This is a genomic window from Acidovorax sp. BoFeN1, from assembly GCF_003345135.1.
GTDB lineage: Bacteria > Pseudomonadota > Gammaproteobacteria > Burkholderiales > Burkholderiaceae_C > Acidovorax > Acidovorax defluvii.
Genome location: NZ_QOZT01000005.1, coordinates 1 through 94760, shown reverse-complemented (window position 1 = coordinate 94760; position 94760 = coordinate 1). Strand labels below are relative to the sequence as shown.

Annotated in this window: 90 protein-coding genes and 1 tRNA gene; 67 read left to right on the top strand and 24 right to left on the bottom strand. The window is 61.4% G+C overall.

Annotation, left to right across the window (positions count from 1 at the left end):
• Positions 1 to 110 precede the first annotated feature (110 nt).
• The 3 genes from DTW89_RS02320 to DTW89_RS02310 are packed head-to-tail and all read right to left on the bottom strand — an operon-like array spanning position 111 to position 2830.
• The gene (locus tag DTW89_RS02320; RefSeq protein WP_236637000.1) at positions 111 to 524 is read right to left on the bottom strand and encodes a c-type cytochrome; all 414 of its coding nucleotides are present in this window, start codon (positions 522 to 524) and stop codon (positions 111 to 113) included.
• Positions 525 to 543: 19 nt separating this feature from the next.
• Positions 544 to 1188: a cbb3-type cytochrome c oxidase subunit II gene (locus tag DTW89_RS02315; protein WP_114654739.1), complete on the bottom strand. Its 645-nt coding sequence runs from the start codon at positions 1186 to 1188 to the stop codon at positions 544 to 546.
• On the bottom strand, positions 1178 to 2830 hold the full coding sequence (locus DTW89_RS02310; RefSeq protein ID WP_114654738.1) for a cbb3-type cytochrome c oxidase subunit I: 1653 nt from the start codon (positions 2828 to 2830) through the stop codon (positions 1178 to 1180). The genes DTW89_RS02315 and DTW89_RS02310 overlap by 11 nt, the downstream gene beginning before the upstream one ends.
• A gap of 820 nt (positions 2831 to 3650) precedes the next feature.
• On the opposite strand from DTW89_RS02310, the gene DTW89_RS02305 reads away from it, so the two are divergent.
• Positions 3651 to 4061, top strand: coding sequence for a hemerythrin domain-containing protein (locus DTW89_RS02305; protein WP_024814104.1), 411 nt, complete (start codon positions 3651 to 3653; stop codon positions 4059 to 4061).
• A gap of 207 nt (positions 4062 to 4268) precedes the next feature.
• On the opposite strand, the gene DTW89_RS02300 is transcribed toward DTW89_RS02305, so the two are convergent.
• A complete protein-coding gene (locus DTW89_RS02300; RefSeq protein WP_086926366.1) occupies positions 4269 to 4691 on the bottom strand; it encodes an HU family DNA-binding protein in 423 nt (140 codons plus the stop codon).
• Between the two features lie 189 nt (positions 4692 to 4880).
• Here DTW89_RS02300 and DTW89_RS02295 point away from each other — a divergent pair, with 189 nt between their 5' ends.
• The 3 genes from DTW89_RS02295 (at position 4881) to cho (ending at position 6649) form a co-directional block, all read left to right on the top strand.
• A complete protein-coding gene (locus tag DTW89_RS02295; RefSeq protein WP_111864685.1) occupies positions 4881 to 5510 on the top strand; it encodes a hypothetical protein in 630 nt (209 codons plus the stop codon).
• A 120-nt stretch (positions 5511 to 5630) separates the two neighbouring features.
• Entirely contained in the window at positions 5631 to 5762 is a 132-nt protein-coding gene (locus tag DTW89_RS19605; protein ID WP_236636999.1) for a S24 family peptidase, read from the top strand.
• Between the two features lie 2 nt (positions 5763 to 5764).
• Positions 5765 to 6649, top strand: a complete 885-nt coding sequence (gene cho / locus DTW89_RS02290; RefSeq protein ID WP_114654737.1) for an excinuclease Cho — start codon at positions 5765 to 5767, stop codon at positions 6647 to 6649.
• Positions 6650 to 6724: 75 nt separating this feature from the next.
• On the opposite strand, the gene DTW89_RS02285 is transcribed toward cho, so the two are convergent.
• Together DTW89_RS02285 and metK are read right to left on the bottom strand one after the other, a co-directional pair.
• Positions 6725 to 7762: a bifunctional nicotinamide-nucleotide adenylyltransferase/Nudix hydroxylase gene (locus DTW89_RS02285; RefSeq protein ID WP_114654736.1), complete on the bottom strand. Its 1038-nt coding sequence runs from the start codon at positions 7760 to 7762 to the stop codon at positions 6725 to 6727.
• A 366-nt stretch (positions 7763 to 8128) separates the two neighbouring features.
• Positions 8129 to 9319 (bottom strand): methionine adenosyltransferase, encoded by a 1191-nt coding sequence (metK, locus tag DTW89_RS02280; RefSeq protein ID WP_111864682.1) that lies wholly within the window; start codon positions 9317 to 9319, stop codon positions 8129 to 8131.
• Positions 9320 to 9451: 132 nt separating this feature from the next.
• On the opposite strand from metK, the gene DTW89_RS02275 reads away from it, so the two are divergent.
• Both DTW89_RS02275 and DTW89_RS02270 read left to right on the top strand, forming a co-directional pair.
• Positions 9452 to 10300 (top strand): lysophospholipid acyltransferase family protein, encoded by an 849-nt coding sequence (locus DTW89_RS02275; RefSeq protein ID WP_114654735.1) that lies wholly within the window; start codon positions 9452 to 9454, stop codon positions 10298 to 10300.
• Positions 10297 to 11163 carry a lysophospholipid acyltransferase family protein gene (locus DTW89_RS02270; protein WP_024814111.1) on the top strand — a complete coding sequence of 289 codons (867 nt, stop codon included), beginning with the start codon at positions 10297 to 10299 and terminating at the stop codon, positions 11161 to 11163. Before DTW89_RS02275 ends, DTW89_RS02270 begins: the two co-directional genes overlap by 4 nt.
• 162 nt (positions 11164 to 11325) lie before the next feature.
• Here DTW89_RS02270 and DTW89_RS02265 read toward each other — a convergent pair whose 3' ends face one another.
• Both DTW89_RS02265 and yihA read right to left on the bottom strand, forming a co-directional pair.
• Complete coding sequence (locus DTW89_RS02265) at positions 11326 to 12231, bottom strand: alpha/beta fold hydrolase (protein WP_114654734.1); 906 nt, start codon at positions 12229 to 12231, stop codon at positions 11326 to 11328.
• Positions 12232 to 12281: 50 nt separating this feature from the next.
• On the bottom strand, positions 12282 to 13034 hold the full coding sequence (gene yihA, locus DTW89_RS02260) for a ribosome biogenesis GTP-binding protein YihA/YsxC (RefSeq protein WP_114654733.1): 753 nt from the start codon (positions 13032 to 13034) through the stop codon (positions 12282 to 12284).
• Between the two features lie 72 nt (positions 13035 to 13106).
• Here yihA and DTW89_RS02255 point away from each other — a divergent pair, with 72 nt between their 5' ends.
• The 5 genes from DTW89_RS02255 to DTW89_RS02235 all read left to right on the top strand — a co-directional run bounded on the left by DTW89_RS02255 (position 13107) and on the right by DTW89_RS02235 (position 19197).
• Positions 13107 to 13748: a c-type cytochrome gene (locus DTW89_RS02255; RefSeq protein ID WP_024814114.1), complete on the top strand. Its 642-nt coding sequence runs from the start codon at positions 13107 to 13109 to the stop codon at positions 13746 to 13748.
• Between the two features lie 134 nt (positions 13749 to 13882).
• Positions 13883 to 16027, top strand: a complete 2145-nt coding sequence (locus tag DTW89_RS02250) for a cytochrome c biogenesis protein ResB (protein WP_035240912.1) — start codon at positions 13883 to 13885, stop codon at positions 16025 to 16027.
• An 8-nt stretch (positions 16028 to 16035) separates the two neighbouring features.
• Positions 16036 to 17370, top strand: coding sequence for a c-type cytochrome biogenesis protein CcsB (ccsB, locus tag DTW89_RS02245; protein ID WP_024814115.1), 1335 nt, complete (start codon positions 16036 to 16038; stop codon positions 17368 to 17370).
• A gap of 143 nt (positions 17371 to 17513) precedes the next feature.
• Positions 17514 to 18509, top strand: coding sequence for a protein-methionine-sulfoxide reductase catalytic subunit MsrP (msrP, locus tag DTW89_RS02240; RefSeq protein ID WP_111864671.1), 996 nt, complete (start codon positions 17514 to 17516; stop codon positions 18507 to 18509).
• Between the two features lie 46 nt (positions 18510 to 18555).
• Positions 18556 to 19197, top strand: a complete 642-nt coding sequence (locus tag DTW89_RS02235) for a sulfite oxidase heme-binding subunit YedZ (protein WP_024814117.1) — start codon at positions 18556 to 18558, stop codon at positions 19195 to 19197.
• Positions 19198 to 19264: 67 nt separating this feature from the next.
• On the opposite strand, the gene DTW89_RS02230 is transcribed toward DTW89_RS02235, so the two are convergent.
• Together DTW89_RS02230 and lptM are read right to left on the bottom strand one after the other, a co-directional pair.
• Complete coding sequence (locus tag DTW89_RS02230; RefSeq protein WP_114654732.1) at positions 19265 to 20092, bottom strand: MBL fold metallo-hydrolase; 828 nt, start codon at positions 20090 to 20092, stop codon at positions 19265 to 19267.
• Positions 20093 to 20214: 122 nt separating this feature from the next.
• Positions 20215 to 20424 (bottom strand): LPS translocon maturation chaperone LptM, encoded by a 210-nt coding sequence (lptM, locus tag DTW89_RS02225; RefSeq protein ID WP_081739334.1) that lies wholly within the window; start codon positions 20422 to 20424, stop codon positions 20215 to 20217.
• A 12-nt stretch (positions 20425 to 20436) separates the two neighbouring features.
• Between lptM and cyaY the strand changes: the two genes are divergently transcribed.
• A complete protein-coding gene (gene cyaY, locus DTW89_RS02220; protein ID WP_024814119.1) occupies positions 20437 to 20766 on the top strand; it encodes an iron donor protein CyaY in 330 nt (109 codons plus the stop codon).
• Positions 20767 to 20878: 112 nt separating this feature from the next.
• On the opposite strand, the gene DTW89_RS02215 is transcribed toward cyaY, so the two are convergent.
• Positions 20879 to 23278, bottom strand: coding sequence for a penicillin-binding protein 1A (locus DTW89_RS02215; RefSeq protein WP_114654731.1), 2400 nt, complete (start codon positions 23276 to 23278; stop codon positions 20879 to 20881).
• Between the two features lie 269 nt (positions 23279 to 23547).
• On the opposite strand from DTW89_RS02215, the gene DTW89_RS02210 reads away from it, so the two are divergent.
• From DTW89_RS02210 to DTW89_RS02045, 33 genes are all read left to right on the top strand, one after another.
• A complete protein-coding gene (locus DTW89_RS02210; RefSeq protein ID WP_114654730.1) occupies positions 23548 to 24627 on the top strand; it encodes a pilus assembly protein PilM in 1080 nt (359 codons plus the stop codon).
• A complete protein-coding gene (locus DTW89_RS02205; RefSeq protein ID WP_024814122.1) occupies positions 24624 to 25244 on the top strand; it encodes a PilN domain-containing protein in 621 nt (206 codons plus the stop codon). The genes DTW89_RS02210 and DTW89_RS02205 overlap by 4 nt, the downstream gene beginning before the upstream one ends.
• A 2-nt stretch (positions 25245 to 25246) precedes the next feature.
• Positions 25247 to 25915 (top strand): type 4a pilus biogenesis protein PilO, encoded by a 669-nt coding sequence (locus DTW89_RS02200; RefSeq protein WP_111864663.1) that lies wholly within the window; start codon positions 25247 to 25249, stop codon positions 25913 to 25915.
• Positions 25912 to 26454 (top strand): pilus assembly protein PilP, encoded by a 543-nt coding sequence (locus DTW89_RS02195; RefSeq protein ID WP_114654729.1) that lies wholly within the window; start codon positions 25912 to 25914, stop codon positions 26452 to 26454. The genes DTW89_RS02200 and DTW89_RS02195 overlap by 4 nt, the downstream gene beginning before the upstream one ends.
• Before the next feature lie 20 nt (positions 26455 to 26474).
• Entirely contained in the window at positions 26475 to 28589 is a 2115-nt protein-coding gene (gene pilQ / locus DTW89_RS02190) for a type IV pilus secretin PilQ (RefSeq protein ID WP_442858084.1), read from the top strand.
• Positions 28590 to 28597: 8 nt separating this feature from the next.
• Positions 28598 to 30211, top strand: coding sequence for a carboxypeptidase-like regulatory domain-containing protein (locus DTW89_RS19230; protein WP_147277615.1), 1614 nt, complete (start codon positions 28598 to 28600; stop codon positions 30209 to 30211).
• A 306-nt stretch (positions 30212 to 30517) separates the two neighbouring features.
• Positions 30518 to 31708 (top strand): 3-dehydroquinate synthase, encoded by a 1191-nt coding sequence (gene aroB / locus DTW89_RS02180; protein WP_114654726.1) that lies wholly within the window; start codon positions 30518 to 30520, stop codon positions 31706 to 31708.
• A gap of 102 nt (positions 31709 to 31810) precedes the next feature.
• The gene (locus DTW89_RS02175; RefSeq protein WP_236636998.1) at positions 31811 to 32965 is read left to right on the top strand and encodes a deoxyguanosinetriphosphate triphosphohydrolase; all 1155 of its coding nucleotides are present in this window, start codon (positions 31811 to 31813) and stop codon (positions 32963 to 32965) included.
• A gap of 181 nt (positions 32966 to 33146) precedes the next feature.
• Positions 33147 to 33770 carry a DUF1415 domain-containing protein gene (locus tag DTW89_RS02170; protein ID WP_114654724.1) on the top strand — a complete coding sequence of 208 codons (624 nt, stop codon included), beginning with the start codon at positions 33147 to 33149 and terminating at the stop codon, positions 33768 to 33770.
• Positions 33767 to 34693 carry a class I SAM-dependent methyltransferase gene (locus tag DTW89_RS02165; RefSeq protein ID WP_201740925.1) on the top strand — a complete coding sequence of 309 codons (927 nt, stop codon included), beginning with the start codon at positions 33767 to 33769 and terminating at the stop codon, positions 34691 to 34693. The genes DTW89_RS02170 and DTW89_RS02165 overlap by 4 nt, the downstream gene beginning before the upstream one ends.
• A 101-nt stretch (positions 34694 to 34794) precedes the next feature.
• Positions 34795 to 35490, top strand: a complete 696-nt coding sequence (locus DTW89_RS02160; protein ID WP_114654723.1) for a transposase — start codon at positions 34795 to 34797, stop codon at positions 35488 to 35490.
• A gap of 185 nt (positions 35491 to 35675) precedes the next feature.
• On the top strand, positions 35676 to 40409 hold the full coding sequence (locus tag DTW89_RS02155; RefSeq protein WP_114654722.1) for a glutamate synthase-related protein: 4734 nt from the start codon (positions 35676 to 35678) through the stop codon (positions 40407 to 40409).
• 48 nt (positions 40410 to 40457) lie between these two features.
• Positions 40458 to 41936, top strand: coding sequence for a glutamate synthase subunit beta (locus DTW89_RS02150; RefSeq protein ID WP_114654721.1), 1479 nt, complete (start codon positions 40458 to 40460; stop codon positions 41934 to 41936).
• A 281-nt stretch (positions 41937 to 42217) separates the two neighbouring features.
• Positions 42218 to 43012, top strand: a complete 795-nt coding sequence (locus DTW89_RS02145; protein ID WP_024814133.1) for an amino acid ABC transporter substrate-binding protein — start codon at positions 42218 to 42220, stop codon at positions 43010 to 43012.
• 186 nt (positions 43013 to 43198) lie between these two features.
• Positions 43199 to 43852, top strand: coding sequence for an amino acid ABC transporter permease (locus DTW89_RS02135; RefSeq protein ID WP_024814134.1), 654 nt, complete (start codon positions 43199 to 43201; stop codon positions 43850 to 43852).
• On the top strand, positions 43833 to 44612 hold the full coding sequence (locus DTW89_RS02130) for an amino acid ABC transporter ATP-binding protein (RefSeq protein WP_114654720.1): 780 nt from the start codon (positions 43833 to 43835) through the stop codon (positions 44610 to 44612). The genes DTW89_RS02135 and DTW89_RS02130 overlap by 20 nt, the downstream gene beginning before the upstream one ends.
• 356 nt (positions 44613 to 44968) lie before the next feature.
• Positions 44969 to 45802 carry an ABC transporter ATP-binding protein gene (locus DTW89_RS02125; protein WP_114654719.1) on the top strand — a complete coding sequence of 278 codons (834 nt, stop codon included), beginning with the start codon at positions 44969 to 44971 and terminating at the stop codon, positions 45800 to 45802.
• The gene (gene mlaE / locus DTW89_RS02120; protein ID WP_114654718.1) at positions 45799 to 46581 is read left to right on the top strand and encodes a lipid asymmetry maintenance ABC transporter permease subunit MlaE; all 783 of its coding nucleotides are present in this window, start codon (positions 45799 to 45801) and stop codon (positions 46579 to 46581) included. The genes DTW89_RS02125 and mlaE overlap by 4 nt, the downstream gene beginning before the upstream one ends.
• 33 nt (positions 46582 to 46614) lie before the next feature.
• On the top strand, positions 46615 to 47103 hold the full coding sequence (gene mlaD, locus DTW89_RS02115) for an outer membrane lipid asymmetry maintenance protein MlaD (protein ID WP_114654717.1): 489 nt from the start codon (positions 46615 to 46617) through the stop codon (positions 47101 to 47103).
• Between the two features lie 62 nt (positions 47104 to 47165).
• Positions 47166 to 47894, top strand: a complete 729-nt coding sequence (locus tag DTW89_RS02110; protein ID WP_236637002.1) for an MlaA family lipoprotein — start codon at positions 47166 to 47168, stop codon at positions 47892 to 47894.
• Between the two features lie 126 nt (positions 47895 to 48020).
• Entirely contained in the window at positions 48021 to 48665 is a 645-nt protein-coding gene (locus DTW89_RS02105) for an MlaC/ttg2D family ABC transporter substrate-binding protein (protein WP_114654715.1), read from the top strand.
• A 16-nt stretch (positions 48666 to 48681) separates the two neighbouring features.
• On the top strand, positions 48682 to 48954 hold the full coding sequence (locus DTW89_RS02100) for an STAS domain-containing protein (RefSeq protein WP_024814141.1): 273 nt from the start codon (positions 48682 to 48684) through the stop codon (positions 48952 to 48954).
• A 93-nt stretch (positions 48955 to 49047) separates the two neighbouring features.
• Complete coding sequence (locus DTW89_RS02095; RefSeq protein WP_114654743.1) at positions 49048 to 49986, top strand: ABC transporter ATP-binding protein; 939 nt, start codon at positions 49048 to 49050, stop codon at positions 49984 to 49986.
• Positions 49983 to 50738 (top strand): ABC transporter permease, encoded by a 756-nt coding sequence (locus tag DTW89_RS02090; RefSeq protein ID WP_114654714.1) that lies wholly within the window; start codon positions 49983 to 49985, stop codon positions 50736 to 50738. Before DTW89_RS02095 ends, DTW89_RS02090 begins: the two co-directional genes overlap by 4 nt.
• 1 nt (position 50739) lies before the next feature.
• A complete protein-coding gene (locus tag DTW89_RS02085) occupies positions 50740 to 50982 on the top strand; it encodes a BolA family protein (RefSeq protein WP_087743867.1) in 243 nt (80 codons plus the stop codon).
• A 90-nt stretch (positions 50983 to 51072) separates the two neighbouring features.
• On the top strand, positions 51073 to 52347 hold the full coding sequence (murA, locus tag DTW89_RS02080; protein WP_114654713.1) for a UDP-N-acetylglucosamine 1-carboxyvinyltransferase: 1275 nt from the start codon (positions 51073 to 51075) through the stop codon (positions 52345 to 52347).
• Entirely contained in the window at positions 52344 to 53003 is a 660-nt protein-coding gene (gene hisG / locus DTW89_RS02075) for an ATP phosphoribosyltransferase (RefSeq protein ID WP_442858083.1), read from the top strand. Before murA ends, hisG begins: the two co-directional genes overlap by 4 nt.
• A 20-nt stretch (positions 53004 to 53023) precedes the next feature.
• The gene (hisD, locus tag DTW89_RS02070) at positions 53024 to 54394 is read left to right on the top strand and encodes a histidinol dehydrogenase (RefSeq protein ID WP_114654712.1); all 1371 of its coding nucleotides are present in this window, start codon (positions 53024 to 53026) and stop codon (positions 54392 to 54394) included.
• Between the two features lie 87 nt (positions 54395 to 54481).
• The gene (hisC, locus tag DTW89_RS02065; RefSeq protein WP_035240915.1) at positions 54482 to 55609 is read left to right on the top strand and encodes a histidinol-phosphate transaminase; all 1128 of its coding nucleotides are present in this window, start codon (positions 54482 to 54484) and stop codon (positions 55607 to 55609) included.
• Positions 55606 to 56241 (top strand): imidazoleglycerol-phosphate dehydratase HisB, encoded by a 636-nt coding sequence (hisB, locus tag DTW89_RS02060; protein WP_094098616.1) that lies wholly within the window; start codon positions 55606 to 55608, stop codon positions 56239 to 56241. The genes hisC and hisB overlap by 4 nt, the downstream gene beginning before the upstream one ends.
• Before the next feature lie 52 nt (positions 56242 to 56293).
• Positions 56294 to 56983 carry an imidazole glycerol phosphate synthase subunit HisH gene (gene hisH / locus DTW89_RS02055; RefSeq protein ID WP_094098615.1) on the top strand — a complete coding sequence of 230 codons (690 nt, stop codon included), beginning with the start codon at positions 56294 to 56296 and terminating at the stop codon, positions 56981 to 56983.
• Positions 56984 to 57044: 61 nt separating this feature from the next.
• Complete coding sequence (hisA, locus tag DTW89_RS02050; protein WP_094098614.1) at positions 57045 to 57791, top strand: 1-(5-phosphoribosyl)-5-[(5-phosphoribosylamino)methylideneamino]imidazole-4-carboxamide isomerase; 747 nt, start codon at positions 57045 to 57047, stop codon at positions 57789 to 57791.
• Positions 57781 to 58644 carry a D-hexose-6-phosphate mutarotase gene (locus tag DTW89_RS02045; protein ID WP_114654711.1) on the top strand — a complete coding sequence of 288 codons (864 nt, stop codon included), beginning with the start codon at positions 57781 to 57783 and terminating at the stop codon, positions 58642 to 58644. Before hisA ends, DTW89_RS02045 begins: the two co-directional genes overlap by 11 nt.
• Positions 58645 to 58653: 9 nt before the next feature.
• Here DTW89_RS02045 and DTW89_RS02040 read toward each other — a convergent pair whose 3' ends face one another.
• The 8 genes from DTW89_RS02040 to DTW89_RS02005 are packed head-to-tail and all read right to left on the bottom strand — an operon-like array spanning position 58654 to position 72505.
• Complete coding sequence (locus DTW89_RS02040) at positions 58654 to 59823, bottom strand: spherulation-specific family 4 protein (RefSeq protein ID WP_236636997.1); 1170 nt, start codon at positions 59821 to 59823, stop codon at positions 58654 to 58656.
• Positions 59824 to 59857: 34 nt separating this feature from the next.
• Positions 59858 to 61231, bottom strand: a complete 1374-nt coding sequence (pelG, locus tag DTW89_RS02035) for an exopolysaccharide Pel transporter PelG (protein ID WP_114654709.1) — start codon at positions 61229 to 61231, stop codon at positions 59858 to 59860.
• Positions 61231 to 62778 carry a GT4 family glycosyltransferase PelF gene (pelF, locus tag DTW89_RS02030; protein WP_114654708.1) on the bottom strand — a complete coding sequence of 516 codons (1548 nt, stop codon included), beginning with the start codon at positions 62776 to 62778 and terminating at the stop codon, positions 61231 to 61233. The genes pelG and pelF overlap by 1 nt, the downstream gene beginning before the upstream one ends.
• The gene (locus tag DTW89_RS02025) at positions 62775 to 63791 is read right to left on the bottom strand and encodes a hypothetical protein (protein WP_114654707.1); all 1017 of its coding nucleotides are present in this window, start codon (positions 63789 to 63791) and stop codon (positions 62775 to 62777) included. Before DTW89_RS02025 ends, pelF begins: the two co-directional genes overlap by 4 nt.
• On the bottom strand, positions 63784 to 65160 hold the full coding sequence (locus DTW89_RS02020; protein ID WP_114654706.1) for a PelD GGDEF domain-containing protein: 1377 nt from the start codon (positions 65158 to 65160) through the stop codon (positions 63784 to 63786). Before DTW89_RS02020 ends, DTW89_RS02025 begins: the two co-directional genes overlap by 8 nt.
• A 17-nt stretch (positions 65161 to 65177) precedes the next feature.
• A complete protein-coding gene (locus DTW89_RS02015) occupies positions 65178 to 65729 on the bottom strand; it encodes a penicillin-binding protein activator LpoB (protein ID WP_114654705.1) in 552 nt (183 codons plus the stop codon).
• Positions 65730 to 65754: 25 nt separating this feature from the next.
• Entirely contained in the window at positions 65755 to 69705 is a 3951-nt protein-coding gene (locus DTW89_RS02010) for a tetratricopeptide repeat protein (RefSeq protein WP_236636996.1), read from the bottom strand.
• The gene (locus tag DTW89_RS02005; protein WP_236636995.1) at positions 69665 to 72505 is read right to left on the bottom strand and encodes a bifunctional glycoside hydrolase 114/ polysaccharide deacetylase family protein; all 2841 of its coding nucleotides are present in this window, start codon (positions 72503 to 72505) and stop codon (positions 69665 to 69667) included. Before DTW89_RS02005 ends, DTW89_RS02010 begins: the two co-directional genes overlap by 41 nt.
• Before the next feature lie 265 nt (positions 72506 to 72770).
• On the opposite strand from DTW89_RS02005, the gene galE reads away from it, so the two are divergent.
• The 10 genes from galE to tatC all read left to right on the top strand — a co-directional run bounded on the left by galE (position 72771) and on the right by tatC (position 79150).
• Positions 72771 to 73781, top strand: a complete 1011-nt coding sequence (gene galE / locus DTW89_RS02000) for a UDP-glucose 4-epimerase GalE (protein WP_114654702.1) — start codon at positions 72771 to 72773, stop codon at positions 73779 to 73781.
• Between the two features lie 185 nt (positions 73782 to 73966).
• The gene (hisF, locus tag DTW89_RS01995) at positions 73967 to 74767 is read left to right on the top strand and encodes an imidazole glycerol phosphate synthase subunit HisF (protein WP_094098607.1); all 801 of its coding nucleotides are present in this window, start codon (positions 73967 to 73969) and stop codon (positions 74765 to 74767) included.
• Between the two features lie 122 nt (positions 74768 to 74889).
• Entirely contained in the window at positions 74890 to 75279 is a 390-nt protein-coding gene (gene hisI, locus DTW89_RS01990; protein ID WP_114654741.1) for a phosphoribosyl-AMP cyclohydrolase, read from the top strand.
• Between the two features lie 4 nt (positions 75280 to 75283).
• Positions 75284 to 75682 carry a phosphoribosyl-ATP diphosphatase gene (locus DTW89_RS01985; RefSeq protein ID WP_114654701.1) on the top strand — a complete coding sequence of 133 codons (399 nt, stop codon included), beginning with the start codon at positions 75284 to 75286 and terminating at the stop codon, positions 75680 to 75682.
• Positions 75679 to 76065 carry a DUF4870 family protein gene (locus tag DTW89_RS01980; RefSeq protein ID WP_114654700.1) on the top strand — a complete coding sequence of 129 codons (387 nt, stop codon included), beginning with the start codon at positions 75679 to 75681 and terminating at the stop codon, positions 76063 to 76065. Before DTW89_RS01985 ends, DTW89_RS01980 begins: the two co-directional genes overlap by 4 nt.
• Positions 76058 to 77089, top strand: a complete 1032-nt coding sequence (locus DTW89_RS01975) for a patatin-like phospholipase family protein (RefSeq protein WP_114654699.1) — start codon at positions 76058 to 76060, stop codon at positions 77087 to 77089. Before DTW89_RS01980 ends, DTW89_RS01975 begins: the two co-directional genes overlap by 8 nt.
• 42 nt (positions 77090 to 77131) lie before the next feature.
• A complete protein-coding gene (locus DTW89_RS01970) occupies positions 77132 to 77488 on the top strand; it encodes a histidine triad nucleotide-binding protein (protein ID WP_114654698.1) in 357 nt (118 codons plus the stop codon).
• 89 nt (positions 77489 to 77577) lie between these two features.
• On the top strand, positions 77578 to 77820 hold the full coding sequence (tatA, locus tag DTW89_RS01965; RefSeq protein ID WP_086913273.1) for a Sec-independent protein translocase subunit TatA: 243 nt from the start codon (positions 77578 to 77580) through the stop codon (positions 77818 to 77820).
• Between the two features lie 20 nt (positions 77821 to 77840).
• Positions 77841 to 78302, top strand: coding sequence for a Sec-independent protein translocase protein TatB (gene tatB / locus DTW89_RS01960; RefSeq protein WP_114654697.1), 462 nt, complete (start codon positions 77841 to 77843; stop codon positions 78300 to 78302).
• 53 nt (positions 78303 to 78355) lie between these two features.
• Entirely contained in the window at positions 78356 to 79150 is a 795-nt protein-coding gene (gene tatC, locus DTW89_RS01955) for a twin-arginine translocase subunit TatC (RefSeq protein WP_114654696.1), read from the top strand.
• Between the two features lie 163 nt (positions 79151 to 79313).
• On the opposite strand, the gene DTW89_RS01950 is transcribed toward tatC, so the two are convergent.
• The gene (locus DTW89_RS01950) at positions 79314 to 80459 is read right to left on the bottom strand and encodes a trypsin-like peptidase domain-containing protein (RefSeq protein ID WP_114654695.1); all 1146 of its coding nucleotides are present in this window, start codon (positions 80457 to 80459) and stop codon (positions 79314 to 79316) included.
• 124 nt (positions 80460 to 80583) lie between these two features.
• Here DTW89_RS01950 and DTW89_RS01945 point away from each other — a divergent pair, with 124 nt between their 5' ends.
• On the top strand, positions 80584 to 81333 hold the full coding sequence (locus DTW89_RS01945; protein ID WP_114654740.1) for a Nif3-like dinuclear metal center hexameric protein: 750 nt from the start codon (positions 80584 to 80586) through the stop codon (positions 81331 to 81333).
• Positions 81334 to 81438: 105 nt separating this feature from the next.
• A complete protein-coding gene (gene pdxA, locus DTW89_RS01940) occupies positions 81439 to 82467 on the top strand; it encodes a 4-hydroxythreonine-4-phosphate dehydrogenase PdxA (protein ID WP_111864602.1) in 1029 nt (342 codons plus the stop codon).
• A 74-nt stretch (positions 82468 to 82541) separates the two neighbouring features.
• On the opposite strand, the gene mscL is transcribed toward pdxA, so the two are convergent.
• A complete protein-coding gene (mscL, locus tag DTW89_RS01935) occupies positions 82542 to 82970 on the bottom strand; it encodes a large conductance mechanosensitive channel protein MscL (protein WP_024814170.1) in 429 nt (142 codons plus the stop codon).
• Between the two features lie 144 nt (positions 82971 to 83114).
• Here mscL and petA point away from each other — a divergent pair, with 144 nt between their 5' ends.
• From petA to DTW89_RS01905, 6 genes are all read left to right on the top strand, one after another.
• Entirely contained in the window at positions 83115 to 83711 is a 597-nt protein-coding gene (gene petA / locus DTW89_RS01930) for a ubiquinol-cytochrome c reductase iron-sulfur subunit (RefSeq protein ID WP_024814171.1), read from the top strand.
• Positions 83712 to 83722: 11 nt separating this feature from the next.
• Positions 83723 to 85138: a cytochrome b gene (locus DTW89_RS01925; RefSeq protein WP_024814172.1), complete on the top strand. Its 1416-nt coding sequence runs from the start codon at positions 83723 to 83725 to the stop codon at positions 85136 to 85138.
• 18 nt (positions 85139 to 85156) lie between these two features.
• Entirely contained in the window at positions 85157 to 85918 is a 762-nt protein-coding gene (locus tag DTW89_RS01920; protein ID WP_024814173.1) for a cytochrome c1, read from the top strand.
• 100 nt (positions 85919 to 86018) lie between these two features.
• Entirely contained in the window at positions 86019 to 86630 is a 612-nt protein-coding gene (locus DTW89_RS01915; RefSeq protein ID WP_007854512.1) for a glutathione S-transferase N-terminal domain-containing protein, read from the top strand.
• 46 nt (positions 86631 to 86676) lie between these two features.
• Entirely contained in the window at positions 86677 to 87201 is a 525-nt protein-coding gene (locus DTW89_RS01910; RefSeq protein WP_114654694.1) for a ClpXP protease specificity-enhancing factor, read from the top strand.
• Positions 87202 to 87252: 51 nt separating this feature from the next.
• A tRNA-Thr gene (locus DTW89_RS01905) sits at positions 87253 to 87328 on the top strand.
• Positions 87329 to 87374: 46 nt separating this feature from the next.
• Here DTW89_RS01905 and DTW89_RS01900 read toward each other — a convergent pair.
• The gene (locus tag DTW89_RS01900) at positions 87375 to 87674 is read right to left on the bottom strand and encodes a hypothetical protein (protein WP_114654693.1); all 300 of its coding nucleotides are present in this window, start codon (positions 87672 to 87674) and stop codon (positions 87375 to 87377) included.
• Positions 87675 to 88119: 445 nt separating this feature from the next.
• Here DTW89_RS01900 and secA point away from each other — a divergent pair, with 445 nt between their 5' ends.
• The 4 genes from secA to DTW89_RS01880 all read left to right on the top strand — a co-directional run bounded on the left by secA (position 88120) and on the right by DTW89_RS01880 (position 93573).
• Positions 88120 to 90873: a preprotein translocase subunit SecA gene (gene secA, locus DTW89_RS01895; RefSeq protein ID WP_114654692.1), complete on the top strand. Its 2754-nt coding sequence runs from the start codon at positions 88120 to 88122 to the stop codon at positions 90871 to 90873.
• 95 nt (positions 90874 to 90968) lie between these two features.
• On the top strand, positions 90969 to 92198 hold the full coding sequence (argJ, locus tag DTW89_RS01890; protein WP_114654691.1) for a bifunctional glutamate N-acetyltransferase/amino-acid acetyltransferase ArgJ: 1230 nt from the start codon (positions 90969 to 90971) through the stop codon (positions 92196 to 92198).
• Positions 92199 to 92255: 57 nt separating this feature from the next.
• The gene (locus DTW89_RS01885) at positions 92256 to 93128 is read left to right on the top strand and encodes an ATP-binding protein (RefSeq protein ID WP_114654690.1); all 873 of its coding nucleotides are present in this window, start codon (positions 92256 to 92258) and stop codon (positions 93126 to 93128) included.
• A 4-nt stretch (positions 93129 to 93132) separates the two neighbouring features.
• Positions 93133 to 93573, top strand: a complete 441-nt coding sequence (locus DTW89_RS01880) for an NUDIX domain-containing protein (RefSeq protein ID WP_035241494.1) — start codon at positions 93133 to 93135, stop codon at positions 93571 to 93573.
• Positions 93574 to 93671: 98 nt separating this feature from the next.
• Here DTW89_RS01880 and DTW89_RS01875 read toward each other — a convergent pair whose 3' ends face one another.
• Together DTW89_RS01875 and zapD are read right to left on the bottom strand one after the other, a co-directional pair.
• Positions 93672 to 93890, bottom strand: a complete 219-nt coding sequence (locus DTW89_RS01875; protein WP_024814180.1) for a DNA gyrase inhibitor YacG — start codon at positions 93888 to 93890, stop codon at positions 93672 to 93674.
• A 13-nt stretch (positions 93891 to 93903) separates the two neighbouring features.
• Positions 93904 to 94674, bottom strand: coding sequence for a cell division protein ZapD (gene zapD, locus DTW89_RS01870; protein WP_114654689.1), 771 nt, complete (start codon positions 94672 to 94674; stop codon positions 93904 to 93906).
• Positions 94675 to 94760: the final 86 nt, after the last annotated feature.

Genomic DNA, 94760 nt, shown 5'->3' with positions numbered 1-94760 from the left:
ATCTTGTCAGTGTCAGTTTTTGAGAAAACCCAGATTTCATGCGCCTTGCAGGCCGACCGATCCCAATCCATTGAGACACCCATCGCTAACCAGTTGAATTTGTTCAACTTTTAACCGGACACTACTGCAGCTACCTCCATTTCGCCGCTGACGCCGTACAGGAGAATGTTGGCCAGCGTGCGTTCTTCTCCCTGCACCCACTCTGAGCCATCGAGGGGAGGAAAAACGCCTGGCAAGCCCTTGCCGGTGGCCTGGTGGCAAGCAACGCAGTTGGCAGCAAAGAGCTGTTTGCCATCAACCGCGCCCGACGCACCGGGCGCAGGGCCTGACAGGTCTGCCAGTGTGCGACGGTCACCCAGCTCCGAGTTGCCAAAGGGGTCCGACAGCAGGATGTAGATAACGCCAAACGCCACCATGGCCAGCGTGACCGCCGCAACGATCAGCGGCATGGGCCTTGTGCGTTCTTCAGGGTCGGCGTTCTCGCGCTGCTGTGCCCGGTATTGGGTACTTGGTTCATTCAACATGGATGCCTCTCGCAGTGGGTCAAGATGCAGCACTGGAGGCTGCGCCCGCAGGCGGCTGTGCCTCGGTGCCCTGTGCTGCTTGTGGGGCCGGCGGCAATACTGGATAGGTGTGGTCCAGTCCCTGCATGTACTTGACCAGGTCCAGCGCCTCGGGGCGCGCAACTACCACCCGGCCAAATGGTCCCTGCCCAGGCGGCAGATTCAGCACCTCGTCACCGGGCTCGGCGGCATCCTTGACCTCGAAGAGATAGGGGTAGGACGGCATGATGGAGCCCGGAACATATGCGCGGGGCTGGTAGAGGTGGCCCAGGTGCCAGTCCTTGCTGGGCTGGCGCCCGCCGATGTTGAACAAGTCCGGTCCGGTGCGCATGCTGCCGAGCAAATGAGGTTTGTCGTAGAAGTAATCGCCAGGCACCGAGGCGCGGCCCCAGCCTCTCGCAAGATCGGGCCCCAGGCCACGGTCACGCGGCTGCTGGCTGTGGCAGTAGACACAGCCATTGGCAATATAGACATCACGGCCCCGCAATTGGGCGCTGGTGTAGGGCTTGAGTGCCTCGGGCGGTGTCACATCCCTCACTTGCATGTAAGGCAGCACCACCAGCGCCGCTGTCGCAATCGCCAACGACACCACGGCGCCTGCGGCCAGCTTGACTTCATTTTCCATGTACGAGCTCCGTGGTCAGTCGGGGCGAAAACAGCGCCGCGCCGGTGCGCGCAGGTCCAAAGCGCAGCACCATGGCCAGGAAATGGCCGACAAAGATCAGGTGGCTCAGAACCATCAACGAACCACCCACGCTGCGCCACTGCAGGTAGGGGATCGTCACGGCCACCGATTCCATGAACGGGCGCGATGCGTCGAGCATGGCCAGTCCTTGCAGCCAGCCGCCAATCGTCAGACCCACAAAATAGATGCCGATACCAATGGCTGCCAGCCAGAACTGCAGCGAGATCAGCCGCGGATAAGGCCACTCCCAGTTCAGAACGCGGGGCATCATGAAATAGATGGCGCCGAACAACACCATGGTGACGAAGGCGTAGGCCCCGAGGTGCGCATGGGCCACTGTGAAGTGCGTGAAATGCGTCACTTGGTTAACGCTGCGCAATGCCTCCAGTGAGCCCTGAAGCGACGACAGCATGTACATCAGCCCACCAAACATCATGAATCGCAGTGTGGGCGAGTGCAGCGCTAGGTGCATCCGCCCCCACATGGTGCCAGCCATATTGATGGTGAAGGCCACCACGGGAATGATCATCATCATGCTTTGCACGATGGACAGCGTGGTCAGCCAGCCCGGAATCGGCCCTCCGATCAGGTGGTGGCCACCCACCTGACCATAGAAGAAGGCCAGCGTCCAAAAGCCCAGGATAGACAGGTTGTACGAGCGCACCGGCCTGCCAATGATCTTGGGCAGGAAGTAGTAGATCGAGCCCACGCTAATGGGCGTGAACCAAAGGCCCAGCACGTTGTGGCCGTACCACCAATTGGTGGTGGCCTGTTGCACACCGGTGTGCACGCCCGGCAGCTTCGCCACCACGAACAGCAAGGTGATCCAGAGCAAGGCCGCCACCATGTACCAGACGCTCACATAGAGTGATTCAACCTTGCGGTTGACCAGTGTGAACAGCACGGGGCCGACAATGCAGATGAAGCCTGCAGCGATGAAAATCCCGATCTGCCATGGGATTTCGAGGTATTCCATACCGTCAGTCCACCCAGCGCCAATGGCGCCAATGCCACTGGCAATGCCGGTATTAAGCAGCGCTCCGCCCACCATCACCCACATCGCTCCCACCAGCGGCGTGCGCAGCAGACGTGGCAGCACCCAGACAATCACGCCCAGGGCGGCATTGGTGATCCAGCCATACAGCACCGCATTCAGGTGGATCGTGCGGATGCGGCCGAATGTGAGCCATGCCTCGCCCACAAGCCAGTCGGGCATGTGCAGCTTGAGCGATGAAGTCAATCCCGCCAGTGAGCCCACTACCAGCCACAGGCAGGCAAAAGCAATGAACATGAATACCGGGAACGCACTGGAACGGTCGGCCGCCACACGGTGCTGCAGTTCATCAGGGTCGGCCACGTGCAGGTCGCTACCAGGCTCCGCCGCTGCCACCTGCAATCGCACCTGCCCTGCTTCTTGCAGCGCCGGGTCGTCTACCTTGCCAATTTCGCCACGGACAAAGATAACCGAAGCCGCCCGCGGGTTCTCGACCAACAGGCCTTTGCGCATGGACCAGATGAAAACAAACAGCCCCATGATCGAGAGCAAAAATGCACCCAGCAAACTCAGTATCGCGCTGTCCATGAGCGTCAGTCCTTTAGGGTATCCACTACAAAAATGAATGAACGCCTCAAGCCTCTACGGGAAAGTTGAGGTAGAGCAATCACGGCGTTTCTTGTGCGTGCTAAGCATTCACGCAGGAATTCTATGATTCATAACAAATGAATGTTTAAAGTGTGACAATGTCCTGCTGACTAGCAGTGTTAAGGATGTCAGGCCAAACCTCCCTCACTTACGGGGGAGAACGTCAGCGAGCAATGGCGTTCGCCCCGGAGGTCGAACTACAGCTATCGGGCTTGGTACTGCTGCCGTGACGGGCTGCTCTTATGCAAACTCCCCCGCTTGCATATTGAACCTGTCAGGCTATGCCGATCTGCCTTATTCCATGGCCTCCGGCAAAGCCTGGGCGATTCGGTACTGAGCATCCGCATGGCTTGAGTGCGACCTGAAAGCCAAATAGACCGTTGTGTTTCCAAAGACACCTCAATGGTCTTCACTGTGACTTCCACGGCCTTGCTGACAACCGACCTTTACGCGCATGTCCGTGCATCGTGAGTAGTCAACCTGGCGTGGCCTTTTCCCGCCAGGTGACTGTCTCCCCGTTCACCCAAAAGGGCGGACTCTTGTCCCATGACCATGGAAACCAGGCCGACAACGCCGACAAGAATTTTGATGATTCGTTAAAGATGCATATATTATGATTCTTTAAGGGAATCATTCTTAGCGCACCGAAGCACTTCCGTTGCGAATCGAGTCTGCACTCCATCGCCGCAGGACTCCCGCTGATCCTCCAACCGGGGGCCATGGGTTACACCCGCCAGTCTCTTCATCCACGGAGCATTCCATGAATATCGACAAGTTCAAACACCAGCACGCAGACATCATGAGCAACATCTCGGCCCTGCGGCGTCTCGCGCAGGCTGGGGTGGCGCAAAACGCCGCCGACATCGCAAGGCTCATCGTCAGCATGAGCTCCACCATCAAGCTGCACCTGGCAGTGGAAGACCAGGCGCTGTACCCGGCTTTGCAACGTGGCGACAACCCCGAATTGGCGCGCATGGGCCAGCAGTACCAAACGGACATGGGGCCCATCGCCCAGGCCTACGAGGCCTTCGCGCGGCGTTGGAACCGGGCCGACAGTGTGCTTCACGACGAGCAGGCATTCCGCGACGACGCCAACCGCGTTCTGCGCATGGTGCACGAACGCATGCAGCGCGAGAACCGCGACTTCTACCCGCGCATAGAGGCAGCGTGACCGGCTGCAAAATCCGAAACACCCATCACATGCCTGCCTGGTGACTCATCGAGCGCGAGTGCCTCAAGGAAAAGACTCAAGCAGCCCCGGCAGTTTTTCCCTGAGCTGTGGCGCACCACGTAGTGCGCAACGTGACCTATTTGCCTGGTGTGCTGCAGCACATTGCCGCTGATGTGCCGCGGATGGGGCGCCTGCTTGAAGCGTTGCTTAGAGCGTCGCGTCTTTGAGCTTCTTCAACGCGCGCGTCTTGATCTTCACCGATGCTGGCTTGGCGGGGAACCAGCGCTCCTCACCCGTGAAGGGATCCTTGCCAAAACGCTTCTTCTTCGCAGGCACCTGCTGCAGGCCGATCTTCATCAGGCCGGGCAGGGTGAACTCACCCGATCCCTTCTTGTGCACCGAACCCAGGATGGCGGTTTCCAATGCGGCGAAAACTGCCTTGGCTGCCTTGGGCTCCACACCAGATTGCTCGACCAGATGGGCGATCAACGTGGTCTTGTTGAAAACCGTCTTGATGGGCTTGATGGCAACCGCTGCCGGTTTGGTGGCAACAGGCGCGACCTTCTTGGCGGCGGGCGCCGCTTTCGTAGTCTTCTTGACGGGAGTGGATGTCTTCTTTGCAGTTGCCATGGTGGATCTTTTTGGGTTGGTGAATTGATATGCGCTGCCTGATGAATTCAGGCAAGCGATTCGGATTCTAGGAGCAGTGTTCTGACAGGCTCGTGCAGCGGGCTTATCGGCTCTCCAATAGACTCGAATCTTCACGGCAATGGCATCGAGCAGCATGCCAAGCCGCAATGTCTCATTTCAGGAGCTCCCATGTCCATTTCTCCCTCGACCCTGTTGGCCCTGCAAAAGGCGGGGGAGGGCTTGCACACCGCCCGAGAGGCATTCGCGCAGGAAGTCCAGTCCAACGCCGGCCGTGTGGTCGGTATTGTTGCCAGTGAGCCCTTCAGTTCCGAGGCCGACCGCGCCTATGCCCAATTGCGCGCCGTGGCGCGCATGGCGCATGAGTTGCAAAGCATCGAAGAGCAACTCAAGACTATGTACGGAGGAGCTGCGGAAATGATGCAGCCCGAGACGCCAGTCATTGTTGCGTTGCCGGACCATGGAAGGCGCTCTCGTGCTCATCAAGGCGCGGGAGACCTGGACGAAGCAGAAGACGTGATCGTCAAGCCCGCGCTGCACCGGCAGTCACCCAAGGCCAAACCGCTGCGAAAGCGGGCGAAGGAAACAGCAAGCCAGCCTCAACGCTTGAGTTCAAACGACGAAAAGGTCTTGGCGCACCTGCAAAAGGTATTGGACCGCCGCAGTTGGGTGACTTTGACCCAGGGGACCATTGCCCAAGGGGCGGGAATCCCTCTGGGTTCCGTCGGCTTGGCGATGAGGAGGCTGGTTGCCGCTAAGGCTGTGCGTGAGCGGGGCAAAGGGAGCTATCGGCTGGCATGACACGGCATGCCATTGACTGGATAGTGTTTACGACTTTAGATCGACACTCTTGCAAGTCGGAAGCCTGCAAACCCGCATGGATGCTCGGCCTGGGTTTACGACTTTAATTACCCAGAATAGTTGTTTGCGCACCATGGCCGTGTGCGCCCGGTGGCCGCCAATCCGGCTTACCCGGACATTCGTCCCAAGAAGGGGCAGACCATCGAGGTGTGGGGTGTGGTCACCGCTGCGCTGACGCTGTTTCGGAACTGAGCATGCAATTGCACCGCCGTCGCCACCCCGAGTTTGACGAGGCCCGACTCTACGAATACCCAAGTCACCTGCGTGAGGCCATCGAGGGCATGCCTTGCGCGCCGGGGGTGTATATCTTTCATGGGGCGGAGGGTGATCTGCCGTTGTATATCGGCAAAAGCGTCAATTTGCGCAGCCGCTTGCTGGCCCATTTGCGCAATCCCGATGAAGCGCGCCTGCTGCGCCAGACCCTGCGAATCAGCCATGTCCGCACCGCCGGTGAGATCGGCGCATTGCTGCTCGAAGCGCGCCTGATCAAGCAGCAGCACCCGCTGCTCAACCAGAAGCTGCGCCGCAACCGCCAGCTGTGCTCCCTGCGGGTGCAAGAGGGTGGCTTGCCCGAGGTGGTCTATTCCAAAGACCTGAACTTTGCCACCGCGCCCGATCTGTATGGCCTGTACGCCAGTCGCCATGCGGCCCTGGAGTCGCTGCGCCAGGTGGCCGACGACCAGCGCCTGTGCTACGCCGCCCTGGGCCTGGAGAAGCTCCCCAAGGGCCGGGCCTGCTTTCGGGCCATGCTGCACCAGTGCGCGGGCGTGTGCCGCGGCGATGAAGACCCCGATGTGCATCGGCAGCGCCTGTTCACCGGCCTTGAAGGGCTGCGGGTGGCCTGCTGGCCCTATCCGGGCGCCATTGGCCTGGTCGAGCGCGACGGCAAGGGTGACGGCGAGAGTGACGGGTACAGGCAGCAAATCCACGTCATCCACCATTGGCATTATCTGGGCAGCGTCCGTGATGCAGACGAAGCCCGGCTGCTGGACAAGGTGGCGCCGGGCTTTGATGCGGACGGCTACAAGATCCTGTGCAAGCCCATCCTGAGTGGCCGCGCAGAGGTCATCCTGCTTTAGGCGGGGGCAGTGGGGCCCTGGGCGAAGGCAAAAGTTTCCGTGGCGGTGCAAGCTGTGCAGCGCGGCTGACTGGGTTCACGGCGGAGTCGTGAGGACCAGAAAGTGGTCCAGCATGTGGAAGTGGTCCTCAAAAAACTCTTCTTCCATCGCGGCCAGTTTTTCCACGGGCACCCACTCCACCTGCATGGCATCGTCATCTGCCCGTACGGCCGGAAACGGCGCATCGCCCAGATCGAAATAGTGCGCATGCGTGATGGTGCGTCCGCGCTGGCTGCGGTCGGGGTGGTCGAACACCGCCACCGACTGCAGGGCATCGCGCATGTGCGACTCGGGCAACTCGCAATGGGTTTCTTCCGCCAGCTCGCGCAGGCATGACTGCCACACCGTTTCGCGTTGCTCGAGAAACCCGCCGGGCACTGCCCGTTGGCCTTTGCCCGGCGCGTGCGCGCGGCGAATCAGCAGCACCTGGTCCTGGCAGCGCAAGACGGCATCCACTGTGACGAACACCGGCGGGTAGGGCGCTGCCGACCAGGCTTCGCGGTAGCCGCGCAGCATGCGCCACTCTTCTTGCAGCGCCGGGTAGTAGGGGGTCTGCGCAAAGCGTTCCAAAAAACCCAGGGTGCTCTCGGGCATCTGGCTGGCCAGGTCGCTCAGGCTGGCCCGTGCGGTGCCAGGCGTGGCGCCAAAGTAGGCATCGCGGATGGCTGTGGCATCGATGCGGCCCTGGCGCTCGACATGGATTAACTCCCAGCCGGGAAAGGCGCTCAGATAGCTGCTGGTCGCATCCTTGAAGTGGCCCACCAGCCCGACGTGGGCATCTGCTGCCGCGATCTGGCCCACGCCCTTGAGCACCGCCTGCACCCACAACGCCTCGTTGTAGTAGTCGCGCATGGGCAGCACCTGCACGCGGGCCCGGTCGGTCTCGGTCAGGGCCTCCAGCATCATGTCGGCACGTTCGTGGCAGGTGAACGGGTTCTTGGGTGAGCGCGCCTGCCAGGCCGACCCCATCACCACGATCACGTTGCGGGCGCTGTCAAGCGCACGCTGCAGCAAGGCCATGTGGCCGTTGTGGACGGGTTCAAAACGCCCGATGTAGATGGCGGTGTCGTACATGTGTCTCCGGTCTGCCTTGGTGCAAGCAGGGATTGGCCTGCATCAAAAACAATAGCGCCTTGCGCTTGGTCTGTATCAGTTTTCGACTGCTTATTGTTCTAAGTGCTCAATATACAGGCGCAGGCCGCTATTGGTTTGATAGCGGTTGCGCTGGCGGTGGAGCGCTTGCCGCCGCATGGCGGGCGTGCAGCCCTGCCGGAGCTTTATGGTTTGCGTGGGGCAAACGGCGGACCTAGAGCCCTGCCGCTGCCTGCAGCGTCGTCGCCTTGTCGGTGCGTTGGCTTCGGCCGACCTTGCAGGCCTTCACATCGCTGCGCGATATGAGCCTGCGCCGAAAAACAGCCAAGCGCGCTCCGCTCGGGGCCTTTACAGGCCCGCAGCTGCGCGCAGCGCAGCTGCCTTGTCCGTACGTTCCCAGCTGAACTCGGGCTCTTCGCGGCCAAAGTGGCCGTAAGCGGCGGTCTTTTCGTAGATGGGGCGCAGCAGGTCGAGCATCTGGATGATGCCCTTGGGGCGCAGGTCAATGCCGATCTCGGGCAACTGAATCAGCTTGGCGATCTCGGAGTCGGGAATCACGCCCGTGCCTTCGGTGTAGACCGTGATGTTCATCGGGTGCGCCACACCGATGGCGTAGGCCACCTGGATCTGGCATTGCTTGGCCAGACCGGCGGCCACGATGTTCTTGGCCACGTAGCGTGCGGCGTAGGCGGCCGAGCGGTCCACCTTCGTTGGATCTTTGCCGCTGAAGGCGCCACCGCCGTGGGGGCAGGCGCCGCCGTAGGTGTCCACGATGATCTTGCGGCCGGTGAGGCCGCAGTCGCCCTGTGGGCCGCCAATGACGAAACGGCCCGTGGGGTTGATCAGGTACTTCGTGTCCTGCAGCCATTCCTTGGGCAGCACGGGCTTTATGATCTCTTCGATGACCGCTTCGACGAAGCTGGCCTTCATCTTGTGCTGCGTCTCGCTCTGGTCGGGGTGGTGCTGGGTGGACAGCACCACCGTGTCGATGCTGTGCGGCTTGCCGTCCACATAGCGCATGGTCACCTGGCTCTTGGCGTCGGGGCGCAGGAAGGGCAGGCGCCCGTCCTTGCGCAGCTGGGCCTGGCGCTCGACCAGGCGGTGCGCGTAGTAAATGGGCGCGGGCATCAGCTCGGGCGTTTCGTCGCAGGCGTAGCCGAACATCAGGCCCTGGTCACCGGCGCCGGTGTTCAGGTGGTCGTCGCTAGCGTGGTCCACGCCCTGGGCAATGTCGTTGCTCTGCTTGTCGTAGGCCACGAGCACGGCGCAGCCTTTGTAGTCGATGCCGTAGTCGGTGTTGTCGTAGCCGATGCGCTTGATGGTGTCGCGCGCCACCTGGATGTAATCCACATGCGCGTTGGTGGTGATTTCACCGGCCAGCACCACGAGGCCGGTGTTGGTCAGCGTTTCGGCGGCGACGCGGCTGCGGGGGTCTTGCTTGAAGATCGCATCAAGGATCGCATCCGAGATCTGGTCGGCCACCTTGTCGGGGTGGCCTTCGGAGACGGATTCCGAGGTAAAGAGAAAGTCGTTCGCCATTTGAATAAACTCCTGTGTTCCGGCATTTAGGGCGTTGCCCTCACCCCGAAGGAGCTTTGGCGAACGCTTTAGCAGATTTATTTAACGTCGCCCTGCAAGTTGCTCATTTAACTCAGCGACCCGGTCATTTTAATGCCATTGGTTTTTCGAATCTTCTCCATATTCCCACTGTGGTTGCTGCATGTCATGGGCGCAGCCATGGGCTGGGTGGCGTTCTGTGCGTCGCCCACCTACCGGCGCCGCTTTCTCGAGAATTCGGCGCGGGCCGGGTATTCGTTTGGTGCGGTGCGCGCGGCAGTGGCCCATGCGGGCCGCATGGTGGCCGAGTTGCCGCGGCTGTGGCTGGGTGCGCCTCTGCCCTGCGGTATGGTGGGCGAGGCTTGTGTAGAGCAGGCGTACGCCGCGGGGCGCGGCATTGTGTTTCTCACGCCCCACCAGGGCTGTTTTGAGCTGTCTGCCCAGGCGGCGGCGCGCCACTGGAGCGCTGAGCGCGGCCCCATCACCGTGCTCTACCGGCCAGCGCGCCAGCCGTGGCTGGCGCGGGTGATGGAGACCGCGCGCAACCGCCCCGGCATGCTGGCCGTGCCCACCACGCTGTCGGGCGTGCGCCAGATGATCAAGGCACTGCGCCGCGGCGAGGCGGTGGGGCTGCTGCCCGACCAGGTGCCGCCCGATGGCCAGGGCGTCTGGTCGCCCTTTTTTGGCCGCGATGCCTACACCATGACGCTGGCCGTGCGCCTGGCCCAGCAGACCGGCGCTGCCGTGGTGCTGGCGCGCTGCGAGCGTCTGCCTTGGGGCCGTGGTTTCGTCACCCACTTCGAGCCTTTGCCCGCGCCGCTGGACGAGCGGCTGGAAAGTGCTGTTTTGCAGATCAATCAGGCCATGGAACACCTCATCCGCCAATGTCCCGAGCAATACCTGTGGGGCTATGCCCGCTACAAGCAGCCGCGTGCTGAAGCCACCCCCGGGGGCGCGGCATGACCGGGCGCCTGGGGGTGTGGTTCATGCGGGTGCTGGCGCATGTGCCGTTGCCCGCGCTGCGCGCGCTGGGCTGGTGCCTTGGGCAGTTGCTTTACGTTCTGGCCGTGCCGCGCCGCAAGGTGGCCCTGCGCAACCTGGCGTTGTGTTTTCCAAAGGCCACCGTTGCGCAGCGCAGTCGCTGGGCGCGCGAAACGTTTGTGGTGTTCTGCCAGACCTGGCTGGACCGCAGCTGGCTGTGGTTTGCCCCGCGCGAAGTGGTGCAGCGGCGCGTGCGGCTGCAGGGCGCGCTGAACGAGCTGGAGGGCGACACCCCCACCATCATTTTTGCCCCGCATTTTTACGGCATGGACGCCGGGGGCACCGCGCTCACTCTGCACACCCCGCGCGCCTTTACATCCATTTTTTCAACCCACCCCGATCCGGCGGTAGACGCCTGGTTCATGGCCGGGCGCCAGCGCTTTGGCGATGTGCGCATGCTCAACCGGGCCGATGGCGTGAAACCCATCATTTCCAACCTGCGCAAGGGTGGGCTGCTGTACCTGCTGTCCGACATGGACTTTGGCCCCGGCGAGTCGATCTTCGTGCCTTTTTATGGTGTGCCAACCGCAACCGTGCCCTCACTGCCACGGTTTGCACGGCTGGGGCGGGCCAAGGTGATCGGCATGTACACCCGCCTGACACCCACCGGCTACGTGGCCGAGATCACGCCCGCCTGGGAGGGCTATCCCTCTGACGACGTAGAGGCCGACACGGCCCAGATGAACCTGCGCCTGCAAAGCTATATCGACACCATGCCCGGCCAGTATTACTGGGTGCACAAGCGGTTCAAGACGCGGCCCGCAGGCGAGCCGTCGGTGTATTGATTTCCCCGGGGCTTTCATGGCGTGCGGCGCGCCTTCTATCGCAGGGGGGCGACGGCAACCCGGCCAAGACAGCTCCATGGTGGCAGCAGCATGGCGCAGCCTGTGCTGCAAAATATGAGTCAAAATGGCCTCTGGCGCTTATGGGTAAAGCGCAAGCAGCTATCAGTTTGATTGCAAAAAGCGCTGCAATTCCACGGCCACGCGCTCCGGGTGTTCATGCACGATCCAGTGCGATGCGCCCGGCACGCGCTGCAATTGCAGCTGCGGCACCCAGCCCGGCAGGCCGTCCAGCAGGCCGGGCAGCAGGGCAGGGTCGTCCATACCCCACAGCACCAGTGTGGGCACATCCACGGTCAGCATCGTGTCGGGCAGGGTGACTGCCTGCGCGGCCGGGTCGCCTTCGCGGGGCGGGCGCAGCGGGCTGGCGCGGTAGTAGTTGCAGGCGCCGGTCAGGCCCTGCTGCCACAGGGCGCGGTATTGGGCGCGCACGGTGTCGGTCAGCCACGCGGGTGCGCTGCCGTCCGGGTTGTTGAAAAAAGCAAACAGGCGACGAAAGTCGTTTTCGGCCAGCAGTGCCTCGGCATCGGGCCTGCACAAAAAGTGCATGTACTGGCTGCTGGCCTGCTGCGCCGGGCTGTGCTGCAGCTCGCGCAAAAAAGCCCCCGGGTGGGGTGAATTGAAGATGGCCAGCCGCTTCATCAGACCGGGCTGCTGGTTGGCCAGATTCCAGGCCACCGCACCGCCCCAGTCGTGCGCCACCAGGCATTCGAGTACGCCGCCGGGGGATTCAGCGGCAATCAGCGCAACGAGATCCTGCACGAGGTGTTTGGCGCGATAAGCCGCCACTTCCGCCGGACTGCTCGATGCCCCGAAGCCGCGCAAAAATGGCGCCACGCAACGGTAGCCGCCATTTTCGGGGCGCGAAAAATGCAGCAGCAAAGCGTCCCAGATGAAGGCGCCTTCCGGAAAGCCGTGCAAAAAAAACAGGGTAGGCCGCCCCGCCACGCCGCTCACGCGGCACTGCAGGGTGATGCCGTGCGGCAGGTTGATGGGTTCTGAAAAAATCATGGTGCTATGCAATAAATAGCTGCTGCCGCTTGATGCATAAGCGCCAGAGCCTAGTTTGGTTCAGATTCCCCAGAATTTTCCGGTGCTTCGGCGGCCGACTCGGGGGGCGCTTGCGCCGCTTCGGTTGCAGGCAACACCGGGTGCGCCCATTGCCACAGCAATTGCGCCACCTCGTCCACCCCTTGCTTCTTGAGGGCCGAGAACATCATCACATCTCCGCCGGCCGCGTTCAGTCGCGTAATCGACAGGATCTTGGCCTGCTCAGAGCGTGTGAGCTTGTCGGCCTTGGTCAGAAGGATGAGGAATTTCAGGCCTTCTTCGACCCGTGGGCGCAGCACTTCGAGCAGAGCCTCGTCCAGCTCGGTCAACCCGAGCCGTGGGTCGCACAACAAGACGATGCCGGTGAGCCCGGGGCGGCTGACCAGGTAATTGACCATCACTTGCTGCCAGCGCACCTTGTCGGATCGCGACACCTTCGCGTAGCCGTAGCCGGGCAGATCAGCGAGCACGGCATCGGTCACGCCGTGTTTGCCCAGAGAGAAAAGGTTGATGTGCTGCGTGCGCCCGGGCCTTTTAGAGGCGAACGCCAGCTGCTTTTGCTGGGTAAGCGTGTTGATGCAAGTGGATTTGCCCGCGTTGGAACGACCCACAAAGGCTATCTCGGGCACGTGGATGGGCGGCAGATGGTGCAGTTGCGCAGCCGTGGTGAGGAACTTGGCGGTGTGCATCCAGCCCATGGCGATCTTGGCGTCTGGTGCGGGCGAAAGGGAGCCAGCAACTGGCGCGAAAGAGGGTGTCGTCATGGAAAGTTAGGATACGTTGAAGCCTCATTGTAGAATCGCGTGGTTTTGCGGACCTAATTACAGACCCTCGATATGAAGTTGCTTGCCTCTATGCTGATGGCTGCCGCACTGGCAGCACCCGCTCTCCCGGCCTTTTCTGCGGGTGAAACACCTGCGGCGCCGACCAAGGCGGCCAAGCCCGACCTGGTCAAAGGCGAGGCCAGCTACGCTGCGGTGTGCGTTGCATGCCACGGTGCAGATGGCAATTCCGCCATTCCTGTCAATCCGAAGCTGTCACAGCAGCATCCGGAATACCTGGTCAAGCAGTTGCAGGAGTTCAAGTCCGGCAAACGCAGCAACGCCATCATGACCGGCTTTGCATCGATGCTGACCGACGAGGACATGAAGAACATCTCGTACTGGGCGGCCTCCAAGCCCGCCACGCCCGGCACGTCGACCGACAAGGCCCTGGTGGCACTGGGTGAGCGCATCTACCGCGGCGGCATCGCAGACCGCCAGATTGCTGCTTGCGCGGGTTGCCACAGCCCCAATGGCGCGGGCATTCCGTCGCAATATCCCCGCCTTTCGGGTCAGCATGCCGACTACACCGTGTCGCAGCTGAACATGTTCCGCGACGGCTCGCGTGCCAACAGTCTGCAGATGACCCAGGTAGCCGCAAAGCTCAATGACCGGGAAATCAAGGCGGTTGCCGACTACATTGCCGGCCTGCGCTGATTTTTTTGTGATTTCGGCGGCCCCGCCAGGCGGGAAGCCTGGAACCAACCGCCAATAACAAACCCCAAGACGGGCGGGCCCATCGTTCAAGATGGCCCCGCCCTTTTTCTTTAGTGCTTGCGTTCACCTCTTTCATGTCTGACACAACCCAAGGCGTTCAAGTCCGGTCTGGCTCCCAGGCCCTGCGTGCAGGCATCGAGCTGCTGTCTTCCATGCGCTTTGCCATTTCGCTGCTGACGGTGATCTGCATCGCATCGGTCATTGGCACGGTGCTCAAGCAGCATGAACCGGCGGTGAATTATGTGAACCAGTTCGGCCCGTTCTGGGCAGAACTCTTTGCAGCCATCCAGCTCAATGCGGTTTACAGCGCATGGTGGTTCCTGCTGATCCTGGCCTTTCTGGTGGTCAGCACGTCGTTGTGCATCGCGCGCAACACGCCCAAAATCCTGGTGGATCTGAAGGTCTACAAAGAGAATATCCGCGAGCAAAGCCTTCGGTCCTTTCACCACAAGGCCGAAGGTTCGCTGGCGGAACCGGCCGAGGCCGCAGCGCGACGCATTGGCAGCACGCTGGCCAGTGGCGGCTGGAAGGTGAAACTGCAGCAGCGGGATTCGGCCAAGGGCGCGGGTCCGGGCTGGATGGTGGCGGCCAAGGCCGGGGCCGCCAACAAAATCGGCTACATCGCTGCACACAGCGCCATCGTGCTGATCTGCCTGGGCGGGCTGTTCGATGGTGACCTGATCGTGCGAGCGCAGATGCTGCTGGGCGGCAAAACACCCTACGCCGGTAGTGGCCTGATCTCCGAGGTGAAGCCAGAACACCGTCTGTCCGAGCGCAACCCCACGTTCCGGGGCAATCTGGTGGTTGCAGAGGGAACGCAATCGGGCACCGCCATCCTCAGCCAGTCCGACGGGGTGCTGTTGCAAGACCTGCCCTTTGCCATCGAACTCAAGAAATTCATTGTGGAGCATTACTCCACCGGCATGCCCAAGCTGTTTGCCAGCGAGGTCATCATTCACGACAAGGCCACTGGCGAGAAAACGCCTGCCCGCATCGAGGTGAATCACCCCGCCAGTTACAAGGGCATCGAGATTTACCAGTCGAGCTTTGACGACGGTGGCTCGCACCTCAAGCTGCGCGCCGTGCCCATGACTGCGGGCGCCAAGGCATTTGACATTGAAGGCACGGTGGGCGGATCCACCGAACTGGTCGGCAGGGGCGGTGTTACGGACGGCGAGAAGCTCACGCTCGAATTCACGGCGCTGCGCACCATCAATGTCGAGAATTTTGGTGACGTGGTGGGCGCACCGGGCTCAGGTGTCGATGTGCGCAAGGTCGATCTGCGTGAGTCGGTGGAGTCCCGCCTGGGTGCTGCCAACAAGACGGTGACCAAAAAAGAACTGCGCAATGTAGGGCCCAGCGTGAGCTACAAGCTGCGCGATGCGGCAGGACAGGCGCGCGAGTTTCACAACTACATGCTGCCCGTGGACACGGGCGACGGGGTGCCGGTGTTTTTGCTGGGGGTGCGCGAGAACCCGTCCGATCCCTTCCGTTACCTGCGCGTTCCAGCCGACGAGCAGAGCTCCATGGAAGAGTTCATGCGCCTGTACGCCGCACTCGGCGATCCGGCGGCGCGGGAGGAGGCCGTGCGCCGTTACGTAGCGCTGGCGGTAGAGCCATCGCGCCCCGAATTGGCTGCACAGCTGTCCCAATCTGCGTTGCGGGCGCTGGCGTTGTTTGCCGGAAGCAATGGGCCTGATGGCAAGACGCTCGGTGGCTTGCAGGCCATCTCTGACTTCATGGAGGCCAATGTGCCCGAAGCCGAGCGCTCGCGTGCCGGCGAAGTGCTGGTGCGCATTCTCAACGGTGCCCTGTTCGAGCTGGCCCAGCTCACGCGTGAGCGTGCAGGGCTGAAACCCATGGAGCAGAGTGACCAGACGCAGGCGTTCATGACGCAGGCGGTGCTCTCGCTGAGCGATGCGCAGATCTATCCTGCACCGCTGGCTTTTGAGCTCAAAGACTTCACCCAGGTGCAGGCCAGCGTGTTTCAGGTGGCGCGAGCCCCTGGCAAGAACATTGTCTATCTGGGTTGCGCCTTGCTGATTTTGGGCGTTTTTGCCATGCTCTATGTGCGCGAGCGCCGCGTGTGGGTGTGGGTCGCTCCGCAGGGGGACCAGTCTCACGCGCTGATGGCACTGTCCACCAATCGCAAGACCATGGACGGCGACCGGGAGTTCGTCCAGCTCGCTGAAAAACTGATCGGGGCTCGTCCCCACTGAGGCAACGCATGAACACTGCTACCACCACTATCTTGCTCAACGAGGGGTTCTTCGCCCGCCGCAACTGGTTCGACTGGCTGTTCGCTGCCATCGTGACCGTAGGTGGGCTGTATGCGCTGCAGCGCTATGGCAGCTACATGGATGTGTACGAAAAAGGCATTCTGCTGGGCGCGATTCCCTGCACCGTATGGCTGGGCTGGTTCTGGCGTCCGCTGCAGGTGTTGATGCTGGTCGTGGTGGTGCTGGCACTGGCAGCCATCGGCTTGTACCAGCAAGATGGTGCGGGCAACCTTGCGCGTGCCGAGACGGTGTTCGGGCTTAAATACTTTCTGTCCAGCCAGTCGGCCATTTTGTGGATGAGCATGCTCTTTTTCATGAGCACGGCGTTTTACTGGTTGGGCATGTTTGCGAGGGGCGAAGGCCACACCATGAGTCTGATCGGCTCGCGCCTTGCGTGGGTTGCCGTGGGCATGGCTCTCATCGGCACCCTGGTGCGCTGGTATGAAAGCTACCTGATTGGCCCCGATATCGGCCACATCCCGGTCAGCAACCTCTACGAAGTGTTCGTGATGTTCTGCTGGATGACGGCGGCGTTCTATCTGTATTACGAGCAGCAGTACGGCACGCGTGCTCTGGGTGGCTTCGTGATGCTGGTGGTGAGCGCTGCGGTGGGTTTTTTGCTGTGGTACACGGTGGTGCGCGAAGCCCACGAGATCCAGCCCCTGGTGCCCGCACTCAAAAGCTGGTGGATGAAGCTGCATGTGCCTGCCAACTTCATTGGCTACGGCACTTTTGCGCTGGCAGCCATGGTGGCCTTTGCCTACCTTATCAAGCAGCAGGCCAGTGAAACCCGCTGGTACAAACTGGCGCCCCTGTGGCTGCTGGGCGTAGTGCTGTGCTTTGAGCCCATTGTGTTCCGCCAGGGTGCCGCCGAAACCGGCGGTGGCTATTGGATGGTCTATTTCGGCATCTCCGCGCTCATCGTGGCGGGCATTTTGATGGGTCGCAAACGCATTGCTGAGCGCCTGCCGTCGTTCGAGATTCTGGATGACGTGATGTACAAGTCGATTGCCGTCGGCTTTGCGTTCTTCACCATTGCCACCGTGCTGGGGGCGCTGTGGGCGGCCGAGGCCTGGGGCGGTTACTGGAGCTGGGACCCCAAGGAAACCTGGGCGCTGATCGTGTGGCTCAACTATGCAGCGTGGCTGCACATGCGCCTCATGAAGGGGCTGCGCGGTACCGTGTCTGCCTGGTGGGCGCTGGTGGGGCTGGTGGTCACCACGTTCGCCTTTCTGGGCGTGAACATGTTTCTGAGCGGGCTGCACAGCTACGGCACGCTTTGATACCACGATGATGGCAAAGGCCATGCAGGGCATGGTCTGCAACTCTCGCGTCCTCGGTGTAACCTGATCGGTTCAGGGAACGAACTAACAGTTGTTCTGCTCTACCGCACAGCTGTTTCAACCAGAGAATGACCGGAGCCTCCATGCTGATTCCATCGCGCGATTCGGGTTTTATCCACCCGCACTCCTCCGAAATTACCCCACGTTCGGTTTACGAAGACCGCCGCCAGATGCTCAAGCTCATGGCGGGCGGTGCGGCGGGCGCCGCTCTGGCTTCCTGGGCGGGGCGTGAGGCCATGGCCCAGGTGGCGCGCCCAGGCAAACTGGCAGCGCTGGCGGGTGCCAGGTCGGCGGTGGCGGGGGCGGTCTCGATGGAGAAGCTCACCGACTACAAGGACGCGAGCACCTACAACAACTTCTACGAATTTGGCACCGACAAGGCCGATCCTGCGCGCAACGCACACACCCTCAAGACCGCCCCCTGGACCGTGGAGGTGGAAGGCCTGGTCAAGAAGCCCGGCAAATACGGCATCGAAGACCTGCTCAAGCTCGGCGCCCAGGAAGAGCGCATTTACCGCCTTCGGTGCGTGGAGGGCTGGTCCATGGTCATTCCCTGGGTGGGCTACTCGCTGGCCGAGCTCATCAAGCGCGTGGAGCCGCAGGGCAACGCCAAGTATGTGGAGTTCGTAACGCTGGCCGACAAGGCGACGATGCCCTATGTGGGCTCGCGCGTGCTCGACTGGCCGTATGTGGAGGGCCTGCGCATGGACGAGGCCATGCACCCGCTAACGCTGCTGGCCTTTGGCATGTATGGCGAAGTGCTGCCCAACCAGAACGGCGCGCCAGTGCGCCTGGTGGTGCCCTGGAAATATGGCTTCAAAAGTGCCAAGAGCATCGTCAAGATCCGTTTTGTCGAGAAAGAGCCAGGAACGGCCTGGAACAAGGCAGCCAAACAGGAATATGGGTTCTATTCCAATGTGAATCCCGAGGTGGATCACCCGCGCTGGAGCCAGGCCACCGAGCGCCGCATTGGCGAAGACGGCCTGTTTGCCAAGAAGCGCAAAACCCTGATGTTCAACGGCTACGAGGCCCAGGTGGGCCAGCTCTACGCCGGCATGGATCTCAAGAAGTTTTATTGAACACCGCCGCGGGTGACATCGGGCCAATCGTCCGGTGCGTTGTGCCATGAGAAAACTTCTGCTCCATCCGGTGGCCAAACCGGTGTTGTTTGTGTTGTGTCTGCTGCCCTTGGTGTGGCTGGTTTACGCGGCCGCCACCAACCAGCTTGGCGCCAACCCGGCAGAGGCGCTGATCCGCGCCACAGGCGACTGGACCCTGCGGGCCCTGTGCTTGGTGCTTGCGGTGACACCGCTGCGCGTCATCACCGCGAGCCCGCAACTTGCCCGTTTTCGGCGCATGTTGGGCCTGTTTGTGTTTTTTTATGCGCTGCTGCACCTGTTGAGCTACAGCGGGTTCGACATGGGCTTTGACCTTGCCGAGATAGCCCGCGACATTGCCAAGCGCCCCTTTATCCTGGTGGGGTTCCTGGCGTTTTTCCTGCTCGCCGTGTTGGCAGCCACCTCATTCCAACGTGCCATTCGGGCATTGGGAGGGCGCCGGTGGCAGGCGCTGCACCGGGCAGTGTATGGAGTGGCCGGATTGGCGATCCTGCATTTTTTCTGGATGCGCGCGGGCAAAAACGACTTTGCGGAAGTTGCGGTGTATGCTGCCATTCTGTCGGTGCTGCTGGGCTGGCGCCTGTGGCGGCGCATGGTCTCCAGGGCGGCACGGTCTTCGGGAAACGGCAAAGCCGCAAAGTCATTTTGAATGCTACTAAAATAGTAGCTGTTAGCGCTTTATGCGAAAGGGCTGGAGCCGATTTTGTCAATAACCATCAAGCGTTCACCGCGTGCAGTGCTGGCCGCATTTGTCGGCTTACCGGGTCGATGTGGGCGGTCGGGATCTGGTAGGCGCGGTCATCAAACAAGTCGATGCCGCACATGAGGTTTTCGATCCAGTCCAGAAAATCGCTGATGGCCTTTTTTCCCATGATGGGTGCGCCATGCTGGGGCACCAGCATGGCGATGTCCAGCTGGCGCGCCATGTGCACCCACAGCCGCAAGATCTTGTTGGACACCATGTAGCGGCGGTGAAAACCCTCCATGCGCGGGATATGCGCAGCCAGATCGGTGACAGGAATGCGCGCCTCTGCCCCCGACGTCATTGACACGCCCAGGTCGCCGGTGAAAAGAATGCGGCTGACCGGGTCGTAGAAATGGAAGTTGCCTTCGGAGTGCATGAAGTGCGCTGGCAGCAACACCAGTTCGTGGCGCCCCAAAGGCAGGTGGCCGCCACTGTCGGGCACGCCGATCACGCGGTTTTCTGTCTTGTCCACCTTGGTGAAATGGGGGGCAAACCGCTCCCACACCCGAGAAATCACCAGCGAAGCCTTGGTGGTGCTCATCCAGCGATCGAGTGAGGCAATGATGTCTGGATCGGCATGCGATGCAATGACATACGCCAGCTTGCTGGGCGGGAAGTGCTTGGACATCCCCATGAACAATTCATTGAAGGCGAGGTTGCCTCCGGGATCGATGATGGCGCCCGTGTCGTCATCGACGATCAGGAACTGGTTGGCCTGAACCGCCTGCCCATCCTCCTCGATGAGGTCGGTAAACATGAGGCAGGCGTGATGCTTGTCGCGATAGAGTTCCAGGGCCATGTCGATGCTGCAATGCAATAAAACATCGACTGTACGATTACCCACGTTCTTAGTGCTTGATAAGAATCAAGTTTGCGTTTGCCCTGTGCGTTTCACATACCTGAAGGCCGCCGCCTGCACAGTCACCGTGGCACGGAAGCGGGTGGTGCGGCCGTGGCGGGTGCTGCCGGTTCCGTTTTTACAGGGGACAGCGTTTCAGGCAACGTGGCGCGTTGACTGGCTTCAGGCGCCCCAGGTAGATACAAGGGGCCGCGCTGGCCGCAGCCCCACAGCACTGCCGCACTGGCAGCAAGGGCAATAGACCTGACTAGAATTTGGGAAGCTCTCAACATGCGTAAATTGTAATGACCGACCTTGAATTTCTGGACCAGGCTGAAAAACTGCTGCTTGCCGTTGAACGCAGTTGCGATCGCATCAACGATGAGGGGGCCGCCGATGTGGACAGCCAGCGCACAGGCGGCATGGTGACACTGACATTTCCCAACCGCAGTCAAATCATCATCAACTTGCAAAAACCGCTGCATGAGGTGTGGATGGCCGCAAAGTCGGGCGGATACCACTACCGGTTTGATGGCTTGGCCTGGCAAGACACCAAAGGTGCCGGCGAATTCTTTGACCGGCTGAGCCGGGATGCCGAACAGCAGTCGGGCACGCCGTTGCGATTCGTGGCCTGATTAGCGCTGGCAGGATCGGGAGCCGAGCCAGCCTTGCAGTGGCAAGACCCGGACATGTATTGCACATGCGGCGCCACTGTGAAAACACAGCAGGACCGCATCTTGCAAAGAATCAGTTGCGAAACAGGTCGAGTATGCGACCGCGTTCTTCGGGTGGCGGTGGCGCCTGCGGTGCCACGGTCGATGAAGGGGTGGGCCGATTTTCCAGGCCTACGTTTGCAACGCCCGCGTTGCGCGAATATTCCTCATAGAACCACTCACCACCAACATTCACCACCCCTGGCGGCACAGTGGCCTCCATGACTGGCACGCCCTTGAGGGCCCGTTCCATGAAGTTGATCCATACCGGTAAGCTCAGTCCGCCCCCGGTTTCACGGCTGCCCAGGTTGCGCGGCTTGTCATAGCCGATCCACGTCACGGCCGCCAAGGTGGGCTGATAGCCTGCAAACCAGGCGTCCACGGAGTCGTTCGTGGTGCCCGTCTTGCCATGCAGATCCGTCCGCTTGAGAGTGGCTTGCGCCCGTGCAGCAGTCCCCGAGCGCGTGACCTCCTGCAACAGGTTGTTCATGACAAATGCATTTCTTGCATCAATGGCGCGAGGCAGATCGCTGATGTCAGGGGGCGGGTTCTCCGAGATCACCCGACCCTTGTGGTCGGTCACGCGTGTAATCAACCAAGGGTTGACGCGGTAGCCACCATTGGCAAACACCGAGAAGGCAGATGCCATTTGCAAGGGCGTAACAGAACCCGCACCCAATGCCATGGTCAGATAGGCGGGGTGCTTTTCAGCCTCGAACCCGAAACGGGTGACCCACTCCTGCGCCGTTTTGGGCCCTACCGCCTGCAGGATGCGAATGGAGACCATGTTCTTGGACTTTGCAAGCCCCGTTCGCATGGTCATGGGGCCGTCGTATCTTCCGTCGTAATTTTTGGGCTCCCAGGGTTGACTGCCAGTGACGCCTGCGTCAAAAAACAGCGGAGCGTCGTTGACAACGGTGGCCGGGGTAAAGCCCTTTTCCAGCGCGGCGGAATAGATGAAGGGCTTGAAACTGGAACCCGGCTGGCGCCATGCTTGGGCTGCATGGTTGAACTTGTTCTTGTCAAAATCAAAACCGCCCACCAGCGCCTTGATGGCTCCGTTGCGTGGATCGACAGCCACCAAAGCACCCTCGACCTCGGGGAGTTGGGTGATTTCCCAGGCGTTTTTGGGCGTCTTGGCCACGCGAATCACGGCGCCGCGGCGAATCTTGATGTTGGGGGCTGCCTTGTCGCTCAGACCCGACTGCGCAGGCTTGAGTCCGTCGCCCGTGATTTCGAGGGTATCGCCATTGGCGCGCGCCGCCACGATCTTGCGTGACGTGGCCTCCAGCACCACCGCAGCCAGAATATCGCCATTGTCCGGATGGTTGGCCAGTGCTTCGTCAATCGCGTCTTCCACCTCTTCTGCTGCAGTCGGCAGACTCACGAATTGTTCGGGGCCGCGGTAATGTTGGCGCCGTTCGTAATCCATGATGCCGCGCCTCAAAGCGGCATAAGCAGCCTCCTGGTTGCCTGCGTTCAGGGTGGTGTATACGTTCAAGCCGCGGGTGTATGCCTCATTGCCGTACTGGCTGAAGATCAGTTGGCGCACCATCTCGGCAACGTATTCAGCATGAACGCGGGTGTTGTCATATCCTGATCGTATGGTGATTTTTTCCTGTTTGGCTTCAGCGGCTTCGTCGGCGGTGATGTAGCCGATTTCTTGCATCCGCTCAATGATGTAAAGTTGGCGCGACCGGGCGCGCTTGGGGTTGCTGATGGGGTTGTAAGCCGAGGGGGCCTTAGGCAGACCAGCCAGCATCGCTGCTTCCGCGATGGAAACCGACTTGAGTGGCTTGCCAAAATAGGCCTCGGAGGCGGCTGCAAAACCATACGCCCGGTTGCCCAAGTAAATCTGATTCATATAAATCTCGAGAATTTGGTCTTTTGTGAGCAAATGTTCGAGTTTGAATGTCAGTAAGATTTCGTAAATTTTCCGGGTAAATGTTTTCTCGGAAGATAAATAAACATTGCGCGCCACTTGCATTGTGATAGTCGAGGCACCCTGGCTTTTGACGCGGCCCAGATTGGCAAGGACTGCGCGCATCATTCCCTTGTAATCGACGCCACCGTGCTGGAAGAACCGTGCATCTTCAATGGCCAGCACTGCGTCTTTCACCACGGTGGGGATCTCGCCTATGGGCGTCAGGTTGCGCCTTTCCTCGCCGAACTCTCCCAGCAAAGCACCTTCCGACGAGTAGATCCGCAGAGGAAGCTTGGGTCGGTAGTCTGCAAGGTCTGATACGTCGGGAAGATTGGGGTAGGCCATGGAGAGCGCCACGCCAACGGTCAGCAGCAATGCGATTCCTCCTGCCAACCCGAGCCCACCGATCCATAAAAAAGCACGAAAAATCCAGCGGAACCAGCCGGGGCGTCGACCAGTTGCCGAAGCGTCTGGCTTTTGAGGTTGTTTGGGGGAGTTGGGGGGCGCCATATCGCTCCGAATGGAAAAGAGCACCCATTATAAAAACGGCGGCGACTGATGCAGTTGTAGGGGGTGCGCCCTCAATCTTATCGGCCAGCCAGGACGGCCGACGAATGCATCAATGGCAGTGTCGCGAAGCAACGAGCCGTCTGCTTTTGGCAACGTTTGAAAGATTGTGCGTGCCTGAAAACCTTTGCTGGTGAAGTACCTTACTGATAGCATTCATGTGAAATGTTAAGTTTTGTTGCGTCATTTTGGCAAGTTACAGGAGACCAATCTTGATCTCTACGGGGTCCTTTTTTAGTCGCCAGTCTGCTCCGCTGCTGGGGATCGACATCAGTTCTTCCAGCGTCAAACTGGTGGAGTTAGGTCATGACAAGGCGGGTGGTCTGGTGCTGGAGCGCTGCGCGATCGAGCCGCTGGAGCGCGGATGGATCACAGACGGTAACATCGAGAAATTCGATGAGGTCGCCGAAGCGTTGCGCAGGCTGGTCAAGAAGAGCGGTACTCGTACCAAGAACGTTGCCTTGGCCTTACCACCGTCCGCCGTGATCACCAAAAAGATCACGTTGCCGGGGGGGATGACGGAGCAGGAACTCGAGGTGCAAGTCGAGTCGGAGGCCAATCAATACATTCCATTTTCGCTGGATGAGGTCAGTCTGGACTTCTGTGTGATTGGGCCTAGCAAAAATGCGCCAGGCGACGTGGATGTGCTGATTGCTGCTTCACGGCGTGAAAAGGTGCAAGACCGTCAAGGTCTCGCCGAGGCAGCCGGTCTCAAGCCCGTCGTTGTCGACATCGAGTCACACGCATCACGGCTGGCTGCAGGGCGCTTGATCGAAGCATTACCCAATAAAGGGGTGGATGCCTTGGTCGCTCTGTTTGAGGTCGGCGCGCTCACCACGAGCATGCAGGTCATTCGAAATGAAGAAGTCTTGTACGACCGAGACCAAGCTTTCGGCGGTGCGCAGCTGACGCAACTCATCGTGCGGCAATACGGCTTTTCCATCGAAGAGGCGGAGAGCAAAAAACGCAATGGTGACCTTCCTGAAGACTACCAAGCGTCCGTACTGCGCCCGTTTGTCGAAAACATGGCGCAAGAAATTGGCCGTGCGTTGCAATTTTTCTTCACCAGCACCCCCCACAACCGGGTCGACCACATCATGCTCGCCGGCGGGTCGGCGCCGCTCCCCGGGTTGACGGAAGCCGTCACACAGCAAACCGGATTTGCTTGCAGTGCGGTCAATCCTTTTGATGGCATGGAAATTGGAAGTTCCGTGCGGCTGAAAAAAATGGTGCGTGAAGCCCCTTCGTATTTGACTTCATGCGGTTTGGCAATGCGGAGGTTTTTGCAGTGATATTGATTAATCTGCTCCCGCACCGGGAGGCTGCGCGTAAACGCAGGCGTGAGGCGTTTCAGGCAACGATGTTCGCGTCGTTATTGTTGGGCCTTGCTATCGCTGGATCCATCTATTGGTGGTTTCAGGTGATGATCACGGACCAACAAGGCAAAAACAGCTTTCTTCAGAGTGAAATCAAGGTTCTCGAAAATCAGATTAAGGAAATTGCGTCCATTGAAGAAGAAATTGCTTCCTTGCGCGCTCGCCAGAAGGCTGTTGAGGACCTGCAATCTGACCGCAATTTGCCGGTGCACTTGCTGAACGAACTCGTCAAGCAATTGCCCGATGGCGTTTACATCACCAGCATGAAGCAAGCCGGGCAGACCATCACCATGCAAGGTATGGCCCAGTCCAACGAGCGTGTTTCTGAGATGTTGCGCAATCTCACCAACAACACCCCTTGGTTTTCCAAGCCGGAGTTGGTGGAAATCGTCGCCAGCAATGTGGCCTTGACTCCGCGCGATCAGCGTCGTGTGGGCGCTTTCAATTTGAGATTTCAGCTTGTACGGGCAAGTGAGGCTCAAAAGACCATGGACGCCGCCAGCTCGAATGTTGCTGCTCCGGCTGGAAAGTAACTATGGCAAAAACACAATCTCCGAAAATTGATTTCGCTGCGTTACAAAGCAATCTGCAACGACAGTTTAAAAATCTCGACACCAAGGATCCATCGCTTTGGCCTGTCTTGCCGAAAGTTCTGCTCTGTGCATTTATCGCAATTGGCGTAGCCGTAGCTCTCTGGTTTGTCAAGCTGACGGATTACCAGGCAGAGCTCGAACTTGAGCGTGGTAAAGAAGTTGTTCTCCGTGAGGATTATACGAAGAAGCTCGTGAAGGCGGTGAGTCTTGAGGCGCTCAAGAAGCAGCGCGAGCAGATTCAGCAATATGTTATTCAATTGGAAAAGCAATTGCCCAGCAAAGCAGAAATGGCTGCCTTGTTGTCTGATATCAACCAAGCCGGCTTGGGTCGGAGTTTGCAATTCGATTTGTTTCGTCCTGGCCAAATCGTTGTAAGAGATTATTATGCTGAGCTTCCGATCGCTGTTCGGGTAACTGGCAAATACCATGACATTGGTTCATTTGCGTCAGATGTTGCACATTTGTCTCGCATCGTGACGCTGAACAATATCTCGATTGCTCCTGGTGGAAAGGAGTCCGGAACGTTGTCTATGGACGCTACCGCGAGAACTTTCCGTTACCTGGATCCTGAAGAAATTCAGGCGCAAAAGAATGCCGGAGGCAAGAAATGATGTGGGTCGGTCGTCTGGTTTTGATTGGTTGTATTGGGTTTTTGTCCGGTTGCGGCCCCACGGGAGAAGATGAGCTGCGCCAATGGATGGCCGATCAACGTGCCACAACCAAACCACGCATCACTCCTCTTACTGAGCCCAAGCAGTTTCAGCCGCAAGCGTATACCGTCGAAAATGGAATCGAACCGTTCAATCAAATCAAGCTGACACAAGCTCTGAGACGTGATTCTGTCCAGATTGCATCCAATGCCTCGTTGATTGCTCCGGAAATGGCGCGCAGAAAAGAACCTTTAGAGGCCTTTCCGCTGGATGCCATGACAATGGTTGGCAGTCTCAACAAGACAGGAACACCCACCGCCCTTCTCAAGGTTGACAATCTGTTGTATCAGGTTCGGTTCGGCAATTACCTGGGTCAGAATTATGGAAAAATTACCAAAATCTCTGAAACGGCGGTTGAGTTGCGCGAAATAGTGCAAGACGCCACTGGAGATTGGATAGAGCGCACCGCATCGCTTGACCTGCAGGAGGGTAAGAAATGATAACGAAAAATATCTGGATTATGAACCACTACAGAAATGCCGTATGTGCAATAGTGGCAACGTTGGCTGCAACGGCTGCCATGGCACAAAGCGCCATTGAGGCGGTCACTGGCACGATGCAGGGTGGTGCAGAAGTTGTTCGTGTTGAGCTATCTCAGCCACTCGCTGCCGTTCCCACCGGCTTCGCAATTCAATCGCCAGCGCGCATCGCGCTGGATTTTCCCGGGACCACCAACTCAATGGGGCGGTCTGTCGTCGATGTGAATCAGGGGAATCTGAAGTCCATCAACATCGTGCAAGCCGGTGACCGGTCTCGGTTGGTTTTGAACCTTAAGCAGGCAACGTCTTACCAGGCAGAGGTGCAAGGCAAGACACTTATCATTTCTTTGGTGCCTGTGACGACCTCCATGGCGGCTTCGCAGCAGTCTTCTGCTGTGGTGTTTGCAGAGGGTGCGAACAGCGATACGCTTCCTTTGAAGGACGTTGATTTTCGCAGGGGCGCTGACGGCTCGGGGCGCATTATTGTCGGGCTTGCGAACAACCAGGTTGGTGTTGACTTGCGCCGGCAAGGCAAAGGTTTGACCATTGATTTTCTTCGTTCGTCTTTGCCGGAAGGTCTGCGCCGTCGTCTCGACGTGACGGACTTTGGCACGCCCGTTCAAATAGTGACCACGTCCCAACAGGGTGAACGGGTGCGTATGGTGATAGAGCCCGTTGGGGACTGGGATCACAGCGCCTATCAAAGCGATAATCAATTTGTCGTAGAAATCCGCCAGAAGAAGGTGGATTTGAGCAAGTTGACCCAAGGGCCGGGATACAGCGGAGAAAAGCTGTCGCTCAATTTTCAAAATATTGAAGTGAGGTCGCTGCTGCAAGTGATTGCAGATTTCACCAATTTCAATATCGTGACTTCTGACACGGTGACGGGTGCGCTGACACTTCGGTTGAAAGATGTTCCTTGGGATCAAGCCCTGCAGATCATCATGGACGCCAAGGGCTTGGGCATGCGCAAATCCGGAAGCGTGCTGTGGATTGCACCCAAGGATGAAATTGATGCGCGTACCAAGAAGGACTTCGAGGCTGCGTTGGCCATTCAGAAGTTGGAGCCCCTCAAAACACAAGCTTTCCAGCTCAACTACGCCAAAGCGGCGGACATGATTACCCAGCTTACTAATAGTTCGAGTAGCGGTGGCGGCGTTTCAACAAGATTTTTGACGGAGCGGGGGAGCGCTATTTCTGAGCCTCGTACGAATCAGCTCTTTGTGACAGACACGCCCAGCAAGCTTGAAGAAGTGCGCCAATTGCTGTCAACGCTTGATGTTGCCGTGCGCCAGGTTTTGATCGAGGCCCGTATTGTGGAGGCACGTGACACGTTTGGTCGCTCGTTAGGGGTGAGGCTGGGTGGTACGGACTTGCGTGCCAACCGTGGTGGCGATGGCGGCTATGGGATTGGTGGAAACAATCGTGTGGCATTTGGTACCAGTTACAGCAATGCGGTTGCCTCCAGTGGCGCGGGCGGGACCACAAACACCGATGGCAATTTTGTCAACCTGCCTGCCAGCCTTTCGAATGTCAGCAGTGTGGGGAGTTTTGCCCTCTCCATATTCAACTCTGCTGCCAACAGATTCCTGACGCTGGAGCTCTCCGCCATGGAGGCTGATGGCAAGGGCAAGATCGTGTCGAGCCCGCGCATCATCACTGCCGACCAGACTAAAGCCTTGATCGAGCAGGGCACGGAATATCCCTATTCGGTGACCGCGCCCAATGGCGCAACCACCCTGGCTTTCAAAAAGGCCGTGTTGAAGCTGGAAGTGACCCCACAGATCACACCCGAGGGAAGCATCATTCTCGACCTGGACATCAACAAGGACAGCCGGGGCGAAACCACCACGCAGGGTGTAGCTATCGACACCAAGCACATCAAGACCCAAATCCTGATAGAAAACGGTGGAACCGTGGTGATTGGCGGCATTTTCGAAATGGAAGACACCAATCAGGAAAACAAGATTCCCGTGCTGGGTGATGTGCCGGTGGTGGGCAATTTGTTCAAGAGCCGGACAAAAGAGTCTTCGAAACGTGAAATGTTGGTTTTTATTACGCCGAAGGTCATTACTGACCGTGGTCCAGTGCGATAAATAAATTTATGATTGGTAAAAAAATGCGAAAACTTTTCAGAATATTGACTGTGCCATTGGTGGCTGTGTTGGTGGCTTGTGGTGGTGGGGGAGGGAATTCAGGGACGCCACCTAACGGACAGCCTGCAACGGTAAGTGTCGCGAACATCGTTTATCAGCTGAATAAAAATGCATTGACCAACTCGGGCTCGGATGAGGCCACGTTAACGGTCACTGCTCTGGATGCCAATAACAATCCGGTGGCAAATGCCGCTTTGGCAGTTTCGGTTAGTTCTGGTGTTTATACGCCAGAAGTGGCTGTTTCCGACGCCACAGGTAAAGCTTCCGGGAAAATTTCTATTGGAGGCAGCAAGGCCAATAGGGATATTACGGCGACCATAAAGATGGGAGATAAGACTGCGACAGCAGTGATTCCTGTCACTGGCAGTAAAGTGGCTTTGTCTTTGGTCCCTGCAGTACCGGTTCCTGGCGGCCCGGCTACGTTGTCCATCAAAGTAACTGACGTTAATGGGTCTGGTATCGCACAGGTCCCCGTCAAGTTGGGTGGCACACTGGGTTTCACACAAAGTGTGGCTACCGATAGCGATGGCAATGTCACCGTTCAATTGCCGGCTGCCCCTGTTTCTGCGGGTACATACACCATTGTGGCGACTGCTTCGGGTGTGACTGCCCAGACGCCAGACGTGCAGGTATTGCTGCCTGGAGGAACTGGTATTCCTAATGCAACGGGAGTGATTAGCGCAGCCAGCTTGGCTATTACTCCGAACACCATTGCGCCCAATACGGCGGGCTCCAGCACGAATCGGGCGGGCTTGAGGGCGGTGTTTCAAAACGCGACCAACCAAGCTATTGCGAATGTTCGCGCCCGTTTCGAGATTGTTCCGCCGGGGCTGGGCAGTGGTGAAGTGATTTCAACGGGTGCTGCCACAGTCTATAGCGATTCCACCGGTCAAGCGTTTTCTGAATATGTTGCTGGTACGCGGTCCAGTCCCACAGATGGAGTTCAGGTTCGAGTGTGTTATGGCCTGACTGACGCGGAGATCGCGAATGGCGCTTGTCCAAATTTCAGAATTGCAACCATGACGGTTGCCAGTCAGCCACTTTCAATCACCTTGGGTGATAACAACGAGCTGGTGAAAGGCGCGAACAATCTCACCTACATCAAGAAGTTTGATATTGCAGTGGCGGATGCAGCTGGCAATGCGGTGCCCAATGCGCAAATCTCTGCGAGTGTTGATCTGCGTTCCTATGGAAAAGGGCTATATGCCAGTCCACGCACTTGGTGCCGGAATGAAGACTTGAATCGGAACGGATTTCTGGACGCAGATGAAATCCTCGCCGGTGACGGCGATGGCGAAATTTCACCGCGCAAAGCGGATGTGGTTTTGTCTTTTATCGGTGATAAAACAACCGGCACGAATGGTCGCGCCACCATACAGGTGGAGTACCCTATGAATGTTGCGACTTGGCTTCAATATGCGGTGAAAGTGACTACCAGTGTGGCAGGTTCTGAGGGGGTGGTGGAAAAGACCTATACAACAGGTTTTGTCGAGGGCGATGACAAAAACGGTTCGTTCTTGACGCCTGCTTATGGCGTGAATGACTGCTTCACGCCTGATTGAACTCCATCTTTGGGGCGAAACAGATCGGTGTCGTGAATATCGGTCTGTTTTGTTCTGACAGAGCCACTATCGCGTGGAATCTGAATTTTTGTTTTGCGGCGGCTTTTTTACTCTGTCAGGGGTGATTTAGATCATCTTCCGTTCGGAATCGGTCTCGGCTATTTGTGGGGGAAATTGGGGTGACGGACTCCGTTGCCCAACTTGTTTGCTTCTCAGGGTCTCAGTCGCAAAAAAGGCATCGGATACTCCCTTGCGCGAACTGTGAGCAGCCGGCGTACCGTGCGGCTGCCCTAAACTAGGCCCACCATGTCCACTGTAATTACCTCACCGAACTCTGCTTTGCAGCGCGATGGTGGTGCATCTGCATCGTCCACTTCGTCGATTTCATTGCCCGCCAGCGTCGTGCAAACCGTCGCCATCAACCTGGCCGACCGCAGCTACCCCATCACCATCGCCCCTGGCCTGCTGGCCACCCCCGCCACCTACGCCGCGCTGCCCAAGGCGACCGCTGCCCTCATCGTCACCAACACCACAGTGGCGCCGCTGTATGCCGATGCCCTGCGCTCGGCGCTCGCACCCAAGTACGCCCAGGTCCACACCGTAGTCCTGCCCGACGGCGAGGAGCACAAAAACTGGCAAACCCTGAACCTGATCTTCGACGCCCTGCTGCAGCACGGCTGCGACCGCAAGACCGTGCTGTTTGCCCTGGGCGGCGGGGTGGTGGGCGACATGACGGGCTTCGCCGCTGCCAGCTACATGCGCGGTGTGCCGTTTGTGCAGGTGCCGACCACACTATTGGCGCAGGTGGATTCGTCGGTGGGAGGCAAGACGGCCATCAACCACCCGCTGGGCAAGAACATGATTGGTGCGTTCTACCAGCCGCAACTGGTGGTGTGTGACCTGTCCACGCTCGATACGTTGCCTGTGCGTGAGCTCAGCGCCGGGCTGGCCGAGGTCATCAAATACGGGCCGATTGCCGACATGGACTTCATGGGCTGGCTGGAAGAGCACATGGATGCGCTTTTGGCGCGCGACCGCACGGCGCTGGCGCATGCGGTGCGGCGCAGCTGCGAGATCAAGGCCTGGGTGGTGGGGCAGGACGAGCGCGAGGCCGGGCTGCGCGCCATTCTGAATTTTGGCCATACCTTTGGCCACGCCATCGAGGCGGGCATGGGCTATGGCGCGTGGCTGCATGGCGAGGGCGTGGGCGCCGGCATGGTGATGGCGGCCGAGCTGTCGCGGCGCTTGGGTTTGGTTGACGACGCGTTTGCAGCGCGCTTGAAAACGCTGGTGCAACGCGCCGGGCTGCCCCTGCGTGGGCCGGTGCTGGATGCTGCCGACAATGCCGGCCGCTATTTGGAGCTGATGCGCGTGGACAAGAAGGCGGAGGCGGGCGAAATCCGCTTTGTGCTGATCGACGGGCCGGGCCGGGCCTGCGTGCGCGCCGCACCCGACGCACTGGTGCGCGAGGTGATTGACGCCTGCTGCGCCGGGTGATGGGCAATCACCGGGTGTGTGACGCGTCGAGTGCTATCGAAGATATAGCTGTAGGTGCTTGCTGCTAAAGCGCTAGAGGGCAATTTGACTCAAAACTCATCCTTGGCTTGCTATGCCTGCGACCCCGCGCTGTCGCGCGGGCGCCGCTACCCCGAGCCCGCCGCGCCCACGCGCACCGACTACCAGCGCGACCGCGACCGCATCGTGCACTCGTCGGCGTTCCGTCGGCTGGTTTACAAAACCCAGGTGTTTTTGAACCACGAAGGGGATCTGTTTCGCACGCGGCTCACGCATTCGCTGGAGGTGGCGCAACTGGGGCGTTCGATTGCCCGGTCGTTGCGCATCAACGAAGACCTGGTGGAGGCGATCTCTCTGGCCCATGACCTCGGCCACACCCCTTTCGGGCACGCCGGGCAGGATGCGCTGAACGGGTGCATGCAGGCCCATGGCGGGTTCGAACACAACCTGCAGAGTCTGCGGGTGGTGGACCACCTCGAAGAGCGCTACCCCGATTACGACGGCATCAACCTGACCTTCGAAACGCGGGAGGGCGTGCTCAAACATTGCTCGCAGGCAAACGCGCAGCGGCTGGAGCTGAATGAACCTGGAGGCGTGGGGGGGCGATTTTTGCGCAAGGAGCAGCCCAGCCTGGAGGCGCAGCTGTGCAATCTGGCGGACGAAATCGCCTACAACGCGCATGACATTGATGACGGCGTGCGCTCGGGCCTGATCACGCTGGCGCAACTGGCCGATGTTCCTCTGTTTGACCACTACCGCCGTGTGGCGCAGGCCGAGCATCCGCATCTGGTGGGCGCGGCGATGGAGCGGCGCCTGCTGTATGAAGCCATCCGGCGCATGCTCAGTGCACAGGTCTATGACGTGATCGAGGCCACCAGCGCCGCGTTGGCCAGTGCCGCGCCCCGCAGTGTGGCCGACGTGCGTTTGGCCGCAACGCTGGTGGGCTTCAGCGCCCCCATGCGGGCCCAGTCATCGGAGCTCAAGCGGTTTCTTTTCAAGAACCTTTACCGCCACCCGCAGGTGGTAGAGACTACCGGGCGCGCCCAGCGCGTGGTAACCGAGCTGTTTGCTGCGTATGTGGCCGAGCCGCGCGAAATGAAGCCCCGTTTCACCCGCCAGGCACTGGAAGGCGAGCCCTCGGCACGCGCCCGGGCGGTGGCAGATTTCATCGCCGGAATGACGGACCGCTTCGCGGGGCGCGAACACGAGCGATTGACCGGCCTGCGTCTGCTGGGTTGATGCCATCACCAAATCACCGGTGCTGCTGTTGATATGCCTTGCCGTGGGTCAGCACTGCCTGCGGCGTCGCCACGGGCATCGCTGAATTGCAAATGGAATCAGCCGCTGCGAGCGGCTCGCCGTGGTGGCTGCGGTTCGGTAAACTTCACCCCTTTTTTGTTGTCTTCTGAATCGATTTGCCATGAACGCTGCCGCCCCTTCGCCGCCCCTCGCGCCTTCTGAACGGGCGGACCTCATCACGAAGGACATGGTGCGCTGGCTGGAGCGGGCCGTGATCGGGCTGAACCTGTGCCCGTTTGCCAAGGGCGTGCACGCCAAGGGACAGATTCACTATGTGGTGAGCGCTGCCACCGATGCCGAGGCACTGGCGCAAGACCTGCGGCGCGAGCTGGCCGATCTGGCCGCAGCGCCTGCAGAGGTGCGCGACACCACCTTGCTGATGGCACCTGACTGCCTGCAGGATTTTCTGGAGTTCAACGATTTCCTTGGCGTGGCCGAAGACGTTCTGGAGGAGCTGGACCTGGACGGCACCCTGCAGATTGCCAGCTTTCATCCGCAGTTCCAGTTTGCGGGCACCGGTGCGGGTGATGTCACCAACTGCACCAATCGCGCGCCATATCCCACCTTGCACCTCCTGCGCGAAGACAGTATTGACCGGGCAGTGCAGGCCTACCCCGAGGCCGAAGCCATCTACCAGCGCAACATGGAGGTGCTGGAGAAGCTGGGTATGCCAGGCTGGCAGGCGATGGACGTGGGCGTGAGCACGGCGGCAAGCACGCCTGAACTGCCGAAGGACCCGGCATGAAAGCCGCGGACCACAAGGCGGTAACCAAAGCGGCTACCAAGGTGCCTTCCAAAAACCCGCCGGCAGCCAGCGCAGAGTTGTCCGAGCTGCGCCCGGGGCAGTCCGTTGAGTTGTTGAAAGAGCTGCATATCCTCACGCGCGAAGGGCGGCTGAACCAGGATTCACGCCGCAAGCTCAAGCAGGTGTACCACCTGTTCAATTTCATCGAGCCTTTGCTGCAGGAAATGTCGGCCGACGGGCACAGCCCCACGCTGGCCGACCATGGCGCGGGCAAGTCGTATCTGGGCTTTATCCTGTACGACCTGTATTTCAAGGCGCTGGGACGCGGTCATATCTATGGCATTGAAACGCGCGCCGAGCTGGTCGAAAAATCGCGTGCACTGGCCCAGCAACTCGGCTTTGGGCGTATGTCGTTCTTGAATCTGTCGGTGGCTGAATCCACCGATGCGGCCGAGCTGCCCGAGCGCATTGATGTGGTGACCGCGCTGCATGCCTGCGACACCGCCACCGACGATGCCATTGCCTTCGGCCTGCAAAAGCAGGCACGCGCCATGGTCATCGTGCCCTGCTGCCAGGCCGAAGTGGCCGCTTGCCTGCGCCAGGGCAAGGCGCTGCAACTGGCGCGCACACCCTTGGCCGAGCTGTGGCGCCACCCGCTGCACACCCGCGAAGTGGGCAGCCAGGTAACGAACGTGTTGCGGTGCCTGCACCTGGAGGCCAGCGGTTACCAGGTCACAGTGACCGAGCTGGTGGGTTGGGAGCACAGCATGAAAAACGAGCTGATCATCGCCCGCTACACCGGCCAGAAAAAGCGCAGCGCCCAAGAGCGACTGCGCGCCATCTTGCGCGAGTTCGGGCTCGAGCAGGCTTTGGGAGCGCGTTTCGGGCTGTCGGCAGACGCCGCCGTGTCGCCGCAGGAATAGGGTCCGGGCAAACACTCCTCAGGGGCAATACGTGGCCAACTCAATAATTGGGGTCAGAGCTCAATTAAAATTGCCCGTGTTTCCTTGTTCAGGACATCGCCATGGCCCGCCTGCCCCGTCTCACGCTTCCCGGCTACCCGCACCACATCATTCAGCGCGGCAACAACCGCCAGATGATCTTTGCGGACACCCAGGATTTCGCCACCATGATGGCGCTTTTGGCCGAAAACGCACATAAGTTTGCGGTTGCGGTCCATGCCTATGTGCTGATGGACAACCACTTTCACCTGCTCGCCACACCGGCCACGGCCGAGGCGTTGCCTTTGATGATGCAGGCGGTGGGGCGCAGTTATGTGCGCTATTTCAACCAGCGCCACGGCCGCAGTGGCACGCTGTGGGAGGGGCGCTACCGCTCCACGCTGATCGAGACCGAGCGCTACTTGCTCGCCTGCATGGTGTACATCGATCTGAACCCGGTGCGTGCCGGCATGGTGGCGCAGCCGGGGGCCTGGCAGTGGTCCAGCCACGCCCATTACCTGGGCCAGCGCATCGACAAACTCGTGACCCCGCATGCGTTGTATTGGGCGCTGGGCAACACGCCGTTTGCACGCGAGGCCGCCTATGCAGGGCTGGTGCAGGCGGGCGTTGGCAGTGGCGACCAGGCGGCATTGACCGATGCGGCATTGACCGGCTGGGCGCTGGGCGACGCAGAGTTTGTGGCGGAGTTGCAAAAAAAATCTCCACGCCGTGTCGCCAAGGCCAAGGCGGGGCGGCCAGCTATCACGCCAAAGAATTGAGTTCAAATTGACTTGTAGCGCTTTATCAATAAGCGCTAGTAGCTATCAATATTGATTTGTCCCTAATAAAAATAGATCAACAAAACAATGCAAAAAATTGGACTCTGACCCCAATTTTTGTGCTTGCCTCGATATGTTGCATTGCACTATTCTTGCAGTCCCTGCGAAAAATATAGGAGTGCGCCATGACCACGGCTGCCGAGATCCAGCATCTGCAACAACACGGTTTGTATTCATCGGGTAACGAACACGACGCCTGCGGCCTCGGGTTTGTGGCCCACATCAAAGGCATCAAGCGCCACGACATCGTGACGCAGGCCTTGAAGATCCTGGAAAACATCGACCACCGTGGTGCGGTGGGTGCCGACCCGCTGATGGGTGACGGTGCCGGTATCCTGATCCAGATTCCCGACGCGCTGTACCGCGAAGAGATGGCCAAGCAGGGTGTGACCTTGCCTGCGGCTGGCGAATACGGCGTGGGCATGATCTTTTTGCCCAAGGAGCACGCATCCCGTCTGGCCTGCGAGCAGGAGATGGAGCGCGCCATCAAGGCCGAAGGCCAGGTGCTGCTGGGCTGGCGCGATGTGCCGGTGAATGTGGACATGCCCATGTCCCCCACCGTGCGCAAGAAGGAGCCCATCCTGCGCCAGGTCTTCATCGGCCGTGGCAACGACGTGATCGTGCAGGACGCGCTGGAGCGCAAGCTGTACGTGATCCGCAAGACGGCCAGCGCCAACATCCAGGCGCTCAAGCTCAAGCACAGCAAGGAATACTACGTTCCGTCCATGTCCAGCCGCACCGTGGTCTACAAGGGCCTGCTGCTGGCCGACCAGGTGGGCGTGTACTACCTCGACCTGCAGGACGAGCGCTGCGTTTCGGCCATCGGCCTGGTGCACCAACGCTTTTCCACCAACACCTTCCCAGAGTGGCCATTGGCCCACCCCTACCGCTATGTGGCGCACAACGGTGAAATCAACACCGTCAAGGGCAACTACAACTGGATGAAGGCCCGCGAAGGCGTGATGGCCTCGCCCGTGCTGGCGGCCGACCTGCAAAAGCTCTACCCCATCAGCTTTGCCGACCAGTCCGACACGGCCACGTTCGACAACTGCCTGGAATTGCTGACGATGGCGGGCTACCCCATTAGCCAGGCCGTGATGATGATGATCCCCGAGCCCTGGGAGCAGCACACCACCATGGATGAGCGCCGTCGCGCCTTCTATGAATACCACGCCGCCATGCTCGAGCCTTGGGACGGCCCTGCCTCCATCGTGTTCACCGATGGTCGCCAGATCGGCGCCACGCTGGACCGCAACGGCCTGCGCCCCTCGCGCTATTGCATCACCGACGACGATCTGGTCATCATGGGCTCGGAGTCGGGCGTGTTGCCCATCCCCGAGAACAAGATCGTGCGCAAGTGGCGCCTGCAGCCTGGCAAGATGTTCCTGATCGACTTGGAACAAGGCCGCATGATCGATGACGATGAGCTCAAGGCCAACATCGTCAACACCAAGCCCTACAAGCAGTGGATCGAGAACCTGCGCATCAAGCTCGACAGCATTGAAACCGGTGCTGATGCTGTGGCCCCACAAACTGCTGACCTGCCCCTGCTGGACCGCCAGCAAGCCTTTGGCTACACGCAGGAAGACATCAAGTTCCTGATGGCCCCCATGGCCAAAAATGGCGAAGAAGGCATTGGCTCCATGGGCAACGACAGCCCGCTGGCCGTACTCTCGGGCAAGAACAAGCCGCTGTACAACTACTTCAAGCAGCTGTTTGCGCAGGTGACCAACCCGCCGATCGACCCGATCCGCGAAGCGATCGTGATGTCGCTCAACAGCTTCATCGGCCCCAAGCCCAACCTGCTGGACATCAACCAGGTCAACCCGCCCATGCGCCTCGAAGTCAGCCAGCCTGTGCTGAACTTCGCCGACATGGCCAAGCTGCGCGACATTGAACGCCACACCAACGGCAAGTTCAAGAGCGTGACCATCGACATCACCTACCCCCTGAGCTGGGGCCGTGAAGGCGTGGAAGCCAAGCTGGCCTCGCTGTGCGCGCAGGCTGTGGACGCCATCAAGGGCGGTGCCAACATCCTCATCATCAGCGACCGCGCCGTGAGCGCCACGCAAGTGGCCATTCCCGCGCTGCTGGCCTTGTCGGCCATTCACCAGCACCTGGTGGGTGCGGGCCTGCGCACCACCGCCGGACTGGTGGTTGAGACCGGCACCGCCCGCGAAGTGCACCACTTCGCCGTGCTGGCAGGCTACGGCGCAGAGGCCGTGCACCCCTACCTGGCCATGGAAACCCTGGCCGACATGCACAAGGACCTGGGCGGCGACCTGTCTGCCGACAAGGCCATCTACAACTACGTCAAGGCGATTGGCAAGGGCCTGTCCAAGATCATGTCCAAGATGGGCGTGAGCACCTACATGAGCTACTGCGGCGCCCAGCTGTTCGAGGCTATCGGCCTGAACACGGAAACCGTGGGCAAATATTTCACCGGCACCGCCAGCCGCGTGGAAGGCATTGGCGTGTTCGAAATCGCCGAAGAAGCCATCCGCATGCACAAGGCCGCGTTTGGTGACGACCCTGTGCTCGAAACCATGCTCGACGCCGGCGGCGAATACGCCTGGCGCGCCCGTGGCGAAGACCACATGTGGACGCCGGACGCGATTGCCAAGTTGCAGCACAGCACGCGTGCCAACAACTGGAACACGTACAAGGAATACGCCCAGATCATCAACGACCAGAGCAAGCGCCACATGACGCTGCGCGGCCTGTTCGAGTTCAAGATCGATCCGGCCAAGGCGATCCCGGTCGACGAAGTCGAGCCCGCCAAGGAAATCGTCAAGCGCTTTGCCACGGGCGCCATGTCGCTCGGCTCCATCTCCACCGAGGCGCATGCCACGCTGGCCGTGGCCATGAACCGCATCGGCGGCAAGAGCAACACGGGTGAGGGCGGTGAGGACGAGCGCCGCTATCGAAACGAGCTCAAGGGCATTCCAATCAAGAAGGGCGACACGCTCAAGAGCGTGATTGGCGCCGAGAACGTGGAGGTCGATCTGCCGTTGCTGGACGGCGATTCGCTGCGCAGCCGCATCAAGCAGGTGGCGTCGGGCCGCTTTGGTGTGACGGCGGAATACCTCTCGTCAGCCGACCAGATCCAGATCAAGATGGCCCAGGGCGCCAAGCCCGGTGAAGGCGGTCAGCTGCCCGGCGGCAAGGTCTCGACCTACATCGGCAAGCTGCGCCACAGCGTGCCCGGCGTGGGCCTGATCTCGCCCCCACCGCACCACGACATCTATTCCATCGAGGACTTGGCGCAGCTGATCCATGATCTGAAGAACGTCGCACCGCACGCCAGCATCAGCACCAAGCTGGTGTCGGAAGTGGGTGTGGGCACCATCGCTGCGGGCGTGGCCAAGTGCAAGAGCGACCACGTCGTGATTGCCGGCCATGACGGCGGCACGGGCGCCTCGCCCTGGTCGTCCATCAAGCATTGCGGCGGCCCCTGGGAAATCGGCCTGGCCGAAACCCAGCAGACCCTGGTGCTCAACCGCCTGCGCGGTCGCATCCGTGTGCAGGCCGACGGCCAGATGAAGACCGGCCGCGACGTCGCCATTGGCGCACTGCTGGGCGCCGACGAGTTTGGCTTTGCCACGGCCCCACTGGTGGTCGAGGGCTGCATCATGATGCGCAAGTGCCACCTGAACACCTGCCCCGTGGGCGTGGCCACGCAAGACCCGGTGCTGCGCGCCAAGTTCTCGGGCAAGCCCGAGCATGTGGTGAACTACTTCTTCTTCATCGCCGAAGAAGTGCGCCAGATCATGGCGCAGCTGGGCATCAAGAAGTTTGACGACCTGATTGGCCGCACCGACCTGCTCGACATGCGCCAAGGCCTGGAACACTGGAAGGCCCGTGGCCTGGACTTCAGCCGCTTGTTCGCCCAGCCCAACGTGCCTGCCGACGTGCCGCGCTTCCATGTGGACGTGCAAGACCACAACATCGAGCACACGCTGGACCGCAAGCTCATCGAGCGCAGCCAGCCCGCCATTCAAAAGGGCGAGCGCGTGCAGTTCATCGAAGTGGCGCGCAACGTGAACCGCTCGGTCGGCGCGATGCTCTCGGGCGCGGTGACCCGCGTGCACCCTGAAGGCCTGCCGGACGACACCATCCGCATTCAGCTGGAAGGCACGGGCGGCCAGTCGTTCGGTGCGTTCCTCACCCGCGGTATCACGCTGTATTTGATTGGCGATGCCAACGACTACACCGGCAAGGGCCTCTCGGGCGGGCGTGTGATCGTGCGCCCCAGCATCGACTTCCGCGGTGACGCAGTACGCAACACCATCGTGGGCAACACCGTGATGTACGGCGCCACCACGGGCGAGGCCTTCTTTGGTGGCGTGGCGGGCGAACGCTTTGCCGTGCGCCTGTCGGGCGCCACGGCAGTGGTCGAAGGCACGGGCGACCATGGTTGCGAATACATGACCGGCGGCACCGTGGTCGTGCTGGGCAAGACCGGGCGCAATTTTGCTGCGGGCATGAGCGGCGGTGTGGCCTATGTGTACGACGAGGATGGCCAGTTCGACACCCGCTGCAACATGGCCATGGTGACACTGGAGCGCATCCTGCCCTCGGCCGAACAGGAGGTGACCGTGCCGCGTGCCATCTGGCATGGTGGCCAGACCGACGAAGCCCAGCTCAAGAAGCTGCTCGAAGACCACAACCGCTGGACGGGCAGCAAGCGCGCCCGCGAGTTGCTGGACAACTGGGCCACTTCGCGCAGCAAGTTTGTCAAGGTCTTCCCGACCGAGTACAAGCGTGCATTGTCTGAGATTAATGAACGAAAAGTGCTTGAAGAGCCCGCTACACCTGCAGTAGCAGCTATCAAAAAGGAAGTGACGCCCGCCAAGTAAGGCGACGCCGCAGACATCCGCACAGCATTCACAGACAAGGACATCGTCATGGGAAAAACCACCGGCTTCATGGAATACGAGCGCATCGAAGAGGGCTACAAGCCCGTGCCAGAGCGCCTGAAGCACTACAAGGAATTCGTCATTGGCCTCGATGAGGCGCAAGCCAAGGTGCAGGGCGCGCGCTGCATGGACTGCGGCACGCCGTTTTGCAACAACGGCTGCCCGGTCAACAACATCATTCCGGACTTCAACGATCTGGTCTACCACGCCGACTGGAAGAGCGCGATCGAGGTGCTGCACAGCACCAACAACTTCCCCGAGTTCACTGGCCGCATCTGCCCCGCGCCTTGCGAGGCGGCCTGCGTGCTCAACGTGAACGACGACCCGGTGGGCATCAAGTCCATCGAACACGCCATCATCGACCGCGCCTGGGCCGAGGGCTGGGTGCAGCCGCGCGTGGCCAAGCACCAGACCGGCAAGAAAATCGCCGTGGTGGGATCAGGCCCCGCCGGCATGGCGGCTGCCCAGCAGCTGGCACGCGCAGGCCACAGCGTCACGCTGTTTGAAAAGAACGACCGCGTGGGCGGGCTGCTGCGCTACGGCATTCCCGACTTCAAGATGGAGAAATCGCACATCGACCGCCGCGTGCAGCAGATGCAGGCCGAGGGTGTCACCTTCCGCACCGGCGTGTTTGTGGGTGCCGCCAAAGACGGTCTGGGCAAGGATTCCAAGGTGACCAACTGGGCCAAGGAAACCATCACGCCCGAGCAGTTGAACAAAGATTTTGATGCCGTGCTGCTGACCGGCGGTGCCGAGCAGTCGCGCGACCTGCCGGTGCCCGGCCGCGACCTCGATGGCATCCACTTCGCCATGGAGTTCCTGCCCCAGCAGAACAAGGTCAACGCGGGCGACAAGCTCAAGGGCCAGCTCCTTGCCACGGGCAAGCATGTCATCGTGATTGGCGGCGGCGATACCGGCAGTGATTGCGTGGGCACCAGCAACCGCCACGGCGCGGCCAGCGTGACGCAGTTCGAGGTCATGCCCCAGCCCCCTGAAGTGGAGAACCGGCCCCTCACCTGGCCCTACTGGCCGCTCAAGCTGCGCACCAGCTCCAGCCACGAAGAGGGCTGCGTGCGCGAGTTCGCCATCTCCACCAAGGAGTTCACGGGCGAAAAGGGCAAGGTCAAGGGCCTGACCACCGTGCAGGTCGAGTTCAAGGACGGCAAGCTGGTGGAAGTGCCTGGCACCGAAAAGCACTACCAGGCCGACCTGGTGCTGCTGGCCATGGGCTTTGTGAGCCCCGTGGCACCGGTGCTCGATGCTTTTGGCGTGGACAAGGACGCGCGCGGCAATGCCCGCGCCACTACGGATTTTGACGGCGGCTACGCCACCAACGTGCCCAAGGTGTTCGCAGCAGGCGACATTCGCCGGGGCCAGAGCCTGGTGGTCTGGGCCATCCGCGAAGGCCGCCAGGCGGCGCGCGCCGTGGACGAGTTCCTGATGGGCTACTCGGACCTGCCCCGCTGACCGGGGCCTTGGCCCTGCCTGAACAACGGCGCCCTGGGGCGCCGTTGTTGTTGATGACGCTATAAATAATATAGCTATTGGCCCATGCCGCATAAGCGCTAGGGCCCTATTTTTCTTGAATTTCTCTGGGCGGTGCATGGCGGGTGGGTGCATGCAGGCACCAACGGTGGGACAATTGAGGGTTTTCCCGGGGTGGGGTGTTGCATGTCGCGCCACCGTGCGAATGTTGGACGCCCCTTGATTCCCCTTGTCCGTAGATCTCTCAAAAAAATCGCTACACCATGAAAAAAATTGCCGCTGTTGCCTTGCTGACCCTGGGCGCCGTGCTGGCTGGTTGCTCCAAGCAGGAGCCCGCCGCACCCGCCGCCACACCCGCGCCAGCGGCTGTCACCAAAATCGTCGTCGGCCTGGACGACAACTTCCCGCCCATGGGTTTTCGCAACGAGAAGAACGAGCTGATCGGCTTTGACATCGACATGGCCAAGGAAGCCGCCAAGCGCCTGGGCCTGGAAGTGGAATTCAAGCCCATCGACTGGAGCGCCAAGGAAGCCGAGCTCTCGGGCAAGCGCGTGGACGCACTGTGGAACGGCCTGACCATCACCGAAGAGCGCAAGCAGAACATCCTGTTCACCGCGCCCTACATGGAAAACCACCAGATCATCGTGGTGGCCGCCAACTCCGCCATCAAGACCAAGGCTGATCTGGCCGGCAAGGTGGTCGGCGCCCAGGAAGGCAGCAGTGCCGTGGACGCCATCAAGAAGGACGAGGCCGTCTTCAAGTCGTTCAAGGACATCAAGACCTTTGGCGACAACGTGACCGCCCTGATGGACCTGACCACCGGCCGCCTGGATGCCGTGGTGGTCGATGAGGTGGTGGGCCGGTACTACGTGGCCAAGAAGCCCGACGTCTATGCCGTGCTCGACGACCACTTCGGCACCGAAGACTATGGCGTGGGCCTGCGCAAGGACGACACCGATCTGCACGGCAAGCTGGACAAGGCCCTGGCCGACATGAAGGCCGATGGCGTCGCCGCGAAGATTGCCGAGCAATGGTTCGGCAAGAATATTCTCAAATAATTCGGACCACCCCCCTGAGGCGCTGCGCGCCTTCCCCCCGCTCTCGCAGCGCTGTGCGCTGCGGGCAGGGGGACACCGCCAGCGCCAACACGTTGTCGTGGCGGCCCTTGCGCGGCGGTCGCTGGCATGGGCCGTGCCAGTTGCGACGGCCAAGGATAGAAACACACACGGAACTGTCGCGACAGCATGGACTACGTTCTCTCCCTTCTGGGACCGCTGGCGCAGGGCGCTGCCGTCACCCTCAAGCTGTTTGCCATCACGCTGGCATTGGCGGTGCCGCTCGGGCTGGTGCTGGCGCTGGCGCGCGTGTCGCGCTTTGCGCCGTTGTCGGCGGCCGTCAACGGCTACATCTGGCTCATGCGCGGCACCCCGCTCATGCTGCAGATGCTGTTTATCTACTTTGCACTTCCGTTCGTGCCGGTGATTGGCGTGCGACTGCCCGACTTTCCGGCGGCGGTGGCGGCCTTTGCGCTGAACTACGCGGCCTACTTTGCCGAGATCTTTCGCTCCGGCATCCAGTCGGTGGACCGGGGGCAGTACGAGGCCGCCAAGGTACTGGGCATGGGCTACGGCCAGACCATGCGCCGCATCGTGCTGCCGCAGACGGTGCGCAGCATATTGCCGCCCATGAGCAACGAGACCATCACCCTGGTCAAGGACACCTCGCTGATTTACGTGCTGGCCCTGAACGACCTGCTGCGCGCCGCGCGCGGCATCGTGCAGCGCGACTTCACCACCACGCCCTTCATCGTGGCCGCGGCCTTCTATCTCATCATGACCCTGATCCTCACCTGGGGGTTTCAGCGCATGGAGAAACGCTATGCCAAATATGACCAGTGATGCGCCCATGATCGAGGCCCGTGACATCCGCAAGGCCTTCGGCGCCAACCAGGTGCTGCGCGGCGTCTCGCTGCAGTTGCGCCAGGGCGAAGTGGTGGCGGTGATCGGGCCGTCGGGCTCGGGCAAAAGCACCTTTCTGCGCTGCCTGAACCATCTGGAAACCATCGACAGCGGCCATATCGCCATCGAGGGCGAAACGCTGGTCACCACCGACGCTCAAGGCCGCTGCGTCTACGCGCCGGACGCCGAGTTGCGCCGCATCTGCCGCAAGACCGGCATGGTGTTCCAGCACTTCAACCTGTTTGGGCACCTCACGGTGCTGGAGAACCTGATCGAGGCGCCCATGGTGGTGCAGGGCCTGTCGCGCGAAGCGGCCATCGCCCGCGCCGAACGGCTGCTGGCCAAGGTGGGCCTGTCCGACAAGCAGGGCAACTACCCCGCGCGCCTGTCGGGTGGGCAAAAGCAGCGCGTGGCCATCGCGCGCGCGCTGTGCATGGAGCCCGACATCATGCTGTTCGACGAGCCCACCTCGGCGCTCGACCCCGAGCTCACCGGCGAGGTGCTGCGCACCATGCGCGAGCTGGCCGATGAGCGCATGACCATGCTGGTGGTCACCCACGAAATGGGCTTTGCGCGCGAGGTGGCGAACACCGTGGCCTTCATGGACCAGGGCGAACTGATTGCAGCGCGGCCCGCAGGAGATTTTTTTGCCGATCCGGGGCATGAGCGGGCGAGGGTGTTTTTGCAGCACATGCTTTGATTTTTTAGGTCGAATTGGGCTCTCGCGCTTATCTATAGAGCGCTGGTAGCTATTGTTTTAATAGTAAATGCTGGCTTTTTGGAGGGCTGCCGTCGGGGCCAGACCCGGCCAGCCACCGCCACAACGCCCCCCAGCTCCAACGAGGCCCCTGCAAGCCGCACCCCCGCAACCCATTTCGCAATGGCGACCCAGCGACACGGCTTGCTACCGAATTTTTATAACCGTCAAGCATGGACAAGCGTCACTTGCACACCACAGGTTTTAACGATGGGCTGAGCAACACCAAGGGGTTTCCCCTATGATGCTTGGTCTGCTGTCAGGGTCTCGGCCTCTGACGGCGTTTTTTGTTCTGCACCATGCCATTCAACGACTCATCGCCCGCCAGCGCGCTGGCGGAACTGCGCAACGTCACCTTCGGGTACGGTGAGCGCGTGATCCTGCGCGACGTGTCGTTGAAGATCCCGCGCGGCAAGGTCACGGCGCTCATGGGGGCGTCGGGCGGGGGCAAGACCACGGTGTTGCGCCTGATTGGCGGTCAGCACCGGGCGCAGGAAGGCGAAGTGCTGTTCGACCGGCAGGATGTGGGTCGCATGGATGCGGCGGGCTTGTATGCGGCCCGCAGGCGCATGGGCATGCTGTTCCAGTTTGGTGCCTTGTTCACCGATCTGACGGTGTTTGAAAACGTGGCGTTTCCGCTGCGCGAACACACCGACCTGTCGGATGCGCTGGTGCGCGACATCGTGCTCATGAAGCTCCATGCCGTGGGCCTGCGCGGGGCGCGCGATCTCATGCCCAGCCAGATTTCCGGGGGCATGGCGCGGCGCGTGGCGCTGGCGCGGGCGATTGCACTCGACCCCGAACTCGTCATGTACGACGAGCCCTTTGCCGGGCTCGACCCCATTTCGCTGGGCACGGCCGCGCAACTTATCCGGCAACTCAACGACGCGATGGGGCTGACCACCCTCTTGGTGTCGCACGACCTGGATGCCACCTTTGCGCTGGCAGACCACGTCATCATTTTGGGGGCTGGCGTGGTGGCGGCGCAGGGAGCCCCCGCCGAAGTGCGCGCCAGCACCGATCCGCTGGTGCACCAGTTTGTCAACGCGCTGCCCACGGGCCCGGTGCCGTTCCATTACCCGGGGCCCACGGCGGCCAGTGATTTTGGTCCGCTGGACGGGAGGTCTGCATGAGCTGGTGGCGTCCTTCGGATGTGGGCTTTGCCGTGCGCAGCCAGCTGGCCGATGCGGGCCTGGCGGCGCGCCTTTTCTGGCGCTTGATCCGGCTGTTCCCTGCGGCCTTGCAGCGCCCTGGGCTGGTGCGCGACCAGGTGCATTTTCTGGGCAACTATTCGCTGGCCATCATTGCGGTGTCGGGCCTTTTCGTGGGTTTTGTGATGGCGCTGCAGGGTTTTTACACGCTGCAGGATTTTGGCTCTACCGAGGCACTGGGCCAGCTGGTGGCGCTGAGTTTGCTGCGCGAGCTGGGGCCGGTCATCACGGCCCTGCTGTTTGCGGGGCGCGCAGGCACTTCGCTCACGGCCGAGATCGGGCTGATGCGCGCTGGCGAGCAGCTGAGCGCCATGGAGATGATGGCCGTGGACCCCGTGCGCCGCATTCTGGTGCCCCGTTTCTGGGCGGGCGTCATCGCCATGCCCGTGCTGGCGCTGGTGTTCAACGCGGTGGGCGTGATTGGCGGCTGGATGGTGGCGGTGCCCATGATCGGGCTGGACGGTGGCGCCTTCTGGAGCCAGATGCAGGGCGGTGTGGATATTTTCAGTGACCTGGGCAACAGCGTCATCAAGAGCCTGGTGTTTGGTTTCACCGTGACCTTCGTGGCGCTGCTGCAGGGCTACACGGCCAAGCCAACGCCGGAAGGGGTTTCGCGCGCCACCACGCGCACCGTGGTGATGGCCTCGCTGGCGGTGTTGGCGCTGGACTTCGTCCTCACGGCCATGATGTTCAGTATCTGACGCTGGCGCAGCCGGCGTGACAAGGAAAGCACGATGCAACAATCCAAAAACGATCTCTGGGTAGGCCTGTTTGTCATGCTCGGGGCCGCCGCGCTGGTGTTTCTGGCGCTGCAGTCGGCCAACCTGCTGCAGCTGAACTTTCAGACCGGCTATCGCGTCACCGCGCGTTTCGACAACATCGGCGGCATCAAGCCCAAGGCGGCAGTGCGCAGCGCGGGGGTGGTGGTCGGGCGAGTGGAGTCGATCACCTTTGACGACAAGACCTTTCAGGCGCGCGTGACGCTGGAGCTGGAAAAGCAGTACGCTTTCCCCAAGGACAGCTCCCTGAAGATCCTGACCAGTGGTCTGCTGGGCGAGCAATACATCGGCATTGAGCCCGGCGCCGACGAAAACAATCTGGTGGCAGGCGACACCCTCACTGCCACACAGTCCGCCGTGGTGTTGGAAAACCTGATTGGCCAGTTTCTTTACAGCAAGGCGGAAGAGGGCGGCAAGCCATCGGACGCAGGCGGGAAAAAATGATGACATGGATGACTGCGGGCTTCACCCGCACTGATGGACAGCCTGGGTTTGCTGGCGTGGGCATGCGCTGGTGCGCACTGGCGTTGGGCGCTTTGCTGCTGGCCGGTTGTGCTAGCGGACCGGGCGCCAATCCCCGCGATCCGCTGGAGCCCTACAACCGCAGCATGACCCGCTTCAACGACGGCGTGGATGAGTCGGTGCTCAAGCCCGTGGCCACGGCCTACAAGGACGTCGTGCCCTCCCCGGTGCGCACGGGGGTGAACAACTTTTTCGGCAACCTGGGCGATGTCTGGTCGTTTGTGAACAACGTCCTGCAGTTGCGCCACGAAGAAGCGTACGCCAGCCTGGTGCGTTTCAACGTCAACACGGTGTTTGGCCTGGGCGGGCTGCTCGACATTGCCTCGGAAATGGGGGTGGAGCGCAACCGGCAGGACTTTGGCCTCACGTTGGGGCGCTGGGGCGTGCCCACGGGGCCCTATCTGGTGCTGCCCCTGCTGGGGCCGTCCACGGTGCGCGATACCGCCGCATTGCCTGTGGACATGCAGGGAAATCTGGTGGGCCAGTTCGATTCGATTGCTGCGCGCAATTCGCTGTATGCGTTGCGGGCGGTGGACACCCGGGCCAGTTTGCTGGGGGCCGGGGCCGTGCTGGAAGGTGCGGCGCTGGACAAATACACGTTCACGCGGGATGTGTTCCTGCAGGTGCGCGCACAGCGCGCAGGACGCCCCGGTGCCGACGATGCCAACGGCGACGACAACGGCGGTGTGCTGCCGCAAGAGTCCGACTATTGAGCGCCGGTCGCTGTTGCGTGTGCTTGCAACTGCTTGCGTAAGCGCAACACACCGACGCATGGCGTACATCCCGTCCGACCACAATGAATTGACATGCGACACAGTCGCCCGATGGAAAGAACTGACATGACGATGAATCGACGCACGCTGGGCCGCATGGCCGCAACACTGGCCGTGGCCTGCTCCGTGGCGGTGCCATGGGCCGCCTGGGCTGCCGACGAGGGGCCCGACGCGCTGATCAAGCGCCTGTCCACGGAAGTGATCGGCAGTGTTCGGGGTGACAAGGCCATCCAGGCGGGTGACATCAACAAGGTGATCGCCCTGGTGGACAAGGTGGTCATGCCCAACGTGAATTTCCGGCGCATGACGGCGGCTGCCGTGGGCCCGGGCTGGCGCCAGGCCAGCCCCGAGCAGCAAAAGCGCCTGCAGGAAGAGTTCAAGGTTCTGCTGGTTCGTACCTATGCGGGCGCTCTGGCCCAGGTGAGCGACCAGACCATCACCATCAAGCCCCTGCGTGCAGCACCCGAAGATAAGGATGTGCTGGTGCGCACCGAGGTCACGGGCCATGGTGACCCGATCCAGCTCGACTACCGGCTTGAGAAAACCCCCGGTCAAGGCGCCGGCTGGAAGATCTACAACCTGAACGTGATGGGTGTCTGGCTGGTTGAAACCTACCGCAGTCAGTTTGCCACCGAGATCAATGCGCGCGGCGTGGACGGCCTCATTGAAGCGCTGGTAACCCGCAACAAGACGAATGCCGCCAAGGGCTGACAGCGAGATCCCGCGCATGCTGGTACTTCCGTCCGAACTCACCCACGAACAGGCCAGTGCCTGCCTGCGCATGCTGGTGCAGGGGCTGAAGGTTCTCAAGGGCCCGCAGGTGGTGGTGGATGCCAGCGCCCTGGCCGTGTTTGACACGTCTGCGCTGGCCGTGCTGCTGGAATGCCGGCGCGAGGTGCTGGCGGACGGCAAGGCGTTTGTGGTCAAGGGCCTGCCCCCGGCCCTGGTGGGCATGGCCGGCCTGTATGGCGTGGATGCCTTGCTGCAGGCGGCCAGCTGACTTTGCGGTGCGCCCACAATGCCCTCGGACGCCCGCGTGCTGTTGGGCGCCGGGCGGCGGGGCACGGGCCAAGGCCTTAAAATCAAAGGCTTCATGCCCGCAGTCTCATTCCAAGCCGTCTCCAAGACCTTTGTCACACCCAAAGGCCCCTTCCAAGCACTGAACCAGGTCAACCTGGACATCGAGGAGGGCGAATTCTTCGGGCTTCTCGGCCCCAACGGTGCCGGTAAAACCACACTCATCAGCATTTTGGCCGGCCTGGCGCGCGCCACCAGCGGGCGTGTGCTGGTGCAGGGCAGTGATGTGCAGACGCACTTTGCCGAGGCCCGGCGCAAGCTGGGCGTGGTGCCGCAAGAGCTGGTGTTCGATCCGTTTTTCAACGTGCGCGAGGCGCTGCGCTTTCAGTCGGGCTATTTTGGCGTGAAGAACAACGACGCCTGGATTGACGAACTGCTGGCCAACCTGGGCCTGTCGGACAAGGCCAACGCCAACATGCGCCAGCTGTCGGGTGGCATGAAACGGCGCGTGCTGGTGGCCCAGGCCCTGGTGCACAAGCCGCCCATCATCGTGCTCGATGAACCCACGGCGGGCGTGGATGTGGAGTTGCGCCAGACGCTCTGGCACTTTATCGCCCGCCTGAACAAAGAGGGGCACACGGTGCTGCTCACCACCCATTACCTGGAAGAGGCCGAGGCCCTGTGCGGGCGCATCGCGATGCTCAAGGCCGGGCGCGTGGTGGCGCTCGATCGCACGTCCGAGCTGCTCAAGACGGCTTCGGGCAGCGTGCTGCAATTCAAGACCGATGCGTTGCTGCCGCCCGCACTGGACCACCTGGCGCGCGTCACCGGCCGCATCGTGCAGTTGCCCGCACGCGATGCGGCAGAGATCGAAAACCATCTCGCCACCCTGCGCGTGGCGGGTGTCGAGGTGCAGGACATGGAAATCCGCCGGCCCGATCTGGAAGATGTGTTCCTGCAGGTGATGTCGGGCACCTCCGCATCCAACATTCCCCTGTCGGAGGTGGCACTGTGACCGGCTGGCAAACTCTTTTTTACAAGGAAGTGCTGCGCTTTTGGAAGGTGAGCTTCCAGACCGTGGCCGCGCCCGTGCTCACCGCCGTGCTGTACCTGCTGATCTTTGGCCATGTGCTCGAAGACCATGTAAAGGTGTATGACCGCATCAGCTACACCGCTTTTCTGGTGCCGGGGCTGGTGATGATGAGCGTGCTGCAAAACGCCTTCGCCAACAGCTCATCGAGCCTGGTTCAGAGCAAGATCATGGGCAGCCTGGTGTTTTTGCTGCTCACGCCACTGTCGCACTGGGCCTGGTTTGTGGCCTATGTGGGCTCGTCCATGCTGCGCGGGCTGGTCGTGGGGCTGGGGGTGTTCATTGTCACCCTGGCGTTTGCGCGGCCGGAGTTTGCGGCGCCGCTGTGGATTGTGGTCTTTGCATTTCTGGGCGCGGCCCTGCTGGCAACGCTGGGGCTGATTGCCGGGCTGTGGGCCGACAAGTTTGACCAGATGGCGGCGTTCCAGAACTTCGTCATCGTGCCCATGACGTTTCTGTCGGGCGTTTTTTATTCAATCCAGTCGCTGCCGCCTTTCTGGCAGACCGTGAGCCACCTGAATCCTTTTTTCTACATGATTGACGGCTTTCGCTATGGCTTTTTCGGCCAGAGCGACACTTCTCCCTGGCTCAGCCTGGGCATCGTGGGCATTGCTTGGCTGGCCGTGAGCCTTTTTGCCGTGCACCTGCTGCGCATCGGCTACAAAATTCGGAACTGACATGACTGCAGACCAACTTAAAGACATCATCGCCGCAGGCCTGGCCTGCGATCACATCACGCTGGAGGGCGACGGCCGCCACTGGTATGCCACCATCGTCTCGGCCGAGTTCGAGGGCAAGCGGGCCATTCAGCGCCACCAGCGCGTATATGCCACGTTGGGCGCCAAGCTGGCCAATGACGAAGTGCATGCCCTGTCGATGAAGACCTTCACGCCCGCAGAGTGGGCAACGCAGGCACAGTGAATAGTGGATTGACGCTCTTAAATTAATAGCTGCTAGCGCTTTATTCATAAGCGCTAGAAGCACTTTTCATACATATTTCTGACTTTTGCGATGGACAAACTCCTGATCCGCGGCGGACGCACCCTCCATGGCGAGGTGCTGGTCTCTGGCGCCAAGAACGCCGCCTTGCCGGAGTTGTGCGCCGCACTCCTCACAGCCGAGCCGGTGACGCTGCTGAATGTTCCCCAGTTGCAGGATGTGAGCACCATGCTCAAGCTCATCCGCAACATGGGCGTGACGGCCGAGCGATCGGACGATGGCACCGTGCGCATTGACGCCGGTGCGCTCAATACGCCCGAGGCCCCCTACGAATTGGTCAAGACCATGCGCGCCTCGGTCCTGGCGCTGGGCCCGCTGCTGGCCCGCTTTGGCGAGGCCACGGTGTCGCTGCCTGGCGGTTGCGCCATCGGTTCGCGCCCGGTGGACCAGCACATCAAGGGCATGGCCGCCATGGGCGCCGAGATCGTGGTCGAGCACGGCTACATGATCGCCAGGTTGCCGGCAGGATGGACGCGCCTGAAGGGCGCACGCATCACCACCGACATGGTCACCGTGACGGGCACCGAGAACTTCCTCATGGCTGCCGCGCTGGCCGAGGGCGAGACAGTGCTGGAAAACGCCGCCCAGGAGCCTGAAATTTCGGACCTGGCCGATATGCTGATCGCCATGGGCGCAAAGATTGAAGGCCATGGCACCAGCCGCATCCGCATCCAGGGCGTCGAGCGGCTGCACGGTTGCACCCACCGCGTGGTGGCCGACCGCATCGAGGCCGGCACCTTTTTGTGTGCCGTGGCGGCCACGGGTGGTGATGTGGTGCTGCGCCACGGTCGTGCCGACCACCTCGACGCCGTCATCGAAAAACTGCGCGAGGCCGGTGCCACCGTGCAGGCGGTCGAAGGCGGTATCCGCGTGCAAAGCGCAGGCGCCGCTACGCTCAAGGCCCAGGGCTTTCGCACCACCGAATACCCGGGTTTCCCCACCGACATGCAGGCGCAGTTCATGGCGCTCAATTGCATTGCCCAGGGCACGGCCACGGTGACCGAAACGATTTTTGAAAACCGCTTCATGCACGTCAACGAACTGGTGCGCCTGGGCGCCAAGATCCAGACCGATGGCAAGGTGGCCGTGATCAAGGGCGTGCCACGCCTGTCGGGCGCCACGGTGATGGCCACCGACCTGCGCGCCTCGGCCAGCCTGGTCATTGCGGGCCTGGTGGCCGACGGCGAAACGGTGGTGGACCGCATCTACCACCTGGACCGTGGCTACGACTGCATGGAAGCCAAACTGCGCGGCATTGGCGCCGACATTGAACGGATAAAAGCATGAGCAGCAGCATGATCACCCTGGCGCTCTCCAAAGGCCGCATCTTTGACGAAACCCTGCCCCTTCTGGCCGCTGCCGGCATCGAGGTGCTGGAAGACCCGGAAAAGTCGCGCAAGCTCATCTTGCCCACCAATCTGCCCAATGTGCGCGTGGTGCTGGTGCGTGCCACCGATGTGCCTACCTATGTCGAATACGGCGGCGCCGACCTGGGTGTGACGGGCAAGGACACCCTCATCGAGCATGGCGGCCAGGGCCTGTATCAGCCGCTCGATCTGCGCATTGCCAAGTGCCGCGTCAGCGTGGCCGTGCGCAACGATTTCGATTACGCCCAGGCCGTCAAGAAGGGCTCGCGCCTGAAGGTGGCCACCAAATACACCAGCATCGCCCGCGACTTCTTTGCGGCCAAGGGCGTGCATGTGGACATGGTCAAGCTCTATGGCAGCATGGAACTGGCGCCCCTCATCGGCCTGGCTGACGCCATCGTCGATCTGGTGTCCACCGGCAACACCCTCAAGGCCAACCACCTCGTCGAGGTGGAACGCATCATGGACATCAGCTCGCACCTGGTGGTCAACCAGGCGGCACTCAAGCTCAAGCAGGCGCCGCTGCGCCGCATCATCGATGCGTTTGCCTCCGCGATTCCCGCAGATAAAAACTGAAACTCCCACCGAATCACACTATGACTTTGGTAGCTGCTCCCGCCCGTCTGTCAACCACTGCGGCCACTTTTGAGGCTGATTTTGCAGCCCGCCTGCATTGGTCTGCCGACACCGACGCGGCCATCGAGCAGCGCGTGGCCGACATCCTGGCCGACGTGCAGCAGCGCGGCGATGCAGCGGTACTGGAATACACCCAGCGCTTTGATGGCCTGCAGGCCGACTCCATGGCGGCGCTGGAGCTGACGCAGGCAGAGCTCAAGACCGCTTTCGACGCCATTCCCGCCGTGCAGCGCGACGCGCTGCAGGCCGCCGCTGCCCGCGTGCGCCGCTACCACGAGGCACAAAAAAAGGCCTCGGGCGAGAGCTGGAGCTACCGCGACGAAGGCGGCACGTTGCTGGGTCAGAAGGTCACGCCGCTGGACCGCGTGGGCATCTATGTGCCCGGTGGGAAGGCCGCTTATCCGAGCAGCGTGCTCATGAACGCCATCCCTGCCCATGTGGCGGGTGTGGGCGAGATCATCATGGTAGTGCCCACGCCGGCCCGCAGGGACGGCCCTTGGCCATCCCCCAAGGGCGAGAAAAACGCCCTGGTGCTGGCCGCCGCCTACGTGGCGGGCGTCACCCGCGCCTTTACCATCGGCGGCGCCCAAGCTGTGGCCGCGCTGGCTTACGGCACGGCCACCGTGCCCAAGGTGGACAAGATCACCGGCCCCGGCAACGCCTATGTGGCCAGCGCCAAAAAGCGCGTGTTCGGCACCGTGGGCATCGACATGATTGCGGGCCCGAGCGAAATTTTGGTGCTGGCCGACGGCACCACCCCGCCCGACTGGGTGGCCATGGACCTGTTCAGTCAGGCCGAACACGACGAGCTGGCGCAAAGCATTCTGCTGTGCCCCGATGCCGCCTATATCGATGCCGTGCAAGAGGCCATCGACCGCCTGCTGCCCACCATGCCGCGCGCCGAGATCATTGCCAAAAGCCTCACGGGCCGTGGCGCACTGATCCTCACGAAAGACATGGAAGAAGCCTGCGCCATCAGCAACCGCATCGCGCCCGAGCACCTGGAAGTGAGCAGCAACGACCCGCACCGCTGGGAACCACTGCTGCGCCACGCAGGCGCCATTTTTCTGGGTGCCTACACGTCCGAGAGCCTGGGCGATTACTGCGCAGGCCCCAACCATGTGCTGCCCACCAGCGGCACGGCGCGGTTCAGTTCGCCACTGGGCGTGTATGACTTTCAAAAGCGCAGCAGCCTGATCGAGGTGAGCGAAGCCGGTGCGCAGACGCTGGGCCAGATCGCCAGCGTGCTGGCCCATGGCGAAGGCCTGCAAGCCCACGCGCGGGCGGCGGAGATGCGGCTCAAGCCGTCGCCAAAGCAAGCGCAAGGCTGACGAGGCCTTTATGCACGATGTCCGGATGGATGCCGTGCCCATGACCAGCCCCTTTCTTGTGGCCCCCAACGCACTGGACACTGCCGAATGAACTCCCCCGCCGCTCCATCGACACCCCTCAACGCGCTGGCCCGCATCCGCCCCGACGTGCGCGCCATGCACGCGTATGGTGTGCAGCCCTCCACCGGCATGCTCAAGATGGACGCGATGGAAAACCCGTTTCGCCTGCCCGCGCATCTGCAGGCGGCGCTCGGCCAGCGGCTGGGCGCGCTGGCGCTCAACCGCTATCCGGGCGACCGCGTGCTGGACCTGAAGGCTGCGCTGGCAAAGTACGCCGACATGCCCGAGGGCTATGGCATCGTGCTGGGCAACGGCTCGGACGAACTCATCACCTTGCTGGCCCTGGCCTGCGCGCAACCTGGCACGGGCCAGCGCGCCACCATGCTCGCGCCCATGCCCGGCTTTGTGATGTATCCGCTGTCTGCACAACTGCAGGGCCTGGACTTCGTGGGCGTGCCGCTCACGCCCGACTTCGAGCTGGATGAGCCCGCCATGCTGGCCGCCATCGCCAGGCATCAGCCTGCCATTACCTACATTGCTTACCCTAACAACCCCACGGCCACGCTGTGGGACGAGGGTGCGGTGCAGCGCATCATCGATGCCGCTGGTGCGCAGGGCGGCATCGTGGTGATGGACGAGGCCTACCAGCCCTTTGCCAGCCGCACATTCATCGACCGCATGCGTGCCGAGCCTGCACGCAATGCCCATGTGCTGCTCATGCGCACACTCAGCAAGTTTGGCCTGGCCGGTGTGCGCCTGGGTTACCTCATCGGCCCCGCCGCGCTGGTGGCCGAGATCGACAAGGTGCGCCCGCCCTACAACGTGAGCGTGCTCAATGGCGAGGCGGCGCTGTTTGCGCTCGAGCATGCCGACGTGTTTGCCGCGCAGGCCGCCGAACTGGTGGCCCAGCGCACGGTGCTGGTGAACGCGCTGCGCCAGATGCCCGGCATTGAAAAATGCTGGGACAGCGAGGCCAACATGGTGCTGGTGCGCGTGGCCGATTCCGCACGGGCGTATGAGGGCATGAAGGCGCGCAAGGTGCTGGTCAAGAACGTTTCTACAATGCACCCATTGCTGGCCAACTGCCTGCGCCTCACGGTGGGCACGGCCGAAGACAACGCACAGATGCTGGCTGCACTCCAGGCTTCCTTATGACTTCCTCCGCACTCGTCACCTCTACCGCCCCTGATTCCCTGGCCGACCGCATTGCCGAGGTCAGCCGCAACACCGCGGAAACCCGCATCAGCGTGCGCGTCAACCTCGACGGCACCGGCCAGGCCAAGCTGCACACGGGCATCGGTTTTTTTGACCACATGCTCGACCAGATCGCCCGCCATGGGCTGATCGACCTGGAGATCGACTGCGCTGGCGACCTGCACATCGACGGCCACCACACGGTGGAAGACGTGGGCATCACCCTGGGCCAGGCGTTTGCGCGGGCGGTGGGCGACAAGAAGGGCATCCGCCGCTATGGCCACGCCTATGTGCCGCTGGACGAAGCGCTTTCGCGCGTGGTGGTGGATTTTTCGGGTCGCCCGGGGCTGCACATCGATGTGAAGTTCACGGCGGGCAGCATCGGCCAGCTCGATACGCAGCTGGTGTACGAGTTCTTCCAGGGCTTTGTGAACCACGCGGGCGTCACGCTGCACATCGACAACCTCAAGGGCATCAACGCACACCACCAGTGCGAAACGATCTTCAAGGCGTTCGGGCGCACGCTGCGCGCGGCGCTGGAGCGCGATCCCCGCTCGGCGGGTGTCATCCCCTCCACCAAGGGTTCTTTGTGAGTTTTTTGGGTCAAATCGGGCTCTAGCCCTTAATGGATAAGCGCTGGCAGCTATGAATATAGAAGCAAAAACCGTTGCGGTGGTCGATTACGGCATGGGCAACCTGCGCTCGGTGTCGCAGGCTGTGCAGGCCGCCGCCCACGACACGGGCTGGACCGTGGTGGTTACTTCTCGTCCGGAAGACGTGCGCGCTGCGCAGCGCATTGTGCTGCCGGGCCAGGGCGCCATGCCCGACTGCATGCGCGAATTGCGCGAGTCGGGCCTGCAGGAGTCGGTGCTCGAAGCCGCCGCCACCAAACCGTTGTTTGGCGTATGCGTAGGCATGCAGATGCTGCTGGACCACAGCGCCGAGGGTCCTGCCGAGGGTGTGCCGGGCTTGGGCCTCATCCCGGGCGATGTGCTCAAGTTCGACCTGGCGGGCAAAACCCAGCCCGACGGCAGCCGTTTCAAGGTGCCCCAGATGGGCTGGAACCAGGTGCGCCAGGTGCCGCACGCCCACCATGCAGGTGGTGCCGTGCACCCGGTTTGGGCGGGCGTGCCCGACAACAGCTACTTTTATTTCGTGCACAGTTTTTATGCCGTGCCGCAAGATGCGGCCCACTGTGCAGGGCAAGCTGACTACGGCGGCTGGTTCGCAGCCGCCATTGCGCGCGATAATATTTTTGCCACGCAGTTTCACCCCGAAAAAAGCGCGGAGCACGGATTGGCCCTGTACCGCAATTTTCTGCACTGGAATCCCTGATATTTTTCACCCCGTTCGGGCCGAGTCGTGACTCGCCCTTTTTCTCCCGAACCTCACCACCATGCTGCTCATCCCCGCCATCGATCTCAAGGACGGCCACTGCGTTCGCCTCAAGCAAGGCGACATGGACCAATCCACCACCTTTGGCGAAGACCCCGCCGCCATGGCCCGCAAATGGGTGGGGCAGGGCGCGCGCCGACTGCACCTGGTGGACCTGAACGGCGCCTTTGCAGGCGTGCCCAAGAACTACGCCGCCATCAAATCCATCCTCAAAGAGGTGGGCGACGAGATCCCGGTGCAGCTGGGCGGCGGTATCCGTGACCTTGACACCATCGAGAAATACATCGACGGCGGTCTGCGCTACGTGATCATTGGCACGGCAGCGGTCAAGAACCCCGGCTTCCTCAAAGATGCCTGCAGCGCCTTTGGCGGCCACATCATCGTGGGCCTGGACGCCAAGGACGGCAAGGTGGCCACCGACGGCTGGAGCAAGCTCACCGGCCACGAGGTGGTGGACCTGGCCAAGAAGTTCGAGGACTGGGGCGTCGAATCCATCATCTACACCGACATCGGCCGCGACGGCATGCTCTCGGGCATCAACATCGACGCCACGGTGAAACTGGCGCAGGCGCTTTCCATTCCGGTGATCGCCTCGGGTGGCCTGTCGAACATGGCCGACATCGAGCAGCTGTGCGCCGTGGAGCACGAAGGCGTCGAAGGCGTGATCTGCGGCCGGGCCATCTACAGCGGCGACCTCGACTTCGCCGCTGCCCAGGCGCGTGCCGACGTGCTGGGCCATGCGGCCTGACCCTGCGGTTGCCAAAAACTCCCTGGAGACATTGCAGGGCCAGCCCTCCATCCGCCTGAGCACCGCCCAGGGCGACACCGCACTGGTGGCCCTGCATGGCGCCCAGGTGCTGTCGTGGGTGGCCGGTGGGCGAGAGCGCCTTTACCTGAGCCCGCAGGCCATATTCGACGGCCAGTCGGCCATTCGCGGCGGCATTCCGCTGTGCTTTCCCCAGTTCAACCAGCGCGGGCCGCTGCCCAAGCATGGCTTTGCGCGCAATCTGGCGTGGGCGGCGCAGGCGCCCTTGTCGGACACCGAACAAGACGCCACTGTGCTGCGCCTTCGACTGCACAGCAGTCCAACCACCCGGGCCATCTGGCCACACGACTTCAAGGCCCAGCTTGCGCTGACACTGGGCGAGGGGTTGCTGCGTGTTCAGCTGGATGTGTGCAACACCAGCAAAACTCTGTGGGAGTTCACCGCGGCATTGCACACCTATCTGGCGGTCGATGCGGTCGAAAGCACCCGTCTGGAGGGGCTGGAGGGGTGCGCACGATGGGATGCGGTGCGGGACCAGCATGGCCTCCAGTCTGGTGCGGTGACCATTGCCGGTGAGTACGACCGTGTTTTCCGTGCGCCAGTGCAGCCCATGCGGCTGCACGACGGCCCGCACAGCCTGCAGATCAGCCAGAGCCAGAGCCTGGGCAGCACCGTGGTGTGGAACCCCGGTGCCAGCCTGAGTTCGCGTTTGCCAGATCTGCCCGCCGACGGCTACCGATCCATGCTCTGCGTGGAGGCAGCACAGATCGATGAACTCGTGCCCTTGGCGCCAGCAGAGCGGTGGCAGGGCTGGCAAGAGCTCAGGGTGCTTTGAGAACAGAACCTATGGGCAACCAGGGAGCGCTTGCCCCTGGTTGATGGCTTCCACGGTCTCCAGCAAACGCGTCCAGTAGCTGGGCAGGGTGGCCCACGGATTGCCTGTGCCTGTGGCGTAGTCGAAAACGCGGTCGGTGGCATAGACCATGCCCGCATTCGCCAGTGGCGTGGCGGCGGTGGCCACAATGCCTTGCATGGCTTGGCATGTCATCACGTTGTGGGCCAGCATGGCCTGGGTGCTGTTGGGCCGCGAATACAGCCAATCTGCGGTCTGCCGTGGGTCGTAGCTGGCGTAGCCCGCTCCTGTGCCCTCAAAGGTGACGACTGCATCAACAACGCCAGCGTACCCTTCGGCGGGAACCGTGCCGGGGTTGCCCAGTATGCGCAGGCCCGGATCCCGGGACTGGATGTGGTCGTAAATCTCCCGGTAGAAACCGATCCTGGCGGGATCGGCGGCCATTTCGTCCAGAAAAATGCCGCTGATCAGGCTGCGCCCATAAAGGTCCAGGTAGCGGTCGATGTTGGCCTTGATGTCGGAGACGGAGCGCGCCCCCGTGCCATAGCGGGTGTAGACATAGCCCAGTAAACGTCCGCCTGCTCCGACAAAATCTTGTGCGGCTAGCAGGTATCGGGGTTCAGTGCTGTTGAAAATGCCGTTGGCGGGGTTGAGGATGGCGGTGACCTTCAGCCCGGGATGGGCGAGTGCGCTGGCGGTCATTCGGTCCCAGTCGGAGCCCCCTGTCGAGGGGTAAAAATACGCCGGAACCAGAATCTCCAGCGGGGCTGGCGGCTGGCGCACGTAAACGGTTTGCGATGAAGTGCCGGTGGCGCCCGAGAACGTGGCAGTGGCCGTGAACGTCTGCTTGCCTGGCGTCGAAGCGGTCAGTGTCGTGCTGGCCGTGCCGCCATGTGTCAAGGTACTGGCGGTGGCAAAGCTGCCTGCCGAGGCGAAGAAATTCACGGTCGTGCCATCGGGTGCCGATGCGCCATTCACGGTGACGCGAGCGCTCACGGCAATGGGGGTGTTGAGGCTGAAAACCTGATTGGCAGCGGCTGGGGCAGCAATGCTCACGCTGAGCGCAGGGGTGGGGGTTTCCGAGCCGCCGCCGCAGGCAGATAAAAATGTTACCAGGCAGAGCATGCCGGCCTGAACGCGGGGAGAAATTTGGTAAGGCATGGCGGCAGGCTCCGTGCAGGTTGGTGAGGGCAGCCTATTGAAGCATGAAGGTTTCGTATTCGAGCCGGTTGAACTGGCGTGTGAGCAATGCCAGGCCGGTGCACAGCGTGATCAGCATGGCCAGCGCGAAGCCATAGCCGTAGAGCGCAGCCCCGAAATACTGTGTGAATGCGGTCAGGACAATGTTCAGCAACACCGCCTGCACGCAAAGGATCAGCACAATGCGGCGCTGATCCAGATAGAAGAAGACGTTCAGGATGGCCATCAGACCCACCTGCAGGCCGGCGCCGACGACCTGCACCTGGAGCAGGGGCAGATACAGCTGGGAGATGCCCAGCGCGTTGAGCAGCGACGGGCCAGCGACGAGCGTCACAAGTACCGCAAGGGTCTGTATCTTGGCGATCTCGCCCAGGCCTTGCTGGGTTGAATACACCATTTCGTCGCGCATGGACTCGATGTATTCCAGCGATCCGCCGCTGCGCACAGCGTCGTAGAACTTGTCATAGAACTCGACGAAATCGGTCTCGATGCGGACCAGAAAAACGGCCATGCCGGGAATGATGGACAGGTAGGAAAGAAAGACCGGCAGGTCGTAGATCAGCGAGGCGCGCAGTCCACCGATGATGGCCTCCGAGGTGGGTGCAAAGTACCAGAACATGAACTTGTCCACCCAGATGCCTAAGTTGTAGAGAAAGCCTACGGCGATGAGGGAGGGATAGAGCATGCTGCGCTGCGCGAAGTCAAAAGCGATCAGGCGGCCTTGGGGATTGAATTCGCGCACGATGAGCAGCCACATGCCCATGAGCAGCACCAGGTTGCCCAGCACGAAGCCGCCGAGCAGTCCGGCCAGACCCCAGGGGCGCATGAGCAGGGAGGCAGCCACGATGATGACGTAGGCGCTGCCGAATAGCACCGTGATGGCTTTGTAGCGCTTCATGCCGGACAACAAGATGGTCAGTATCCAGACGCCGCACATCACCGTGAATCCCGCCAGCATCAACAGGCGGTACACCAGCGCTTGTCCTGGCAGCAGCAAAAAAAGCGCAAGCGTGCCGAGCACGCTTGCGACAGCCACCACCACCAGCAGCAGTCCGTGCAGGTTGGGCAGGATGAGGTCCTTGCGTTTTTCAAACAGTCGGTCAGAGACGAAACGTGTAAACGCCAGTTGCACGAACCCCGTGAGGATCAGGCTGCCGGCCACGAGGTAGGTCACCGAGGTCTGGAACTGCGTAACCAGATAGGACGGCACCACCACGCTGGCGCTGAAAATGCCCACCAGCAGGATGCCGACGATGGAGAAAACCCACGGCCCGGAGCCGATCACGCCCGCATAGGCGTAAGCCTCGATGAGCCCCACCAGCGTGTTTTTGCGCAGTAGGCGGCGCAGTTCGAAACCAATGCCTGCCATCAGACGGGCTCTTTCTGGCCCTGGAGGGCTTTGTCGTACACGCTGCGATAACGGTCGAACATCATGGTGTCGGTGTAGTAACGTTCCACGCGGGCCATGGCGGCGGCGCTGGCGCTGTTCCAGGCGGTGGTGTCCGACAGCAGCGCGATGGAGGCGTCGGCCAGGGCCTGCGGATCTGCGATAGGGACCACGGCACCACTGTTGCCGAGTGCACGGTCGTCATCGCCCAGCCCTTCGATCAGTTGGCGGCAGGAACCCACGTCGGTGGAGACCGTTGGCACACCGGCTGCGTAGCCCTCCAGAATCACCAGGGGCAATGCTTCGCTGATGGATGAAAGCACCACCAGGCCGATTTGGGGCATGAGGTTTTCCACGCGCTGAAATCCCAGAAATTTCACATGCTCCTGCAGGCCCAGGCTTTGGACCAGGTTCTGACATTCCTGTGCATACTGCGGGTCTTCTTCGGCGGGGCCTGCGATCCAGCCCTCGGCGGCGGGCATCTGGTTGACCACGCGGCGCATGGCGCGAATAAAGGTCTTGATGTCCTTGATGGGCACCACGCGGCCGATCAGGCACAGCACGGGCGGGGGCGTCGCGGGGCGCAATTGGCGCAGCGGTGCAAAGCGGGCAAGGTTGATTCCGTTGGGGATGTTGAAGGTGCGCGAAGCCTCGGCACCATCATGGATCTGGCGCAGGCGGTTGGTTTCGTACAGCGCAATGATGGGGTCGGCGGCGTCATAGCAGTAGCGCCCCATCCACTCAAAGAAGCGTATCCACATCTGCCGGAAGTAGGACAACTCTGTCGGGTCGCGCTGGAATACGTTGCGGTTGTCCCGGATCCATTCACTTTTGAGCAGATCGATCTGGCGCTCTTTGGTGTAGATGCCATGCTCCGACAGTGCCATGGGCAGTCCGCGGGCCTCGTGCAGCAGCGCGCCCAGAAAGCCTGCATAACCTGTCGAGGCGCTGTGCAAAACGCGGACCGGCAGCAGCTGCTGCGCCACTTTTGCCAGCATCCACAGGGGCTGAAACATGATGCGCACGGTCCAGAAATAGTCTACGAACGATGGATCGGTGCAATAGCGCCGGTAGGTGTCGCACATCAGTTCCCATGAACGCTCGCTGTAAAGAAAATCGTCGATTTGCAGCTTCCCGCCCGGCATCATTTCGCGGGTGAGGCTGCGCAGCGTTTTCAAGGTCTGGGCAGTGTCGGCCTCGCCGTGGCGCAGGCATTCCACCAGGGAAGTCGCCATGGCAAACGCGAACTCGTTTCCGCGCCGCGCGACGGGCAGTCCTCGCGCAGAAAGATCGTCGTAGAGGAAGTGCTCCTCGAAGTGCACCACATTGGCAGGCAGTTCGTATTTGAAGCCGTTGTAGTCAGAGCGGCGGCTTCCAAGAAAAACGATGGCGTAGCGGTACTCGGGGTAGGCTCGGACAATCTGATTGATCCAGCTGGAAACGCCGCCGCTGACATAGGGGAAGGTTCCCTCCAGGAGCAGTGCAATGTCTGCCTCCCGGGCCTTGGGGTGTGGGGTGCCGGACGTCATCGCGCGCTCCAGTAGTCGATGACAGGGCGCAGCCGTGGCAGTGCGCTCCACTGGTCCAGCCGCTGCATGATTTCACGTGTGCGGGCGAAGTCCCGCTGCTCAAAACTCAGCTCGGCCTGGTAGGGTAATACGCGCGTAGCGGGCAGTCCCAGCGAATGCGCCTTTTCGTAGGCTTCTGCGGCTTCTTCCAGGCGTCCGAGAGCGTGCAAAAGCAGGCCTCGGCGCAGACAAAGTTGGGCGTTGTCGGGCTGGAGCGCCAATGCAATTTCGCAATAGCGCAGAGATTCCTGGCTGACGTATTCACGCAGGTCCCCCTGGGCCAGGCCTTGGTAGATGAATTCCCAGTAGAGGTCGGACAGGTTTTGTGCGGCTTTCAGGGTCAGCGGCCCCGGGTGTTCCTGTCCCTCGGTGGCCAGTGCAACCCGCCAAGCCTGGAGTTCATGGTCTACCGATCGGCTGATGCGTTGCTCCAGTGTGTCCAGCATGCCGTAGGCCAGCAGACGCAGGTCTTCGCTGGTGTCGTTCAAAACATTGCGCAACAAGGGAGATGCCACCCGGCCCGAAACGTGCTGCAAGGACACCATGGCACGCATGCGGGAGTCCATGGGGACCTCCGTGTTGCCCAGAAACGACCGTAGCCCTGTCTGGCGGAACCCCCCTTTGACGCGCTGATGTTGATCGAATTCAGGCAGTTGCAGCGAGTCAAAATGGCTGTGCGTGGCGGGGGAACGGTAGTAACGCAGTACCAGTAATCCCGCAAAGACGCCCAGGAAACCCGCAATCGGCACGGTGTAGCTGCACAGCGCTAAAAACGCGAGGATGGGCGTTCGTGGGCGCGCCTGCTCTCCGCGCAGGAGCGGCAGAATCAACAGGGCCAGCAATGTGCTGGCAATGGCATGGGCAATCAGATAGCTGATCAGGGCAGCGTCAGAATGGCTGTTAAACAGCACGGGGCCGCTCCAGGCGGCCAGTTCCATCAACACGGCCGACAGGCCGAGTTTGGTGCTAAGCATGCGCGATTCCGTGCAGGCGCTGCAACGTGGCCAGAGGCGGAGTAGTGCCCAGTGGCAGCTGGTGCGGGAAAACGCCGGCGTCGGCGAGTGAAATGCCCTCCTTCTGGTGGATCCAGCGCTCCAGCCGGGCCAGAAAGCCCTCTGCAGTGGACGCATCGCCCAGTGGCATCAGCACGGCCAGCACCTGGCGGCCGGGGCCTTGAATCAGCCAGGTTTCATCCATCAGCCGCCGCTGGCGCAACAGTTGTTGCGGCATGTCGCGCTCAACGGCAGAGGGGGTGAACTCCAGTGCCACGATGATGCTGGGCACGCCAGCTTTTTGGTGCATGCGCCACAGGCGATGCGTCTCAAATGCAAACTCTGATGGGCATGCGGGGAGAGCCTGCTGCAGTGGCTGGGCCAGTGCCTGGGTGGACAGTCCGTCGGTGTAGTAGCCCAGCAGCAGGTTGATGGTCTGCAGGTTCTCTTCTTGTACCGAGAAAAATGGCATCTCATCGACCAGCAATATGCCGTAGATATCGCCGCCCAAGTCTAGCAAGGGGGCTGCTACAAGATAGCGGCTGGTTTGTTGCTCCGCAGTCACTTGGGCAACGTGGCAGAGTTTTCCCGTCTCCAGGGCCTGGCGTACCAGCGGGTCTTCACCGTGCAGGGCGATGGGAGATCCGATGCGGGCCAGGGGTTCGGCTGCAAGTTGCTGGTTTTCCAAGTGATACAGCGCCGCAGCACTGATTTGGCAATATTGCGCCAGAAGGCGTAGCAGGGTTTGTGCGTCGGCTTGCATGCTGCCCAGCCCGCGCAGGGTTTTGAGTGCGTCGCGCATCGACATGGGGCGCCCTATCAGCTCCTGTTCCAGCCGGTCATGGGACAGTCGCAGCACGTAATACTGGCGAATCAGGTGCTCCATGCGCTGGTTCAAGTAATGCTGCACTGTCTCAGCGCGCCGGGTTCGGGCCCTCCACAGGCTGGAGAACTCGCCCACCAGCATCACGATGATCAGGCCGCCCAGAAAAAAAACTTGGGGAAACTGGTCGAAATGCCCACGGTTCAAGGCCAGCCAGCTCGCCAGCAGCACACCGGCCGCGCTCAGCCCGGCCAATGGACCATAACGCAGCGCCACAAGTACCGGTGCAAGCCATGTCCAATGGAATTCCGAATGAATCCACAAAGGGTCTTGCGGGTTGACAAGCAAGCCAATGGCCAGGGCGACCAGCGGAATCAGCAAGATTTCGAGCAGCACAACCCATGGAGCAACGCCGGTAGCCGTCAGCTTGCCCAGTGGGGACCCCGTGTAGCCTACGTTGTTGGGCGTTCTGGGCAGGTGCTGGGGTTCCGGGGCATTGGGTTGATCCCTGGTGGTCGCAGTGGGCATGGCAAGGGAGCGATTCTTCAGCGCGCGCCGGCAAGTCCGGATTGAAGCAACTCACGAATGAGCTTCTGCCCCACGGCGGACAGGGCTTCCCGGCTCCAGCCGCTCTTGCCGCCCGCACCGCTCCAGAGCGTGTCGCCCGTACCTACGTCAATGATTTGCAGGGTGATGCCAGCAGCCGGCTCCCCATCCACGCCCACTTTGTAGCGCCATTCATCCACAGCACCGACGACGGCGTAACGCACCTTCTGTTCGCGGGCCCAGGCCAGTGCTTCCTCCAGCCGTCGCGGCGAACCCGCGTCGAACAGAGCTTCTTGCTGCGTGTTGCCCTGGTAGCGCTTGACCCGGCCCACGCCCTGGGCGTGCAGCAGGGCCTCGGCAATGGCCTCGGCGCGGTTGCCCGCCAAGGGTGTCTCGGTGTGGTTGGCAAAGGGGAGCACCGCCCAGGTGGCGGCGCTCTCCAGCGCGGGTGGCTTGCCGCGATCAACCGTAGAGCAAGCCGCCAGCAGGGCCAGCAATGCGGTGCAGGCCAGGGTTTTTAGTCGGGGCAAGGGGCGGGATGTGTGGCGCATGGTGATGTACCTTGAAGGGGGGGGGTCAGTAATGGTTGCGGTAGATCAGCTGAATTTCGCGGGTCAGGCCGGGTGACTGCGCTCCGGACTTGCCCACGCTCCAGAGCAGGCTCAGGTGGTCGGTGCCCAGCACGCTGCCAGCCAACCCCAGACGCACGCTGTAGCCAGGGCCTTGCTGGCTATGCCATGTGCGTGCAATAGCCGCAAAGGGGCGCATCGCCCGCGTGTAATCACGTTCAAAGCGCATGTTGGTGGTCAGCTGTACGCCATAAAAGTTGAAATTGTCGGGCAGGAAGTAGCCTGCCCCCGCCGGCAGGGCCTGTGGCGGCAGGTAGCGAATGTACGCAAGGTCTGCGCCGGCCAGCCCCGCCGGATCGTTGCGGCGGTAGGCATGGCTTGACCAGAACGCGCCAACGCCCACCGTGGGGGCATCCAGCCGGTAGGTATGGGTGTAGCTGAGGGAGGTGTTACGGCCGCTGCCGAGGTGGCCGCCAGTCTGCAGCTGGTACTTGTCGCGCCAGTGCTCGATAACGAACTGGTCGAGCCTTGTGGGCTGGTAGCGCAGGCTGGCACCCAGGCGGTTTTTCATGCCACCCATGCGCAAAACGAGGCTTTCCTGGGTCGGCAACTGTGTACCCAGGTCCAGTCGCAACGCCAGCCGGTCATCCAGGCGCAGTTCCTGTTCGAGCTGCAAGGGGGTGTAGCCGGTCAGGCTTTCTCGTCGGGCGAGGCGCACCAGGGTGCTTCCGTTGTTGTGCAGCCAGCGCAACTCTGCCTGCAGCGCATTCTCTGGCGAGGGGTTGTAGACGGTTTGGGGGGCAGGGGCGCGCCGGTCAATATTCTGGAGCTTGAGGTCCAGGAAAAGCCGGGGATTGAGTGCCAGATGCCATTGCGCACTGGTTTCGCGTTCGTTGACACCGTCGAGTTGCCGTGAGGCCGCCTCGGCGCCGGCATGGTCGCTGAACGCCAGCAGGTTCTCTGTCAGCTGCAGGTGGATGGACGAGTCGTCGGGCTGGTCGCCCTGGGTTTCGAAGGCAGCGGTCTGCGCCCGCCGGACGTCGCCCACGGTTGTCGCTGCATTGATGCGGTCATAGCGGGGCAGGCGCTCGTCAAAGGTTTCCAGCAACTGCCCTGTTGCGGCCTTGTCCTTTTCGGCCAGCGCCAAGGTGATATCGGCCCACAAGGGACGGTTGGCGCGCAGGCTGTGGCTGCGCGCATATTGATGCCACAGGAAGCCGCGCTCCGCTGTGTATTCGCCCGCATCCTGCAGCCAGCCGATGGCCGTTTCAGCGGCTGCATTGGAAAGCCCGCCGCGTGCATCGCGATCCAGTCGCAGCAGTTCGCGCAGCGTTTGCAGTCCCGCATCGCCCGGGCGCTGCATGAGTTGCAGGCGCGCGCGGGCCAGGCGCCGCACTTCATCCAGTCCTTCTTCGGTGAGCCAGCGCGCGCGGGCCTGTGCGTGGTCAAGCTGGTGGCCGGGTTCACTCTGGCGGGCCTTTTGCCACTCGGCGGACAGCAAGTGCCTGCGCAGTCGCCAGGCGCGATCGGGATGCTGGTTCTGCTCCAGGATATCGGCGTAGTTCATGAGCCACAGCAGGTCGGTCTGGTGCGATGCAAGCCTTGGCTGAAGGTATCGTTGCAGCGCCACTGTGGGCCGCGAGAGGGCCTGGTGGGCAGAAGCAAGGGCGTCGTGCACCTCCTCGTCCTGGCTCCATTCAGGCTCGTGCCGGGCCAGCTGATCGCGCAAGGCGACGGTGTCGTTGCTGTCGATGAACAGCCACAACAGTGCCTGGCGCATGGCGGACGATTGGGGCGCCGCCCTCAGCCCCGCCTCATAGTACTGGCGAGCCTGTTGGTGCTGACCTGTGTTCTGGTAATAGGTGCCGACCAGTCTCAGGAACTCGGGCTCCTTGCGCAGGCGCGTCAGCGCGCGGCGGCTGGCCTGCGGTGATGGGTCGAGTTGGCCCACCAGGCGCCTGGCGTCGGCCCATTGGTTGCGATTGACATACAGCGTGAGGGCCAGCACCAGGTGGCGTGGCTCGTCGTAGCGATCCCATGCCAGGGTGGCGATGGCAGCGGCTTCCAGCGGATGTTCAGTCTGAAGGATGCGGATCAGGGCGTCAAAATCTCCGATGTCCGCATCCTCCGTGTCCAGCAGCTTCCGGTAGGCCAGCGTTGCCAGGGTGTCCTTTTGCTGTGTGTCCGCGAGCTGAGCGGTGAGGCGCCAGAAGGCTGGTGCATTTTCGGTTTGGGGGGTGACCTTGCTCTGGGCGGCATCGAGCCACGCAAGACCTTGCTGGCCCTGTCCACGCAGCAGCGCCAGGACGGCCGCACGCATGGCCAGTTCCGGGGTGATACGGGCGGGATCCTGGAAAAGCCGTTGCCAGCTTGCGAGGGCGGTTTCAAGGTCGCCGGCCCGCTGGGCCAGGCCTGCCAGCATTTCGAGTGTGCGGGGCGTTGGCGCCTGCTGGCGCAGGTAATCAATGGCGGGCTGGGGTGTGCCAACGCGCTCGTATGCGGCTACGAGCTCCATCATCAAGGTTTCTTTTCCAGGCTTGCGCCTGAGTTCAAAGTGCAGGGCCTCAAGGAGTGCGGCATCGTCAAACTGGCCTGGTGCCAAGCGCAAAACAGCCTGCCAGGCCGCATCTTTCTGGGTGCGCCGCGCCAGCACGAGCCAGTGTTCCAGCGCCACTTCGAGGCGCAGAGTCCATTCCGAGACCTGGGCCATGCGTTCACGCCAGACCATGTTGTGGGGGGCCTGCTGCACGGCTGCCCGCGCTACCAGCCACGCGTCCTCCAGATTCCTGTTTTCCAGAAATACGCTGTATCCCAGGGTGTAGGTTTTGTCGTCAAACGGCAGGCCGGGGCCGGCCTTCGTGTCGGCCATCTGTTTCTGGTTGGTGCGAACGAAGTGCGCGCTGCCCTCGACATATGGACTTGAAGGAGTGCGCAGTAGCGCCGGGTCCAGGAGATAGGCGCGGTCTTCGTAGCGCGGCGAAGGTGCCGGGTTGGCGTTCCGAGCCATGGTGGGCTGCAGTGCGAGCGGCATGGATTGCACGGCCTCGGCCACATTCTGTTGCTGCCATTGCAGCATAAGCGCCAGGCGCAGGAGTTGTTTGATGTAACGCTCGGCGATGTCCGGCCGTCCGGCCGCACGCGCCAGCTGCACCACCACGCGCAGGGTTTCGGGGTCGTCATGGAGGTCGCCCAGCTCGCGCTCCGCCAGCTCCAGGGCTGCCTCGGCCCTCCCGCTGGATTGCATCGCTGCCACCGCCGACAGGTAATAGTTTTTGGCACTTTGGGCATCGGGCGCCGACCGACGGGCCAGTATGTAAAGCTCGGCGCAGAGCTGATAGTTCGAGGTTGCGAGGGCTTCGCGTGCGGCGCTTTCGTAAATTGCTGCCGCCTTGCCTGGCTGCTTTTCGCGCAAAGCCAGCGCTCTCAGCAGTGTGATGCCTTCGGCGCGCGCTCCCAGCAAGAAGGCTTGTCGTATCAGTTGCTGATGCTGTGCCAGGGGCCATTCTTCCTGCAGCAGCGCGGTGAGTTGTTGTGTCAGATCCTTGTGCAAGGCGCCACGTGCGGCCTTGTCCTGAGGGGGCGTTTTCTGGTACCTGTTGAACGTGGCTTCCCAGAGGGTCAATACGGCCTCGCGGTGAAGCCGTTGATTGTCGGAGGCGGTGGCGGGTTGCAATGTTTTGCGCACCTGCTCCACTTCGCCTTGCGCCGCCTGGCGCTGGGCCAGCAGCAGCCGCAACTGCGGATTGTCCGGATCACTTCGCAGCAGGTTGTTCAGGTAGGTGGTGGACAAGGCAGAGTCATCCTGGGCACTGGCCAGGCGCCGCTCCAGGTCTTGGCGCGGATACAGCAGCCACAGCGCGGCACAAACCATACCGGCCAGCAGGATCGTCAGCCAGTGCGGTGCGAGAACGGGGCGTTCAACGGCCGGGGCAGAGGATCTGGATATGCGCGGAAGCATGGGTCAGCTGGAAGGTCTGGATATCGACTCGTGCGGGAGCGGTCGTGCGAGCGGGCGAAAGCGTCCGTCCGTTGGCTCGGACCTGGCATCTGCTGGATGCCATGGCCACGCCGAATTGCAACGGCACATGCCCCTTGAGTGTGAACTCGGTGCGTGTGCCGTCGGTGCTGCTGCGCCAGTCCTGAACACGAGCATTGGCTTCGTGCAGGTAGGTCTGGGGCAGGGCGGTGGCTGCGTCTTGCGTCTTGAACCAGGCTTGGCCGCCGGCCAGGTGCAGGTAGGTGCCCTCCACGCCCGCGTGGTAGCCAGCCACGTTCTGGCTTTCCGCCAGAGCAGGGGCACCCCATTGGGGGGGCAGCCGCAGGGTGCGCAGCTCGCCCGTGCCGCGCACGCGCCAGCCTTTCCCGTCGCGCGCGATCGTGTAGCCGTAAAAATCCTGCACCTTGCGGATGTATTCCGAGGTGAACACCGGGTGAAGCGGCTGCGACAGAGCCCAGCGATAGACCTTGTGCAGCGCATTCAGACCCGCCCGCTTGCTGGCGGAGTAGGTGTGGTAGTAAATATCGACAGCCTTGATGCGCCGGGGCTTGTCTGTCATCTCAAAGGTTTCAATGGCGCGCTCAAAACCGTAAAAAGGCCCCTGCCAGAGGTTGGTGTAGATGTTCTCGTTGGTGATGGGGGCAAAGACCTGCAGGTATCCGCCCTTGTGAATGCCAGGGCTGCGCACCGCTGTGAGAGAGGGGTGGCTGCGAGAAATGAAGGTGTCGCCGCCGTTCATATTCAGTAGCCCGGCGCGCTCGGCAACAGCCAGTGCTTCGGCGCTGGGGGCCGTGTCGCCCGTCCACAGCATGATGCGCACCGGCTTGCCCGCTGGCGCGAGGCGCTGGCGAATGTAATCCGACGAGCCCACGATTTCACGCTCCAGGTTGAAGGTGTAGCCGGGCAGATCGAGGTGGTAGTCTTTCTGGGTTTCTTCCAGAAAGATGCCATGCTTGTTGCTCTGATCCCACAGGAACGGGTGAGAGAAACTGTGGGTGGCGATTTCGATGTGCGGCAGCCGAAACATGCGCTGGGCGATCTCTTCGAGTTGCGCGCTTTTCTCTGGAAAAAGACCATGCGGTGCCACTTCGGCCTCAATGACCGACATGGTCTGGGGAATGCGGTATTTCTCGAACACTTCCTTGAGTAAAACCTCGGCGGCAAACGGGCTGCCAGCCATTTCGGCCCGTGAGGGAAAGCCGTCGCCATCCACATGCACCATCAGCAGGCGTCGGCCAGTTTCGGTCGTGACGTCTGGCACGGGTAGGGGCTCCAGGCGCAATGACTGGGTCAGAAAAGCAAAGGGATCTATTACCCAGCGTTGCTGCTCCGTACCGGGCAGTTCGGCCACGAGAAAAGGGTTGAGTGCAAAGCCTCCCCAGGGCATGAGTGCGCCACCGACAAAAACTTGGCCGCGCGCGTCCTGCAACTCCACCAGGGGTGTGGCCCCTGCGCCCATGTGTCCCGTCAGTTGCACGGGGGAGTAGTCGCGGCTGGGTGCTGGCGTGGGGGTTTCGAAACCCATCATGGGGTGCTCACGCACGGTGCGTAGTGCACCTAGCGATTCCACGTTCGCTGCCTGAATGCCCATTTGTGCGGTCCAGTCGCGGTCGGGCTGATAACCAAAGTCGTCCATGACGGTCAGGGGCATGCCCTCGGCAACCCGCGCCAACAGCCAGCGGCTCAGCGCCTTGCTTTTTTGCGAGGGAACGTAGCCTGAAAACCAGGTGGCAATGCCTGCGTAGCGGTCTCGGTACACACCTTCGGGCAGCGGTTCGCGCGTGTCGACATAGTCCACGGCATATCCCATGTGGTTCAGCGGCATCTGCAGGAACCTGTGCGCGTTGGTGTAGTTCAGGGTAACCGCCTCGGCACCGTTGTAGACCACCAGAATGCGCCTGGGCACCACCTCGATGCTGCCCACGCCCAACGTGTGCAGCTGGCTGTCGGTGACCCAGGGGATGAACCCGTGGGCTGCGATGCGCTGCGCCGTCTCGCGTGCTGTGGCGCGGTCGTGCGGCGGTGCATAGTCAATGGCCAGAACGGGCAGTCGGTCGCGCTCCTGAATGGTGCGCAACTGGTTCAGGATCCATGCACTGTCCTCGGTCTTGACTTCCTCGTAACGTTGGGTGCCAGCGTTCCAGCCCCGGTACAGCGATTCGGCCGCCACCATTTCAATTTTGTCCCGCACACGCGGGACGATCTCAAAACCCCGGTTGAGGATCAGGCGGATACCGGGAAATCTGCGGTGCAGGGTTTCAATAACCCGTACCAGGCCTTCTTGCTGGGCTGTTTCGTCAAACTTTTCCGCCAGGCGGTAGGAGTCGAGGGTGTCCAGGAAAAAACCTTTGTAGCCCCGTTCCCACAAAGGCCCTACCACGCGGGTTGCAAAAAAATCGGGCCAAGCCTCGGGCGTCTGGTCAAGAACATCCGAGTTCCATTGGCCATTGCGGGCCATCTTCCATGATGGCGGGATGTTTGCGTAGTAGGCCCGCGAGGGGTGGGCCTCTGCGACCGATACGTAGGCATAAAGTGTGCTGCCGCTGGCCTGGTATCGCACGGGATCATGGCCGTGGTCAGGCTCGACCACGACAATATCGAAGGTTCTGAATTCTTCCAGTGGGATGGTGCGACCGTAATACAACGCCACGGCGGGCGCCGCCGCCTGCGCCGCCTGCGGCATCATCAGCAGGCAGGCCAGCAGGCCGTAAACAAGCCAGTGCAACCGGCTCGACGCGAAAACCATTGGAAGAGTGAGCATGGCGGTAGAACGGGTGTGCCTGGGCTGCGGAACTGAATGGGTTGTGGCCTGTGGCCGCAGTCTTGAATGGAATCTCTTGCCGGCAGCGGCCACCAGGCGCATCCTTCGCAACGCGAAAAGGTATCCGAACGTGAGCGCAAATTCTAAGAGTGAAAGAATTGGATCAATATATCGAAATACGTTTGGTCATAGATAATATTTTTTGCAAGAGAGATCTGTAACTGAGGGCTGGAGTTTTCCGTCCCCGGCGTGAAGGAGTAATAACTTGATTCTTGTCACAGGCGGAGCCGGCTTCATCGGTTCGCACACCTGCGTGGCGCTGGCCCAGGCCGGTATTCCCCATCTGATTCTGGACAACTTTGGCAACAGCCGCCGCTCGGTGCTGGAGCGGCTTGGGCGCATCACGGGCGTGCAGCCTCTTTTTGTCGAGGGTGATGTGCGCGATGCAGATTTGCTGGCGCGGGTGTTCGCGCAGCACCCCATTGACGGCGTGATCCACTTTGCCGCGCTCAAGGCCGTGGGCGAGTCGGTGCGCGAGCCGTTGCGTTATTACGACAACAATGTGGCGGGTACGGTGGCATTGCTGCGTGCGATGCAGGTGGCGGGTGTGCGCACGCTGGTGTTTTCTTCGTCGGCCACGGTGTATGGCGAGCCTGCCACCGTGCCGATTCGCGAGGACTTCCCGCTGTCTGCCACCAACCCCTACGGCTGGACCAAGCTCATGATGGAGCAGGTGCTGGCCGATGTGGATGCGGCTGAGCCGGGGCAGTGGCGCATTGCGCGGTTGCGCTATTTCAACCCCGTGGGCGCACACGAGAGCGGGCTCATTGGCGAGGACCCTCAGGGTGAGCCGGGCAACCTGCTTCCCTATGTGGCGCAGGTGGCGGCGGGGCAGCGCGCCGCCTTGAGCGTCTATGGCAACGACTACCCCACGCCCGACGGCACTGGCGTGCGCGACTACATCCATGTGTGCGACCTGGCCGATGGCCATGTGGCCGCGTTGCGTTATCTCAACAAGCACCCGGGTCTGCTGACGGTGAACCTGGGCACGGGACGGCCGGTTTCGGTGCTGGAGATGGTGCGGGCCTTCGAGCAGGCCAGTGGCCGTGCTGTGCCCTACCAGCTGGTGGCCCGCCGCCCGGGCGACGTGGCCCAGTGCTGGGCCGATCCCGCCCTGGCGCAACAGTTGCTGGGCTGGCGCGCGCAGCACGGTGTGGAGCGCATGTGCCAGGACGCATGGCGCTGGCAGGACGGCGAGGCGCGCAAGCTGGGATGATGCTCTTTTATTGATAGCTTGGTGCGCTTGTGCAATATGGTTTTCATTCGTAAGTAATGCTGAAAACCATTGATGGCAAGCGCTATAAGCTCATATTTGAATAGCAAAAGAGAGCCTTCTCCTGCCGCTGGGGCGTCCGCATGGTATCTTGCGGGCCTTGTTCTCAACAGCCACACACCCTGCGCATGCTTGCCAAACGCATCATCCCCTGCCTTGACGTCACCGGCGGTCGGGTCGTCAAAGGCGTCAATTTTGTTGAATTGCGCGACGCGGGCGACCCGGTCGAAATTGCCGCACGCTACAACGCGCAGGGCGCCGACGAGCTCACGTTTCTGGACATCACCGCCACCAGTGACGGGCGCGACCTGATCCTGCACATCATCGAGGCCGTGGCCAGCCAGGTGTTCATTCCGCTCACCGTGGGTGGCGGTGTGCGCACCGTGGAAGACGTGCGCCGCCTGCTCAATGCGGGGGCCGACAAGACCAGCTTCAACTCGGCAGCCATTGCCAACCCCGATGTGATCAGCGCTGCATCCGCCAAATACGGAGCCCAGTGCATCGTGGTGGCCATCGATGCCAAACGCCGCTCCGAAGAGGATGCGCGGCGCACAGGGGCCGATGGCCGGGCCGTGGGCCCCGGCTGGGATGTGTACAGCCATGGCGGGCGCAAGAACACCGGCCTCGATGCCGTGGCATGGGCGACCGAGATGGCGCGCCGTGGCGCGGGCGAAATTTTGTTGACCAGCATGGACCGCGATGGCACCAAGGCGGGCTTCGACCTGGCCCTCACGCGCGCCGTGAGTGACGCCGTGAGCGTGCCCGTGATCGCCTCGGGCGGCGTGGGCAACCTCGACCATCTGGCCGACGGCATCCAGATCGGCGGCGCCGATGCCGTGCTGGCCGCCAGCATCTTTCACTACGGCGAGTTCACGGTGGGGCAGGCCAAGCAGCACATGGCCGAGCGCGGAATTCCGGTGCGGTTGTAACCGTCAATTGCTCATTATTCGATAGCTATTGGCGCTTTATGCGTAAGCGCTGGAGCGGTAAAAGGCTTCAAATGTCCAGGGCGGGGCCCTGCGCCGCCACCCAAATCACCGAGAATCCCTCCATGAACTGGCTTAACGAAGTGAAATGGGATGCGCAGGGCCTGGTGCCCGTGATTGCGCAAGAGCAGGGCACGGGCGACGTGCTGATGTTTGCGTGGATGAACCGCGAGGCGCTGCAAAAAACGGCAGACCTGGGCCGCGCCGTGTATTTCAGCCGCTCACGCAAAAAGCTGTGGTTCAAGGGCGAGGAATCGGGCCATGTGCAGACGGTGCACGAGATTCGCCTCGATTGCGACAACGACGTGGTGCTCCTCAAGGTCACGCAGCTGGGCCACGAGCCCGGCATTGCCTGCCACACGGGCCGGCACAGCTGTTTTTTCAGCGTGCTCAAGGACGGCGCCTGGCAGGCGGTCGACCCGGTCTTGAAAGACCCCGAATCCATCTACAAATAAGACCATGAGTTCCAACGATTCCCAGGCACCATCCTCGCAGGATGCATTGGCGCGCCTTGCCGCCGTCATTGAAAGCCGCAAGCCCGCGCACGGAGGTGACCCCGACAAGAGCTATGTGGCGCGCCTGCTGCACAAGGGGCCCGATGCCTTCCTCAAGAAGATCGGCGAAGAAGCCACCGAGGTCGTCATGGCCGCCAAGGATGTGGACCATGGGGCCGACAAGGCCAAAATTGTGTACGAGGTGGCCGACCTGTGGTTTCACACCATGATCGCGCTGGCCCACTATGGCCTCACGCCCGCCCAGGTGCTGGCCGAACTCGAACGCCGTGAAGGCACCAGCGGCATCGAGGAAAAAGCCTTGCGCAAGGCCGTTGCGCGTGCTGCCCAGGAAGAATCCCCATGAACGACATCATCGATGTGCAGACCAACGACGAAAAGGCCGAGGGCCTGAAAGCCTGGGGCTGGGTCAGCTATGTGCTGCACCTCATAGTGGCGGTGGGCGCGGTCATTCCGGGTGCGCAACCGGGCGCTGCGCTGCTCATCATCGCGCTGGTCATCGACCTGGTGAAGCAGGGCGAAGGCGCGGGCACCTGGCAGGCCAGCCACTTTTCGTGGCGCATCCGCACCGTGATCTGGGCAGGCGTGCTGTACATCATTACGGCGCCGCTGTGGCTGCTGTTCTTCTTCCCCGGCTGGGTGGCCTGGGGGCTGATCTCCATCTGGTTCCTGTACCGCATCGTGCGCGGCATGGTCACCATGAACAAGAGCCAGGCCATCGATGCCTGAGGGTGACACGCTGGCCCCCATCAACCTGGCGCTGCAGGGCGGCGGATCGCATGGCGCGCTGACTTGGGGCGTGCTGGATGCGCTGCTGGAAGACGGGCGCCTGTTGATTGACGGCATCAGCGGCACCAGCGCCGGGGCCATGAATGCTGTGGTGGTGGCGCATGGTTTTGCGCAGGCAGCGCAGCAGCACAAAAACCCGAAAGAAGCCCACGCCGCCGGCTGCGAGCTGGCACGCGCCGGGCTGACCCGGCTGTGGGAAGGCGTGGGAACGCTGGGCAGCCTGATGTGGGGCACGCCGCTGGCGGCCGCCCATCCGCTGCTGGGCATGATGAACCGGTGGTTCTCGCCCTACCAGACCAATCCACTGGACATCAATCCGCTGCGTCGGCTGTTGGAGCGGGAGGTGGATTTCGACCTGCTGTGTGCCGCCAAAGGCGCCTCGGGCCCCAAGGTCTTTGTGTGCGCCACCAATGTGCGCACCGGGCGCGGCGAAATATTCTCGGGCGCACGGCTCAGTGCCGATGCGGTAATGGCGTCGGCCTGCCTGCCGCTGCTGTTCAAGGCGGTGGAAATCGAGGGAGAGCGGTATTGGGATGGCGGCTATTCCGGCAATCCTGCGCTGCATCCGCTGCTCTATCAGACCGAAACCTCCGACATCCTGTTGGTGCAGATCAACCCCACCGAGCACCATGCGCTGCCCGACACGGCGCCCGAAATCATCGAGCGCATGAATGAGGTCACCTTCAATGCCAGCCTGCTGGCCGAATTGCGCGCCATCGAGTTTGTTCGGCGCCTGCTGGCCGAGGGCAAGCTGGACGCGCGCCGCTACAAGAACGTGCGCATGCACCGCATTGACGGCGGCGCGGCGCTGGCCCCCTTTGGTGCGGACAGCAAGTCGCGCGCGGACATGTCCTTTGTGCGCAAGCTGTTCGAGCTGGGGCGCGCGGCGGGCCTGGACTGGCTCAAAGCGCACCACCAGGACGTTGGTGTGCGACCCACCCTTAACATCGCCGACAATGTGTAGCTGTCAGTGCACCATTGCGCGCTGAGCAAGCCTTTTTTTACCATGCACGATCCGAACTGCCTTTTCTGCAAAATCATCGCAGGCCAGATTCCTTCGAAGAAGGTCTATGAAGACGAGGAAATCTTCGCTTTCCATGACATCCACCCCTGGGCGCCTGTGCATTTTTTGATGGTGCCCAAGCTGCATATTCCCTCCATGGCCCAGGTGGCGCCCGAGCATGCAGGCCTGCTGGGCCGCATGATGGCCCTGGCGCCGCGCCTGGCGCTGGAGCAGGGCTGCAACCCTTATCCGGAGGGCGGCTATCGCATGGTGGTGAACACGGGGCTTGAAGGCGGGCAGGAAATCCACCATCTGCATATGCATGTGATCGGCGGTCCCCGTCCCTGGCTGAAGGGCTGAACGCGCTTGTCACTGGCGGCGGTGAAGGGACTTTGAACGCCTGTCACAGCCCCCGTCTAAAATGATTCCAATTCGTTAGGAGATATTCCATGGGCTCTTTTTCTATCTGGCACTGGCTGATCGTGCTGCTGATCGTCGTGATGGTGTTCGGCACCAAGAAACTCAAGAACATGGGTTCCGACCTGGGGGGCGCAGTCAAGGGCTTCAAGGACGGCATGAAGGACGGCTCCTCGCCCGACACCAACGCTGCCACTCCCCCTGCTGGTCAGGTGGCCAACCAGGCCGCCGCCGACAAGACCACCATCGATGTTGAAGCCAAGCAAAAGAGCTGAACTCGGGCGCTGGCGCTTCCATGATTGATATTGGCCTGTCCAAGATGGCGCTGATCGGCGTGGTGGCACTCATTGTCATCGGGCCCGAGAAGCTGCCCCGCGTTGCCCGCACGGTGGGCGCCTTGCTGGGCAAGGCGCAGCGCTATGTGGCGGATGTGAAGTCCGAGGTGAACCGGTCCATGGAGCTCGACGAGCTCAAGAAGATGAAGGACACGGTCGAAAACGCGGCGCGCGATGTGGAGCAATCCATCCAGACCAGCGCCAGCGAATTCGAAAAAGACTTGGCGCAGGCCACCGGCACTGCCTCTGGCGACCTGCAGGATTCATATGCCGTGGTGCCGGCCTACAGGCATCCGGGCAAGAACTGGCGCCTGAAAAAGGGCGCCATGCCCCAGTGGTACAAGGCGCGCAGCGGCGTGCGTACCAAGGCCCTGTCGGGCGCGGCGCGCGTTGCGCGCTACCGGCCACAGAAATTCCATTGATGCTGCGCCTTGCGGCGCAGCGGGGGCGTTGCTGACGCCCGCGAAACTCCAACATGTCCGAAACCACCCCCAAAGACGACGAACTGGCCGGCACAGAGCAGCCGTTTGTGCAGCACCTCATGGAGCTGCGCGACCGCCTGGTCAAGGCCATGATCGCCATCGGTGTGGCGGCTGCGCTGCTATTTTTCTTTCCCGGCCCGGGCGAGCTCTACGACTTTCTGGCGGCACCGCTGGTGGCGCATCTGCCCAAAGGGGCCACCCTGATCGCGACGTCGGTTATATCGCCGTTCATGGTGCCGCTGAAAATATTGCTCATGTCGGCGTTTTTGCTGGCCTTGCCCTTCGTGCTGTGGCAACTGTGGGCTTTTATCGCGCCTGGTCTCTATTCCCACGAGAAAAAACTGGTGTTGCCTCTGGTGGTGTCGAGCACCGTGCTCTTTTTCTTCGGGGTGGCTTTTTGCTATTTTTTCGTGTTTGGGCAGGTGTTCAGCTTCATTCAGGGCTTTGCACCCAAAAGCATCACGGCGGCACCAGACATCGAGGCTTACCTCAGCTTCGTGCTGACCATGTTCATGGCATTTGGTCTGTCGTTTGAGGTGCCGATTGCGGTGGTCGTGCTGGCCCGCATGAACATTGTGAGTGTGGAAAAGCTCAAGAATTTTCGGGGTTATTTCATCGTGATCGCCTTCGTCATCGCGGCGGTGGTCACACCCCCGGATGTGGTGTCCCAGCTGGCTTTGGCCATTCCGATGTGCCTGCTGTACGAAGTGGGTATCTGGGCAGCACAGATTTTCATCAAGCACACCAAGGCGCCCGAGGATACCGAGGAGGCAGCCTCGTCGTCCTGATCGCCACTGGATTGTTGCTGGCCGGTTTTTTCAACAAAAACAGCTTGTAGCGCTTGTCCATCAATCGCTGCAAGCTATTTTTTTAGGAGCGTTGCCGTGCGCGGGGCGGCGGCAACGCACGTATTGTTTTTTCCTGACGCTGAACCTGGCCGAACGCTGCCTGTCAACGCCTCACGGCACGCTGCGGCTTGGGACGAACGCCTGGGGTGAGCTGGATGTCCACCATGGCGTCGCCGCGTTGCAGGGCAAAGGGTGTGGCGGTGCCCGGTTTGAGGGCCGCCACGGCCGTAAGCAGTTCGGAGACGTTGGTAATGGCTTTGCCATCGACGCGCACGATCACGTCACCGGGCCGCATCCCCGCCTGGGCGGCCGGGCCATCCTGCAGCACGCCGGTGATGATCACGCCCGCAGTGGCTTTCACGCCAAAGGTTTCGGCCAACTCGGGCGAGAGTTCGCTGGGCTCCACGCCAATCCAGCCGCGCGTCACCTGGCCGTCTTTCACGATACCGTCGAGCACCAGCCGGGCGGTGGAGACAGGGATGGCAAAGCCAATGCCCATGTTGCCGCCCGAGCGCGAGTAGATGGCTGTGTTGATGCCCAGCAGGTTGCCATGGACATCCACCAGTGCGCCTCCCGAGTTGCCGGGGTTGATGGCTGCGTCGGTCTGGATGAAATTCTCGAAGGTGTTGATACCCAGCTGGCTGCGCCCCAGTGCGCTGACGATGCCGCTGGTTACGGTCTGGCCCACGCCAAACGGGTTGCCAATGGCCAGCACCTGATCGCCCACCGCAAGCTGGTCAGAGTTGCCCAGCACGATCACGGGCAGTTTGTCGAGTTCGACCTTGAGGATCGCAAGGTCGGTGTCCGGGTCGGTGCCGATCACGGTGGCGCGGGCACGCCGGCCGTCGGTCAGCGTGACCTCAATTTCGTCGGCGCCTTCGACCACATGGTTGTTGGTGAGGATGTAGCCATCGGGGCTGATGATCACGCCGCTGCCCAGCCCGGCCTGGGCCTGGCTGCCCTGGTCGCCAAAGAAGAACTGGAACCACGGATCGTTGCTGCGCGGGTGCCGCACTTCCTTGCTGGTGTTGATGCTGACCACGGCAGGCGCCGCCTTGCGGGCAGCGCTGCTGAGGCTGCCCGGTGCCGGTTGGGTCAGCGTGGTGGCGGGGGCCTCGATCAGCGCAATGCCCGCGCCCGAGCGCATGGCGCCGCGCTGGAGCCAGTCGGGCTGCAGTGTGGCAACAACGAAATAGGCCGCAACGAACACGGTGACGGTCTGGGAAAAAAGCAGCCAGAAGCGTTTCATGGAATTGGAAGGTTGGCTAAGAAAGGGCAGTACGCCGCGCTTTGCATGGCGGGGCGGCACGCTGGTGCGATTGTCCTCCAAGCCTGTCAGAGATGGGGGCGTGGCCGCGCGCGACAATAGGCGCATGAGTGTTTCCCGCCAACAACTGCAGCAGGCTTTTGATGCACTGCTACAACCCGAGCGTTTCAAGGACTACGGCCCCAACGGTCTGCAGGTCGAGGGCAAGCCCGATATTGCCTGCCTGGTGAGTGGCGTGACGGCCAGCAGGGCGCTGATCGAAGCGGCTATCGCTCGCCGGGCCGACGCCATTTTTGTGCACCACGGCCTTTTCTGGCGTGGCCAGGACGCCCGCATCACTGGCTGGATGCGCGAGCGTCTGCGGCTGTTGCTGGCGTATGACATCAACCTGTTTGCCTACCATTTGCCGCTGGATGCGCACCTCGAAGTGGGTAACAACGCGCAGCTGGGCCGGGTGCTGGGCTGGGCCGCCGACCAGCGCTTTGGCGAGCAGGACCTGGGCTTTGCCGGGCCGGCCGCGTTTGATGGTGCGCAGGCCCTGGCCGACCATGTTGCACAGGCGCTTGGCCGCGCGGTGACGCTGGTGCAGCCAGCGGCGCGGCGCATCCAGCGCGTGGCCTGGTGCACGGGCGGGGCGCAGGGCTATTTTGAATCTGCCATTGCAGCCGGGGCCGACGCCTTCATTACCGGCGAAATCTCCGAGCCCCAGGCGCACCTGGCGCGGGAAATGGGCGTGGCTTTTATCGCTGCCGGCCACCATGCCACCGAGCGCTATGGCGCGCCTGCAGCCGCGGGGCTGGTGGCGCAGCAACTGGGGATAGAGCACCATTTCGTCGAGATCGACAATCCGGCCTGAACGGCGCCCGCCGGTGTGTGGTGCACCCTATAAAGTGCTATTTAATTAGTAGCTATTTGCGCTTTATATATAAGCATTTCAGGCTGATTTAATCAAATATTCATTATGCAAACTATTGCCATCACACAAGGTGACCCGGCGGGTATCGGCCCCGAAATCGTGGCCAAGGCCTTTCGCGATGCTCCCGATGATCTGCGCGGCTGCTTTGCGGTGGGGGATCTGGCGACCTTGCGTCGTGCCGCGCAGTGCATCGTGCGACCCGGCGTGCTGGAGTTGCCGGTGGCGCAGATCGTGTCGCCCGATGATGCATGGCACGTGCCGCCACGCTGCATGCCGGTGCTGCAACTGCCGGGCTTGCCCGGCCCTGTTCCGTGGGGCCGCGTCAGCGCTGCAGCAGGCCGTGCGGCGGCCGATTGCGTGGTGTGGGCGGCGCGTGCCGCCCTGCAGGGCCACATCGCCGCTCTCGTAACAGCACCACTGCACAAGGAGGCGCTGTCTGCCGCCGGTGTGGCCTTCCCGGGGCACACCGAATTGCTGCAGGCCGAGGCGGCAACCCACCAAGGCGTGCCGCTGGCAGCCATGCCGGTGCGCATGATGCTGGCCAGTGACGAGTTGCGCACGGTGCTGGTCAGCATTCATATGTCGCTGCGTGACGCCATAGCCGCAGTGACCCGGGAGAACATCGTGCAGACCCTGCAGATCACCCATGCAGCGCTGCTGCGAACCCTCGGCCGCGTGCCTCGCATCGCAGTGGCAGGCCTCAATCCGCATGCTGGCGAGGGAGGCTTGTTCGGGCGCGAAGAGATCGAAAGCATTGCGCCCGCTGTGGCCGACGCCCGCGCGCTGGGAATGGATGTGCACGGCCCCTATGCGCCCGACACGGTGTTCATGCGCGCTCGCCATACGTCGCAGCGTGCCGGGGAGTTTGATGTGGTGCTGGCCATGTACCACGACCAGGGGTTGATTCCGGTGAAATACCTGGGCGTTGACAAAGGGGTCAACGTGACGCTGGGCCTGCCGCTGGTGCGCACCAGCCCCGATCACGGCACCGCATTTGACATTGCCGGCCAAGGTGTGGCCGATGCCGCGAGCCTGGTGGAGGCCGTGCGCATTGCACGCCAGATGGCTCAGTAAAAACGCCCTCTGTAGCAGAGGGCGCGGGCGCTGGTGCTGGTGACGCGACAGTGCTGCGCGCCGGATCGCGCTGGTTAGCGTTTGAGGCTGTCTCGGATTTCGCGCAGCAGCACGATGTCTTCAGCTGGGGCTGCAGGGGCAGCCGGTGCTGCAGGCGCTTCGCGCTTGAGGCGGTTGATCTGCTTGACCATCATGAAAATGATGAACGCAAGGATCAGGAAGTTCACCGCCACGGTGATGAAGTTTCCATAGGCAAATACGGGAACGCCAGCCTTTTTCAGCGCATCCAGTGTGAGCGCAGTACCCGCCGGCACCTCGCCCAGCGCGACAAACATGTTGGAAAAATCCAGTTTGCCAAACACCAGGCCCACCACGGGCAAAATAAGGTCGGAAACTACCGAGTCGACAATTTTTCCAAAGGCGCCACCAATGATGACACCGACGGCTAAGTCGATCACGTTGCCCTTGATCGCAAATTCGCGGAATTCTTGCATCATGCTCATAGGTTATTTCTCGATTGGTTGCGAATGCGCAAGTTTACCGATACCGGGAACCTGTCAACAGGTGCGTGCACATTGAATTATCCATTTTCACTCCGCTACAATTCGGAGTTGACCCCAATCTAGCGATGTTCATCGAGGATCCCCATGAGTGACACTCCAATCGACTCCAGCAAGCGCACGTGGATCATCACGTCTGCCTGTGCTGGTGCGGTGGGCGGCGTGGCAGCTGCCGTACCTTTCGTGAGTTCTTTTCAGCCCTCCGAGCGAGCCAAGGCCGCAGGTGCCGCCGTCGAAGTAGATATCTCCGCCCTAAAGCCCGGAGAAAAAATCACTGTGGAGTGGCGCGGCAAGCCTGTATGGATCTTCAAGCGCACCCCCGAGCAGCTGGAATCCCTTGCACAGACCGAGTCCCAGCTGGCTGATCCCAAGTCGGATCGAAAAGCTTATCCCACCCCTGATTACGCCAAGAATCAGCACCGCTCGATCAAGCCTGAAGTGTTTGTCGGCGTGGGTATCTGTACCCACCTGGGCTGCTCGCCCGGAGACAGGTTGCAGGCTGGCCCGCAGCCATCCCTGCCCGACGACTGGCATGGTGGTTTCCTCTGCGCCTGCCACGGTTCCACTTTTGACGTGGCCGGTCGGGTCTTCAAGAACAAGCCCGCGCCTGACAACCTCGAAGTGCCTCCGCACATGTATCTCTCCGATACACGTCTGATCATCGGCGAAGACAAGAAGGCCTGAAGGAGCACTAAATGGCCCACGAATTCAAAGAAATCTCTCCCAACGCCTCGGCGGGAGCTAAGGTCACCAACTGGTTCGAAAACCGTTTTCCAACGGCGTTCGATGCCTACCGCGTGCACATGTCGGAGTACTACGCTCCGAAAAACTTCAACTTCTGGTACGTCTTTGGCTCGCTGGCACTGGTGGTGCTGGTGATCCAGATCGTTACCGGGATCTTCCTGGTGATGCACTATAAGCCGGATGCGGCACTGGCGTTTGCGTCAGTCGAGTACATCATGCGCGACGTGCCTTGGGGTTGGCTCATTCGTTACATGCACTCCACAGGGGCTTCGGCGTTTTTCATCGTCGTCTACCTGCACATGTTCCGCGGTCTGATTTATGGCAGCTATCGCAAGCCGCGCGAGCTGGTCTGGATCTTTGGCTGTGCGATTTTCCTGGCGCTCATGGCTGAAGCCTTCATGGGCTATCTGTTGCCTTGGGGTCAGATGTCGTATTGGGGCGCCCAGGTGATCGTGAACCTGTTTGCCGCCATTCCGTTCGTCGGTCCTGACCTGGCGTTGCTGATTCGTGGTGACTTTGTGGTGGGCGATGCCACGCTGAACCGCTTCTTCAGCTTCCACGTGATCGCCGTGCCGCTGGTGCTGCTGGGGTTGGTGGTAGCCCACTTGCTGGCTTTGCACGACGTGGGGTCCAACAACCCGGACGGTGTGGAAATCAAGGCTCCCAATGCGCCCAAGGATGCCAAGGGCAAGCCGCTTGATGGCGTGCCCTTCCACCCTTACTACACGGTGCATGACATCTTTGCGTTGAGCATGTTCCTCATGGCTTTCACTGCGGTCGTGTTTTTTGCGCCCGAGTTCGGTGGCTATTTCCTGGAGTACAACAACTTCATTCCGGCAGATCCGATGGTGACGCCGTTGCATATTGCACCTGTCTGGTACTTCACGCCGTTTTATTCCATGCTGCGTGCCATTACCAGCGAAATGATGTACGCATTGATTGCGTGTGTGGTGGCAGGTGCCCTGATCGGTGTGGTCAAGGGCAAATTGCCCGGCTTTCTCAAGGCTGGCGTTGTTGTCGCTGCATTGGTGGCAGTTGTGCTGATGCTATCGATCGACGCCAAGTTCTGGGGCGTGGTGGTGATGGGTGGTGCGGTGATCATCTTGTTCTTCCTGCCATGGCTTGATACCTGCGCTGTGAAGTCCATCCGCTATCGCCCAACCTGGCACAAGTACCTGTACGCCGTCTTTGTGATCAACTTCCTGATCCTTGGATATCTGGGTGTGCAACCGCCATCTCCAGTGGGTGAGCGTGTTTCGCAGGTTGGCACGTTGTTCTACTTCGGTTTCTTCCTTCTGATGCCATGGTGGAGCAGTTTGGGTGCAACCAAGCCAGTGCCTGACCGTGTCAACTTCACTGCGCATTGAGCCCTGGAGATAACAACAATGAAGAAACTCATCCTCACGCTGGTTGCTGCGCTGGGCCTCGCGGCAGGTGCTGCGCACGCAGCCGGTGGCGAAACCATTGCCTGGGACAAGGCTCCCAACAAGACCAACGATCTGGCCTCGCTGCAAAACGGTGCCAAGGTTTTCGTAAACTACTGCCTGAGCTGCCATTCGGCTGCATTCATGCGTTTCAACCGCCTTCGCGACATCGGTCTGACCGAGCAGCAGATCAAGGACAATCTTCTGTTCACCACTGAGAAAGTCGGTGAAACCATGAAGGCGGCCATTGATCCCAAGCACGCCAAGGACTGGTTTGGTGCCAACCCGCCCGATCTGACGGTGATCGCTCGCTCGCGTTCGGGTCACGGTGGTACGGGCGCCGACTACCTCTACACGTTCCTGCGCACTTTCTACCGCGACGAAACCAAGGCCACCGGCTGGAACAATCTGGTTTTCCCGAACGTAGGCATGCCCCACGTGCTGTGGGAATTGCAGGGTGATCGTCGCCCAATTTTCGAAGCGCAGGAAAGCCACGGCCAGACGACTCAGGTGTTCAAGGGCTGGGAGCAGGTTACTCCTGGTGTCATGACTCCACTGGAGTTCGATCAGACCATTGGCGACCTGGTGAACTATATGCAGTGGATGGGCGAGCCAGCACAGAACACCCGTGTTCGGGTGGGTGTGTGGGTGCTGATTTTCCTGGGCATCTTCACCGTCATCGCCTGGAGGTTGAATGCGGCCTTCTGGAAAGATGTGAAGTAAAACCTTGATCCGCTGACCGCGTGCTTTTTGGCACGGCGGAACTTTACAGAGTGGGCGCTTTTTAGCGTCCCACTCTTTTGATTTTTAGGAGCCTCCCACCATGATGGTGCTTTACTCGGGTACGACCTGTCCCTTCTCCCACCGCTGCCGCTTTGTCCTGTTTGAAAAGGGCATGGACTTTGAAATCCGCGATGTGGACCTGTACAACAAGCCCGAAGACATCAGCGTGATGAACCCATACGGCCAGGTGCCGATCCTGGTGGAGCGTGATCTGATCCTGTACGAGTCGAACATCATCAACGAGTACATCGACGAGCGCTTCCCCCATCCCCAGCTGATGCCGGGCGACCCTGTAGACCGCGCACGCGTACGCCTGTTCCTTCTCAATTTCGAGAAGGAACTGTTCGTGCATGTGAACATCCTGGAATCGCGTGCGACCAAGGGCAATGAAAAGGCCCTGGAAAAGGCCCGCGCCCACATCCGCGATCGCCTGACGCAGCTGGCCCCCGTGTTCCTCAAGAACAAATACATGCTGGGCGACAACTTCTCCATGCTGGACGTGGCCATTGCGCCCCTGCTGTGGCGTCTGGATTACTACGGCATTGATCTGAGCAAGAACGCCGCTCCATTGCTCAAATACGCAGAGCGGATTTTTTCGCGCCCCGCGTACATTGAAGCACTCACGCCGTCAGAGAAAGTGATGCGCAAGTAAGCCAGCACAGCTGAATGTGCCGACCCTCGCACCCCCGCCACACACCATGAACGCCCAGGATTTTCCTTCCACGCGCCCTTATCTGATCAGGGCGCTTCACGAGTGGTGCACCGACAACGGGTTCACTCCCTATGTGGCGGTGCGGGTGGACGGTTCCGTCCAGGTGCCGCGCGAGTATGTGAAGGATGGTGAAATTGTTCTCAACATCAGTTGCGATGCCACCAGTTCACTGCAATTGGGCAATGACTTTATTGAGTTCAAGGCACGCTTCGGCGGCAAGCCGCGCGAAATCATGGTGCCCGTGGCGCGGGTGATTGCCATCTATGCCCGTGAGAACGGGCAGGGCATGGCCTTTCCCCCTCCCGTAGACATAGTGACTGCCATGGGTGAAATGGGGGAAGGCGGACTGGCTGCAGTCGCATCGATCGCGGAAGAGCCGCAAGGAGCCCCCGAGGAACGTGTCGTGCAATTGGTGCCCAGTGACTCCATGCTTGATGAGGGCGGCGGTGACGCTCCCCGTCCACCGCCAGCCTCGGGCAATGCCCGTCCTTCCCTCAAACGCATCAAATAGCATCCTGCGCGTTTCGAATACGCTGAATTTGCAGGATAAAATGCAGCCTTCGCCGATTTAGCTCAGTTGGTAGAGCAACCGCCTTGTAAGCGGTAGGTCGTCAGTTCGATTCCGACAATCGGCACCATTTTTCCCTCCATGCCACTGTGATCTCTCTCTTTTTGGGGGCTGAGTCAGGACTGGATTTTGAGGCGAATGGAGTGAACCTCCCACCCCCGGCTTCGTAAATGCGCCTGTAACGCAGGCAGCAGTTGCCGTATCTTTGCTGCAGCAGCATTGCTTTTTACCAGAAGACACCAGCTTGTCCCGTCGATCGGGCCTGCTTGCACCGTGCAGCGCAGGGCCGCTGGTATCAACAACTCAATGGCTTGAAGCCGTTCACTGGACTCCCGCGTAAGAGCCGCCAGCTTGGCCAGCGTTGGAGAGTCCTCGCTGGCCTGCTGCAGGGAAATCGCGTAATGGCGGCGGTTCATGGATGTTGCGCCCAAGGCGGATGGACAGGTCGGTGAGCGGTGGATTATCGCGGATGCCTGACGGTCGTGCGCTGCCTGCCAATGCCATTGCCGCTTGGCGGGCAAGCATTCGGCTCTTGGCCGGTTGATGGCGGCGTGCACATCAGTGGGCAGTGGGGAGCACCGTCTTAGGTGCAGCAAGGAATGGCGGGCTTTCCGCGGTTCGGCAGGTCTCTTGGCGTGGTGAAGCACGGCCGGGTGCCAGCACAGCAACAAGGTGGGCGGACCTATCACCGGCTTTGCTGGGGGCTTGGGCCGCAGGCAGGTAAAATCCCCGGTCCGGATTCTGTTGCTTGGTGTTGCAGTGCTTGCAATCACGGGCGGTGGACCCACCTGAAATCAATTCTTCTTAGGGGTTTCGGTCGCCTGACATGCTCTTCGGCGCATGTCAGGCGGTCCTGTTCGCATGGCAACCAACTTCCTTACCAAACTATTCGGCAGCCGCAACGATCGGCTCCTCAAGCAATATCGCAAGACGGTTGCACGCATCAATGCGATGGAGCCCGACTATGAAAAGCTGACCGATGACGAGCTGCGTAGCAAGACGCTGGAGTTCAAGGAGCGCGCGACCAAGGGCGAGTCGCTGGACGACCTGTTGCCCGAGGCGTTTGCCGTGGTGCGTGAAGGCTCCAAGCGCATCATGAAGATGCGCCATTTCGATGTGCAGTTGCTCGGTGGCATGGCTTTGCATTACGGGAAAATTGCAGAAATGCGGACCGGCGAGGGCAAGACCCTGACGGCAACGCTGCCCGTTTACCTGAATGCACTTTCTGGCAAGGGTGTTCACGTGGTCACGGTCAACGACTACCTGGCCAACCGGGACGCCATGTGGATGGGGCGCCTATACAACTTCTTGGGGCTGACGGTGGGCATCAACCTGCCCAACATGCCACGCGAGGAAAAGCAGGCAGCCTATGCCGCAGACATTACCTACGGCACCAACAACGAATACGGCTTCGACTACCTGCGCGACAACATGGTCTATGAAGCGCGGGACCGCGTTCAGCACGGCCTCAATTTCGCCATCGTTGACGAAGTCGACTCCATCCTGATTGACGAGGCGCGCACGCCACTCATCATCAGTGGCCAGGCTGAAGACCACACGGCGATGTACATCGCCATGAACAAGGTGGTGCCGCTGCTGGTGCGCCAGGAGGGCGAAGCCGATCCGCGCACAGGTGAAGGCGTGACCAAGCCCGGTGATTTCACGCTGGACGAAAAAACCCACCAGGTATTCCTGACCGAACAAGGCCATGAGAGTGCAGAGCGCATTCTGGCCAGCCAGGGCCTGATTGCCGAAGGTGCGTCGGTGTACGACCCCTCCAACATCACGCTCATGCACCACCTGTATGCAGCGCTGCGGGCCAACCACCTGTATCACCGCGACCAGCACTATGTGGTGCAAGACGGCGAGATCGTGATCGTGGACGAGTTCACCGGTCGCCTGATGTCGGGCCGCCGCTGGAGCGAAGGCCTGCATCAGGCCGTGGAAGCCAAGGAGGGCGTGAACATCCAGGCAGAGAACCAGACGCTGGCCTCCATCACCTTCCAGAACTATTTCCGCCTTTACAACAAGCTCGCCGGAATGACCGGCACGGCCGACACCGAGGCTTATGAGTTCCAGGAAATCTATGGCCTGGAAACCACCGTCATTCCTCCCAATCGCCCGAGCCGGCGCGACGACCAGCTCGATCGCGTGTACAAGACTACGCGCGAAAAGTACGAAGCGGCGATCAAGGACATCCGTGAGTGCTACGAGCGCGGGCAACCCGTGCTGGTGGGAACCACGTCGATTGAAAACTCGGAAATCATCGACCAGCTCCTGAACAAGGAAGGCTTGCCGCACCAGGTGCTCAATGCCAAGCAGCACGCCCGCGAGGCGGACATCGTGGCGCAGGCCGGTCGCGCTGGCATGATCACCATTGCCACCAATATGGCCGGTCGTGGCACCGACATTGTGCTGGGTGGCAATATTGAAAAGCTGGTGGCAGCCGTGGAGACAGACGAGTCTCTGGACGAGGCCACCAAGCAAGCCCGCATCGCCGAAGTGCGCGCCGAATGGGCGCGTGACCATGAAAAGATCAAGGAGCTGGGTGGGCTGCGCATCATTGCCACCGAGCGCCATGAGTCGCGTCGCATCGACAACCAGTTGCGTGGACGTTCGGGTCGCCAGGGCGACCCGGGCTCCTCGCGCTTTTACCTGAGCCTCGATGATTCACTGATGCGCATTTTTGCGGGTGATCGCGTCAAGGCCATCATGGACCGCCTGAAGATGCCCGACGGCGAGGCCATCGAAGCGGGCATCGTCACCCGCAGCATCGAGTCGGCCCAGCGCAAGGTGGAGGCCCGCAATTTCGACATCCGCAAGCAATTGCTGGAATACGACGATGTGGCCAATGACCAGCGCAAGGTCATCTACCAGCAGCGCAACGACATCCTGGATGCCGCCGAGCTGTCTGATGTGATTGCAGCCATGCGCGAGGACTGCATCACCGATCTGGTGCGCCTGTACGTTCCCGCAGAATCGGTCGAGGAGCAATGGAATCTGCCTGCCCTCGAAAAAGTGCTGGCCGACGAATGGCAGGTGCCGATTGCGCTGCAGCAGGAAGTGGAGGGCGCGCACAGCATCACCGACGACGAAATTCTCGACAGGGTACTGAAGGCGGCCCATGCTGCGTTTGATTCCAAGATCGAGCAGGTGGGACGCGACAACTTCACGCAGTTCGAACGCGTGGTGCTTTTGCAGAGCTTTGACTCCAATTGGCGCGACCACCTGAGCTCGCTGGACTATCTGCGCCAGGGCATCCACCTGCGCGGCTATGCCCAAAAGCAGCCCAAGCAAGAGTACAAGCGCGAAGCGTTCGAGTTGTTCCGCCAGCTCCTCGACCAGGTCAAGAACGAAGTCACGAAGATTCTCATGACCGTGCAGGTGCAGTCGCCAGCGCAGCTGGACCAGGCCGCGCAGGACATGGAGCAGCGCGCCGAGAGCATCGCCAACGTGACTTACACGGCGCCCACGGAAACGGGTGAAGTGGAGACCACGGTGGACGCGCAGACAGTGGGCCATGCCATTCCTGAGGGCGTGCGCGTGGGGCGCAACGACCCATGCCCCTGCGGAAGCGGCAAAAAGTACAAGCAGTGCCACGGCAAACTGGCCTGATGCAATAGCACCAAACGACACGGGCCCCGGCCCGTGTTTTCATTTGCGCGCCTCGGTTTTCCGGATAATCGGCCGCAGTTTTTAGAAAGACCCCCATGCCCGTCAATCTTCTCGCCCCCGTTGCCGCCGATCTGCATGCGATCGCCGGCGTTCGTATCGGTGTTGCCGAGGCCGGTGTCCGCAAGGCCAACCGCAAGGACCTCACCGTGTTTCTGCTCGACGAAGGTGCCAGCGTGGCAGGTGTGTTCACGCAAAACCGCTTTTGCGCTGCGCCGGTGCAGATCAGCCGCGAACATCTGGCCAGTGGCCAGGCCATCCGCGCCATGGTCATCAACACGGGCAACGCCAACGCAGGCACGGGTGCCGACGGTTTGGTGCGTGCGCGCGCCACCTGCATTGCGCTGGCGCGCCAGCTCAACGTGGCGCCCGAGCAGATCCTGCCCTTTTCGACCGGTGTGATCATGGAGCCGCTGCCCCATGACCGCATTGAAGCCGGGTTGCCCGCTGCCATTGCCGACGCTCAGCCGGGCCACTGGGCGCGTGCGGCAGAAGGCATCATGACCACCGATACGCTGCCCAAGGCCTTCTCGGCCCAGGTGCAGATTGGCGGGGCCACGGTGTCCATCACCGGCATCAGCAAGGGTGCCGGCATGATCCGTCCCAACATGGCCACCATGCTGGGGTTCATGGCCACGGACGCCTGCGTGCATCCCTCGGTGATGCAGCAACTGGCGCGCGAGCTGGCCGATGGCTCGTTCAACCGCATCACCATCGACGGCGATACCTCCACCAACGACTCTTTCGTGGTGGTCGCCACCAACAAGGCTGCGCACGCCCCCATCACGGCGCTTGCCAGCGCCGAAGGCCAGGCTCTCAAGGCCGCCATGCTGGGCGTGGCGCAAAAGCTGGCCCAGGCCATCGTGCGCGACGGCGAAGGCGCCACCAAGTTCATCACGGTGCGGGTGGAGGGCGGCAAGACCGGCGACGAATGCCGCCAGGTCGCCTATGCGATCGCTCACTCGCCACTGGTTAAGACGGCGTTTTATGCCAGCGACCCCAACCTGGGCCGCATCCTGGCGGCGGTGGGCTATGCGGGTATCGCTGACCTGGACCAGACAGGGATCGACCTCTACCTGGACGACGTGCATGTTGCCGTGAAAGGCGGGCGCAACCCTGCCTACCGCGAGGAAGACGGCCAGCGTGTGATGAAGCAAAGCGAAATCTCCGTGCGTGTGCTGCTGGGCCGGGGCGACGCTGTGGACACGGTGTGGACCTGTGATTTCAGCCATGAATACGTCACCATCAATGCGGACTACCGTTCGTAAATTCGATCAAAAAAATGATAGCTGCTAGCGCTTTACCAATAAGCGCTACAGGCCAAAATGAACGAAAAATTTGAACACCTGATCGAGCGCGCCGAGCAACTCATTGCGCGCATCGAATCCGTGCTGCCCCAGCCCTTGGGCGCACCCGATTGGTCGGCTTCCATAGCCTGGCGTTACCGCAAGCGCAGCAGCGGGCATGGCACGCTGGAGCCCGTGCGCCATGTGGCCGCCATGCAACTGGCTGACCTCAAGGAGATCGATGGGCAAAAGGAGAAGATCGAGCGCAATACCCAGCAGTTTGTGCAAGGCAAGCCCGCCAACAACGTGCTGCTGACCGGTGCGCGCGGCACGGGCAAGTCTTCGCTCATCAAGGCTTGCCTGAATGCCCATGCGGCGCAGGGACTGCGCCTGATCGAGGTGGACAAGGCCGACCTGACGGATCTGCCCGACATTGTCGACGTGGTGTCCACCCGGCCCGAGAAATTCATCGTTTTCTGCGATGACCTGAGCTTTGAAGACGGCGAGCCCGGCTACAAGGCCCTCAAGTCCATTCTCGACGGTTCGGTGGCCGCGGCCACACCCAATGTGCTGATCTACGCCACCAGCAACCGGCGCCATCTGGTGCCCGAGTACATGGCGGAAAACCAGACGTATACGCACACCGATGATGGTGAAGTGCATCCCGGAGAAGCGGTCGAGGAAAAAATTTCCTTGTCAGAACGTTTTGGGCTGTGGGTCAGCTTTTATCCGTTCAGCCAGGAAGAGTACCTGACCATTGTGGCCCAGTGGCTCTCATCGCTCGGTGTCTCGGCGGCTGCCATTTCTGCAGCCCGCCCAGAAGCCCTGGTGTGGGCACTGGAGCGTGGCTCGCGCAGCGGTCGTGTGGCCTACCAGTTTGCGCGCGACTACGCGGGGCGGCACAGTGACTGAGGCGGTGACTCCAACCCCAGCTGGCGCCGTTGATCGCAAGCACACCGAGGTGGCGGTGGGCATTTTGCTGCGCGCCGATGGAGCCATGCTCTTGTCCACCCGCCCGCCTGGCAAACCTTATGCCGGTTATTGGGAGTTTCCGGGCGGCAAGCTGGAAGCGGGCGAAACGGTAGAGCAGGCCCTGCGCCGCGAGTTGATCGAAGAACTGGGCGTGACCATTGGCCCCGCCAGCGTCTGGAAAGTGACCGAGCACGACTACCCGCACGCCCTGGTGCGCCTGCACTGGTGCAAGGTGTGGGAGTGGTCGGGAGAGTTCGAGATGCGCGAAGGCCAGACCATGGCCTGGCAGCAGATGCCGCTGACGGTGGACCCTGTATTGCCTGGTGCCTATCCAGTGTTGCAGTGGCTGGCCGAGGAGCGCGGCCAGCAGGGTTTGCTGGAATAACTCAAATGCTATTAAAATAATAGCTATTAGCGCTTATCTCATAAGCGCTAGAGCTGTATTTCATCTTTATTCACGCGGATGGCCGTTGCCGGAGGCCATCAATGCTGATGGCGCGGATCACCGTGCTGGGCATCATCGGGCGGTGCTTCCGCGGGCATGCGGAATTCTTCGCTGGCCCATGCGCCAAGGTCCATCTGCTTGCAGCGCTCGCTGCAAAAAGGCCGATAAGGGTTCTGGACGCTGTAGATGCTGTCGCCGCCGCACTGCGGGCAGGTGACACGGCGCACGGCTTCGCCTGGTGGGATTGTGGTTGCCATCTGCGGGCCTCCTTCAGGCGCAGAGCGTGAGCTCGAACGCGGCATCGTCAGTGGACGAATTCAGGCGTCCATCGGGTTCCTGTCGCATCAGGCGCACCGACACAATCAGGCGATTGCCACTGATCTCGGGAATCAGATCGAGTGCCGGGTCAATGCGCAGGCGCAGCAACTGGAATGTGCGGCCCTGGGGCAGGTTTTGCTGAAACTGGCCGCGCTCGGCTGCCACCTTCTGGGGCACTCCCGTGTCGCGCAACAGCTTGAGCAGCACGTAAATCGACTCTGCCAGGGGCGCGAGGGTAGATGCCCATTGCTCCAGAGCGTGTTGGCGCACTGAAACGTCCTTGTGCTGCCAGGCGTAGTAGGCTGGCAGATCAAAGCCGCAGGTGCCTCCGGGAATGCCCATCCGGCTGCGAATGCTCATCAGCCAGTCGTTCTCGGTGAGGGCATGGCCCGACTTTCCCGTCTGCTGGTTGAGTGCGGTGAAGCAGTGGTCCAGCTGTGCCACCACGGCATCCAGTGCCGCCTCTGAAATGGAGGGATTTCCCCGGTAGCTGTCGAGCTGGTGCTTGTGTTTTTCGATGTCCTTGAGAACATCGGATTTGAGGTCGGCACGCGCGGCCACGTCCATGATCTCAAAAATGGTGACCAGGGCAAAGTGGTGGTCCAGCGGATGCTGGCGCGGAATCAGCTCGCCCAGCCGGCGAAACAACTGCTCTAGCCGCAGATAGGTTCTGAGGCGTTCGTTAAGGCTACGCTGAACAAGCCGTCGAAAATTTCCGCGCAAACCTGGATGACGCAGTTTTTTGGACTTTTATGCCTCTCGCGCGGCCCATTTGGGCAGTTCGCGGGGCGCTGAGGCCCGATTTCCGC

Excerpts from the sequence above, each read along its gene's own strand:
- pelG (WP_114654709.1), bottom strand. The coding sequence starts at position 61,231 with ATGGCAGGCATTGGTTTCGAACTGCGCCGCCTACTGCGCAAAAACACG.
- DTW89_RS02040 (WP_236636997.1), bottom strand. The coding sequence starts at position 59,823 with ATGCCTTACCAAATTTCTCCCCGCGTTCAGGCCGGCATGCTCTGCCTG.
- tatA (WP_086913273.1), top strand. The coding sequence starts at position 77,578 with ATGGGCTCTTTTTCTATCTGGCACTGGCTGATCGTGCTGCTGATCGTC.
- DTW89_RS02200 (WP_111864663.1), top strand. The coding sequence starts at position 25,247 with ATGGCAAAAACACAATCTCCGAAAATTGATTTCGCTGCGTTACAAAGC.
- DTW89_RS02170 (WP_114654724.1), top strand. The coding sequence starts at position 33,147 with ATGAACGCTGCCGCCCCTTCGCCGCCCCTCGCGCCTTCTGAACGGGCG.
- hisH (WP_094098615.1), top strand. The coding sequence starts at position 56,294 with ATGAATATAGAAGCAAAAACCGTTGCGGTGGTCGATTACGGCATGGGC.
- DTW89_RS02235 (WP_024814117.1), top strand. The coding sequence starts at position 18,556 with ATGAGAAAACTTCTGCTCCATCCGGTGGCCAAACCGGTGTTGTTTGTG.
- DTW89_RS01875 (WP_024814180.1), bottom strand. The coding sequence starts at position 93,890 with ATGGCAACCACAATCCCACCAGGCGAAGCCGTGCGCCGTGTCACCTGC.
- hisD (WP_114654712.1), top strand. The coding sequence starts at position 53,024 with ATGACTTTGGTAGCTGCTCCCGCCCGTCTGTCAACCACTGCGGCCACT.
- DTW89_RS02300 (WP_086926366.1), bottom strand. The coding sequence starts at position 4,691 with ATGGCAACTGCAAAGAAGACATCCACTCCCGTCAAGAAGACTACGAAA.
- DTW89_RS02025 (WP_114654707.1), bottom strand. The coding sequence starts at position 63,791 with ATGCTTAGCACCAAACTCGGCCTGTCGGCCGTGTTGATGGAACTGGCC.
- DTW89_RS02310 (WP_114654738.1), bottom strand. The coding sequence starts at position 2,830 with ATGGACAGCGCGATACTGAGTTTGCTGGGTGCATTTTTGCTCTCGATC.
- DTW89_RS02250 (WP_035240912.1), top strand. The coding sequence starts at position 13,883 with ATGTCTGACACAACCCAAGGCGTTCAAGTCCGGTCTGGCTCCCAGGCC.
- DTW89_RS02195 (WP_114654729.1), top strand. The coding sequence starts at position 25,912 with ATGATGTGGGTCGGTCGTCTGGTTTTGATTGGTTGTATTGGGTTTTTG.
- mlaE (WP_114654718.1), top strand. The coding sequence starts at position 45,799 with ATGAGCTGGTGGCGTCCTTCGGATGTGGGCTTTGCCGTGCGCAGCCAG.
- cho (WP_114654737.1), top strand. The coding sequence starts at position 5,765 with ATGCAATTGCACCGCCGTCGCCACCCCGAGTTTGACGAGGCCCGACTC.
- pelF (WP_114654708.1), bottom strand. The coding sequence starts at position 62,778 with ATGACGTCCGGCACCCCACACCCCAAGGCCCGGGAGGCAGACATTGCA.
- DTW89_RS02015 (WP_114654705.1), bottom strand. The coding sequence starts at position 65,729 with ATGCGCCACACATCCCGCCCCTTGCCCCGACTAAAAACCCTGGCCTGC.
- DTW89_RS01920 (WP_024814173.1), top strand. The coding sequence starts at position 85,157 with ATGAAGAAACTCATCCTCACGCTGGTTGCTGCGCTGGGCCTCGCGGCA.
- DTW89_RS02315 (WP_114654739.1), bottom strand. The coding sequence starts at position 1,188 with ATGGAAAATGAAGTCAAGCTGGCCGCAGGCGCCGTGGTGTCGTTGGCG.
- DTW89_RS02045 (WP_114654711.1), top strand. The coding sequence starts at position 57,781 with ATGCGGCCTGACCCTGCGGTTGCCAAAAACTCCCTGGAGACATTGCAG.
- DTW89_RS02155 (WP_114654722.1), top strand. The coding sequence starts at position 35,676 with ATGACCACGGCTGCCGAGATCCAGCATCTGCAACAACACGGTTTGTAT.
- tatC (WP_114654696.1), top strand. The coding sequence starts at position 78,356 with ATGTCCGAAACCACCCCCAAAGACGACGAACTGGCCGGCACAGAGCAG.
- hisC (WP_035240915.1), top strand. The coding sequence starts at position 54,482 with ATGAACTCCCCCGCCGCTCCATCGACACCCCTCAACGCGCTGGCCCGC.
- DTW89_RS02305 (WP_024814104.1), top strand. The coding sequence starts at position 3,651 with ATGAATATCGACAAGTTCAAACACCAGCACGCAGACATCATGAGCAAC.
- DTW89_RS01980 (WP_114654700.1), top strand. The coding sequence starts at position 75,679 with ATGAACGACATCATCGATGTGCAGACCAACGACGAAAAGGCCGAGGGC.
- yihA (WP_114654733.1), bottom strand. The coding sequence starts at position 13,034 with ATGACGACACCCTCTTTCGCGCCAGTTGCTGGCTCCCTTTCGCCCGCA.
- petA (WP_024814171.1), top strand. The coding sequence starts at position 83,115 with ATGAGTGACACTCCAATCGACTCCAGCAAGCGCACGTGGATCATCACG.
- DTW89_RS02285 (WP_114654736.1), bottom strand. The coding sequence starts at position 7,762 with ATGTACGACACCGCCATCTACATCGGGCGTTTTGAACCCGTCCACAAC.
- DTW89_RS02270 (WP_024814111.1), top strand. The coding sequence starts at position 10,297 with ATGACCGGGCGCCTGGGGGTGTGGTTCATGCGGGTGCTGGCGCATGTG.
- DTW89_RS01885 (WP_114654690.1), top strand. The coding sequence starts at position 92,256 with ATGAACGAAAAATTTGAACACCTGATCGAGCGCGCCGAGCAACTCATT.
- DTW89_RS02230 (WP_114654732.1), bottom strand. The coding sequence starts at position 20,092 with ATGGCCCTGGAACTCTATCGCGACAAGCATCACGCCTGCCTCATGTTT.
- mscL (WP_024814170.1), bottom strand. The coding sequence starts at position 82,970 with ATGAGCATGATGCAAGAATTCCGCGAATTTGCGATCAAGGGCAACGTG.
- DTW89_RS02135 (WP_024814134.1), top strand. The coding sequence starts at position 43,199 with ATGGACTACGTTCTCTCCCTTCTGGGACCGCTGGCGCAGGGCGCTGCC.
- hisA (WP_094098614.1), top strand. The coding sequence starts at position 57,045 with ATGCTGCTCATCCCCGCCATCGATCTCAAGGACGGCCACTGCGTTCGC.
- DTW89_RS02130 (WP_114654720.1), top strand. The coding sequence starts at position 43,833 with ATGCCAAATATGACCAGTGATGCGCCCATGATCGAGGCCCGTGACATC.
- argJ (WP_114654691.1), top strand. The coding sequence starts at position 90,969 with ATGCCCGTCAATCTTCTCGCCCCCGTTGCCGCCGATCTGCATGCGATC.
- DTW89_RS02125 (WP_114654719.1), top strand. The coding sequence starts at position 44,969 with ATGCCATTCAACGACTCATCGCCCGCCAGCGCGCTGGCGGAACTGCGC.
- secA (WP_114654692.1), top strand. The coding sequence starts at position 88,120 with ATGGCAACCAACTTCCTTACCAAACTATTCGGCAGCCGCAACGATCGG.
- DTW89_RS02110 (WP_236637002.1), top strand. The coding sequence starts at position 47,166 with ATGCGCTGGTGCGCACTGGCGTTGGGCGCTTTGCTGCTGGCCGGTTGT.
- DTW89_RS02160 (WP_114654723.1), top strand. The coding sequence starts at position 34,795 with ATGGCCCGCCTGCCCCGTCTCACGCTTCCCGGCTACCCGCACCACATC.
- DTW89_RS02320 (WP_236637000.1), bottom strand. The coding sequence starts at position 524 with ATGTTGAATGAACCAAGTACCCAATACCGGGCACAGCAGCGCGAGAAC.
- ccsB (WP_024814115.1), top strand. The coding sequence starts at position 16,036 with ATGAACACTGCTACCACCACTATCTTGCTCAACGAGGGGTTCTTCGCC.
- murA (WP_114654713.1), top strand. The coding sequence starts at position 51,073 with ATGGACAAACTCCTGATCCGCGGCGGACGCACCCTCCATGGCGAGGTG.
- DTW89_RS02295 (WP_111864685.1), top strand. The coding sequence starts at position 4,881 with ATGTCCATTTCTCCCTCGACCCTGTTGGCCCTGCAAAAGGCGGGGGAG.
- DTW89_RS02105 (WP_114654715.1), top strand. The coding sequence starts at position 48,021 with ATGACGATGAATCGACGCACGCTGGGCCGCATGGCCGCAACACTGGCC.
- tatB (WP_114654697.1), top strand. The coding sequence starts at position 77,841 with ATGATTGATATTGGCCTGTCCAAGATGGCGCTGATCGGCGTGGTGGCA.
- aroB (WP_114654726.1), top strand. The coding sequence starts at position 30,518 with ATGTCCACTGTAATTACCTCACCGAACTCTGCTTTGCAGCGCGATGGT.
- cyaY (WP_024814119.1), top strand. The coding sequence starts at position 20,437 with ATGACCGACCTTGAATTTCTGGACCAGGCTGAAAAACTGCTGCTTGCC.
- DTW89_RS02020 (WP_114654706.1), bottom strand. The coding sequence starts at position 65,160 with ATGCCCACTGCGACCACCAGGGATCAACCCAATGCCCCGGAACCCCAG.
- DTW89_RS01925 (WP_024814172.1), top strand. The coding sequence starts at position 83,723 with ATGGCCCACGAATTCAAAGAAATCTCTCCCAACGCCTCGGCGGGAGCT.
- msrP (WP_111864671.1), top strand. The coding sequence starts at position 17,514 with ATGCTGATTCCATCGCGCGATTCGGGTTTTATCCACCCGCACTCCTCC.
- DTW89_RS02005 (WP_236636995.1), bottom strand. The coding sequence starts at position 72,505 with ATGCTCACTCTTCCAATGGTTTTCGCGTCGAGCCGGTTGCACTGGCTT.
- mlaD (WP_114654717.1), top strand. The coding sequence starts at position 46,615 with ATGCAACAATCCAAAAACGATCTCTGGGTAGGCCTGTTTGTCATGCTC.
- DTW89_RS02255 (WP_024814114.1), top strand. The coding sequence starts at position 13,107 with ATGAAGTTGCTTGCCTCTATGCTGATGGCTGCCGCACTGGCAGCACCC.
- DTW89_RS01970 (WP_114654698.1), top strand. The coding sequence starts at position 77,132 with ATGCACGATCCGAACTGCCTTTTCTGCAAAATCATCGCAGGCCAGATT.
- DTW89_RS01915 (WP_007854512.1), top strand. The coding sequence starts at position 86,019 with ATGATGGTGCTTTACTCGGGTACGACCTGTCCCTTCTCCCACCGCTGC.
- DTW89_RS01985 (WP_114654701.1), top strand. The coding sequence starts at position 75,284 with ATGAGTTCCAACGATTCCCAGGCACCATCCTCGCAGGATGCATTGGCG.
- DTW89_RS02275 (WP_114654735.1), top strand. The coding sequence starts at position 9,452 with ATGCCATTGGTTTTTCGAATCTTCTCCATATTCCCACTGTGGTTGCTG.
- hisI (WP_114654741.1), top strand. The coding sequence starts at position 74,890 with ATGAACTGGCTTAACGAAGTGAAATGGGATGCGCAGGGCCTGGTGCCC.
- hisG (WP_442858083.1), top strand. The coding sequence starts at position 52,344 with ATGAGCAGCAGCATGATCACCCTGGCGCTCTCCAAAGGCCGCATCTTT.
- pdxA (WP_111864602.1), top strand. The coding sequence starts at position 81,439 with ATGCAAACTATTGCCATCACACAAGGTGACCCGGCGGGTATCGGCCCC.
- DTW89_RS01945 (WP_114654740.1), top strand. The coding sequence starts at position 80,584 with ATGAGTGTTTCCCGCCAACAACTGCAGCAGGCTTTTGATGCACTGCTA.
- DTW89_RS19230 (WP_147277615.1), top strand. The coding sequence starts at position 28,598 with ATGATTGGTAAAAAAATGCGAAAACTTTTCAGAATATTGACTGTGCCA.
- hisB (WP_094098616.1), top strand. The coding sequence starts at position 55,606 with ATGACTTCCTCCGCACTCGTCACCTCTACCGCCCCTGATTCCCTGGCC.
- DTW89_RS02145 (WP_024814133.1), top strand. The coding sequence starts at position 42,218 with ATGAAAAAAATTGCCGCTGTTGCCTTGCTGACCCTGGGCGCCGTGCTG.
- hisF (WP_094098607.1), top strand. The coding sequence starts at position 73,967 with ATGCTTGCCAAACGCATCATCCCCTGCCTTGACGTCACCGGCGGTCGG.
- DTW89_RS02010 (WP_236636996.1), bottom strand. The coding sequence starts at position 69,705 with ATGCTTCCGCGCATATCCAGATCCTCTGCCCCGGCCGTTGAACGCCCC.
- metK (WP_111864682.1), bottom strand. The coding sequence starts at position 9,319 with ATGGCGAACGACTTTCTCTTTACCTCGGAATCCGTCTCCGAAGGCCAC.
- DTW89_RS02150 (WP_114654721.1), top strand. The coding sequence starts at position 40,458 with ATGGGAAAAACCACCGGCTTCATGGAATACGAGCGCATCGAAGAGGGC.
- DTW89_RS02095 (WP_114654743.1), top strand. The coding sequence starts at position 49,048 with ATGCCCGCAGTCTCATTCCAAGCCGTCTCCAAGACCTTTGTCACACCC.
- DTW89_RS02265 (WP_114654734.1), bottom strand. The coding sequence starts at position 12,231 with ATGATTTTTTCAGAACCCATCAACCTGCCGCACGGCATCACCCTGCAG.
- DTW89_RS02165 (WP_201740925.1), top strand. The coding sequence starts at position 33,767 with ATGAAAGCCGCGGACCACAAGGCGGTAACCAAAGCGGCTACCAAGGTG.
- DTW89_RS02085 (WP_087743867.1), top strand. The coding sequence starts at position 50,740 with ATGACTGCAGACCAACTTAAAGACATCATCGCCGCAGGCCTGGCCTGC.
- DTW89_RS02100 (WP_024814141.1), top strand. The coding sequence starts at position 48,682 with ATGCTGGTACTTCCGTCCGAACTCACCCACGAACAGGCCAGTGCCTGC.
- pilQ (WP_442858084.1), top strand. The coding sequence starts at position 26,475 with ATGAACCACTACAGAAATGCCGTATGTGCAATAGTGGCAACGTTGGCT.
- DTW89_RS01900 (WP_114654693.1), bottom strand. The coding sequence starts at position 87,674 with ATGAACCGCCGCCATTACGCGATTTCCCTGCAGCAGGCCAGCGAGGAC.
- DTW89_RS01950 (WP_114654695.1), bottom strand. The coding sequence starts at position 80,459 with ATGAAACGCTTCTGGCTGCTTTTTTCCCAGACCGTCACCGTGTTCGTT.
- DTW89_RS02215 (WP_114654731.1), bottom strand. The coding sequence starts at position 23,278 with ATGGCGCCCCCCAACTCCCCCAAACAACCTCAAAAGCCAGACGCTTCG.
- DTW89_RS01910 (WP_114654694.1), top strand. The coding sequence starts at position 86,677 with ATGAACGCCCAGGATTTTCCTTCCACGCGCCCTTATCTGATCAGGGCG.
- DTW89_RS01975 (WP_114654699.1), top strand. The coding sequence starts at position 76,058 with ATGCCTGAGGGTGACACGCTGGCCCCCATCAACCTGGCGCTGCAGGGC.
- lptM (WP_081739334.1), bottom strand. The coding sequence starts at position 20,424 with ATGTTGAGAGCTTCCCAAATTCTAGTCAGGTCTATTGCCCTTGCTGCC.